This window comes from Haloarcula onubensis, from assembly GCF_031624605.1.
Lineage (GTDB): Archaea > Halobacteriota > Halobacteria > Halobacteriales > Haloarculaceae > Haloarcula > Haloarcula onubensis.
The window spans coordinates 1-114828 of sequence record NZ_JAMQOS010000006.1 but is presented as its reverse complement, the minus strand read 5'-3'; the positions used below and the strand labels follow the sequence as shown (position 1 = coordinate 114828).

Genomic DNA, 114828 nt, shown 5'->3' with positions numbered 1-114828 from the left:
GGCACAGAGATTGTATTAGGCTACTCAATGGGATACTCAGATATCCTGGCCTCAGACTTCTCGGACTACTCGGACTGGCGTGGGCGGCGAGTACACCTGCTAGGAGCAAGCCCCACCAAACAGTGGGAGGTGATTCAGCAGTTGACATCGCCAACGTTGTTCGGCGATCCTCCGGCAGATATCGTCGGCCTGGATTGGAACGGTGCTCACAAAGTAGCCTATGTGGGTGAGTCTTGGAGTCGAGCCGGCTGGCAACGAAGCGACCATCTCTCGATCAGGGAAACGGTGAAGAAGAGCCTTCGTGAGATGCGCTTGTTCTGGAAAGAACGCGGTGTCTGGCCTCGTGAGGGGACGACCCCGGTTGACCGTTTAGGTCAGGCTGTCCAGGTGCCAGACGATGAGGTATTCGCCAACGGAATGCACATCTGTAAACTACCCCACCCTACTTCGCTCACCGCATACGCGGTTCGCTCGTTGAGGGTGGGGCTTTGATGTGGACTCCCGGCGATCAACTGTCAGCGGTTGGCCGATAGCCGTCGCCGTTCAACATCCCACCATTCATACGCACGTCTACTGGTGCGTCTGCGCTCCCCGACGTGGGCGAGGAACGCAGTCTGTGCTGTCGTTTCCGCATATACCGCAACCCGACGTTTTTCGCGCCGTTGTAGTCTGCGTTGATTTCATACCCACACTTCAGACACCGGAACTGCTCGCCATCGCGGTTATCTTCGTGGGTAAAGCCACAGTCGGTGTGCGAACACCGCTGGCTCGTATGGTTTGGCTCGACCTGTTCAACCGCGACACCAGATTCTGGCGTTTTGTATTTGACGTACTCGAGGAGACGACGGAATGCCCAAATATGGTGCCAATCCGCTTGTGGGAGTCGTTCTCGGATGTCGGTTAAGTCCTCGAACACGATTACGTCACAGTCGTGGGCAACCGCTTCGTCAACGATCTCGTTGGCGACTATGTGGATGTACTGTTTCCGCCATGCTCGTTCTCGTTTCCCGAGTCGAAGTAGGGCGTTGTGCGCGGCTTGGGTGCCGCGCTGTTGCATCTCTGTCCGGCGCTTCTCGAACTCTTGTATCCAATGGTCGTACTTGTCACCTCTCCAGAACGTTCCCGTGCTGGCGACGGCAAGACTGTTCACACCGAGGTCGATACCGAGGACTGTTTGGTGCTCGGTATCGTCTGAAACTTCGATTTCAACAGCTTTGCCGTCTGTGTCTACCTTTCGCGTTTTGATGTGGAAGAAGAACTCGTCGGTGGCTTGGTCGTACTGGAGCGTACTCGTCCGAAACTCGTAGTCTTCCGAGAGGACATATTCCTCGTATGGTGTTGGACTGTCTGCTGGCAACTCAAAGTCAACCACAATTCGCCCGTTCACTGTTGAAAGCGAAATTCTGTTGCGGTAGAAGGTGGCACTACGCTTGTCATACACCATACTCCAAGAGGTAAACTCTGGCTTGTTCGTCCGTTTACCTTTCATCCAGCGGTCAACACCACTACCGACGGCGTGGACGGCACGCCGGATGGCTTCTTGGACGAGATTCGCTGTCAGGTCAGTTTCCTCGCGGAGACGGTCGTACAGCGCATCTCTAGCCATCACGTTCGAGGTAACACAGTCTTCGTAGTCGGTGTTGTTCCAGCAGTAGTCACTGGCCTCGTTCGCACAGTACAGAAATTGTTTGGCGGTTTCGTGGAGGTCGTCGTGATACCCTACGGGAACAACGAGTTTGACTGGCGCGGTTCGTCTGACCTCCATATTTCAGATGTCGGTCCGATGGTGTTTAAGTATATGGGGGTCAGTCGGATATTGTCTCATGAATTGTGTCGTGGAGTGTCGTCTTCCTCCTCGGCCTCGAAATGACCCCGATGACAATGAGACGAGCCCACTCGAACATGCAATCGTCGACCAGTATACCGATGGCAGTATCCGGGCATATCGCACAGAAACCGAGCGGGAATATATCGAATACCACGAGGGGCTGATTGAGCGGTAGCGGCGCCGACCAGAGCCAGACTGCCACTATTTCTATCCAGTTTGTCTCCCCCACGAGAGGTGAGGGTTTGATCCCGATGGATTCAATATTAGCGTCAAAGGCCGACTCTCGAAAACCATCTCTCACAGAGGAGAGTATCGCGCACAATCGCCGTGTGAAACATCTTAGCGCTATCGTCAGAGAAGATATCGGACCTGATGTTGAGCGAGCGGCTCTCGAACGGGAGGTAGTCAACTCTCTGTATAATCACCATCCGTCGATCCGGCTTGAAGATGCGCTAGAATTAACGAGCCGCCTGCACGCACCGTCGTCCGAGCGATCGACCGATTCTGCTATCACTGATATCGTCGACGAAGCTTGTACATTTCTGGAGAACTGGAGACGTCTGGGTCTACACACTCACGAGGACCCGAACGCAGCTTTTGATTACTGATGCCTGACCAGACGATACTGGAAACGCTACCTCCAGAGAAACTTCTCGTCGCTAAAAGACTACGTGTGATAGGGGCAGCTTTACGCATGCTCAGCGAGGCGGAGAGTGTTGACCACTATATTTCCCACGAGAAGAAGAATAGGGAGCGACAGGGTGTTCTCAGACTGCTTCAGGACCAGAGAAACAAACTCAGAGAGACCTACGATGTCTCTACAAAATGCAAATCGAAACAGATCCCAACAAGAGTAGCCTGCAGAGAACAGCTAGAGATACTCCATGAGAACTACGAGCCTTGTCTGGTAGAACGAGAGTACGTACCTGATTGGGAAGATCTCTAAGCCCGAATGGTCTGTTCACCGTTCAGTTCAGCTAAAACCCTGAAATCTATAGATACACACCTTTGAAAACTCATTATTAGAATAGCGACTCTCCAAACCTGTACGGAAGGCGACTCCACACCACATTGAATCCGCCCACATAGACAGCTCAACACCACTCCAAAGGTGTAGCCGTCATTCAAGCACCCTCCTAAAGGCTCGAAAATGATATGCTCATTTCCTGCAGGACGGATTTGATGCGTATGGTTTGTCGCAATAATACTTGAACTCTAAAGGTATATAGCACTATCTGTCATGATATCAGCGCAGATGCCCCAGGATTGGGCCAAGCCAATGTGAGATGAGGACTATGTGTCTCGCTGATTTAATACGATTTCCTCAAGATCGTCGTGGTCAAGACCCGCCTTGATCAACCCTTCAAAGAAGTGTTTGTGCTTCTCGATTTCTTCCTTGCCGTCGATCATCAGCTGGCCATTGATCTTCCGGTATCGCTCGTCGACTTTCTCCACGAGATCCTCTGAAATGTAAATCGCAGTATGTGGTCTCGACCGTCTGGTATCAGTATCCGATGAGTCAGAATCGTCGGAGGTCTCACTGTCCGGTTCGCTTTTGTTCGACGAGGTCTCGGCTGTCTCCTCTGCTTGTACCGCTTCTATATTATCCAGGTTATCCGTAGTATCCGAAGACGCTGTCTCGTCGCCCGTTGAGGAGTCCTCATCCTCGTCACTGCTCTGAGGTTTATGCTCCTCAAACCGGTCCATCAGTGGGTTATCGTCGCTCATTGGTATTGCTCCAGGTGATCCGCGATACGGTCGTACGCTGCGATCACATCCTGCTGGGGACCGTCATCCCATGGATATCCGGCATCTTCAGGGTCGTACTCGAATATCGATGTCCGATATTCTATCGCGTGTTCTACGACATCGCGTTCGGGCACATCGAAGACATGGTCTTCACCGAAAGTCTCGAAGAACCACTCCTCGACCTCACGAGCGACATTACCTTGAGACGGAACTTCATTGAGTACGGCTCCAAGCGTCGTGATACTGTACTGGTCGAATTTCGCCTCGATTGTATCGATTTCCTCGAACAGTATCTCCAGACTGTCTCGCGCAATCGTGTTGGGATGACTCGGGAACAGGACGTTTTCAGCTGCTATTAGTGCCCCGTCAGAAAGTGGGCCGAGATTTGGCGGACTGTCAATGACGATGAAGTCGTAATCTGTGTCCAGCCTATCTACGGCCTTTCGCAAAGATTCGTGGCCGCCAGCTTCGGAGTACAGGTATTTTTCGAGGTTGAAGTTCTTCAGGTGGCTTGGGACGATATCGAACTCTGCAGAGTCGATAATTAACCGGTCTAAATCATCATACGTGAGGTCGCCCATATCGCTGAGAACGTCAAACAACGCAAACTCACCAGACCGGTACTCCTCTCGAAGCCCCATTTTGAGTGTTGCACCCCCTTGTGGGTCGGCGTCGACGACGAGAACATCGTGGCCTCTGGCATTTAGCGCCCCTGCGGTATTGATACTGGTCGTCGACTTTCCAACGCCGCCCTTCTGCATTGATATTGTAACTCTAAACGTCATGGATTGTTTGTATTAGTCGTATTATCCGGATTATCCGTCTTATCCGACTCATCCGTGTTATCTACATTATCTCTCTGTGACAGCCAATCTTATAAAATTACGTCAGACACAGTATTTACGGAGTGTTTAGCGTTCTAAGGGAACTTTGACCATACTGGATTATGCGGATAATACGTATGTGAGGGGACTCTGGAACAGAGTGAAATACGGATAATCTATATAATCCAGATAATCAAGATAATCCGTCAGTCCATATGTCGAGGATAATTTGGATTACCTGGATAATCCGTTTAATCCAGCTAACATCAGTAATCCCGATTGCTGCGGATTATCCGTATAATCCATTGAGGCACAAAAAGACGGAATCTACTCAGTCGAATTTTGATTATCCGATTGTGGGGCTTCGTCGAAGGCTTCAGCAGCGAGATCAGCGAGCTCTCCGGCCTCGATATGTGAGTAGTGCTCTCGAACAACCTGCTCAGAGTTATCCAGCAGTCGGGCAGCTTCACCATGTCCGTATTTTCGGACCATTACTTCACCAGCCGCTCGACGAGCCCCATGAGGAGCGAGATATCCGTGGGTGTCATCGTCTAATTCAATTCCCGCCCGATCAGTGAGACGCTTCATGACGTCGCGACCGCCATGCGTCGTCATCGCGGAGGGTGCTACCCCGTACTCAGCACAGAGTTCTATCATCGAGAGTTCCCCTTCAGAGACTTTTTCAAGGCGTATTTTTTCTATTTCTTCGTTATCGTACCCTCTCTCCAGTAGACTGTTAGAGAAGTCCTGAACGAGCGTTGAATACGAGAGCGAAGGGAAGACAGGCCAATCATCAGATGGTGGGTCCAGAACCTGCTTCAACCGTTCCAGGGACGGTACAGCGGGTGCTGGCAGTGCTCGGTCATCCCAGCGCTGCTTCTTCGCGAGCACCTGGAGACTGTTATCCCCAAGCGAAAGGTCGGACCATCGTAGGCCATCTCGACCACGGCGGTCATCGTCGATGTCAGCAAGAATCTCAGCACCGCGAACACCGGAAAAGCAGAGCAAATTGACCAATGCTCGGTTTCGGCAGTCTTTGATCGCGGCTTTCGGGTCATCACTGATAGCGTCAATCGCGTTGTAGGCCTGCTCGTCGACATATGAAAGCAACTGCTCCCGGTGCTCACGGGACCACGCCTGTTGCTCGCCCGATTTTCGTCCCGTGTCTTCTGGCAGCGGTTCCTTGGCCCGAGTGCGCTGGGCTGGGTTCTCTGAGAGATGCCCTTCCCGAGATGCCCATCCGAGGAAGCCCGATACGTGCGCGTAGTAGTTCTTGATAGTGCCTTCAGCCCAGCCCTGGCGGGAGAGATATCGAGCGTACTCTCGAAGGTCAGCGACAGACAGCGCTTCGAAGGTCGCAGGAGAACCAGGTCGGTCAGAGAGGAATTCGAGGAATCGGTCGATCTCACGCTCCGCGTGTCGTCGATAGTTCCCACTCTCGCCGTCCCGCCCTTTTCCCTTGTCGAGCAGATAGTCCTCGACCACCGAGGAGATTGCGACGGCATCCGTCTCAGTGCCGTCGGAGCCTGTCTTTGGCTCGGATGGCATCAGTACGTCACTCCAGGAAGAGCGGTGTCCCAAGGTACTGGACCCGACAGAGGTGTTCGGGCGATTTGATGGAATTTAGCCGGGGTTCTGGGCCGAGACATGGTGTGCGCGTTGGGGGAGGGCGGCCATATTGAAAAAAGTGCTTACGTTTATTGGAGTAAACGTAAGCACTTGAGCTCAAGTCTGTGTTGTCCATATTCGGGGGTTTAAAGGCTCATACACACGGTTTTAGGACTAGCCGACACACCATATACTGTATGCCGCTATACTATTTTTAGCTCGTTGGAAGTTCACAGTTTCGGAGGATAGCCCAGTTTCAGATCGAATTAACATCACTTCGTGGTTCTTCTCACCGACCAGTCCTGATTTGGATCCTTACCGATCGCATCTACTGGGCGGACGTGCGAAATTGCGTAGATTCTGCCGCTCCTGATTAGGGTTGTCACTCCCAAACGGCGGACTCAGGGGGATCAGCCGGTTAGTCGTGTGGAATCAACGACGAGGCAACGAGCTCAACACACTCACCCGCAGTAATCACAGGTGCGTAGTCCATCTCACCTCCCACACTCGCTTTCAGCAGGAAGTCGGTGAGCCGCCAGATATTGTACAAGAGGACCGCGAAAACGAAGTAGAACAAACGAATGCGGTAGTCTTTCGAGGAGGTCTTCGCGAGAAAATCACCTTTGATCGATTTGTACTCACTCTCGATCTGCCACCGGCGGCTGTAGCGCTGACAGAATGTCTCGGCTTCCTCAGGACCGACTCGTAGATTCGTCGCGAAGACGGCCGTTCCCTCCCCACTCGTCGACGGCACGTACAGGAGCCGCATTGGATGCGATCCAGATTCTACATGGATAGAAGCCGACTCAACAGCCACCTCTTGGTCGTCTCCCTCCATTTGTTCGAGCACATCCCGTTCGGAGCTTGAGACTCGCTTCGGAATGAGGTAGTTCACATCGAGGTTTGAGAGTGTCTGGAACACTTGTATCGAGTCAAACTCTCGATCACACAGCACCGTCTCGATCGGAACTTGTTCTTTCGCTCGTCGAACGAGCCGTCGCACAGTACGATGGATCTGATTCGACGGGTTCTCATCCCACTCGGAACTCTCACGGACCGGCTCAACCGCCAGAACGAGCGGGATGTTCTGCCCGATGATCGAGAGGGTTGCGAATTTGAATGCTCGACCGTCTCTGTCCTTGGTCCCGCTGACCATCGGCATTCCTTCGACCTCTCCGTAATAGGGAATAGTCGTGATATCGATTGCAGCGGTGACCGGCCTTCGAAAGGATGCTTCCGAGGCGATCACGGAGAGCAAGCGATCCGTTGTCTCGTTGAATCCGTTCACGAGTTCTTCGGGATCGAACTGCTTGACGGCGCGGAGGTGGGTATCACCATGGGGGCTGTACTCTTCGCCATGGCGATATTGGAAGCGAGTCGCTCCCTGCGCAGTTCCACAGTGGACCATCCCCATGAACGTCTGTAGCTCAAAGAATTGTGTGTCCTCGTACGAGGCGTTCGACGCCCGACCAGAGTCGAAGTGACCGAAGGCGTGATCACGCGCGAGGCGCGTTGTCTGGATGATCTCCTCCTGTGAGAAGGATTTGTCTTCTACTGGATCTGCGGCTTCTTGCTCATCGTCGACGATCTCTGCCTTAGGCCGCACCTCCGGCGCTGAGATGTCGCGATCGTGGACTTCCTTGATGACGTAGTGGGCGGCTGTGGTGACGAACTCCCGGGTCGCCTCGTCGAACCGGTTACGCCAGGTCCGCGAGAGCACCGATTCGTCGGGGATTTTCTCCAAGTCGAAGACAACTGCGAGTTCGGGATACTGGGCGAGCGAACGGTAGCTTTCGCCAGTGAGTTCGCGGTAGAGTAACAAGCGTACCATCCCCTCGAACGAGTGCGGTGCTGGATGCCACTCTGGGTAGCCGTCATTGAGCGAATCGAACAGCCCCTCCAGAGTTCGAAGAGCCGTGCAGAGGGACTGATCGGCTTTGAGTGCCTCTGTGAGTGTCAACCCGACAAGGTAGGCGTCGGTCAATCGGTGCTCCTGAGAAGTCATGTGAGCTATCCCATCAGCCAGTCACACAAGCGGCGCGATCCCATCCTCTTTGCGCAGGAACCGCTGCTGTTGAATCGGTCAGCACAAACAAGTACTCTGTAAGTCTCGCAGCTACGCTTCGTTCACTCATAGCTAACACCTTCATTGATGATGACTCAATCATCCTGCTCGACGTTGAGGGTGAGAAACTGGTCGGGAGATTCTGGAATCAACTATGCTGAGATAACTCGTGTGAGGACAACCAGCTTCTCAAGAAGAGGCGCGGCGTGAGTGGGAAAACTGGCATCTATAGCCCGTTAAATCGGTTTACAGAGTGCCATCTATCCAAACTGCACCGATTTTCTGATTCCGAATACCAACCGTATGCAATCGAAAAACCCCTCCTAAAGCGATCAGGCAGAGTTTCAGTCTGCAGTTTGGGTGCTAGTGGATGGTGTCACTCCTGGAAGCTCGGGGATGGATAGATCCACCCGGCGGAGCAGTTGCGCGTTGATGGCGACGATTACTGTACTCAACGACATCAGAAGCGCACCCACAGCGGGAGACAGCAGAATCCCGATCGGTGCCAACACGCCTGCTGCGAGCGGAATCGCGAACACGTTGTAGCCGGCGGCCCAGACGATGTTCTCCTGCATCTTCCGGTAGCTCGCCTTACTGAGTTTCACGAGTCGCACTACATCCATCGGGTTGTTCTGCACGAGAATGACATCCGCCGACTGGACGGCGACGTCGGTGCCGCTCCCGATGGCGATCCCGACGTCGGCTCGCGTCAGCGCCGGCGCATCGTTTACACCGTCACCAACCATCCCCACGAGCTTCCCCTGGTCTTGGAGTTCCTGGACTTTCTCGTCTTTGTCTTCGGGGAGGACCTCGGCGAACACCGTGTCGATGCCCAGTTCGTCAGCGACAGCGTTGGCGACGTCCTGGGAGTCGCCAGTCAGCATCGCCACTTCGATTCCCAGATCGTGGAGGGCGTCGACGACGCGGAAACTCTCTTCACGGATTACGTCGGCCATCGCGAACGCGGCGATCAACTCACTGTCACGAACGAGATACACCACCGTTTGAGCGTTCTGTCCCGCCTCGTCAGCGAAGCGCTGGAGATGGGCGGGGATCTCGCTATCGAGCTGGGTCAACAGGTTCGGCCCACCGACGTACACCTCGTTTCCATCGACGTTTGCGCGAACCCCTCGCCCTTTGATCGCCTCGAAGGCGGTCGCGTCGGGAGTAGTTAGGTCTCGCTCGTCGGCGGCCTCGCGAATCGCTCGCGCGATCATGTGTTCGGAGTCACTCTCGACGGCTGCCGCCAGCCCGAGCGCGTCGTCCTCGTCGACGCCGTTGACGGTCGCCATATCCACGACGCCGTGTTCGCCCTCGGTAAGCGTCCCTGTCTTGTCGAAGATGATCGCGTCCAGATTCCGTGCGTCTTCCATCGCGATGCGGTCGCGAACGAGCATCCCGTTGCGAGCGGCGAGCGACGTGTTGATCGCGACGACCAGCGGAATGGCGAGCCCGAGGGCGTGCGGGCAGGCGATGACGAGCACCGTCACGACTCGCTCGATGACGGTCGCGTCGAACGAGACCGCGACGGTCCACGCAATCGCCGTCACGACTGCCGCCCCGAGCGCGACGTAGAACAGCCAGCCTGCCGCCCGGTCGGCCAGTACCTGCGTCTTGGACTTGCTCTGCTGGGCTTCCTCGACGAGACGCATGATGCCCGCCAGCGTCGTCTCCTCGCCCGTCGCGCCAACACGGACGCGGAGACTACCATCGCCGTTGATGGTGCCGCCGATGACCTCGTCGCCAGGCTCCTTCGAGACGGGCTTGGACTCGCCAGTGATCATCGACTCGTTGACGTCCGAATCACCTTCCTCGACGGTGCCGTCAGCAGGGACACTTGCGCCCGGCCGGACGAGCACGAGATCGCCTTCCGAGAGCTCCCTGACGGGAACCTCCTCGGTTTCTCCGTCGTCGGTAATACGCTCGGCGGTGTCTGGCATCAGTTTCGCCAGTTCGTCGACCGCGCTGGAGGCCCGCCGGACCGACCGCATCTCGATCCAGTGGCCCAGCAGCATGATGTCGATCAGCGTGACGAGTTCCCAGAAAAACGCAGACTGCGTCGGGAAGACCACGCTCGCGAGACTGTAGACGAACGCGACGGTGATCGCCATCGAGATCAACGTCATCATCCCCGGCGACCGGTCTTTCAGCTCCGGCACCGCCATCTGGAGGAACGGCATCCCACCGTACGCGAAGACGATGACCGCGAAGACGGGGGTGATCCACTCGCTGCCCGGGAACGCGGGGACGGAGAACCCGAGCCACTCCTGCAGCATTTCGCTGTATAGCAGGACTGGGATCGACAGGAGCGTCGAGACGAAGAAGCGCCGGCGGAACATCTGCTCGTGGCCCTCGTGCATCCCGCCATGCCCCTCACCGTGGCCCTCATGGGAACCGTGGTCGTGTCCTTCGCCCTCGTGTCCAGCGTGCTCGTGCTGCTCGTCGAGCACCGTCTCACTCTCCGCAGCAGGGTGTGCCTCTTCTTCCAGTAGCTCCTGTTCTACCCGCTGCTCGTCCGACTCGGCGTCCGATTCATCCTGCTCGCCGTGTTCGTGCTGGTGACTGCTGTCGTCCTGCTGGTGTTCCCCTCCAGGGGGATTCTCATTTGTATCTTTGTGGTCGTCCATAGCCCATATTCTCTGTAGAGGTGGATCCGCTGGCCCCCTGAATCTTCCCCACTGAAACTGTACAGCAGGACCAGCGTAGCGAAGCTTCAAAGACAACGGTTGGCCGTTGTCTCGGAGTGGTCCGCGCGATTCTCAGGCGTAAGCGGTGTACCCGGCGTCTTCGACGGCCTCCACGAGAGCTGTGACATTTGCCTCACCATCGACGCTCGCCTGTTCGCTCTCCCTGTCGACGGTCACGTCAGTCACGCCGGATACCTCTTCGAGGGCCTCTTCGACCGTCTGCTCACAGTGACCGCACGTCATGCCTTCCACGATGATCGTCGTCGTCATACAGGGATACACACGGCCTCCTCTCTTTAGCGGATTTCCCCTTCGATCATACTGATATCGTGGGGCTCAAACTTTAGATTCAAAGTGATACCTGCGGCCGTAACGAACTAGACATCGGATGCGCCAGGTGTCAATAGCGAGGTGGCTCAAGTATCGTTGTGACGCTCTCTGTACGTCTTCGCCGCTAAAAAGACATAGAGTGCGCCGATAGCCCGAATGCCCAAGCGGAATCGCTCGTTCCATTCTATCGACTCTGGACGCTCGTACAGGAACGCGGTGGCAAATCTCTGATACAGGTCGGGAAATAAGAGGACTATCGCACCGAACACGCCGGTAAGATTCATCAGCAATGCGTATGCTCGCCCGTTAAAGAGTGAAAGCGCAGCTATCAGAACACCCTCCGACCGGACTGCTGGACGTATCCACCCTCTCACTGTTCCCTCGTCTGGATTCGAAATGGCGAGTTTCTCGAAGAGCTCGACGATTTCGTCCGGGAACAGCGCTGAGATAGCGCCGAGGACACCGACGAGTGTTCGAATCATACGATATGGTACGACCGATATGGATATAACTCCCACTGCGACGCTACACTATCGAGAACGAGGGGAGTCCGAACAGTAGCGGCTTCGAACCGGGCACGACGCGCAGAGGCCGCTTGTCGAATGGGCGTCCTGAATCCTTATGGATTCGGGGCATACAGGGCGTAGAGGATAGACAGCATCCCGGCTGCGGTGACGAGTGCTGCGACGAATCCTGCTTCGAAGATCGACACCTGGAGGAGTTCGAAGAGGACGCCTTCAAGGAGGCCGCCAAGCCCGACCAATGCGAAGCCGGCGGCGACGTACAGGAGTAACTGCGTGTGATGTCGTTGGTACCCGCGATAGGCCTGATATGCGATGACCAGTGCTAACGCGGTCGTGAACAGTTTGCCGATGACGAATAGCGTGTGGTCCATGATTCAGTCTCCCCGCATTTCCTCGAAGATGGTCGTAATCCGGTCGGCGGGGTCAGGCTGGATGTCGATGTTGACGTCGAAGCCCTCCGCCTGCAGGAGGATTTCGATGCGTTCGAGGCGCGCCTCATACTCGCTGTAGTGCCGTCCCCCGGGGTCGACGTGCGTATACTCCTCGAGGAGGCCCTGCTCGACGAGGCGGGTGACACGGCGCGAGACGGTCGGGCGTGACATGTCACATTCCTCGCTGAGCTCCTTCGCAGACAGGCGGTCGGTCTTCGTCGCCACGAGGATGTCGCGGGCGTACTCGTCGTCGAGTGTCGCGAAGATTTCCGACGGGTCGGCCTCCTCAGTCACACGTCTCTACTCGCGACAGGAGCGTAATATAGCCCGCCGATTTTCTGACCCAGAACGCCGGCTCGCCGTTATATCGTCTCTGCCTCCGTACTGATAGTTGAAGGTGCAATAACTATGTCCACACTCGACTCCGGCATGAATCAGCTCGAGAGCAGAGTCGGCGGTCTGACCGTCGGCGGGAAAGTTCACAGTCTCAGTGCGTGGTTCGTGCTCGCGCTCCGTCTCATGATGGGCTACGCGTTCGCGTACTCCGGGTTCACGAAGATCACCGGCGAGTTCGCCGCGGGCGGTTACCTCACGAACGTCGCGGCGACGAACGGCAACCCGCTCGCGGGGATGTTCGCGTGGATGGGGAGTACGCCGTGGTTCGTCGAGTTCGCGAACGTGGCCGTCCCGTGGGGCGAGCTGTTCATCGGCCTCGGCCTGCTCGTCGGCGCGTTCGTCCGCCTCGCGGCGTTCTTCGGCGCGCTCATGATGCTCATGTTCTACTTCGGGAACTGGGACATGAGCCACGGGTTCATCAACGGGGACTTCGCGTACATGCTCGTGTTCCTCGCGGTCGCCGCGTTCGCCGCGGGCCGCATCCTGGGCCTCGACCAGTACATCGAGAACTACGACGTCGGTGGCGAGACGCTCGTTGAGCGCTACCCCGCCCTCGAATACATCCTCGGCTAACCACGCCGAACTCTCTTCAGGAGTACAATAATGCAAAATCCAATTCAAGCACGCGGGATTCGTTCTCTGGGACTCATCGTCATCGGAGCACTGACGCTAGCCGTCATCATTGGAATGACTCTGACGCACGCTGCTGTTCCAGATACAGTGATGTGGGACTGGCATGACGGGATGTGGAATGATGGTCACATGGCCGGGTGGGGAATATGGAGCTGGGGGATGATGTTGATCGGTTTGCTGTGGATGGCACTTCTGATCGCCCTTCCCGTCTACATCGTCTACTGGCTGACAACGCGGTCGCCATCGGACGGCCCCACCGAGGATAGCGCACTCGCTGTCCTCCAGGAACGGTACGCTCGCGGCGAAATCGACGACGAGGAGTTCGAACGCCGGCGCGCCCGACTCACGCCTGACGGCGGCCGTTACTGACTGTTCTTCCCCTATTCGTCGACTTCCGTCTTCACGACGGTCGCTGGGCGGGTCGTCAATCGAAGGACGCGGTCGGTCACGCTTCCGAGCAAGGCCCGGTATTCTTCCGGCCGGTGTTTCGTTCCAAGTACAAGTAGATCCATATCTTCGGCATCAGCATACCGTACAATCGTCTCAGCCGGTCGGCCGTGCTCAATTGCTTTGACAACATTGACACCGACCTCCTTCGCTTTATATTGGATGTCTGCGATTGTTTCCGTTCCAAGTTCTTCGAGGCCATGTTCTGGGCCTTCGGCTTCATCAACGTACTCGTCACCGCTGTATGCTGTTACGACGTCCTCATCGACTACATACAGAACATGAAGATCGGCATTATGGGCCTCTGCTAGCGCGATAGCATGGGATTCAGCTTCCTCAGAAGCAACTGTCCCGTCAGTCGAGAGCAAAACCGTATCGTACATTTCTCTTTACTTATTGAGACTAGATTATAAAAGCCAGCGCTCTTGGATAGTGGCGTAGCTGGTAACACTTTTTGTAACTTCACAAAGTTTGGAGATTGTCGTCTCTCACGGTTGAAGAGTGGAGGATTTCTATGACGACCAGCTGATGCTAAGCTATTTCCTGTTATGAGTCGTACTGATTAGCATGGGTACCAGACCAACTGACCTCCGGATGGATATTGGTCGTATTGCTGATGAGTCGGTCGCCCGTGTCACGCCTGACGCCACGGTTGCCGAGATCGCTCACACGATGATCTCCCAATCGCGGTGTGCCAGGTACGTGGTCGTCGAAGAATCCGATCAGATCTCTGGTATCATCACCGATCGAGACCTGATTGCTAACCTGCTCACCGAGGAAAGCGAGTTAAGTGTGCTCACAGCCGAGACGAGTGGAGACGACGTACGAGCTGCTGACGTGATGACGCGTGACCCACTTACTGTGCCAGCAGATGCTGAGATTCCAAAAGTCCTGAGACAAATGAACGAAGCGGGTGCTCGACACGTCCCGGTTGTTGAAGACGGGAGCGTTATCGGGATGATCACTCTGGACGATTTAATTACGCATGTTGCTGGTGAGAGCGCACACGTTTCAGCTCAGATGGATAACGTAGCGGGCATCATCCGAACAGAGTCTACGCACGATTGAAACGCTAATTTGGACTCAAAGTTTTTCGTGTTGCTTGTGCTTCCAGAAATAGAGTCAGTTGAGAGAGATTATCGCATGAGGAGCCGTCTAAGGACGTAGTGGAGGATGCCGCCGTGTTCGATATAGGTCACGGCGGCCGGCGTGCCGACCTGTGCTGTGACCGGGAACTCGACAGTCGACCCGTCCGCGCGCTCGGCGATAACGGTCAGTTCGTCCATCACATCGAGCCCGTCATCGAGGCCGTGGATCGTGAAGATCTCAGACCCATCCAGACCGAGAGATTCCCACGAGTCGCCATCATCGAACTGCAGGGGGAGCACACCCATGCCGACGAGGTTGTCGCGGTAGATGCGCTCGTAACTCTCGGCGATGGTTGCGCGAACACCGAGTAGGTCCGTTCCTTTCGCCGCCCAGTCCCGGCTGGAGCCGGTACCGAACTCTTCGCCTGCCATCACGAAGAGCGGGACTCCCTCCTCGCGGTAGCGCTGGCTGGCTTCGAACACGGTCGTCTGCTCGTCGGTTGGGTGGTGGATCGTATAGCCACCCTCGACATCGTCGAGCATCTCGTTCTCGATGCGGACATTGGCGAACGTTCCCCGCATCATCACCTCGTGGTTGCCCCGGCGCGCGCCGTAGGTGTTGAACTCGTGCGGCTCAACGCCGTTATCGAGCAGCCACTGGCCGGCAGGGAGGTCAGATCCGAAGGGGCCAGCAGGGCTGATGTGGTCGGTCGTAACGGTATCGCCGAGTGTCAGCAGGCAGCGTGCATCCTCAATATCGGCGACGCCGGGTTTTTCGAGGGGGAAGTCCTGGAAGAACGGCGGCTCTCGGATGTATGTCGAGTTGTCGTCCCACTCGTAGACGTCACCTGTGGGCGCGTCGAGAGCAGCCCACCGCTCGTCACCCTCGAACACAGAGGCATACTTCTCCTCGAACATCTCAGGAGAGACGTTCTCGTGGATTGCTGCCTGCACGTCCGCTGCGTCGGGCCAGATGTCCGCCAGATACACCGATCCCCCCTCCTCGTCGGTGCCTAGCGGCTCGTTCTCGAGGTCGACGTCCATCCGCCCTGCGAGGCCGTAGGCGACGACGAGCGGCGGGCTCGCGAGGTAGTTCGCGCGGATCTTCGGGTGAATACGCGCCTCGAAGTTCCGATTTCCGGAGAGGACGCTCGTCGTCCAGAGGTCGTGGTCGTCGATCGCTTGCTCGATGGGATCGGGAAGTGGTCCGGCGTTCCCGATACAAGTGGTACAGCCGTAGCCGACGACCGCGTACCCGAGCTCTTCGAGATACGGAAGCAGGCCCGATTCCTCGAGGTACTGCGTGACGACGCGACTGCCGGGTGCGAGACTCGTCTTGACGTACGGCGGGACATCTAAACCTTTCTCGACGGCGTTCTGGGCAAGCAGACCAGCAGCGATCATCACCGACGGGTTCGAAGTGTTCGTACAGCTCGTGATGGCGCTGACGAGGACGTCTCCGTGTCCAATTTCCACTGTCTCACCGTCGAGGTCGACCTCAACGCGTTTGGTTAACGGGTGCAGTTCCGATTCGGGTTCGACCTGAACACCGCCGTCGGTCTCCGCACCAGCTGCATCACCTTCGCCGAGCCACCGCTGTAGGGCGTCTTCGTCGACATCATCGAGGTCGTCTTCGAACTCCCCGTGGAGAAGTCCCCGGAAGCTCTGTTTCACGTCCCCCATCGGAATCCGGTCCTGTGGCCGCTTATGTCCGGCGAGACTCGGCTCAACAGTCGAAAGATCGAACTCGACCACCTCGGTGTATTCCGGTTCCTGTTCTCCGAATAGCCCTTGCGCTTCGAGGTACTCGCGAACAAGGTCGATGTGGGCGGGGTCACGCCCGGTGAGTTCGAGATACTCGAGCGTCTGCTCGTCGACCGGGAACATACTGATCGTCGAGCCCTGTTCGGGCGCCATATTGGCGATCGTGGCCCGGTCGGGGACTGTGAGATTCTCCACACCAGGACCGAAGAATTCGACGAACCGGTCGACGACGCCGACCTCGCGGAGCCGTTCGGTGATGTGGAGCACGAGATCCGTCGCCGTCGCGCCCTCGGGTAATTCGCCTTCGAGGCGGACGCCGACGACCTCGGGAAGTTTCATCGTGACCGGCTGACCGAGCATTGCCGCTTCCGCTTCAATGCCGCCGACGCCCCAGCCGACCACACCGATGCCACCGATCATTGGGGTGTGGCTGTCCGTGCCGACGAGTGTGTCCGGCAGGAGCCATTTCTCACCGTCTCGCTCGCGGGCGTGGACGACCCGGCCCAGATGCTCGAGATTCACCTGGTGGACGATGCCGGTCCCCGGCGGGACGACGTTGAAGTTCTCGAAGGCGTTCTGCGCCCACTTGATCGCGCGATACCGTTCGGCGTTGCGCTCGTACTCCAGTTCGACGTTCTTCTCGTAGGCGTCCTCGGAGTCGAAGTAGTCGACTTGGACGCTGTGGTCGATTACGAGATCAATAGGGATCTCTGGTTCGACCAGGGTCGGGTCCCGATCTTTGCGGTCGACTTCGGATCGAAGGGCCGCCAGGTCGACAACTGCGGGCACGCCAGTGAGATCCTGTAGGACGACTCGTGATGGAGAGAACGGAACCTCTGCGTCCGGTACGTCTGGCTTCCAGCCAGCAGCATTCTTGACATCCGCTGCAGTAACAGTTTCGCCGTCGGCGTTCCGGAGCACCGACTCAAGCAGAATACGGATGCTCACAGGGAGCGTGTCGAGGTCACAGAGCCCCTGCTCTTCGAGTGCTCGAAGATCGGCCATCTTGTACGTCGTCCCGTCGACGTCGAGCTCGCGGACGGCATCGAACGGAAGTGTATCAGTCATAGTATCTACACCTGGGATTGGCAGTCGTATCAATCCCTCTCCGAATCCGATTCGACGAGAATCGGGATTTGTTACGCAGAGGCATCGTATCCAGCGTCTTCGACCACAGTCACAAGCTCATCCCGTTCAGCGGACCCCTCGACCGTCGCGGATTCTGAGTCACGATCCGCAGTAGCAGACGTAACCCCCTCAACTTCTTCGAGTGCCTCTTCGACGGTCTGCTCGCAATGTTCACAGGTCATTCCTTCGACGGTGATTGTCTGAGTCATATCCATTCGTAGATAGGGGCGAGTATTCTATGTGGTTTTCTGCTTAGAATCCAATGTTGTCGCAGCCCTGGATCACCGATTTCGAAGGTGTGTTGTGGGCAACAATAATGTATCCTGCGAGACGAAGCGGTCGTATGCGCAATTTGGATGAAACCGACTTAGAAATCCTCTCGTTACTCGCTGATGACGCCCGCCGCCCGTTCAGCGATATTGGCGAGGAGGTCGACTTGTCGGGGCCAGCCGTGTCTGACCGGGTAAAGCGATTACAGGAAGCTGGCATCATTAACAACTTCACGATTGACGTCAACCGGGCTCATCTCCGAGCTGGTGTACCGGTATTTATTCAGGCCGAAATCGGCTCAGCGTCGTTGGAGGCCGCCCGCGAGCGGGCTCGAGAGTCAGATGGCGTTGAACACGTCTTCACGACCTCCGAAGGAGATCTTTGGTTCTATGCCCGTGTTGAAGCCCAGAACGTACGTCAGTGGGTAGATGGACTCTTTAACGAGATCGATGTAGCAGATTACACCGTCACGCTAATTGACGAGCTTGAATGGACGCCGTCCGTTGATGGCGTCGAATTTGCACTCACCTGTGCTGAATGTAACAATACCGTTGATAATCAAGGTGAAACGACGAGAATCGACGGAGAGATCTATCACTTCTGTTGTCCGTCCTGTCTCACACGGTTCGACGATCGGTATCAGCGACTCGAAGAGGGAGCGTAACGCTGTCTTTGGAATCCAAATTTTCCTGCAGTCGAAACCCCGCCTCTCGAAACAGTAAATCGCCTAAACCTAGACCCCGTATAGTAGAACAAGCATGACAAGCCAAACAATCCATCTTGATATCACGGGAATGTCCTGCGCCAACTGTTCGGCGACGATCCAGGACACTCTCGAATCGCTCGACGGGGTATCGGAGGCGGATGCGAACTTCGCCACCGACGAGGGTTCCGTCACCTACGACCCTGAAGAGGTATCGCTTCACGAAATCTACGACGCAATCGACGAGGCGGGCTACGGTGCAGTCTCGGAGACGGTGACCATCGCCATCTCCGATATGACGTGTGCCAACTGCGCCGAAACTAACGAAACTGCTCTCGAAAGTACACTCGGAGTCATTACCGCGGAGGTAAACTACGCGACTGACGAGGCGCAGGTGACCTACAATCCGGCAGAGGTGTCTCTCGATGCGCTGTACGATGCCATCGAAGACGCCGGCTATTCGCCAGTTCGCGAAGACAGTGGCGATGAGGGCTCGGGGCAGGATGCGCGTGATGCCGCCCGCCAGGCTGAGATACGGAAACAGCTCAGGCTAACCCTCTTTGGGGCAGTATTATCAGTTCCACTGCTCTTCTTCCTCATCGACAGCTATCTTCTCGGTGGCGTGTTCGTCCCTGAAACCGTTTTCGGCGTGGAACTCGGCTGGGTCGAGTTCCTGCTCGCCACGCCGGTACAGGCGATCCTCGGCTGGCCGTTCTATAAGAACTCGTACAAGGCGATCGTGAAGAATGGCCGCGCCAACATGGACGTGCTGATCGCGATCGGGTCGACAACGGCCTATCTATACTCTGTGGCAGTCCTTGCTGAACTCATCGCGGGTGGGCTCTACTTCGACACGGCAGCCCTCATCCTCGTGTTCATTACGCTCGGTAACTATCTCGAAGCTCGTTCAAAGGGTCAAGCGGGCGAGGCCCTCCGGAAGCTCCTCGAAATGGAAGCCGAAACGGCGACCATTGTCCGTGAGGATGGTAGTGAGGAAGAGATTCCACTTGAAGAGGTCACAACGGGTGACCAGATGAAAGTCCGCCCCGGTGAGAAGATCCCAACCGACGGGGTCGTCGTTGACGGGCAGTCCGCCGTCGACGAGTCGATGGTTACCGGTGAGTCTGTCCCTGTAGAAAAAGAGGAGGGAGATGAGGTCGTCGGCTCGACGATTAACGAGAACGGCGTTCTTCTCGTGGAGGCCACTAACGTCGGCGAAGATACTGCCCTCCAGCAAATCGTTCAGACCGTCAAGGAAGCACAATCGCGCCAGCCAGATATCCAGAATCTAGCAGACCGCATCTCGGCGTATTTCGTGCCGGCAGTTATCGCGAACGCTATCCTCTGGAGCGTTATTTGGTTCCTGTTCCCGGAGGTGCTGGCTGGCTTCGTTGACTGGCTCCCGCTATGGGGGCAGGTGGCGGGCGGCCCGGCAGCGGCGGGCGGCACGGTCACCGTCTTCGAGTTCGCAATCATCGTCTTCGCGTCCTCGATCCTCATTGCCTGCCCCTGTGCGCTGGGGCTGGCGACGCCCGCGGCGACGATGGTCGGGACGACCATTGGGGCCCAGAACGGCGTCCTGTTCAAGGGCGGTGACATCCTCGAACGCGCGAAAGACGTCGACACGGTCGTCTTCGACAAGACGGGCACCCTCACGAAGGGTGAAATGGAACTGACCGACGTGGTCGTCTTCGATGGCGATGGAAATGCGGTGACTGACGGGGGCGAGCCGACACCAGATGGTGGACAGCTCAGCACTCGTGACCGCCTCTCAGAGGACGACGTGCTGCGGCTGGCGGCGATCGCAGAAAGCGGAAGCGAACACCCCCTCGCGCGGGCAATCGTCGAAGGGGCCGAAGAACGCGGTCTGGACGTGACTGAGCCTGACGACTTCGAGAACGTTCCGGGCCACGGGATCAAAGCAGTCATTGGTGACAGCGAGGTGCTGGTCGGCAACCGCAAGTTGCTGCGAGACAACGACATCGACCCGTCTCCCGCCGAAGAGACGATGGAACGCCTCGAAAACGAGGGGAAGACGGCGATGCTCGTCGCTTTCGAGGGCGAACTGGTTGGTGTAGTGGCTGACGCCGACACAATCAAAGAGAGCTCCAAGCAGGCCGTTACGGCCCTACAACAACGGGGCGTTGACGTGATGATGATTACGGGCGACAACGAACGAACTGCTCGTGCGGTCGCCAAACAGGTCGGTATCGATCCGGAGAATGTCCGAGCAGAGGTCCTTCCCGAGGACAAGTCCAACGCCGTCGACAGTATTCAGGACGAGGGTCGGCAGGCGATGATGGTCGGTGACGGCGTCAACGACGCGCCGGCGCTCGCGGTCGCACACGTCGGGACAGCCATCGGCTCCGGCACGGACGTCGCCATTGAGGCTGCGGACCTTACGCTGATGCGCGATGATCCGCTCGACGTGGTGAAGGCGATCCGGATCTCGGACGCGACACTCAAGAAGATCAAGCAGAACCTCGTGTGGGCGCTCGGCTACAACACGGCGATGATCCCGTTAGCATCGCTCGGCCTGCTCCAGCCCGTACTCGCTGCAGCAGCAATGGCGTTCTCCAGCGTGTCGGTGCTGACGAACAGCCTGTTGTTCCGGCGGTACACCCCCGATCACGACTACAAGCTCTTCGGTCGCCTCCGCTGAACGTCACCTCTATATCAATGTCAAATATTTCCCGCCAAACGGTTCGGAGGTACCTCGTCGAGACAGCCAGTAGCGAACCGACATACCTCCGGGCTCGCGAGATCGCCGGCGACCTTGACGGATCGCCGAAGGCCGTTGCACAGTACCTCAGCCAACTTCAGGACGACCTCTCAAACGTCTCACTCGAACAGTGGGGGCGCTCGAAGAGTACGACGTGGCGATTGGAGGTGAACGAGTCGTGAGTACTGTCACCCGACGCGTCGAAACCGTCCTTCCGGAGACCGGCTCACGCGAGTGGTGGGCGCTGTACCTGCTCGCCCCGCTCGTCCTCGTCGGTGCGGGCCTCCTTGTGTTCCCGACGCTGGTCTACGACCGGTTCATCTGGCAGTACCTCTGGGGGCCAGTCGTCGCCGACGCCGTTAGTCAGCCAGTCACGCACGAGGGGATTCGTGCTGTCCAGGGCTACAACGCGGTGAACACGGTAATCTACCTCGCGGCAGTCGTATACAGCCTCCCCGGACTACGTGCGTATCTCGACCAACTCGACGTCACGTTCGACGCACGACTGGCCTACGGGTTCGCTCCGATCATCATCGCAGGTGGGGCGATGCGCGCCCTCGAGGATCTCGGGCTGCTCGGGGACTACGCGGTGTGGTTCATCACGCCATCGATTTACATCGTCGTCACCGCTGTCACCATCCTCGCGCTCGGTGTCGGTGCACTCTTGCGTGACCAAAATATCGGATCTATCCCGCTAACAGTCGGGCTCGTCGGGTCGGTGTGGGCTGTCGGGGCCGTCTGGTGGGCTGTTTGGCACGGCCTCTCGACATCGACCCCACTCCGCCTATGGGTTCCTGTCGCGACGACGGGGATAGCGCTCGGCGTAACCGCACTCTACTACTGGGGCACGAGTTTCGCCAATATCACCCACCTTCGACACCCGCTAATTCTGCTGGCCGTTTTCGGCCAGTTGTGGGACGCTGCGCAGAATCTCATCGGTGTGACGTTCCTCGGCTACTCCCCAAAGCTGGTCGTGACGAATCTCGTGTACCAGGCGACTGGATTCTCCGGATCGACGTTCGTGCTGAAACTCGTCGTGACTGTCGGCATCGTGTGGTATCTCGCCGATGCGAAAGAGGAGATGAATCACACGTGGTGGTGGCTTATGACGTTCTTCATCGGAGCGATCGGACTCCCGATGGGCGTTCGTGGGTCACTTCGGATGCTGTTGGGAGCTTAACGATGGCCTCAAAGATTGGCAAAAACCGATGACTCGAACGTCCAAAATTGCGGTAATAGGTGGAGGGATGGCCGGGCTTGCAGCAGCTGCTGGATTCGACGACGCTGGATTCGTCGTCGAACTATATGAGCGGCAGTCCTACGATAGCAAAGGCGTTAATTGCGGAGAAGCGATGACAGCGGTATCGAAGATCCCACTCGAACCGACTGTAGAGAACGGCTTTCTCAACCCGCTGCCAGCGATGGAAGTGGAGGTGTATGACGGAATCGACGCCGATCGCCACCGCACTGGAGCCGGCACCTTTCCTGCTGCGGATACATATATAACGGACCGAAATGTCGTTGAGCAGTCCTGGGCAGAACAACTCTCAGAGAAGGGTGTTGACATCCACGAAAACCAGTCTATCACACGGACAGATTTCCACGAGTTCACCGATGAGTATGATCTCGTCGTTGATGCAACCGGTCAGCCATCACTCTCTAGTAAAGCGCTCGGAACAACCAACGAGTATTCAGGATATATGGTAGCGCTTAACAGTGATGTCGAAGGGGACTTCACCGAGTTGTACCCGAACAGCCGGATAATTCTGGAGAACTATACAGGGTACTCGTGGGCATTCCCGAAGACATCGCAACGAGCCAACGTTGGTATCGGCTGGACGGTCAGTGACCGGCCTAATGATTATATGAAGGCATTGAGGGAAGCCTGTGAGCGGAATGGGTGGCCAGTCCCGTCGCAGGAACGGACGAACGTCGCAATCATTCCCGAGGGACCAAGCCTTGATCCCGACAGAACCCATCTACCGGAGCATTCCGTCGTACGAGTGGGTGATGCTGCAGGTATAGCAAACCGACTCACCGGAAAGGGGATCTCACAGGCCGTTGAATCGGGATTCTTGGCCGCAGAGCTGGCTAACAGAGGCCAATTACACAGTTATCCTGACAGATTATATCAGAGGATGAAAACGGAGTACATTTTCGCCACAGTTGTGAGATACTTTCTTGAAACTCGTAATCCCAAGGTTCTGGGAGCAGCAATTCGTGCCGCTGCCGGGATCGATATTGAAGACGTTGACCGGTCTCCGAGTACAGTTCTACTGCGTCTCCTCCGCCACCCTGTTTTATTTGCCCGTATTTTCTCGAGACGACGAGTTTTAAACCGTGTCTATGGAGGAATGACCAACCAGTGGGAATTAATTGATTGACTTCCTGTTCTGTTTGGACTTCCGACAAAAAGTATACGGGTGCTTTTTCAATTCAGCTGTCCTGCGGTTAATCGTCAGAACGGGGTAATCTGCTTCCTCGATCACTTGAGCTGCGACGCTTCCCTGTAATAGCCGACGAATGCCAGTCAATCCTCGTGTCCCCATTGTAACAAGGTCGATGTCAGTCACCTCAGTGTATTTGAGAATCTCCTGCTGAGGTTGACCAAAGCTCAACGTAGTTCGGACAGGAACGTCCAAGGTCGCTGCCTTCTCCGTAATGTCCTCCAAGAGCCGAGTTCCCCGCTGTTCCCAAGAGTCAGTGACCTCTTCCCACGTGAATCCAGGCCGACTCGAATAGGACTGTTCGGAAATGACAAAAAGTCCATGTAGGGTTGCATCATACCGTTTAGCAATTTGTAGCCCATGTTTGAAGGCCACAGATGCCTCGTCGTATCCATCCGTAGGCACGAGAATATCTGTGAACTGACTAGTAGATAACTCTCCTACCGGATCAGAGGGATCCATATCAGGTATCGTCAAGACAGGAAGAGAGATATTTTGAATGATGTGGCTGGAGACGTCTCTCCGGAGAATTCGTGCTAATCTAGTCTGTGTAGGTTTCTGGTGGACAAGCAAATCGATATCATTCTCCTCAGCGTATTCCCGAATAACACCTGAAGAGTGCCCACTATCCACTGCTGGTATCACATTGAGTCCGAGCGAGTGGGCCTGATCCACCACGGGTTCAATTACCGCTGCTGCGTCCCATTCCTCTTGTTTAGTGACTTGGTCGGATTCCACCTCCGTGCGTTCCTCATCTTGAATAGATAATACGTGGAGAGCCGCATCATACGTTTCTGCAAGTGATAGACCATATTGGACCACTGAGTCCCTTATATCAGCTCCGTAGAGTGGAATGAGAATCTGGTTGTACAGGTTGATGTCCGCACCTTCTCGAACTTCTAGATGGCTGGGGGAGTTCATACATATCTATACGTAACGACGATTTACCGTGCTTTCTGTTAAGAATCGAAACCGGGAGAACAGTCTCTGGGGTGGTGACTTGAGGCTTTTATCGCAAGTAACTCGCTATAGCACGCCTATTTCGAAAAGAGTGGAGACGTCGTTTGGAGTCGCATCAGTTCGACGAGAGCGTATTTCCCACAGTTTCGAGGAGTGAAGTGTCGAAGTCGGTGCGACGAGTCATGCTCTGGGTCATGTTGGGCGCAATTTAAGGCCGATATGCTCGTTGACGGAAAACCGTCACGGCAGCACCCTCGACCGATGAGGGTCGCCACATGGAGACGAATACGGGACTCTGACCTTTGGGGTTTCCTACTCAGAACTGAAAGTCGCCTTCCCCGTCGTGCTTGAATCCGTTCTCAATACACAGGAAAGGTCGACGTACAATTGAATACCCCCGAACCAAGTGACGAACATATGGAACGGACCGTAACTCGTCGCGGACTACTACGGGTCGGTGCGACGACAGTCACACTCGGAATTGCCGGCTGTTTAGGATCATCGAGTGAGGACGAGTGGGACATCGAGGGGACGCTGGCAGTGACGAACGCTCAGCAATACAGTTCACCAGGCTGTAGCTGTTGTGGAAAATATGCGTCGTACCTGCGGGAACAGCTCGACACGACGCTCGGGGAAACCGAAACCGAGGACGTGACGGATCTCAAGCGCCAACACGGTATTCCATCGGATCTACAGAGCTGTCACACACTCGTCCTCGACGAGTACGTCGTCGAAGGACATGTTCCTGCCGAGGTTATCGCGACGATGCTCGAGGAAGAGCCGGCGATTGACGGCATCGCGTTGCCCGGGATGCCGGCTGGATCGCCGGGGATGGGCGGGACGAAGTCCGACACATTCACCGTCTACAAACTCGGCGGCGGAAAGACAGGTGACGTGTACACCGAAATCTGAACAGAAAACACCTGGTCAAGATACTTTGGGACGGCAGTCCACACCCAGAACGATGATTCGACGACTCCTCCACGATCTCGGGTATGTGCTCGCGTACGTACTTTTCCTCGGTGCGAATACGCCAGAATCGGTCGTCACCCGTCTTCGCATCGCCTATCGCCTTGTCGGTGTTCGGATTGTCGAGACGCCACAGGTCGATTCGGTCGAACGGACGATCTTCCTGTGTCCGTACCGAAATCTGGGCACTACGTGGGTTAGGGAGAAGTGGATCTGTCACGACATCCTGGACCGCGTCGACGACGGATACGTGACGTATCTCCGACGGCACAAAGGAATCGACTATCAGCGTCCTCGCGGGTGTGCCGACCTCGCATACTGCGACGAATCCGAGTACTGCTATTCAGAGGTTTCCGAACTCGAGTAGGTGGCCGATGGATCAGAGTACTCTCCGCAACCGGATCACTGACCAGTTCTCCTACCGCGGCGAGCGAGCCGATATCTGGCGGGCGTTCGACCTCCTGCTCGATACTGACGAGTTCCTCAATCTCGGCTACTCGGAGTGGTACCAGCCACATATAGCCGGTTCGAGTCAACGTCGCCTCGTCACGGAAGTCGGCTCGAAGGTCGCGTCGCACCTACCCGCAACGGACGGAGTGCGCCTCCTCGATGTCGGCTGCGGTCGGGGGGGTCCAGCCCTCCACCTCGCCGATCAGTTCGGCTTCAACGTCACTGGTGTCGACCTCGTTCCGTACAACATCCAGATGGCAACCGAGAACGCACGGGGTAAGCACCTCGATTCCGAGTTCATCATCGGTGACGCGACACAGCTCCCGTTTACCAGGGACTCGTTTACCGCGTGTACAGCCATCGACGCGCTCGTATACCTCCCCGAGCGGAATCGCGTTTTCGCTACAGTCGCAGATACCCTCGAACCCGAGGGGGTTCTCGTAGTCTCCGATCTCGTGATGCAGTCAGACGTGACTGAAACGGAACGGAGATTGGTCGATTCATTTGCGGATGCGTGGGATATGCCGTCCTTGGGTACTGTTGAAGGATACAAAGCCGCTCTCGACGAGACGAGCTTTGAGCTCAAAGCGGTCGAAGATATCACGAAACACAGCGTCGGACGCTTCCAAAAGTGGACGACGCTGTACCTCCAGCTACTCACGAGCCCCCTCCGGGCTCTCATTGAACGACTGTTAGGAGCGTATGATCTCGATCCCGCAGCGATTACTGAGCAGGTGAGGAAGGCTCACCACGCGCTGCCGTTCTTGCAACACGTTATCTTCGTTGCGGAAATAGAGGCCACTTGACTGCTACTCGCACGGCGCAAGAAAGAATCAAATCGTCATGTCGACGCTTGAGCAGCCACGAATTTGGATGGACCTGTGGGATCTTCACCGCCCGTGATTGTCGTGTGGTGGATCGTGACCCATAGATTTAGAATTAGTTCAGACTCCAGTATTTATATAGGACACAGATAGGAATCCGTTGGTATACTCGAAGGATAGTTCGGGATTGTGAGGTACTAATCGTTGATTGCGGAGTCGGACAAGCAAAACCGTTCAGCACGGCGCAAATCGCTATGTATCCCGACTTTGGATTACTAAGAACAAATTGCTTGGTTCAGGCCCTCGTACCATTGATGTGGGGTGAAACCGAATGGCAACTGACCCAGTCTGTGGAATGGACGTCGATGAAAAGGATGCGGCGGCCACAGCTGAGTACGACGGTCAGACGTACTACTTCTGTGCCGAGGGCTGCAAGGAGACGTTCACCTCGACACCGGAGGAGTACGTCTAACCGTCACACCCCACACCTGCGTCGTAGCTCCCCACACCCACCCCCATCCACCCGATCCCTTACCCCCATTCCGCCTGTCGATGACCCAACCAGAAATTGACGACACGGATCGCGAAATCCTCCGTCTTTTAGCGGAGAACGCGAGACGACCATACAGCACTATTGCTGAGGCAGTAAATCTTTCAGCCCCGTCCGTTTCAGCACGCGTCCGTCAGCTGGAGCAAGATGATGTCATTCGTCGATTCACCGTTGATCTCGACCTCACACAGTACGAAAACCGGATACACGTCATGGTGCGGCTCCGGTCTGAACTTGGGAAGACAGATTCACTTCGAGAATCGATCCTCAAGGCCCCATACGTAGAACACGTATTCACAACTGCTGAGGGCGAGGTCGTGGTTGTTGCGACACCGCCGCGGACTACGGTCGGAAACTGGGTGCAGCACAGTCTACCACTGAGTGACGTGCGACGATACGACGTGCAACTGCTGTCAAGTGCCACTCGTTCAGCCTATGCCAACGGTACTGAATCCGTACTTACGTGCGCACACTGTGGAACCACTATCAGCGAAGACGGACTAGCTACCCGCGTTGGTGGATCACTCCAGCAGTTCTGTTGCAAAGACTGCGAGACCGCGTTCAAAGGAGAGCACGAGAATCCCCAAGAAAAGTAGAACTACAGATCAATGCCTGTTGACCCCGTCTGTGGGATGGAAGTCTCACAAGAAACTGCCGACCCGACTATCGAACACGACGACAAAGTGTATCACTTCTGCTCGGAAGACTGTCGAGCAGTGTTCGAGGAAGTACCTGAGAAGTATACCGAAACGCCACATCCGCATCTCGTTGAATCGGGAGGAATGACGCTCCCCCGAGTGCCATACGGTCGAGCCACTGGAGAGTTCGATCTCTCGATAACCGACCCATCTTCACTTAGCACGGGAGATAGTGTTCGCTTCTCGAAGACGATCACAGACGAGGATGTTAGGAAATTTGCAGAGGCGACCGGAGATACAAACGCGGTCCATCTCAACGAGGCATTCGCTGAAAAGACCCGGTTTGGCCACCGCATCGCTCATGGAACGCTCGTCTCGGGAATGATAAGTGCTGCACTCGCGTGCTTTCCCGGAGTCACGATCTATATTTCCCAGAATTTGGAATTCCGCCGACCAGTCAGCATTGATGACACCCTGACGGCCCGATGTGAGATCACCGACGTTCTCGATAACGACCGATACAAACTCACAACACAGATCGAAGATGATAGTGGAAGCCTCGTTCTCGATGGGGCAGCCACCGTTCTGATCGATCCCCTACCGGACTGAATCCGGTAGGGCTGTCGTGTTGACCACGGCGAGATTCCCGAGACCGTCGTATGACATCTGTTGTAGACCAACTCGGAGGCCCATCTAATCAGAAGGGGTATTCGATTCGATAAGTCCGAAAACTCGGCCATCACAGGATAGTGCGGAGGAAATACTACTATTCAGGGTCGCGTTGACAGTGTTGTTTTGGATTTGAAAGAGTAATCGCAGTGAATTAGGAGCGTGTACATGTAGCTGACTATGGGATCATCCACAGCTACTACGCCAGAAGGGAACAGTAGTGAGATACTCGTTCGTGCTGAGGGAATCGAAAAAACGTACGGGTCAAGACTCCCATTCACACGATCTGTGACCGTCTTGACCGGTGCAGATCTCGAAATTCGGACGGGGGAAATCGTCGGCATCGTCGGCGCAAACGGGTCGGGAAAATCCACGCTCATGAACATCCTCGTCGGTGTCCTCGAACAGGATGGCGGAACAGTCGAACGGACGGGAACCGTTGGCTGGTGTCCGCAGGAACCACTGCTTTACGACCGCTTGACGGTCGGGGAGACGTTCCGACTGTTCGGTTCCGGATACGGAATGACCGCCGAAGAAATCGACGAGGCCAAACACCGTTTGGCGTCGAAACTCGATTTCGAGCAGTACCTTGACTACCGAATCGACCAACTCAGCGGTGTAACCGGCAGAAAATCAATCTCAGTATCGCCCTGATGCACGACCCGGACGTCCTCATGCTGGACGAGCCCTACACTGGATTCGACTGGGAGACGTATCTCACGTTCTGGGATCTCGCAGAGGAACTCGCTGCTGACGGAACAGCTGTCACGATGATTTCACACCTGATCGAGGAACAAAGTCGTCTCGACCGCATCTACGAGGTTCGTGACGGACAAGTCTACGACGTGACTGACCAGGAAGGCGAGACTGATGCAACGGCCAGTGAACGGGGGGAAGCGACCGATGAATAGGGTTCGAACAGGGATTCGATCGAACGTCTCCACCTTCCTCAGAACCCCCCTGAATGTTGTCCTAGCACTCCTCCTTCCGATTGTCGTTATCGAAGGCTGGGGACAAGCAATGGCTGGACTACCAAGTATGCCGACGGTCGAGGCGATTCCGATCGATCTGGGTCGCCTCCTCGGAGCGATATTCGGGGTCGCCATCATCGCCGGTCTGATGGGGCTCGCCCAGATGATTAGTGCGCGGGCAGCCGATCGGCGACTCGTTCAGACAGGCTATCCACCCCGAACACTGCTTGCGACTCGATTAGCGACGCTCGGAGGAGTCACCGTCGTCGTGGCTGCCGTGAACTACGGTGTTCTCTGGCTAACGATTTCACCGGAAGCCCCTGTCCTGACGTTCGTGTTCCTCGTCCTTGCTGGCCTCGTCTATGCGTTTCTCGGCGCGCTCGTCGGGGCACTCCTTCCACGACTGTTCGAAGGCTCGCTCGTCGTGGTGTTCCTCGCGATGATGGATGCGTTCCTCAGTGGCGACAGCCCGCTGGCTTCCGACGTTCCCGAGTTCGTTGAATATTTCCCGCTCTATCATCCGAAAGAGCTCCTTCAGGAGGCGATGTTCCAGGGCACATATACGACGGGAGATCTCGGCTTCGTCGCTGGATACCTGATGGTCTTGCTCGTGCTCGTCACCGTAGTGTTCGGAATGACGATGCGCACCAGTGGTGGGTGGTCCGCATGAACCGCACGATAACGGCGTTCTCAATCGGTATCAAAGAACAGGTGCGAAACTACGTCCTCGTCGCTCTGCTGGTCGTCTTACCGGTCTCGTTCATCACGTTGGCGTTCGCAGTCACCCAAGATGTCGAGATGCCGGTTCGAACGCTCGTCGACGGTGAGACGGTGACGGTGATGCGGGGAATGCCGGAGGTCCACGGCGTGATTATGACGCCAATCACGAGTGCCCTCATCGCGGGACTCGCCGGATTGTTCCTGATGCGAGAAGCCAAAGATACAGACGGTCGTCTGGCAGTCGCGGGCTATCGTGCACGACAGGTAATCGCTGCGCGGTTTGGGGTCCTCGCAGCAATCACTCTCATCGTTACCGGCGTCTCAGTCGGCGTGATGCTCGTCGATTTCCAGCCTGAGCATCTCTGGTGGTTCGTCGCAGCGATGCTCGTCGTCTCGGTCACGTATGGTCTCATCGGGATGCTCGTCGGGGCCGTCTTCGACCGCCTAGCCGGGATGTGGCTAATGCTGATTCTCCCGATGCTTGATATCGGACTCTTCCAGGATCCGCTGTTCATCCAATCCGAACCCGAATGGTGGATGAAACTACTCCCCGGCTATTGGCCCGTCCGTGTGATGGTCGATACCGGACTCACAACGGACGTAGATACGGCTCTCTCGTTGGTGTGGGCTACTGGATACCTCCTCCTCGTAGCTGTCCTCACAATCGGCGTCTACTACCGAGCCACACAGGGGAAGTGAGGACAGACCGGGAGATCCCCTATTCCGGCAACGGTAGGGGAGAAGTCCCAGACAGCATTAGACCTAGCTTCGCTCAATTGGACTGTTCGAGCTGCTTTCGTCGCTGCTCGTACTCCTCATCGGTGAGTTCACCGCGAGCATACCGCTCACGGAGAACCGCAAGTGGTCGGGTATCGTTGCTCGCAGCATCGCTTTTGAGAAGTGAGTAGACGAGATAGAGCGGGACGGCAATCAGGAGCCCCATCCAAAGGAGCCCCCAGAGGCCCATCCCACCGCCGAAGAGCCCCCAGCCGCCGCCACCCATCATACCGCCACCGTGAGCGGTTGCAGTGCCCGTTGCCGCAATTAACAGCGGAACCGCGAACAGCGCGATCCGACGAGTCGCCCGTCCGAGGGTGCTGGTGTCGTGTGTCATTGTGATCGTTGGTTTAGTAAGTCGAATATCTATGTACTAGACGAGTGGCTGGACAGGGATCGTTAGCAACCGTGTCCCTGTCCGTTCATCCCTGCAGCGGTGTGATTGTCATCCGCCATGTCTTGGGCCATCTCATCGACAGTCATGCCCATGTGCGCTTCCATCTCGTCAACGGCATCTGGCCCCATGTGGTCGGTCATGTGACCGTCCATCCAGGCCGCCCAGTCCGCTGCATCACCATCAGCCGGCATCCCATCAGCTGCCGTCTCGTTCCCCTGAGTCTGTTCGTCACCGTGTGCGGTAACTACCGGGGCGGCGAACGCGAGTCCGAGGATCGCGAGCGCCACGAGCAGCCATCGTCCGAGGTTTCGGTTGGTCATTGTCTTTCGCCTCACGTAGTAATACGGTGGGTTCTGGGTTATCTTCGTGGGTGTGAATCCAAACAGCAGATCGTTCTAGAGCGTCTATAACGATATCTAAACGTTTTCTACCGATAGGATCGTTCATACCTGCCGAATTCGAGGGGATCGGAGAAGATGAGGGTGAAGGGAGCCGTCAAGACAGATCACCTTATTGCGACGGTCCAGACAATAACAACGGTTCGGACGGCGAGTGAGGCTCGGCTATTGCTGCCTACAAACGAAATAGCTCAGTCCGTTCGGAACCGGTGATACTGCCTCGTGAGTGCTCGACGATGGTAGAGAATTCCAATCGTCACGAGAAACAGAACGGTCGCAATCTCGTATCCATACGCACCAAGCAATAGCATCGTTGAAGAACCACTTAGTCCGCCTGCAAGTAGAACAGCAAACAACGGACTAACGCAGGCAGGGCACGCTACGATCCCGACGATTCCTCCGATTGCCGACTGCGAGAAATCAAGCAACGCATCATAGACGAGATACGCCAGCGCGAACAGGCCTACCGCCTGATAAGGAATGAGCGAGACCGTGATCAGGTCACCTGTATAGACGAAGACCGGACTCCACCCCAAAGATCGACCCCACGTTATTCCGAAGCCGTTTGGTCCAGTGAGCTGTCCGAAATGAGAGGTGCTCGGTCCAAGTAATCCTGAAAAATAAAACATCACGATGAGGTATAGAGCAACGACAAGTGCGGCACCAAGACGATACACGCGACGTGTCGTCTCAGGTCGGGCGCGCCAGATCACCCAGAGTGAGGCGGTGAACCAAATGAACGGAAGGACGAAATGAGTCCACCGACTCCCCATATCTCCTGTGAAATATGCATACACCAGCCCGGCAATCAACTGTGCGGCGAGGAGGAGATTCAGCCACGTGCTTGACCTGAGAAGTCGGCTCACATGATCGCTTTCGAGTGTTGCTTGTGGCATGATGGGGTAGTGTGTGTATGAAGTTCTAGGTTTGTTGGTTCTGTAGATCATCACTCGGATACACGCGATAGGTCCGACCCTGTCGTTCCCGATACAGCAGCCCGCGCTCCTCGAGTGAACTCACAGTCTGGCTCACTTTACTCTTCGAGAACTCAGATCGATCCCGAAGTTCGATCTGCGTGATTCCGGGGGAGTTCAAGACGGGTTCGAGGATGCGTCGTTCATCATCCGGTAAGAGATCGAGAACACGTGCTTTTGGGTCCGATTCAGGATTGATAGACATCGCTGGCGAGGCTTCATCGTCCATCGACGTAGCCGTTGCTGCCGATGTCTGTACGGGATCGACAGGCGCCGTTGTGTCGGCCATTTCTGGATCGGTGAGTTCTCCCCGAACCGCGTAATAGACGCCACCGATAACGCCAGCGACCAGCAGGGTTCCAACCACGTACCAGAGGGGGTCTGTGCCGTGCATCGTCCCCATAGATGAACCCATCATCGACCCCATCGATTGCTCGATAGCCCGACGCTGTTGATAGGCTCGCCAACTGAGTACCCCGCCGGCCAGGAGAACGAACCCGAGAAGCACACCGACGACGGTATCTGCTCGACGGCGATTCATATGACGGCTCCGAGTTGTGAGATTTGACTATTCATACCGTCTATTTAGGCGCATTAGGTGTGACAATTGCGGATTGAAACTGTGATGATGAACCCCTTCACAGCGGATGGACCACAGTGCGATCATCAGTGGTCATGGTCGTGATCGTGGCTCGATATCTGCGGGCTTTGATCAGCAAATTCCGTGGGTTCTTCTTCGAACGTACGCTTGCATCTCTTTGAGCAAAAATAGTACGTCGTCCCATCATAGGACGCACTCGGGCCCTCATCGTCGGTTCGCATCCCGCACACTGGATCACGATACTGACCCGGTGCGCCGAGTCCGCGCCGGTAAACGTAGAGAAGGAATCCAGAGAGTGCGAAAGCGATAATATTGAGATAGAACGTGTAGTTGAGCTTGAAGTACGTCTGCTCGGTCGCCGTCTCGCCGCCTGCCAAGTCTGGAACGATACCCAGCGCGTCGAACAGCACCTCCATGAGGAAGCCGGTGAACGCCATCGTCACGAAGAAGACGCCGAGGATGTACAGCATGATCTTCCAGCCGTAGTACTTCCGGTAGACGTTCAGCACGGGAATCGTGATGAGGTCGGCGTAGACGAACGCGATGACGCCCGCAAAGCTGACGCCACCACCCCAGAGCGCGACGGCAAAGGGAACGTTTCCGATACTCCCGACGAAACTGAGAACAGCAACGGTCACACCCATAACCGCGTTTTCCGCACTCGCGAGCAGGCCATCACCCTTCAGGAAGAGCGTGTTCCACACCCACTGTGGAACGAAGACGATGACGAACCCTGAGATGAGAAAACCTGCGATAACGTCCTTCCAGATCGTCGACCATTCTTTGCGGTACTGGTTGCCGACCTTGTACCAGCCGCCCCACGAGAGGAGCTCGTCACGCCACCCGCCGCTACTCGCAATCTCCTGCTCATACGTCTCCATGCAGCCCGCAGAACAGAATTTAAGCGTTTCACCACCATCGGTCACGATCGAAAATTCGTCTTTCCCTTCCATCCCGCAGGTTGGGTCTTCGGTGATGCCCTGGTCGTGATCGTGCTGATTCAGTTCCTCCCGGACGTCTTCGAAGAGGTTCTCGGGAAGCGTCAGGTGGACGAGAAGCGCCATCACGGCGATGAGGATGATGCCACCGAGGAGTTCGGCGACGAGGAACTCCCAGCCGAGGAGAATCAGGATCATCAGGCCGAGTTCGATGATGAGGTTCGTCGACGCGAACATGAACGCGAGGAAGTTCACGACGGCCGCCCCCTTCTTGAACAGACCCTTCCCGATGGCGACGGCGCCGAAACTGCAGCCACTGCTTGCTGCTCCGAACACAGTCGCCTTGGTAAGTCCAGTTAGATCGCCGTCACCCAGCACCTGTGCCATCCGCTCCTTCGAGACGTAGACCTGGACCAGACTCGTAATCGTGAGGCCCATGATGATCGCCCACGCCGCCGTCCAGAGAAATCCGACACCGATACGAAGGGATTCAAGAACTCCGTCGATTATCGTCGCCTGCATAGGTGTATCATTGTAGGGATCATTTATTGCGGTTTTGATTAGAATATACTGCCTATGAGGGTATCAGTACTATGGCATCGTAACCGTCGGCCATAGATGATCTATCGTGAAGAGGGGAAAACATTGCAAACCTCCACAAGCTCCACGGAATCCGACTTCAGATTCAAAAGGGGAATCTGATTAAATCACGCCGACGTATTAGAGGCTAATGGGACCAGTAGAGACCGATGATATCCCAAATGAGGGGAACACCACCTGGAAGAACAGCCTTCGCCGGCCTGCTCGGTTGTCCAGTACGGTAACTGTCACATCCACTTCCTAATTTACGATGGCTGTCGATCTGGCAATCCATGATGCACTCGTTCTCACAGCCGACGAGCGGAACCGCCTGTACGAGCGCGGCACAGTATGCATCACCGATGGCTGTATCGAAGAAGTCCGACCATCACGTGCAGGAGACGGAGAATTAGAAGCGTCCACCGTTATCGACGGGAACGGGAAACTGGTGATGCCGGGGTTGGTGAACGCCCACACGCACTTGGAGATGACACCGCTCATCGGTGCGTTAGGGAATGGCAGATTGCGGTCGCGTTCGCTTTTCTCGCCAACACATCAACGCTCGCTGCAAAACGCTAGTAGCCTACGGGCTTCTTGTCCACCTCGGTAACGGTGTCTACGACATAACCCGAGAAGGGGAACAGTACCTCAATGGCGATCTAGACGCTCGAGAATTAGTACGTGGAGGATAAATTCCCTCTTCTGGAGCTTGGAGTCAACAGGGCAGCGTAATTCCGAGTGGTAACTAGGTTGAGGAACGATTCCAATGCGAGTCTCATATAGAACCTCCTACGGAACAAAGTGGAATATGAGCCTACAGAGAATCGGTGACGACAGGTGAAGCTGGCCTTGCGATGCGAACGTTAGATAGCGGAATCATCATAGATGAGAGGCAGTCGATTCCGTTCACACCAGAGTCCAACAGTATTTTGAGCGGCTTGCACCCGTAGACCGCTTCGTTCTAGATAATGCGTCTGGATTCTCCCCTGTCACACAGGAATATGCCCAGAATCGCCGGATACAGATCATCAAGGTTCGCACATAGTACGCTAATATCCGCACTCTTCACACTCCCACCGGTACCCCTCACTACGTCTTTTATCACTAACCGGCACTTGTAGAGATCCGCATCGGTAGCACTCATCAAAATTATCGTCGGGGAACGCCTCCTCGAATTCGTCTATACAAGCCTCTAACTGCCGTCGTCGTGTGGATTTTCTAAACCATTCGTTCGAGTCCAAGATTCTCTTATCCAGTTCGTTTGCCTCCTTCCGCCAATCCGCTAACGATTCTAAGAACTCATCTATCGAGCTACTCTCTTCGAGATCCTCAATACAGTCCTCTATGGCTTTCCGTTTTATATCTGGTTCTGCGCGTTCACGGGCAGCATCCCAACTCCCTTTGTAGAAGCTGTCTTGCTGTTCTTTAATTTCCTCAGGTCTATCCTCCAGTTCACCAGCTTCCTTACGCCACTCCTGACAAAGAGAGTCTACGACATCCGATACACTCATATCAAGAACTGTGTTTTCAAATGAAATAAGAATCCGGGTGAAAATACTGCTCTACCCTGCCTAAGCGAAGACTGCTAACTCCGGTGACTCCAGCTCCCATTCGCAGGCTTCACCAGCAAATAAATCGTTCTCGTCGATGAGAAATACCAAATCGATCCGCTGGAAGTGTGATGAATTGGTTTGAGGGATACTGCTTGATGAGGGGAGAACACTCAATTATTCATGGTATCTATTACCATACGGAATGGCGGCATTCTGCCGAGGCGGCGAGGAACGGGTCAACGTCTTTGAGGTCGATGAGAGGTATCTGTTCAAGGATTATTTTGACAACGAGGAGGTGTTCGATCGCCTCAAGCACTACTACAACAACCAGCATTATCGCTTCGAAGTCCCTCCGGACGAATTTACCCAGCTCCGATCGTTCCTCAGTGATCAAGGATACGGGCTAGTCATCATCGATACGATCGAAGAATTCATCGTCGTGGTGCAAAAATACACGACCCATCCCGACAACATCTTTAAACAGTCCGTGATCCAGCGCAGCGTCAGTAACTACAATTGTTTCTTGCTCACAGACCAAGCAGCCGTCGAACAGGCAACCCGTGACCACGCGACTCGGCTCATTGACACCGACCTAGCCAATCCATTCTAAACGAGAAACAACAGAATCACAGCGTTCGAGGGTCCGGCTCAACGATACTGGCAAACGCAACGTTCTGTTGCACCTGTTCGATCTCGACAGTCGGTACCTCACCGGGCTGAGCCTCCGGAACAATCACGACGTACCCGCGGTCCACCTTCGCGATGCCATCCCCCTGGTCGCCAACCGCCTCAACCGACACGTCTCGAATTTTACCCTCCTCAACGGGTGGCTCAGGAGAACCGTGTTCACCGACAGCTGAGGAAGATCCTGACGCCGAATCTGAAAGCTGGGATTCGGATCGGGCTGTTGTAGCCTCGGCTTCGAGAACGGCGATTCGATACGTCTCACCGGGCTGAATGGCATCGTGACGCACCTCACTCGCAGGAATCTCGAATGTATAGCTCTCATCGTCGGACTCAATAGTCGCAGTAAATACCGAGCGAAGTGTGTCAGGGATCTCGACCATCACGAAAAGATTCAGCATCCGACGCAAATAGTCGTTCCTCACGCCGTCAGTCGGGCGCGTAGGCATCCTCAATATAGTCACGAAGGTCCTCGGGCGTCGTCCACGTGTACGCACGGTCCACCCGCTCCATCGAGAGGAGATAGTGTGCGAACATCCCGTCGTAGGCCGCGTACTGTTCCTCCTCAGTCTCGTAGGTTCGATAAAACGCTCGCGTTCGCTCCCGATAGGTCGGCTGGTCGATGTAGCCCGCTTCCCACGCGTGCCCGCCCTGGGAGTGTTCGTACACCCCCACGATATGATCCGCGTAGCTGACCAGCAGCTTGAATTTCGACGTGAAGAACTCCGAGACGTCCAGAATATCGTCCATCAGGAACGCGTCGACCCCGTCATCGGAGTTCGAGGCTGCGGCATCACTCGCGAGTTGGTCGCGAACAGCCTCCAATCGTGGCCGCTCCTCCTCACCGTAGGAACCGAGAACGAAGTAGGACGTGTTGTTGATGAACCGTCCGAGATCCTCGTGCATCGCGGTCTGAATCGCCTCGACCCGTTCGGGTGTGAGCGTCTCGCCCGGCTGGTCACCCAATTTGTCGATGACGGCACGGGTAGCGTCGTCGTTGGTCATACTGGGCACCAGTCACCACCGCCACCTAACGGTACGGAAATCCGACTGGACGTGGAATACGCAAGCACTCTGGCTACCACTTCGGAATTCACCGAAATGGTTATCCGACCGGGAGACAAACACCCATACACAATGTCCCGGCCTGACGCCACCCCGCTCACGCCAGCCGAAAACGCGGCCGGCCTCGATCCGATCGCAGCGTTGAGTGTCCTCGACGACACGACCCGCGCGAATATCATCGGGACGATTGTCGGTCACCCGAAAGGTGCGCCCTCGAAGAAGGAACTCGAATACTACAATCCGAGTATCGCAGCGTCGACGCTCACCGACCACCTCATCCGACTGGAGGAAGTGGGACTAATCGAGGCCATCGAACGAGATCGTGAAGGGCTCGAACGGGGCCAGCCGTACCGGTTCTTTCAGCTCACCGACGCCGCACGCGAGCTGTTCGACCGGAACAACCTCTTCGATCCCGACGCATATCGAGAGCTATTCGCCGAAGTCGAGAAAACAGACGAAATCAAGGCCGCCGAAGACGTCGACCGTCCGAACAGACGGAACTGATACTCACCTCGGGGCGTACGTTTTGCCAGACGGAGAACTCGACATCCAAGAGATTCCGGAAGCGTAACCAGCGCAAAGCCGCCAAGAGAGATCAGTCTCGATTTCGATTCAGAACAGATGAATCGTAACAGAAGGCACGCATCAATCCCATCCTCCGAGGCTGTGGAAGTTGATTACTTCGGAGTTCGGGAGTACAGAGCCAACCCTGTGGATCATCCCTGGATCTGCTTTCCGTGCAGAGAAAGTACCGCCTCAGCCGGTCGCAGACCCTTTAGTAACAATCGTGAGCTGCTCGCTAGTGATATCTGCAAGACTGAGACGGTTCATAAAATCGCTGCAGTTGAGCGATTAGAGGAGACATCGGAGACAATCGATAATACCGCTGGCGAACTCTCGGAAGAAGCGACAGTGCTAGAGTTCGAAATTACACAAGAAACTGGACTGGTGTATCTTGAGTACCAGCCGTCGCCGTCAATGACGAGCATGTTCGATGTCCTCGCCGCATACTCACTCATCGTCGTGCCACCGATAGAGTACACAGACAACTATGGCAAGCGTGGCATTCGACTCACAGTGGCTGGCACCGAGTCCGCGATTACTGCTATCTCTGCAGAGGTGCCCCACGGAATCGAATTGCATCCCGAACAAGTCGGGGAATACGTCCCCGAACGGCCTGGGCTATCGGGCCTGTTGACTGATCGGCAACAGACCGTGTTCGAGGTTGCCGTCGAGGTCGGGTATTACGAAGTCCCACGGGAAACGACGCACGAACAGATCGCTACCGAAGTCTATCGGTCCCCGGCGACGATCTCTGAACAGCTCCAGCGCATCGAATCAAAATTCCTGCTCCAGTATCTCGGTGACTAAGTAGATTTTATATATACTCCAAGAATACTCGGGATTAAAGCTACTAGCAACCGTCCTAAATTGGGAGTATGACTGCTACCGGTGACGCGATTCTCGTTGTCGGCGGATACGGGACCATCGGCCGCACGGTCTGTAATGAATTGGCCAATAGCGTGTCAGAAGAGGTTATTGCGGCTGGCCGTTCCCCCGAAAAGGCACATCGCTTCGCCGACACTATTGCAGGAGTGAATGCTCGTACGCTCGACGTGAACGAGGAGTCATTCGATGAGTCCCTCGCTGGCGTCGGAACGGTCGTCATGTGTCTCGATGCAGCGGACGCCACGTTCGCCAGATCTTGTTTCGAGCGCGGTATCGACTACGTCGACATCTCACCGGACGATTCACTTCTCCGAGACATCGAAACAGCCGATGGCATCGCCCGTAAGAACGGATCTACAGCTGTCCTCAGCGTGGGTCTGTCCCCAGGAATGACAAACCTGTTTGTTTCCGATGCGGCTGCCGAACTCGATACCGTCGACAGGGCCGACATCACGTTGCTCCTCGGTCTCGGCGAAGCATTCGGCCCGGATACGATCAAATGGACCGTCGAAGACGCGTTCGGGCGCTTTTCAGTGCAGAATTCCGAGCAATCAATTTCTGTGACTGGTCTCACGGAGCCGCGAATGGTCAGGATTCCGGAGTGGGGGCGACGGCGGGCGTATCGAGCGAATCTCGCGGATCAACAGGTGCTCGCCCGGACTACGGACATCCCCACGGTGGAAAGCCGACTCTGTTACGACTCTCGTGTTGTCACCCGCTACCTGGCAGCGTTACGTCGGACTGGGCTGTTCCAGCCGGTCGTGTCGATGCTCGGCGTCAACATTATCGTGAAACTGGCCGACACCCTTCCGGTTGGTTCCGACGAATCGGTCATCAAGACGGCGGTTCGCGGCTCGAAGAACGGTCGCCTCAGCCGCATCGAACAATGGGTTCGTGGGCCAGACCAGGCCCGCGCGACGGCACTCGTTGCAGTTCAAGTTACATCGGAACTGGTGGGATCGTCACAACCAGCGGGCGTCTTGCACATTCAGGAACTGTTCGACAGTTCGCCGTTCGTCGAGACGCTACTGGAGGGAAATTACGAAGTTGGCCGTACACAGCAGCAGGGTCGAGTATCCTGAGGTCACGGTTGAGGTAGCCCCACCAGAACAGGTCCTCGACCTGATAATCGAATTCGGTGGCGAGCTTCAGGGCTAGTTCAAAACTCGGGTCTACCGGTCACACTCTCACTGGGGCTTCAAACCAAACATATTGAGGCCCATCAGACCGAGTTTTAGTTTAGACTCATTCTAACTTTAGATGGGTCTAATTTATATGTTGGGCGAGGAATAAGCGTACATGGCTATGCTAAGGCTTGACCAGCGGAGGAGATCATGCCATCGATAGATTACAACAGCGCAGCGAAGGTCACAGAACGCCTCGAAGAGCGACTGGTCGAATCACTCACCGGTGAAACGAACGTCAGTCGCCGCACCGTCCTCGGCGGTCTCGGTGTTGCCGGGAGTGCAGCAGTTGGACTGGGGAGTTCCCGAGCAAGTGCCTCGTCCGGTCACGACGATGAAGACGAACACGGTAACTTCGGTGCGGTGGGCGAATATCGAGATTTGAATTTCGATCCGCATGAGTTTCTCACCGCGTTCAATACAGGAGAGAGTGGGCAGGATAACATTCCTCAACAGGTTTACGAAGAGGACGGCCGAACCGTACGGGAATTCGAGTTCACTGCCGTCGACACGACGATAACTATCGCGCCGGGCGTCGAGTTTCAAGCGTGGGCGTACAACGGCCAAGTGCCGGGTCCGACGATCCGCGCCGTCGAGGGCGACCTGATTCGCGTGGAGTTTACGAATCTCGGACGACACGCGCACACGATTCATCCACACCTGAAGAACCTCAACCCGCGAATGGACGGGATTCCCCAGAACGGCCCCGGCGTCCTTGATACGGGTGAATCCTTCACCTATGAGTGGATCGCCCAGCCCGCCGGTACGCACTTCTATCACTGCCACTCGCTCCCCCTGAAAGAGCACATCCATCGCGGACTCTACGGCACGATCATCGTTGATCCGGACCCCGACCGCGTCAGGGAAAACCCACGCGATTACGTCAATTACCCCGGTCCGATTACCGACGACTTCCGGGCGCAGCTCGTCGAAGAGGCAAAGAGCCGGAATCACGAGTACGCCGAAAACGACGCCGTGAACGAGATGGTGATGGTGATGAACTCGTTCGATACCAACTTCGACGGCGGAAACGAGGTCTACGCGGCGAACACACGGGCGTTCGGATATGGAGTCGGTGACACCGACGGACAGGGCAACTGGACGGCGGGTGAGACGAAACGCCCCATCCAAATCGACAAGAATGAACGCCAGCGCGTGTACCTCTCCAATGCGACGGAGTTCGATCTCATCAATTCGTTCCACACGCACTCGCAGTTCTTCGACTACTACGACCACGGGACAACGCTGACGCCGACGAGCAAAACCGTGGACACGATTATGCAGTGCCAAGCACAGCGCGGCATCATCGAGATGGACTACTCCAACCACGAGCCAGGACTGTACATGTTCCACGCCCACCAGTCCGAGTTCGCCGAACTCGGCTGGATGAGTTTCTTCGAGGTGGTCTAATATGACGGACAAGACACGAGATTCGACGACGGACGGTGGTGTACCAGCCGAGAACGAGAGCATACAACCGCTCGGGCTTCCGCGATGGGTCAGCGCGTTACTCCCGATCGTGTTGCTCGTGCTCGTCCTGGGCTTATTCGCGTTCACATCACCGCTCGCCGGTGTTCAGAGCGGCACCCCGCTCCCAGACGTGACGGTCACGCATACGACGCTTCCGAGCGACGAAACGGTCGTACTGCACGTGACGAACAACGGGCCCGAATCCGTGACGATATCACAGGTCCTCGTCGACGAAGCCTACTGGGATTTCCGGGTTGAAGGAGCTGGTGGTGACCAAACGCTCGCCCCGATGGAAAGCGCACAGATTGTGATCCCGTATCACTGGAATCCGGGATGGGATCTCGAAGTCGCTCTCGTACTGTCTGACGGGGCGACGTTCCATAACACGATCGTCGCTCCGAGTCAGTCACCCGGGTTTAGTCTCAGTCTGCTCGGAACGCTGGCAGTCATCGGGCTGTTCGTCGGCGTAATCCCGGTCGCCTTGGGGATGCTCTGGTTCCCCTACATCAAGACGATGAGCGATCGGTGGCTACACGCCGTGCTCATATTTGCGGCCGGCGTACTGGGCTTCTTGGCGTTTGACGCCGGGTTCGAGGCGTTCGAACTCGCCGAGCGGGTTCCAGGCGCGTACGAGGGTAACCTCTTGGTCGTCTTCGGAATCTTCGGCGCTCTTCTCCTCGTCCAGGCGATCAGCGCGTGGCGTGAGGGCCGCGTCGCCGCTGGTGATAGCCGGGCGAGCAGCGGCCTCTGGATCGCCTATCTGGTCGCGGTAGGAATCGGCCTGCACAACCTCGCGGAGGGGCTTGCTATCGGGAGTTCGTTTGCACTCGGACGTGTGTCACTCGGTGCATTCCTCGTAATCGGGTTCATGCTTCACAACGTGACGGAAGGTCCGGCTGTCGTTGCGCCGGTCGCCCGCGGGGAACGTCCGGCGCTCAAGCACTTCGCCGCGCTCGGCGTCATCGCCGGGGCACCCGTCATCCTCGGTGGCTGGATCGGCAGCCTCGCCTACTCACCGACGATCGGCGCCTTCTTCCTCGCGATCGGTGTTGGCGCTATCCTGCAGGTCAACTGGGAGATTGCGAGCATGGTTCGTGATGCAGGGGGTCGCGTGGCCAGTGCCACGAATCTGCTTGCATTTCTGCTCGGACTCGGCATTATGTACGTGACCGACCTTTTCGTGGCGCTCTAATAAGCACTACCCATTTCTGTTACAATGTCACTCGAAATCTACGATCGGCGAACGGTGTTACGACTCAGCACTGCCACCATGGCGACGCTCAGCACGGCTGGGTGTTTGGGTGGACAATCCTCGTCGGTACAGACCGTCACGATGCCCGGCGACCTCAAATTTGACCCGAAGACCGCGATGATCAAACCTGGTGGGTCGGTTACGTGGACGAACGAGAGTGAGATCGAGCACACGGTTACGGCGTATGAAGACGAGATTCCAGACGCGGCGGCGTACTTCGCAAGTGGTGGCTTCGAGTCAGAGCGTGCCGCGAGGAACCGGGTCTCCGAGGGGCTCATCGCTCCGGGAGAGAGCTACGAGCAAACGTTCGATCAGCCGGGAACGTACGGGTACTTCTGTATCCCACATGAGGGGTCTGGAATGGTCGGGACAGTGCGAGTGAGGTAAGCGGACAACCGACATTCAATTCTCCAAGCCGTCGTCGTCCCTATTACACATATGGTTGAGGCACTCACTCATACTATACTTATCTTCCGTGACGACGTACAAATGGTATGTTCATCGGACATTTTCTGGCTGCGTTCGCCATAGCGGCGAGTGTCGCCGTATGGCGGGGATGGCCAGAAGAGCGCGCGCTTGCGGTCGGGGCGGTGGCTGGCTCGTTCGCGACGCTCCCAGATATTGATATGCTGTACGCCGTAGTTGGGCTTGTCGGAAGCCTGGAAGGCGCCTTCGTAACCTCCGACGCGTTCTGGGCTATCGCAAACGAGATCCATCGCGGGGCCACCCACTCGCTGATCGTCGGTGTCTTCGCAGCAATCGGGTTTGCCGCTTGGCGCGCTCGCGATGGCTACAATTCTGGGGCCGGCACACTCGGTGGCCTCATCCTCGGCGGCCTGGTCCTCATCGTGACGGTCGTCGGCGGGATAGCTCCGGGCGCTGTGGTCGCCGTGTTCGTTCTTGCTGGAGTCGGGTTGGTTACATTTGCCGAGCGCGTCGGTCTCGGCCCGAGAGCCGTTCTCGGTGCTGGAGCCCTCGGGCTCTTATCGCACCCGTTCGGAGATGTGTTAGCCGGCCCGTCGCCGGCGTTATTCTATCCACTTCCTACCGAATCCGGTGTATTGAACGGCCAGATTATCCTCAACCCCGATCCGACACTACATCTTCTCACCGCCTTCTTCATTGAGCTCACGATTATTTGGATGGGACTCTTTGTCGTTGCACAACTGCGAGGATGGCGCCTCAAACAGCACATCAACCGGCGTGCAGCGCTCGGGGTTGCTTACGCAAGTGCGATTTTCGCGATTCCCGTACCGACTGTTGAGACAGCATCACCTTTCGTATTCACCGTCCTCACAGTCGGTTTTATCGGCACTCCGAGTCGTTCGGGTTGGCGAGAAGATAGATCGATTCAGCTGATCGATGCTGTTGCGACTGCGCTTGCTGCCATTACGCTCGCGGCCGCCGCGTACACCGTGACATATCTAGTGCTCCTCGGGTAGTCATACAGTCCCTTGAGAGATGGTCGATCCTGGTCGTGTGAAAATCAAGCTTGTTGTGAACCGGGATATATTAGACATGGAAAATCAACGTTTTCCATTCATTTTCTAGTTCTGACAGTCAAAACCGTGCTATCCAGAGATCAATCAGAGCTGGAAGTTGGAATTGTTAAGATTGTCGTCGCCAGACTATCTCTATCCCAGCCCACAGCAGGCAACTAGTGAGGAGGACCACGAGTTCGAGGACCTCCAGAAATCCCATCCAGACCGGTGTGATGTACATAAGACCATTCAAGTATTTCCCGGGAATGAGCTGTTTAGCAATGATAAGTAAACTATCACGCAAACTGCCTGTTCGTGAGTCAAGATTCGCTTGCGTCGCACTCGGCCCACCGGCACTCTCGTCTCCAGTCCCGAGACGTTCCGCCTCGTATGGGAAAGCGATATTGACGCTCCAAACCACCTCACCTTGTTTGTCAACTTCGAATACACGATTCCCGTTCGAATCTGTAATCAAAGTGTGACCGTTCGGGAGCCGGTCGGCGTCCCGTGGCCACTGCATCCGCGTGTCTCGCCACACCCACGACTGTTCCCAGCTGTCTCCCGTTCGTTGGTACTCAACGACACGGTTGTTCTCCGAATCTCCGACGAGGACTGCGGGACCGCCACGCTCAGTGGGGATGTAATCCGGATTGTGCTGTTCGTAGAGGATACTGTAGTTGTCCTCCTCGCCGAGCGTCCATCCTTCGATGAGACCACTCCGGTTGAGGAACACGACCCGATCATGGTTCCGGGCACTCACCATGAGCCGGCCATCCTCGAGCACTTCGATGTCATTGATATGTGTCCAATCCTCAGGGTATGGACCACCCGTTTCTCTGGGGAATGCGCTACTGGCGTTCCACGTCCACTCGGTCTGGTCGGAGGTGGAATTTACAACGAATACCCGGTCGAGGTAGATATCTGCGACGGCCAAGTGTGTCTCGTTGAGCCGGTCGGCATCGTGGTAGCGTGTTGCTTCCTTCCCGGGGGTGGTTTCGCTCCAGACGCGCGTTACCTCGCCGGTCGTCAAGTTGACGCGTTCGTATCCGTTGCGCGTGCAGGCGTCGGTCGAGCGAGCAGCCTCATATTCGTTCCAGACTTCCTCGTCAACCCGGCGCTGGGCAAAATTAGTGGTATTTGGACAGGCCGACGGCTCGAGGTGGTCTGCGAACATATACTCTACAGTGGTTCTCGTTTCAGGTACCGGATCAACGTCCCAGTACCGCGTATGTGAGTCATTGTAGTAGAGGATACTTCCGTCCGGGTTGAATGCGACAAGTTCTGCTCGGGCACGAGGCCCGCTACTCGCCTCACCTCGCCACGAATTTGAATCAGTCGCGACGACAGTAATATTGTCGCGAGGTTCGACGGCCTGTTGCTGTGGGTTCGCAACCCCCTGGTTCGTGAGATGGCTCTCGAAGGTATCGTTGGTTGCGCCAAGCGTATATCCGTAGGCTAAACCAATACTGGATAAACCGATTATGATGATGAAGAATATACGGAGAAAAGACTTGGATGCCACAATAGATTCTCTGACCAGAGACTAGTTGGTTATACGTGGGTTAAGATGGGTCTTAACTTTAGAGAATCGCACCGTAGAGCACTGCAAAGGCTGTGATTCTCTTTCTGGTCGATTCTCGGATACTGGAGTGGGGAAACCGGTGGATGAATAGCACGGGTCAAAATTTTAGCACACCGAGCCATGCTCGATGAGTTAGCGTTCTCCCCACGTTTCACGCTCCAGTTCGCACACAAGTATATCGAGTGGCCAGTCTCAAATACAGGCCAGACCTCGTTTTGCGCCCCAGTGAATCGCCTCGGGGCATTCGCTTAATCGCTTGTAAACGTGCCTAGCGTGTCGATCCACGTCATTGTGAATCGGTTCGCTGCACGCCGCGACCTATTTGCTAGGTGAAGGTGGACGTCAGGTGTCGTAGGACCGGTCGGGCTCGATCCGTGACAACCGCATCGCGTTCCCGGTGACGCCGAGGCTCATTCCCATGTCGCCGACGACGACAGCGACGGCGACGCTGACGAGCCCGATCGGCACACCGACGGCAAGCAACGCCTTCACGCCGAGGCTCGCCCAGATGTTCTGCCGGATCACACCGTTGGCGGTGTGTGACAGCTCGTAGAGGTACGGCAGTTTCCCGACGTCGTCGCCCATCAGCGCGATGTCGGCGGTCTCGAGCGCGGTGTCGGTGCCAGCTGCACCCATCGCGATGCCGACTTCCGCGGTGGCGAGCGCGGGAGCGTCGTTGATACCGTCGCCGACCATCGCCACCTCCCCGTACTCTGCCTGTAACTCCTCGACTGCGTCGACCTTCTCGTCGGGCAGGAGTTCGGCGCGATACTCGTCGACACCGACCTGCTCGGCGATAGCGCGGGCGGTGCCCTCGTTGTCGCCGGTCAGCATCACCACGCGCTCGACGCCCAGCTCGTGCAGGCGTTCGACAGCCCGCTTCGAGGCCGGGCGCACCTCGTCGGCGATGGCGATCGCACCCAGCAGTTCCGACTCCGTCCCGACGATAACGACCGTCTTGCCCTCCTGCTCCAGCGCGGTGAGTGCATTCTCGGCGAACGCCCCGTCGTCGGACTCGGCTGCCTCTTCCGCCATGACGCCGCCGTCCGTCTCGCGGCGTGCCCGAGCGAGGTCGAAGCCCAGTTCCTCGAAGAGCGCGGGCTTGCCCGCATAGTACGTCTCGCCGTCGATCTCGCCGCGGATGCCCTTCCCGGTGAGGCTCTCGAAACCCGTCGGGTCGGGCAGGTTGCCCACGCCCGCCTCCTCAGCGCGGGCGAGAATAGCTGCTGCGATGGGGTGTTCGCTCCGACGCTCCAGTCCGGCGGCGCGACGGAGCAGATCGTCCTCCGTGGTGTCACCGACCGGAACGACGTCGGTGACGGCGAGTTCGCCCTTGGTGAGCGTCCCGGTCTTGTCGACGGCGACGGCGTCGACCTCGCCCATCGCTTCCAGGTAGTTGCCGCCCTTGATCAGGACGCCGTTCTTCGCGGCGCTAGTGATGCCCGACACCACCGAGACGGGTGTGGAGATGACGAACGCACACGGGCAGGCGATCACTAGCAGGGTGAGCCCGCGGATGAACCACGTCTGCCAGTCGCCCGCGAAGGTGAACCCGTATCCGGCTAGGTCCACCGACACCGGATCAGCGATAACCAGCGGCGGGATGGCGGCGGTCAGGATCGCCAGCACGACGACGAGGGGTGTGTAGTAGCCGGAGAAGCGGTCGACGAACTGCTCGGACTCGGTTTTCTTCGCCTGTGCGCCCTGTACCATCTCGATGATGCGCGAGAGCGTCGAATCGCCAGCGGTCGAGGTGACCTCTACCTCGAGGTACCCCTCTTCGTTGATCGCGCCGGCGTAGACCTCGTCGCCTGCGGTCTTGTCGACGGGGACGCTCTCGCCCGTGATCGGCGACTGGTCGACTGCACTCTCGCCGTCGATGACCGTCCCGTCGAGCGGAATCTTGTCGCCGGGGCGGACGACGACGGTCTCGCCAACGTCGACCTCCTCGGCGGGAACGGTCACTTCCTCACCATCCCGAAGGACGGTCGCCTCGTCGGGCGAGAGTTCCATCAGCTCGCGCAGGGAGTCCCGTGCCCTGTCCATCGCGTAGTCCTCGAGGATTTCGGCAGTGCTGAACAAAACAGCCAGCGTGGCGGCCTCGACGAAGTAGCCGATACCGGTCGCGGCGATGATCGCCGTCCCCATCAGCAGGTCGATATCGAGACTCAGGTTCTTCGCCGAGTAGTACCCGCCGCGAACAACCGGGACGCCGCTGGCGACGGTTGCCACGAGGAAGAGTACGTCCGCAATGTGAAGCGGGTAGTCGAGGACACTTGCGATGGCGATGTTCTGTCCTGCGAGGAGGAATTCGAAGAAGAGCCCGACGGTGAGGAACGCCGCACCGAGCCACGTCTTCTTCGCGCGAGGACTCGTCCAGACCTCCGATGGTGGCGCGATGTCGACGCCATCGGTCGCCTGGTTGTCCTCATCATCGCCCTCGGCGTCCGAGCCCCCGACGACCTCGTAGCCGGCGCCTTCAATCGCCTTGACTACGTCGGCTTCGCTGGTGCGATCAGGGTCGTACGTGACGTTGGCCGTGCCGGTGGTCGGCTGGAGCGTGGCGTCAGTAATGCCGTCGACACGCTGGAGGCTCTTGTCCACCTTTTGGGCGCAAGAGGGACAGTCCATTTCGGGGACGGCGAGGCGGGCGGTCAGTTCACGTCGCTGTCCGCCGCCGCTTGTTCCCCCGGCTGCGTCCGGATTCTCTGTCATCACGTCACGGTAGGAGCGGGAGTTCGATATGTCTTTGTTGGAATATTCCAACCGAGGGCGTCAGTGCGATGCCAGCCGTTCATCCGCTACCTGTTCGCCGGCAACATGTTGCTTCGCCAAATGTTCTTCCGCCCGACGGAGTCGGTAGGTGAGTGTTGACCGTGGCACGTCGAGATGCTCGGCGAGCTCGCCGACGTCGACCTCGCGGGGTGACTCGTAGTAGCCGTGTTCGACGGCTGCTTGGAGTGCAGCCTCCTGCTCCGGCGACAGGACGCCATGCTCCTCGTCAGCTCCCCCCATCGACGCCGTCGTCTCCGCGGTTCGGAGCATCTCCATCTGGGCGCAGTCTCCGACGGCGACTTCGAGGGCGTCGAAGAACGCGGCCATGTCGCCCTCTCCGGAGTGGATGAGCCGCCACGTGTAGTGGCGGCCCTCGTGACGAGTCTCGAACAGCACGCCGTCGCCGAGGTGGTCGCGGGCGATGTGGGGGACGGACGCGCAGGTGGGGGTTCGCTCCCAGTCGGAGTAGAGAACGAGCGTGTCGTCCGTGCTATCGAGGACGCGGGTGGTCTGAGTTGCACTGCAATCCTCGGTAGCCAAACAATCGGCGTAGTAGTCGCTGGTGAGAAAGGCATCCTCGATGGCGTCGAGTGCGTCCGGGCTGCCGCTGGCGTGGTCGACTCGCCAGAGCTGCTCGGCAGTGGCGTGCAGCGAGAGCGAGCGGACGCGGGCGTCGGGGTGGTCGGCGAGGGCGTCCGCTACCCTGTTACACCCCGGCTCGTATTCGAGGGCGAAGACGAGTTCGCGCATACTCACACGTAAAGGGTGGCTGGATATAACACGTCGGCTCGGAGCTTCCATCGTACTGGTTAGAGTCAGATCACGTCGTCGGGGTCGTGTGCCTCCTGCATTCGTTGGGCCTCGGCGGCGTACTGCTCCTGCAGATCGGCATCGTTGACCGAACCGAGATTGTCCGGCTCGGTATCGACGGCAGCCGTCGTGTCGCGGACGTCGGTGAAGGAAGTGAGCGCCCGCTCCTTGCGGTAGTACTGTTCGCCGTCTGGGGTCGCATAGGTGAGGATGATAAGGTTCTGCTCGTCATCGGAATACGTCCGCTCGACGAGCCAGACGCGGACACCGTTCGAATGGGAATCGCCAGGCATAGCTGCTTGTTCACTCTCGGGTCGGAAATAGGTAGTGTTGGAAGTGTAGCTAGAGTTGACTCGTTTACGGTGAATTCTATGATATCTGTCGCATCTGTGACTCATTCCTCCTGTCCCGAATACGAACCATTGGTCTATACTGACAGTTGTGAGATGGCTATCAATGGAAACTTACGCCTGTCTGCTTAATATTTCAGCACATGAGTGAGCTCTAAGACGTCTTCACCGGTGCTAGTCCGGTCTTTGCACTTCGTCGGGTATCAGTGTTCGATATCCGGACTGGTCTGTCGGAGGCAAACGATTCGTTCGATCCGTCTCCGTACCGGTCTTGGTTGTCCTCGGGGTAGTGACCGCTCTGGGAATCATGATTCACTAATGATTCAAATCAATCTATGACACGACTCTCGAAACAGTGGGTTCAGCACAATCAAGTCGGTATCTACTTCGTTGCCGTCTTACTAGCGATCGGAGTCGGCCTCGGACTTCCAAGCGCGAGTTCTCTCTTGGAACCGTTCATCAATCCCGTGTTGGCTGTCCTGTTGTACGTCACGTTCCTCGAGATACCGTTTGTCCAAATCCGGCGGGCCTTCCGGAACGCCCGGTTCATGGCGGCTGCGCTCGGGATGAACTTCGTGGTCGTGCCGGTCGTCGTATTTGGCCTCACGCGGTTCCTGCCACAGGAGCCGGTGATTCTCGTTGGCGCGTTTATGGTGTTGTTGACGCCGTGTATCGACTACGTCATTACGTTCACCGAACTTGCCGGCGGTGACGCCGAACAGATTACTGCCGCGACTCCGGCGCTGATGCTCATCCAGCTGTTGTTGCTCCCGCTGTATCTCTGGCTGTTCATGGGCCAGCAGGTGGCCGAATTCATCGAGGCAGGGCCGTTCATCGAGGCGTTCGTCGTCATTATCGCGCTGCCACTGACGCTCGCATGGGCGACCGAATACTGGGCGGAGCGCTCCAGCCGCGGCGCACAGTGGCAGGACACGATGGGGTGGTTGCCGGTCCCGATGATGGGGGTGACGCTGTTCGTCGTGATCGCCTCTCAGCTGCCTCGCGTGCAGGATTCGATCGGACAGATCGCGTCGGTCGTCCCCGTCTACGTGGCGTTCTTGGTCATTATGCCGCTGCTCGGTCGATTCGTGGCGGGCGTGCTCGGGATGGAGACTGGCGAGAGCCGGGCGCTCGTGTTCACCTCTGTCACCCGGAACTCGCTGGTCATTCTGCCGCTGGCGCTCGCGCTACCGTCCGGGTATGCGCTCGCACCAGCGGTTGTCGTTACCCAGACACTCGTTGAACTGACGGGTATGGTCGTCCTCACGCGAGTCGTCCCGGCGTGGTTGGTGCCGGCGACCCCTCTTTTGACGGGGTAACCAATCCGACTTTCCGGCATTCGATGATTGAACCAGAAACTCCCTTTATTTTGAGTGAGTTGTTATACTTGTGAACCACGGCTCTCTCTATCAGGAGAGATTCACAGCCAATCGGGAGAGAGTAGTTCCATCCAGTTGCTCAAACATACGCACAAAGTGGACTACGCATCTAAAAAATCAGATACAGTCGTCGAATTTAGCGGCCTTCACGAAATATATCGGTAACTGTCGGTTAGAAATAGTTCTTCCAAGAAAGAAGAAAATGCCAAATTCACAGAACACAAATACAGCTGTAGTTTACACGGAACAATGACCAAACGTGGTATCTCCAGACGGGAATTTGCAAAGAGCGCCGTGGCAATAGGTGGAACAGCCGCACTCTCAGCCTGCCTGGACCGGTTCGGTGCCCCGGACATCCCATCGGGAACGGACCCGTCAACCCTACCGGCCAGACAACACGCTTGGGACCAGTTCTCGGCAACTGATGACGCCGGCAACACGCGGCTCGCCAGTCACCATGTGCTCCTACTCCTGGACTACAATGACGACGGGACACCCACTGAGAGCGACCGGACGCAGGTCAGTGACGCCCTACAGTCCTTGGAGCGGGCTGTGGGTTGGGAGACCGAGGGGCTCATGTTCACACTGGGCTACAGCCCGGCCTACTTCGACCGGTTTGACACAGACCTCTCGGGAGTGGACCTCCCGGAGCCGGAGGCACTCGCGGAGTTCGAGGACCCCGAACTGGACACGCCTGACGCCCTTTTGCATCTTGCAAGCGATCACGAGAGCGTTGTTTTGGAGGCCGAAGAGGCTCTGAAGGGGAACCGGGACATGATTAATGACCATGAGATGGCAACCTCTTTCGACGGAATCCTCAGCCAGTCCGACCGTCGGACGGGCTTCGTCGGGGCCGGACTTCCCGCGGAGAATCAGGAGGTCGAGGGTATCCCCGACTCCCAACCGGTCCCAGACGACGCCCCGCTGTTCATGGGATTTAAATCCGGCTTCGACGGGAATCAAGCAAGCGAGGACCGGGTGACTATCGACGAGGGGGGATTTACAGGAGGGGCGACCCAGCATCTTTCCCGCATTCGTCTACACCTACAGCAGTGGTATGAGCAGGACAGCCGCGACCAGCGCGTCTCGAAGATGTTCTGTCCAGCTCACGCCGAAGAGGGCCGTGTCGAGGGTGTCGGGGAGAATCTGGGCACCGACAGCGGTATCGAGGACTGTGCCGAGAATGTGGTCGAGTCCAGTCGAAGCGAGGGAGTGGTGGGACACTCACAAAAGCTCTCGAGGGCTCGGGAAGATGAAAGTCCCCGTCTGCTACGGCGTGATTTTGACTCAACAGATGGTGGAGAAGCCGGTGTCCATTTTCTCTCACTGCAAGAATCCATTGCGGATTTCGTCGAGACAAAAGCGATGATGAACGGGACAGAAGTGGCTAAAGAGTCTGCAGTTGGTCAGGAAGTTAACAACGGGATTCTGCAGTACATGACGGTTGAGCGGCGAGGAAATTACCTTCTCCCACCCCGAGACCTACGGGCGCTCCCACCGGCCAATCCCAGCTGAGAGGGTTCCTGCGCCCGATCGAGAATGACCTCTGTGTTGTTGGAGAATAGTCGCGACCTACTCGAGTCAGAATGAAAGGGTTGGTGTTGTCATAAATGCGGTTTCGTATCCCTCGTGGCGGGATACCTGCGGTGGCGCGACAGTGTCGACAGTAATTGATAGGGAGTCTGTTGTCGCGGGAACGGTTGCACCGTAGTGATACCCGAGATCAGGATGAATGGCCGCTGAAAGAGTATCGTCGTACACTGTCTCACCGTTGGCCTCAACGACGCCGTCAAGCGACATCATTGGTAATGGAATCCGGTTATATGGTGTCCGAACCGATATCGCCAGATAGGACTCGTCTTCACCGAGGAACCCAGCGTCACTGAGCCACGACGCCACGTAAACTTCGTCGCTACCACTTGCAGTCCCTATTAATTGTCCGGGGAGCGAGTCAGCTGTCTGGAGCTGGGAAGTGGGAATCTTTTCCATGTTCATCAGGTCCAGCGCTGCACGGTTCCCCTGCCGCTCGGGAAATTGTTCGAACGTAAGATCTTCAAGTACCGATTGTTCAAAGTCAAACTGCACACTCATTTCACCCGATTGTCCAAAACGTTCGGAAAATGAACCCAGGCGGCGCTCGTTCATCCCACTTACCGTGACAGTAATTTCATATGTTCCATCTCCGCTGAGTTGGTAATTGTCTCCATAATGAAAACCCATGTTTTGGGCAATCATAGGCCACGGGGGCTTTTCTGCCACTGTCTCTCCATCTTGTGCGATGTTAATCGAGAGCCCAGCCGAGACAGGGAGAACAAGGTTTGTTTCGGGGTCCCAGACGGTGGCCATCAGATGCATACTGTCAGCGTCCTGTATCGTGACCTGTTCAGCGTTGGTACCAGTTACGGTCCAAAAGCGATGAGGGAACGAGTATGTCAGGCCAACCATATAGTCACCTGCCTCTGCCATGCCGGCCATTTCCATACCTTCTCGGTGTGTTGGAAGGTAGGTACCGTCGGGTCGGTTCTCGACAAGCGGCGGAGAGCGTGTAGATTGATTCTGCAACGATCCACAGCCGGCGAGTATCGATACACCGGTCAGCCCAGCACCGGCAAGGAATCGGCGACGGTTCATACCAGTTAATAAATGGGCTCCAGTAAACAGATTCTGGTATGTCAGTCGAAACGGTTATTTTCATTTTCTTTAGTAATTATTGGTAAGTTAGTCATTTATTTAGCCTTTGTCCTGAAATAAACCATAAGATAGCTTTTTACAGATATAAAAATAGATAAACAAAACGCACTACCATCTACTGTTAGCGGCCCGCGTATCTGGATGTGTCGGACTGACTTTGCTCCTCTGAGTGTTGTATCCACGCCTTCTCACCTCACAACTGGCTGGGAGATTATCCACAGCGAAAGCACAGTGTACCCAATCATCAACACGAGCAGCGGCAGATGTCCTTTGCGAGCCGCCGACAGCGAGCGGTAGCGCTCGACAGCGACGGTATGAGCGGCGACGACAGCGATTACGTGCCCTACGACGATGAGGAACACTTGTGAGCCCCAGAATACGGGTATCGAGAGCCAACCCAGTGGTTCGAGCGACTAGACACTGTCACCCATGGAGTTCGCGCTCAGTTCGACGATACGGGCGGTACTCCGAATCACGTAGGGATAGTTGTGGGCGATGTCGTACGCGGCTGCAATCGGAAGTACCGTGGGAGCGAACGCCCGCGCGGCGCCGACCCATGCCAATTGGCCCCCATCAGTTGTAACGGCACTGTCAGTCTGGTCAGCGACGCCGATGGAATCGCCGACGAGCACGGTCAGGACAAACGCACCGGTGAACACCAGCAACCCGACGACGTAGAGCAATACCTCCATCGTCGACCCAATCCCGAACAGGTCACGGGCACTGAACAGCAACGACTGATACTGACGCGTGTTGGTGAAACCGTCGAAGCTCACGGTGTAGACGGCAGCGACGATGAACACTACCACAGCAGGACCGGCGACGGGCGAGGTACAACCGCGCCAGGGGGGCCGAAACGAGATCTCAATCGCCTCCCCGGAACGTGCAGCCGACACACCGGCGACGCGACCGAACAATCGGTAGAGGACGCCCAACGGGTCGGCACGGTCGAACCACACCGGGCCGAACAGCACGGCACCGCCGACCATGGCGAGGGCGTATACGGCGAGCAGGACGGTTGTCAGTGCCGGCGACTGCGGGACGACCGTCAGGTTCTCCAGGATGCCGATGAGGACGACGAATCCGGCCACCCCAGGCCACGAACCGAGCCACGAGGGGTAGCTGCCGAGAAGGGCGAGTTCGTCATCTTCGAGCCAGCAGAGACCTCGGTAGAGTGCGCGCCACGGGGAGAGCACCCGCCAGGGGGAGCCGATGAGAATCGCGACCAGTCCAAGCCCGCGAAACCAGACCGACCAGGTGAACACCGTCGCGAAGTTCTCCGCGGCGACTTGCCGGCCGAGAAACCCGATGACAACTGCGTTGAGGACCCCGGCGAAGAACACACTCGTGGCAACCCGGCTCACCCACCGGACTGTTCGAGCGTCTAGCGTCGCCACGGTGTACGTTCCAACGTTGGCCGCAGAGCGGTCGGTCACGGCGAGCCAGATGCCAGTGAGTGCAACCGTCCCACCCGCACCTGCAAACAGCAGCGACAACGGCAGCGGCGCGTCGAACCGCGTACCGCCGACGTTGTGGGCACTGGCGACGCCCGGGACGAGGACGAAGAGCAGCACGGTGAGGAGACTGGTTAGAGCGCCTCGACCAGGACGGTGTCGTGCCATTATCCGACGGTAGGCGATGTCCACCAAAAAACCTCCATGGTACGGTTCTCGAATCGGTCAGAGCGAAAGGCAGGCATTTCACGCAGCAGGGCTATGAACGGATATGCGACGTCGGACGGCTCTGGGTCTGGTCGTGGTGTTCGTGGCGCTCGCTGCGCTCGTTGGCGTCGGGTTAGGGCTCGCAGGCGGCGGTGAGCTCACGGAGCAGTGGGTGAGTGACACGCCCCGGGACAACAGGGTCAATCACCACGCCGTTGGTGTCGGACCCGACGGAGAGGTTATCATCGCTCCGGTGGCGGAAGTCCCGAACAGCGACACGCCCATCACGAATACATCCTGTGCGCTCGTCCGACTTGACCCGGGGGACGGCTCAACGATGTGGCGAACAGGTGTCCCGGCCGATGCCTGTTTCACGCACGCCCTGACCGAACCGGCCATCGAGGACGTCGATAGCGACGGTACGCTCGAAGTCATCGTCTCTTCGACAGAGGACGCTGTCGTCGCCTACAGCGCGACCAACGGCTCTGAGGAGTGGCGAGTGTCACTACCGACGTACGGCTATGGCCGTCCAACAGTGGCGAACGTCACCCCGGCTGCCGGGAGGGAAATCGTAACGAGCGACATCGAGGGGAACGTCGCAGTCGTCCGTGGAAACGGAACTGTCGTGTGGCGCGTCGCGCTGAATGACACGCGCTGGTCCCGGGCAAGCGTCTGGGAAGAACCTGTCGTGGAGGATGTCGACGGAGATGGGACGCTGGAGGTGTTCCTCGGGACGAGCAGAGGCCCTGTCCTCCTCAGTGCTGATGGGGGAGTCGAGTGGCAGCGGAACGGCTCCGCGACAACCATTGCCAGCGCGCAGGTCGACGACGACCCGGCAGTCGAACTGTTCACCACTGGCACGTCGGAGCTGAGAGCATACGATGGTGAAACCGGAGATACCGAGTGGAGTCGAGATCTCACGAACACACGAATCAAGACGGCGACCGACGGGGACGGCGACGGAACCCCTGAACTCTACGTCGGCCAATCCGGCCGATTCCTCGCACTCGATGCAGCGACGGGCGAAACCGAATGGTCGACGACGGTCTCGGACAGCGACGATGCGACTGCGACAGCCCCAGTGACAGGTGACGTCGATGGCGACGACCAGCAGGAAGTCGTCGGCGTATTGAACACAGGACGGGTTGCCGTCCTTGATGCCGACTCTGGGTCAGAACTCGCGGTCTACGAGCGCGACGTCCCCGTCTGGACGTTCCCGACGGTCCGCGATATCGACGGCGACGGCGCTGCTGAGATACTAGTTCGGTATGGAGATGGCCGAGTGGTCAGCCTCGACTATTCGTCGTCGGGCCTGATTCGTTGATTGGACCAGAACCACCATACAGCGAAGCTCTGTCTGATTATTTGTAGGATGCCAAAGCGACAAACAACCCCTGACCCGAAACAACTGACAGAGAGTACTCCGACCCGACGGTGGCTCCTCAAAGGCGCGGCCGGAGTGGCGGCGGGGACAGCATTCGGCCCAGCTACCAGCGGCCCACTTCCCGACCGAACTCGATATTGATATCTAATCTAACAATTCAAATAAAAAATCGTCTCTTGTGTTAAGATTGGGTATTTGATTCGGGCTTATATTTGAAAAGAGATGTTAGTCATTACTCGGCTGTCGTCATCAGGACCGTATTCTCATGAGGAGATCGTTGCTTCCTTTGTTTTATTGCTATCAGTTAGCGTTGGCTATTCTTCGTCTTCACCACCATCAGTAACAGCTGTCTCCAGTTTACGGTCGAACCAAGTCCATTCCTTGTTGAGCATGCCGTCACGTTCGAGGTTCCACGGGTCGCCGTTCTCAATTTTCTGCCCTTCTAGCCAGGACTGCACGAGGTTCCAGACAAAGATGAGTTGCCCGACAAGCAGAATGAATGCACCGACCGTGGCAAGTTGTTGGAACGTAGTAACCTGTGCTAGCGGTGCAATGGCACCATCGAACGCGTAGGTGGCGTACCGGCGTGGCATTCCTAAGTAGCCAAGTGCCAGCATTGCGAAGAACGTAATATTGGTTCCGATCATCGAGAGCCAGAAGTGGGCTTTCCCAAGCTTCCGCTGGTACATCCGCCCTGTAAAGATTGGAAACCAGTAGTAGATTCCTGCAAACACCGCAAAGCCAATAGCACCCATGACAATGTAGTGGAAGTGCCCAACAACATAGTAAGTGTCGTGCAGCACCAAATCAACCGGGATGGCGGCGAGGAAGACACCGGTAACGCCACCGATAATGAAGTTTGAGACGAAACCAACACAAAATAACATTGGGGTGGTTAGGCGCAGGCGGCCGTTCCACATTGTTGTGATCCAGTTGAATGTCTTCACTGCGCTCGGTATCGCGATTGCGAGTGAGACTGCCATGAAAGAGGCCCGTAGTCGCGGATCCATCCCTGTTGAGAACATGTGGTGGGCCCAGACACCAAATGAAAGGACGCCGATGGCGAGCGTGGAGTAGACAACGAATTTGAATCCGAATAGTTTACGACCCGAGAACTTCGGCAGGATAAGACTCACGAGCCCCATCGGCGGTAACACGAGGATGTACACCTCGGGGTGACCGAAAAACCAGAACAAGTGTTGCCACAGCAGTGGGCCGCCGCCCTCCACGGTGAAGAACGTCGTTGAGAGATTACGATCGAGCAATAGCATGATAATGGCGCTGCCCAGCAGGGGGAAGGCAAAGAGGATGAGTGCCGACTGGGTGAGGATGGTCCACGAGAAGATGTCGAGGTTCGCCCAGTTGATATCGTCACCCCGCTCAGTAAAGATGGTCGCGATAAAATTAATCGCACCCATTGTCGCCGCGACTCCAGATAGGTGGAGTCCCAGTAGCATGAAGTCCACCCCAGGATTCTGTTGTTCAACCGACAGCGGTGCGTACATCGTCCAGGCGGTCTGTGCCGGCTCTATCATGTTCTCAGTGACCGGTGCCAGGAAGAATCCCGCCCAGATAAGTAGCGCGGCAGGCGGGAGCAACCAGAACGCGATGGCGTTGATACGCGGGAACGCCATGTCGTCGGCCCCAATGAGCAGGGGAACGAAGTAGTTCGCGAAGGCTGCGATGATGGGTGTTCCGAACAGGAATAACATCGTGATGCCGTGACTCGTCAAGATAGAGTTGTAAGCGCTTGTCCCCAGAATCGCCCCACCTGGGGTGATTAGTTGGACGCGGATGAGCATCGCCATGATACCCCCGACGGCAAAGGCGATGACTCCGTATAGCCCGTACAGCAGTCCGATATCCTTATGATCCACAGTTGTCAGCCACCGGATGATACCAGCGGGTTTCTCGCGGTTAACGATAGGAGCGTTTTCATCGGTTGCGGCCCCACCCCCAGCTAGCGGTGTGTACGACCGCCAATTTTCAACACGCATCAGAAGGGCCATAATGCTGACAAGAAGCACAGCCATCACTCCTGTGAGTACCAAGTCTCCTACTGCCATAATGAGTTCTCAGGACTGGAACATAATGAAAGAGGCGGTGGGCTCGTTACTCATGGGAAAGTGGGCATATTCAGTACCCCGCAAATCGTCTTCGGCTAACTGCTTCTGACGGGTCTGTTCACTCCGCAACGGTAGCTGGACTTGGAGTTAACGCGTATTCCTAGCCGACGTTACCCCAAAGCTGTCGTGTCGGCGGCTGTCCGCCGCCGACTCCGACAGAGTTGCCACTGCTTGAAGCCCGTCCTGGCCGTGATTACCGCTCGAACCGGCCGTCGGGAGGACGGTTCGCTGGAACCGACCGCCGAACGGAGAGAGCGTTCCACGCTGCGCGGGTGACCATACGAATGAATTCCTCGAATGGCCACCACCAGAGGCGACGCCTGCCTCGGCGGGGCGTCGCCTGTGTTGTTTGGTCACACTTCCGCAAGCAGACCTCTCAACTAACGGGCTTTGCGAGGTACTAGTATTTGTTTTGCATCTCTATAATCGCAGAGAAGAGCACATCGCGGACATTCGTGGGGAGTTACAATGCTTGGAAGCTGAGAAGAACCTGCTGTGTTAGCTCGTCGCTCAGTGTTAGACTGACATATAGGAGGGTGAAAAGCGTCGCGTTGTAGAGGCCGTGTATCAGTGATGGGACAACGATGTTGTCGGTGTACTCATAGGCGACTCCGAACACCGTTGTGGTCCCAAAAAGAATGCTCACAACAACCAAGTTACCCAGTAGCGAGCCACCCACAAGGGCAACAAAGTGTAACGCTGCAAAAAAAAGCGAGGGAATGATAATGCCGGGTACACGGCTGAACCGCTCACGGATACGTCCTTGGACGACACCACGGAAAAGAAGCTCCTCACCCGGGCCTATGAATAAAATCGACGCGGGAATTAACAGTAGAAGCACTTCGGGATTGGAGCGGCCAAGCTCTGCGGCAGCATTGCTCCCCGTCTGAATCTCTTGGCCGCGGATGTTCTGAATTGCAGTCATAATGATGCCCGAAAACATAACCCAGCCGATGGCCGCAACGTAGCCTGCGAACACCATACCAACTTGGCGTAGCGACGGAACAGCGACTGGGATATAAAACGGCTGTCCATCCCCTGCGATGTTGAAGAGTGACCGGACGCGGGGTGTGATGACTGGTCGCAGCTTGTAGTAACTCAGAGCCACCCCAGCACAGCCGATGCCTTGAATAAAAATGAGGCTGAGAACGAGAAATCCAAATCCAGACAATGAGATGTCCGTAGCCAAACGGATACCCGTGGTCGCCAGCACAAGTAATACAAAGCCGAGTAAGAGACCCCCGGCCCCGAGCCCGAATGCGGCGACCACTGCGATAGCTGACTGCAGTCGAGGCCGCTCGCGTGGCGTGGTTGCCATACGTTAGATAGCGATGACGCCCTGATAACAGTTATCTCCTAAGCTCATCTATTCCCCAACCGTGACAGTCAAATGATATCCACGCACGGATTAGAAAATAATCTTAGTCATTTGGGGGAAATCTGCTATCCTGAAGCGAAGCAAAATATAGATCGAAGGATTTCAATAGTTCTCCGTTGCGATTAAGTCTGTCTTGTTGACTGGGCCATGTCCGAGAGAAACTGATTCAGGGGTTTGGAAGCTATCCACCGAGACTATGTGTGTTTAACGAAGCCCTTAGAAATAAACCTAATACGCTCTTGCGTAGGAGATTGTTGATACTGTTGAGCCGTAGCTGTGGAGTCGAAGAGGACAAGGGCACCGCCAGCGGTGCCCGACACGAATGATTCCGCTAGATGTGTTCGGGTCGGAATCGGTCGCAGCGGGCCTGCTGGAACAGGTTCGCTGGCGTGACGGTGTTACCTGTCCCCGCTGCCGTTCTGACCGGACGGTCAGAAATGGCAGCTACAGAGAGTTTCAACGGTATCTCTGTAAGAATTGCGACCGCACGTTCAACGACAAGACTGGCACAATCTTCGCTCATTCGAAGGTTGCGCTTCGGCGGTGGCTGTTCTCAATTTATGCGTTTCTCCGGTTTAACACCAGTCTTCGCCAACTACAGTGCGAAATCGAGGTAATACACAAAACGATGTACCGGCGCATCAAGCGCTTCGCCAGAGCTCTCGATGCGCCTTCCCTCGATCTCGTCGGCCCGGTCGAAATCGACGAAGTGTACGTCTCTGCCGGGAAGAAAGGCCGCGAGCGCGACCGGGAGTCGCGCTCTCATGGCCTGTCCACGCGTGGGCGTGGTTCGTATAGCAGCGATAAGCCACCGATCTTCATCATCGCCGACCGTGGTACCGGACAACGGTACGTGATTCCCTCGAAAACCGCAGACGAATCGACGATTCGACTCCTGCTGGCTCGGCCAGCAGGAGTCACTCACCGTCTGTACCGACGGCTTTCGAGCGTACGAACCGCTCGAAGACGACGACGCATTCGACCGCGAACACGTCGTCCACCGCGACGGAGAATACGCTGACGACGAAGTTCACGTCAACACCTGCGAGAGCCACGCGTCGCAGGCGACGGTGGCTCTCGCCCCACCGAGGAATCTCCAAAGACAAGTTAACACAGTATCTCAGAGCGTTCCAACTACGCCGAGAGCTGTTTCGGAAACCCGGCCAAGACGCTCTCAAAAACGCTGTCCGAGCGACGCTGTGAAATCAGCAATGTGCTACGCATGAGCGAACCTAATAAAGCAGGAACCCGCAAATATCAGCTGTTCCCACCGCTCGTGTGTCGCGACTCACCGTACTTCAACTGGAAAAATGCGAAGATGAGCGGGATGATGACTGCAAGCCCAGCCCCGAAGCCGACGAAATGTGGCTGAATCGGGACGCCTGCATTGTGTGGCTCAATCTCAACGGCGCCACCACCTCCCAGTGACTGGGTCGGGTAGTCTGTACCAACGACAATGGATCCTTTCATCCCAAGCCCCTCGTGGGGGACACAGATGTAATTGTAAATTCCGTCAGACTCGAAAGTGTGTTCGTAATTGACACCGGAACTTGATACAGGGCTGCCCGAATCAAGTGGACCATCCCCATCTGACTTGACATTATGCCCACCACCATTTCCTGTCCACTCCCATTGGACCGTCGCACCGTTATCGACAATGACTGCAGGCGGGCCGAACCCGTAGGCACCGCCGTTTGCCTGAACACCGACATCGACCGTCACCGTGTCCTGTCCTGTCGCATCAACGGTACTCCCAGGACCATTAAAATTCCCGACTGGGTCGAGAAAACCCCCGAAATCCGGTGCCGTGTTGCCACCACCGGTAGCAGTCCCCTCTTCTTGAGCAGTAACCGAACCGGTTGCGACACTAAGCGTGGCCACGCCTGCTGTAGTGCCCCCAGCTGTCCGAACAAACTCTCGCCTGTTCATAATAGTGAATTTCATAACTGTACAAATATAAGCACACTGGATTACACTGACTATCACCAACCAGATTAACCGTCATTGCCGAGATTCCTTTCGCACAAGTCTTCTTCGGGTGCGATTTTAAGAAAGTATGTCTCTGGGGCGGTGTCAACGTTAGAGTACAGTAATTTCACGGTAATATCTATTCGACGTGTATCTATGCCTCCAGAAGGATACACAAGCGTCACGATTTCGGACGAGACAGCTGCCAAATTAGCCGAAATTGTGGTTGAACAGGAACTAGAAAGCATTGCTGAAGGGGTCGACTATGCAGCCGATGCAGCCCGAGACCCAGGGACCCTCTCAGAATCCGGACTAGACCGTCTTTTGCATCGAAAACTCACAGACCAAACATGGTTACAGTAACTTTACCGTAGACTCACGAGGTAGGCGGGTAGTGCTCGCCCGCCGCGTCGCAGCGTGGCGAGTACGCTCCATCGAACAATCCCTCAGAGTTCCGCAGCAGGAAGCTCACGAGGATGAACAACAACCAGACTGCCGGATCGGTCGTACTGGTCCACGCACGCGCTTCGCGCATCGATCGGAAGGCTGTCTCGATGGCTGACCGTTTCTGGTAGAGGGCTTCGACCTCTTTCGGCGTGCGATCGGTCGGCGGACGACCTGTGGTCCGGTCTTGGTGTCGTGTTGCCAGCATGTTGAGGTTTGTACATCAAGCACAGCAAGCGATTCCATATTGATCAATGTCGCCACTTTCAACGTCTGAACGCTGTTTCCGGAGCGTTGGCGGTAGTACGATGAAGGGATGCGGCAGTCGAAGAATGTGCAAGACAACGTGGACTCAGCTGGCGAACCCTCCGCTGGCGGGCTCGCCCGCCTGCTCCTCTAACGCTTGTTTGGCTAGACGCCGGCCCTGCTCAACGAAGTCGAGGATGTTGCCTTCAGTGGACAGAATCAATTTCTCGGCTTCGGCCTTTTACTCCGCGATATGAGCCGATAAGACTGCTATTGAACAGGGCAGAGTAAACACAGCGCGTATCGAGCAATCCGGACTGAGGCCCGGGGAGAGAGACGGATTAACGGCCAAGTTAATAAATTAGACCATTTTATTTATTAATAACAACTACATTAGCCGGCTTATATAGCAGCTGATTTAATAAGTCTGTAATAGCTAATCGCAGGTAATGACGTCACCTGACGAGGGATCCCACGATCGAAGTGGTGAACCATCAGATCACACTCACGAACACGGAGAAGACTCTCATGAGCATGGGGATACACATAACCACGATCATGACCATGCTCACGATAATTCCGAGCAGGTACACCATACAGGGGAAGATGGAGATAATGTTGCCTCATCGATAAATAAAGGAGACGTTGCACAGTTCAGCGTCCCGGAAATGGACTGCCCATCCTGTGCGGGGAAAGTGGAAAATAGCGTCCGGAAACTCGACGGCATCACGGGCGTTGATCCACAAGTGACGACAGGGACTCTCTCTGTCTCTTATGAAGGAGAGCGAACGTCGCCAGACGCGATTGCCGAACGCGTCGAAAAAGCTGGCTACACGGTCGAGAACCAGGGTGAAACGGCAGCGACGTTCACAGTTCCTGAAATGGACTGCCCATCCTGTGCAGGCAAAATCGAGAATGCTCTTGATGACCTCTCGGGACTCTCGAGTTACGAGACACAGCCAACGACTGGCAAGGTAGTTGTGACCTATGATGGCGACTCCGTCTCGCTACCACAGATTGTAGCGGCAATCGAGAGCGCTGGCTACGAGGTGACTGACTCGACGACGGACAACACAGACACCGAGAACGGGCCAGTCGATGAACGCGAGAGTGTCTGGAGAAGTTCGAGGGGGATCAAAACATGGATCAGCGGCGGGTTCGTCACTCTCGGACTCCTCATCGAATTCTTCCTCACCGGCCAGAACTTTCTCGTAGCCGAGATCGTCGGCCGGGAATTGCTTGTCGCCGACATCCTCTTCCTCGTTGCCGTTGGGGTCGCTGGCCAGGTCATCTTCCGCAACGGCTACTACTCCGCACTGAACCGCAACCTCGATATCGACCTGTTGATGAGTATCGCCATCAGTGGAGCCATCATTGCGAGTCTCGTCTTCGGCGAATCGCTGTACTTCGAGGCCGCCACGCTTGCCTTCCTGTTCAGCATCGCCGAACTCCTCGAACGCTATTCGATGGATCGTGCTCGGAATTCACTACAGGAATTGATGGATCTGTCGCCGGATGAGGCGACGATAAAACGAGACGGCGAAGAGGTGACGGTTCCCGTCGACGAAGTGGCTATCGGCGACGTCGTCGTCGTGCGTCCAGGCGAAAAAATCCCGATGGACGGAGACGTGCTTGATGGTGAAAGTGCCGTCAACCAGGCCCCCATTACCGGCGAGAGCGTGCCGGTCGACAAGACACCGGGGGACGAGGTGTACGCCGGCACGATCAACGAACAGGGGTATCTCGAGGTTGAGGTCACCTCTGAAGCGGGCGACAACACGCTGTCCCGTATCGTTCAAATGGTCGAAGACGCCCAGGCGAACAAAACCGAACGCGAGCAGTTCGTCGAGCGGTTCTCCTCATACTACACGCCGGCCGTCGTCGGTTTCGCGATCTTGGTGGCGGTGATCCCGCCTCTCCTATTCGGGGCGTCGTGGCCGACTTTCATTGTCTACGGGCTCACGCTGCTCGTGCTTGCGTGTCCGTGCGCGTTCGTCATCTCGACGCCCGTCTCGGTCGTCTCGGGGATCACGAGCGCCGCAAAGAACGGCGTCCTCATCAAGGGTGGGAACCACCTCGAAGCGATGGGGGCGGTCGAAGCGATCGCGATGGACAAGACCGGGACGATCACGAAAGGCGAACTCACAGTCACGGATGTCGTCTCGCTCAATGGAAACAGCGAGGAGGACGTCCTCCGATGTGCCCGAGGGCTGGAATCGCGGTCGGAACATCCCATCGGCGAGGCGATTGTTGAATTTGCTGACGAAAGCGACATCGGAACTCCAACAGTCGACAATTTCGATAGTATCACCGGGAAGGGTGTCGAGGCCGATCTTGACGGCGAGAAGCACTACGCGGGCAAGCCTGGGTTCTTCGACGAACTCGGCTTCGATCTCGCGCACGTCCACGCCACGACCGATGGCGGTGTCGTCACCACAAAGAGCCGTCAGATGTGCGAGCGTAATGACTGTCTCGACCTCCTTGAGGAGACGGTCCCCGAACTCCAGTCTGAGGGGAAGACCGTCGTCCTTGTCGGAACCGAGGACGAAATTGAGGGCATTATCGCTGTTGCCGATGAGATCCGACCCGCAGCGAAGCAGACGATCCAGCGACTTCACGACCTCGGTGTCGAGCAAATCATCATGCTCACCGGAGACAACGAACGGACTGCACGGGCAATCGCTACCGAGGTCGGCATCGACGAGTTCCGGGCCGAACTCCTGCCTGATGAGAAGGTCGAGGCAATCAAAGAACTCGACGAACAGTACGATGGTGTTGCGATGGTCGGCGACGGCGTCAACGATGCGCCAGCCCTCGCCACGGCGACTGTGGGCGTCGCGATGGGCGCAGCTGGAACGGATACCGCGCTTGAAACAGCGGATATCGCACTCATGAGCGACGATCTCTCGAAGCTACCGTACCTCTACGACCTCTCGCATGACGCAAACAGTGTGATCCGCCAGAATATCTGGACGAGTCTCGGTGCCAAGGGTCTGCTTGCACTGGGGGTTCCCTTTGGCTTCGTTCCAATTTGGGCAGCGGTCCTCATTGGTGACGCCGGTATGACAACAGCCGTCACCGGGAACGCGATGCGGCTCTCTCGAATTACGCCAGACATAAATACCGAAACCAACGGTTCGGAGAAGTAAGATGGATCCAGAGAACGAAGGAAGCGCAACATCCCATATGGAGGCAGACCAGCAAAAAAACCCGTTCGGACTTTCGTCCCCGAAGTTTGTCGTCCTCGTTGTGCTCGTTGGGATCATCGGGCCCGGTCTATTGGTATATACCCTCGAACAGACGAACCTGCCTGCCGTAGCTGATCTCGTTTGGATCCTCGGTTATGGCACGACCACTGTTGTCGTTTGGTTCATTTGGCTTCGCCCGCTGGACCTCGTTGGACCCTCCGCCCATGATATATCGCTTACCGAGGAATCGGAACAGTCCGAAACTAGAACAGACAATCACAAAGATGGGTCTGAAACCGCAAATGCAGTTGAGGCGCCAGTACAGGATCCATCAATGACAGAAGGCAATACGTCCCAGGAATCCAACTGCGAAAATCCTGAAACCTCAAAGTCGAGATAGTTCAAATCACAACCTGGTTCTAGAACTCTGTCTCTTACCCATAATCTCGCGCTCAAGAAAAAATCAGTCCAAACGAGAGTGACCAGCGACCTACTCAAGCAGTTCAGGTCACTGTAGTTCCTGCCAGACCCGCTCCGATCTTGCGTCTATAGTCATCGTGAGTTTTGTTATCATTCATTTGTGCCTGATAGCGAGTTCTGAAGAATTAGTGTTCGCTTGGGAGCCTGTCCAAGCCGACAGCGCGCTGTTCAAGACAGGAGCAGCACCTCACAAAGCATCGCCAGTTGACCTGAGTTGAGTCACCTGTTTTGTTGGGATGAGTCATCGATAGTGGTCATAGAACACTAATCGAAGGCCGAGCTGCCGCTGTCGGCGGCGATCAGCCGCCGACGCGGCAGCGTTGCCACTCACAAGGCAGTGTCCTCGGTCGGTGATTACCGATGGAACCGGTCGTCCGGTAGCCGGTTTACGAGGACGGCCCGACGCACCGCGAAAGCCGTCCACGCTGCCCGACACAGCATATTGATGAACTCCTCGAACGACCATTTCCAGAGGCGACGCCCGCCTCGGCGGGGCGTCGCCAGTTTTGGACACACTTCAGCAAGCAGACCTCTCAACTAACCGGCTTTGTGAAGTACTGAGGATCGGGGCTGCAAGGACGACTAGTTCTATTTGGTCGCATGTACTTCAAATACCGCCGCTTTGCGTTGATCGAGAAGAACGACGGCTACTTTGTGAGTCGGCTGAAGCAGAACACACCGGTGATAGCGGCGGAATTACGGGAATGGCGCGGCGTCATTCCCTTGGAAGGCAAACAGATACACGACATGATCAATGATCTCTCGCGGAAGTACATAGATGTAGAGGTGGAAGCGGAGTTAAAGCGTGGACAGTATGAAGGAACGCGATCGCTGGACACGAAGTGATTCCACGTCGTCGGCGTCCTCGTTGCGGACGCCGACGACTACCACCTCTACTTAACGAATCTGCCGAGAGAGGAGTTCCTGCCGCCAGATCTAGCGACATTGTACCGGTGACGATGGGAAGTAGAAACACTGTTCTGTGAGCTGAAGACACAGTATAAACCGGACGAATTCGACACAAGCAACTGTGGTGTCGTGGAAATCTTGCTGTATGCGGCGTTGCTATCACTGCTGGTGAGTCATGAGTTGTTGGACCTAGTCACCGAACAGGCCGACGATGAGATCGTGTTTCAGCCGGAAGGCTGGGCGGCGACCTTCCAGCTGCACGCCTAACTCCTTCTCCACGATTTCGGAGAGTACCTTGGCTACTCGCCACCGCAATTGCTGGCGCGGCTGATCAAGGAGGCTCAGAAGATTCATCAGCAACGACCGATACTCTAAGAGACACTCGCTTCCGCTACAAAACCGAGGTGTAAGTCTTAACTAAAGACGAATGCCTAGGATTAGTAACTCGGAGTCGTGGCCGGGTGCAGAAAGGTTCGTTCGTGCAGTTCGAAGCGCTGTCTCTTACCCACAAATCGAGTCGCTTCCGAGACCGGTGAACACGACTGAAAATCCTGGTATCTGCAGATTCAACATCGTTATAGAGCGGTTTTGCCAATCTCATTTACCGCCTTCAGTAACTCTCCACCATCGGTATCACCGACCGAATCGCTTCTCATCTCGATCTTCCGATCACAGTTCCCGCTTGAAAGCGACTGAAACGTCCGTTTGGGACTCGGCGAACTTATGGATAAGAGACAGCCCTGAAGGGCGGGGCTTTCTCCTTGATTCTCCGTAACACCGCTTGACTTCTTGATGAGCACCAATCTATGCCGTGCTGTTACAACAGGGCTGCTGTAACGCTATCCCTGGTTGGAACGCTATCGAGTCATCCAGGCGCTCCAGTACTGAATAGTGTCGAGTACAGGAGCCACACGTTCAAAACGACGATGAGTCCAATAATAACCGCGAGCCCATAGGTCGTCCTCGTCTTATTCGTGAAACTCCCCATAATGTCCTCTTGATAGGTGAACCAGAGCAAGGGGATGAGGACGAACGGGAGTTCAAAGCTCAGTGCAACTTGGGAGGCCACAAGGACACTCGTCGGATCGAAGCCCGCCAGCACGATGGCGAGGCTCGGGACGAGCGTCACGGAGCGACGGACCCAGACATTCACGTTGAGGTCCAGAAATCCATCCATGACGGTCTGCCCGGCCATAGTTGCGACCAGTGATGATGACAGTCCGGCCGCGATGAGCGCGATGCCGAAGGCGAAACTCGCATTCGTGCCAAAGACTCCTTGGAGTGTGACATACGCCTCGGTGAGTGTTTCAATACCTGTCCCTTGAAGCGATGCAGCCGCGACAATAAGCATAGCAGCATTCACGAACATCGCGCCGAACAGTGCAAGCGTCGTGTCGATGCTTTCCAGTCGGAAGTGACGCCGATGAACAGCTTCCGTATCCCCGTTAGCTTCGATTTGGTGTTGTCGACGATCCTGGACAAGTGTCGGATGCAGATACACGCTGTGAGGCATAACCGTCGCACCGAGAATCCCGATCGCAATAAACAGCGCACTCGAGCTCGGGATCGACGGTGCTAGCCCGGCAGCGATTTCCCCGGCAGCCGGTTGCGCAAGTGCCATCTGAAAGACGAATGCAAGCGAGATCACCCCGACGAGTGCCATGATCGTGAACTCGATCCACCGAAAGCCACGTCGATAGGCCGTGCGAATGCCGAGCAGGGCGAACGAACTTATTCCGGCGAGGACCGCCCCTGCTGCTAGAGGGAGTTGGAAAACTAAGCTAAACCCGATCGCAGCACCGATGATCTCGGCCATATCGGTGGCGATCATCGCAAGTTCGGCGGCGGCCCAGAGCGGCCAGACCAGAGGTTTGGGCAACCGTTCCCGACAGAGTTGCGCGACGCCTTTCCCCGTTGCGATTCCGAGTTTGGCAGCGGTAATCTGAATCCCAATAGCCATCAGACTCGCAAGGACGATCACCCAGAGCAGGGCTGTCCCAAACTTCGCGCCGCCGGAGATATTTGTCGCCCAGTTCCCGGGATCCATATACGCGACACTTATGAGGAATCCCGGCCCGACATAGTACAGGAGTTCTCGCAGTGACGGGCGACCTGTTGGGCCCGTCTCACCACCTGAGTTTGGAGTCACAATCTCTCTGAAAGGAAGCTAGGTGTGGTTAATAAAATATCCACCGAATCAAATTTTAGATTTAGCCTAGTCTAATCCACTTGGGACATCGGTCACGGAACCGACGTTGACGCTTCGTCGGTTTGCTGGGCCCAAATAGAACGAGCAACGCTAGTCGGCAGGGAGACGGTCGTCTCGCAGGAGTGAGGTTGAACACTGATCATTCCGATGGGAGTGATCTCTTTGATGGTAACGCGCGTTCCGGGTTTGATTCCATTTGCCTCGAGATATCGGAGAATCTCGGGATCCTGATTCCGAACTCGCTGGATAATGACTGTTTCGTCGACGCTAAAGTCGATAAGTGCTGTCCCGGAGGGGTCTTCAACAGGATCCAAGTCGGTACTCGGAATCGGATCGCCATGGGGATCGACTTGCGGCTCGTCAAGCCGGGTGGCGAGTCGGTCGATAAACGTCTCGCTGACGTGATGTTCCAGCCGGTCGGCCTCATCGTGAACTTCGCTCCAGTCGTAGCCAAGCTCTTCAGTGAGATAGGCTTCAAGTAAGCGGTGATGACGAATCACTTCCAGTGCGACGGATTCGCCTGTTGGGGTGACTTCGACGCCCTGATAAGCTTCATGATTGACCAAGTTTTTCTCGGCCAGTTTCTTCAGCATGCTCGTCACGGTCGGCGGCTTGACGTCCAGCTGCGTAGCGATGTCCGATGTTTTGACGTTCCCATCGGCTGCCGCCTGGAGGACATAGATCGCTTTGAGATAGTCTTCCATGACGGCACTCAACATCATGGATAAGTAAATTAGAACCGCCTAATTCTTATATTTGTCTGCAGAGGATCCATTCCTACTACGATACTCACGTGGACCACCCTGGGCCACCCCCCTGAGACCCGACCAATGTTCAGGACATCTGATCTGTCTCCGAAGCCGTCCCAATCGCAGGGGCGGGCAGTACACTGGTCACATGAGTGAGGGCAAACAGAATCACGCCGAAAAGGATCAGATAGCTACCCCGACGGAGATCAGGAACGCGAACATTCGGAAGGGGGGTTCATTTCTGGATATACAGCGAGTACATGATGACCGCGAGGCCAAGGGCGACAAATAGGCTGTTGGTGAGCACGCCGAGGGCCAATCCGACAGAAAAGAACTGATTAGCCACGCCAGTCAGGATTGCCCCGAGTGTAATAATACCGAATCCGACACCAAGGACGCGTAGCGAATGTTCTCCAGTCCGTTGGTAGGCTTTAAACGCGATGTAGGTAATCCCGCTACCGAGAAGCAGGATTACGAACTTGACGACTGCAAAGGCCATGTTGACGCCATTCATACTTCGTCCCCCATCATCGACCAGATATCTGCAAGCCGTTCGTCGGTAGATTGGGGCGGCCGATCGACATTCACTGAAAACGTACCTGTGTCGTCCATAGAGATCGTGACGTCCTCAAACGAGCGTTCGTAGTAGGTAACCCGTCCACCTCCAGGATTGATCGTCTCTTGTTCTCGAACGAGGGAAGCGGAACTGAGGAGTTCTAATTTTCGATACAGCGTCGACTTGGGGATGTCACATGCGTCGAGGAGCTCGTTCGCAGTCATTGGTTCGATAGTTTCCCGGAGAATAGTCCGACATGCGGGATCATCCAGCGCATCGAGGACATCCTGCAGACCTGGAGGGTCCTCGGAAGACACTGAATTATCTCCCATTATTCGAGAATACGTGTTCGTCGGGAAATGGAGTCCGATTATGGACGAGAGGGTCCATCGGCACCCCGTATTCATTACTGATCCGGGCTGGGGAGTGATGATGGCTGGTCCATCCAATGAGGGTAAACATAGTGACACAGTTATGAAACGTTATGATTCCTGCTGAGTTTCGAGTCGTTGTTCGCCGGCGTCGGTCATCTCGTAGAGACCCCTCCCGCGCGGAACAATACAGCCCTCATTGTGGAGATGAGCACACCCTTGGTCGATAGTAATCGGGTGCCCATCGACGATATTAGTGATCTCCACCACATGGCAAGGTGACTCGTCAACGAGCACACCCAATACTTCGATCTCGGTCTGTATTGAGAACTCGGTCATAGTAGATAACGTGTCATTGGTATATCCGTAGCTGTATTTCGCCCGCAAAGACCGGCCGGTCAGTCATGCTGCGCGTACACCTCGAGAAGCTCTTGGTATCGATTCCGGATCGTGACTTGACTGACGTGGGCGACCTCACTCACCGTCTCCTGTGTGAGCTGCTCGTTCGTGAGGTGGGTCGCAGCATACAGCGCGGCAGCCGCCAACCCGGCTGGACTTTTCCCACTGTGGACGGCATTATCTGTAGCTACCTCAAGCAGTTCTCGAGAGCGCCGTTCTGCTTCGTCGCTCACGTCAAGCGATGACGCAAATTGTGGGATATATTGCATAGGATCCTCCGGCTCGATCTCTAGCCCAAGTTCTCGGGACAGATATCGGTACGCTCGCTGGATCCGGATTTTCTCGACACGGCTGACATCGGCGAACTCCGTCAGCGGCCGTGGCATTCCATGCTGTCGAGCAGCCGCGTACAACGACGCCGTCGACATCCCCTCGATCGAGCGACCAGGGAGCAGGTTCTGCTCTACAGCACGCCGGTACAGCACGCCTGCAGTTTCCCGAACAGATTCCGGAAGTCCCAGAGCGGAAGCCATGCGGCTGATCTCCCCGAGCGCTTGCTTGAGATTCCGCTCGTGGGCATCCTTCGTCCGGAACCGCTCGTCCCACGTCCGGAGGCGTTGTAATTGAGCACGTTTGCGACCGGAGACAGCCTGTCCGTAGGCATCCTTGTCCTGCCAGCCAATCGTCGTACTCAGGCCCTTATCGTGCATCAGCTGCGTCGTCGGGGCACCGACCCGACTCTTTTCATCGCGTTCGTCCGACGTGAATGCACGCCATTCCGGGCCGTGGTCGATTGGATCATCTTCAAAAACCAACCCACAGCTTTCGCAGGTCGCTTCACCGCTGTCGCTGTTCCGGGTAATATGGCCCTGACACTCGGGACAGGTGTTGTCGTTAGCAGACTTCACGTCACGGTCGCGTTCATCTATTGACCGTGCCTGAGTATGTTCTTGAGACATCATACTATCGGCTTATAGGGGTTTCCCTACAAACCGTGGGTCTTCTTACCAGTGCCGTGGGACGGCTCCACAATGAATAGCTGGCGGTGTCCCACTAGCTGGGAATCTGGCCAAACACTTTGTCTCCAAGACATCAACTCATCATACCGCGAGTCAGCGTCCATTCCCAATATTATGTCTCAAGCCCGACTCCGCTGGGACGACATGCGAACTACGATTTCACAGATTCCGGTCGAGTACAGGCATATCGCCGGCTTCACGCTACTAGTGACGTACATCGTAATGCTTCTCGGCGCCTACACCAGTGCAATCGGTGCTGGACTTTCCTGTCCTGATTGGCCGACCTGCTACGGGACGTGGGTCCCCTTCCTCCAACCCGAAATCATTACTAACTCGCCATACTCTGCACTCCAAATCTTCGCAGAGTGGGCTCACCGTGGACTGGCGATGACGGCCGGGGTTCTGATCATCGCTACGACTTTGGGAGCGTGGGTGACACACCGGAATACTCCGATTGTCAAATGGTCGGCCACGGCTGCTCTTGTCCTGCTTCCGTTACAGGTTATCCTGGGAGGACTGACCGTCACCGAAAATCTCCAACCGATCATCGTGACGACTCATCTCGGCATGGCAATTCTTATTCTCCTCTGTCTCCTGACGACCTTCCTCGTCGCATATCTCCGCCGCTAATGACAACCTGAGAATGAAAAATACCTCAGAGAGCGACAATTCAGCTCACTATGAGAGCAGAACACGAAGCCTATGCATTTGCCACCTGGAGTAGTGATCACGAATGAGTGCCCATACCTGCCCCATCTGTACAGATCAATTCGAAACATCTGGAGCAGCGCGTGACCACACATGGAACGTTCACAGCGCCTGCCATTATTGTGGTGAACAACTCGGTGACGAGACTGACGAGCAGCTCTACAGACATTGGCTCGCCGCTCATCCCGACGACCTCTCACGTGTGGACTACAAACGGGCGGACGCAGCCGTCGATTCACGCACGTTCTCAGAGCGGCTCTCCGAGGGAGGTGTCGGAGCTGCTGTCGGAGGACTGACCCGCCGACAGCTTCTCCTCGCCGGCGGTGGTGCCGCCACTGCCGGTCTCGTGATCGGCGCCACCGCTCTCTCTAACAATACGAGTACTGAACCGGAGGGCGGTGCGAATGCTGGAGGTGATACGGGCGCCGTCGCCACTGCCCCGATTCCCGACTCGCCTAGCGAATCCCGGTATGCGACGATGGGGTCTGCTGATGCCGATGTCACGGTCACATACTTCGGGAGCTGGAAGTGTCCGTACTGCGCCCAGTTCAGTACGGAGATGCTTTCACAACTCGTGACGGACTACGTGGAACCAGGAACGATCGCGCTCAAGTTCCGCAATCTCGCATATATCGGTGGCGACCCATTTCTGGGCCCCGATGCACCCGCAGCCGGCCAAGCCGGGTTAGCTGTCTGGAACACCGAGCCAGCCTCGTACTGGGCGTTCCACGAATACGTGTTCCGGAATCAGCCACCCGAGAGCGACCAGTGGGCGACCGCCGAGAGACTGGTCGAGTTTGCTCAGGCCGCAGGCGTCTCCGAGACGGCGTCGATCCGCACGGCGATCCAAGAAAACCAGTACGACGACGTGCTGCGGGCGACTGACAGGGCTGCGAGCGATACCGGTGTCGACGCCACACCCACGCTCCTCATCGATGGCACGACGGTCAATCCACTCGGAAACGAAGAGCGAACAAGACAGTTGATCGAAGATGCAGCTGGATCAAACTGAGTCATGGATGTCCGACGGACGATTCTGGCTTGCAGGCGGAGCAGGTGTCGCGGCAGTTGCGACTCTCGGAAGTCTCTGGTTCAGTCTCGGCCTCGGTCTCGTTCCGTGTACCCTCTGCTGGTATCAACGTATCCTCATGTATCCGCTTGTCGTCGTTCTTGGCGTTGCCGCTCTCGAGAGCCACAACACAATCTGGCGAACAGTCGTGCCACTATCCGTGGTGGGAGCTTCAATCGCGGGATATCACTCCGTACTCCAAGCAACGACGGCCTCATGCACCTTTGCTGGCCCCTGTGCAGTCGTCCAGTGGCAGGCTCCGGTACTCGGACTTACGATTCCGAATCTCTCACTGATCGCGTTCGTGCTCGTTACAATTACAGTCCTCGCTGGATCGAACCTCGTTGAACCTGAACGTCAGCTATGAATAAAATCACTACCGCGGGATGTCTTGGAATGAACAGCGCCGGAATCGACCTATCGAAGCCAGCTTGTAGGGTGGAGCCCTACGCTCACATCTGATTAATGTCGTCGATATCTCGCTTCCGTTCTGTCGCCTCGGCGATTGGTCTCACATATGGGTCATACGTCGCGGGGGCTATCGTAATCCTTGCCGTCGCGACGGTCGTCGGGTTGTTCGGAGTCGACCTCGCGTCACGTCCAGCCCTCAGGCTAGTTGTGAGTACGTTCTTCCTCCAAGGAGTGACGTTTGGGGGCATCGCTGTCCTCTATCTCAAAGGCCGTGATCTCGGATTTGGATTCGTTCCAGTTCGTCTCCCTGACAAGCGTGATGGGGCGGTGATTGTCGGGGGGAGTATAGCGATCCTTGGGTTGCTCTTTGTGGCGTCCTCAGTAATCACGGCCCTCGGTCTGAACTCGGCTCAGAATCAGATCGTCGAGGTCGGGCGACAAAATCCGAGTGTGTTCCTTCTTCTGATTCCGCTTCAATTCCTGTTGGTCGGTCCAGGAGAAGAACTGTTGTTCCGGGGGCTCGTCCAAGGTACCCTCCGTGAAAGTCTCCATCCGGCCCGTGCAATCGTCCTGGCAAGCGCTCTGTTTGCATCGATCCATCTCTTCTCGTTGTCAGGGGAAGGCAAACTGGTGTACATCGGTATCGCATTCGTCCTGGCTCTAGTACTGGGAGTAGCGTACGAGTACACGGACAATCTCGCAGTACCAGCTGTGATTCACGGGACGTATAACGCGGTGCAGTTCGCAGGAGTATATCTGTCGTCCACGGGCGGACTCTGAAAATCTGACCACTTTGTCGCCCCAATTTTGAACTCCTAACAACGAACAAGTGTAGGTAAAAAGCCGCCATCTCCATTCACCTTTTGCCGAACATATCCACGCGTTGTCCCGTGAATTGGGACACCGCAGTCGCCCTATATTTAGGCCAACCAAACTGCCGAGTGTATCATGACTACACGTTTCGGCGCACCCGGAACCGGACTGTCCCGGCGTGAGTTTCTCGCGGCAACTGGCGCGACTGGTCTCGCTTCGTTAGCAGGCTGTTCTGCGGGCGGAACCAACGAGCCAGCAGCAACGAGCGGTACCCCCACGCAGGCACAAACTGACTCGCCTGATCTCCCCTACACCAGCCCTCCAACAGTCGTCAACGTCGACGAGCAGGGCGGCGAAGTGACGATGCAGACTCAGCAGGCCCGACACGCCGTCCACCCGCTCGATACAATGGGTGGGCCCGTCGAATTCCCACGCGTCTGGGCGTTCCAGGCCGACGACAACGACCCCAGCGTCCCCGGCCCAATTCTCAGAACGACCGAGGGTAACGCGATGGAGGTGACACTCGACAACACCGATGGTCGACGTCCCCACACGATTCACTTCCACGGGGTTCGCAAGACGTGGGAGAACGATGGCGTCCCAACGACGACCGGCATTCAGGTCCCGCCAGGGGAGACACATACCTACGAAATTCCCGCTAACGTCCCTGGGACGCATTTCTACCATTGTCACTTCCAGACCCACCGGCATATCGACATGGGCATGTACGGGGTCTACCGAGTCGATCCCGAAGGCTACGAACCGGCGGACCGCGAATACTTCATGACGATCAAGGACTGGGATTCACGGGTTCCACGGAAGTGGGCCGGTGAGGCGGACTTCACCTACAATTCGGCAAGTCGAAACCCGGACGTGTTTACCGTCAATGGGAAGAGCGCTCCCCGGACGCTGCACCCCGAAGAAGGGTCGCCGATCATCGTCGACGAGGGCGACTCAGTTCGTATCCACCTCGTCAACGGTGGGTACATGTCGCACCCGATGCACATCCATAACCACCGCTTCCAGCGCGTCGAAAAGGACGGCGGGACGATTCCGGAGGCTGCCCGACACGACATGGACGTCACGAACGTTGCCCCTGCTGAACGACACACAATCGAATTTACTGCCGATGCAGACCCCGGCATCTACCTGATGCACTGCCATAAGGTCAACCACGTCATGAACGGCACGTTCTATCCTGGTGGGATGCTCACCGGCGTGGTCTATCGGTCCGTCATGGATACGGACATCTTCAACCAGCTTATGGAGTACGCCGGCTACACCGCGTAGAGACGTTCTATACGACAACCAGGACTGGATCTAACTGAACGATAGTGGTTAACCGCCCCTGGTGGACTCCTGTTGGTTCGACACCGTCCCGCTGAAACAGCCGTCGGTAGGACTGCGAACCGGTCATCGAAATAAATCTGAATCAGCACCAGCTGGGGGCTAGCATGGACCGAAACCCAGCGAATTTCGCCGACTGGGTCGGCCTGTTACGGACTGGCGCGGAACTCGCCGTGTTTCATTCCGAAGAAGAACGCGATGACTGAGAAGACGATCATTGAGGGCAGAACCATCATGAAGACTGTCGAGGAGGTCATCACGGTCGTGAGCGCAATCGCCGCGACGGCGACAATTACGACAAGGGGAGCCACCGAGCGCACAAAGTCGAATTCCATATGTACTGTTGTGACCGGATAGACAAAACCGTTAATAAAGTAGATTTGCTGAAAACCGGCAGTAATCGGCTGCCATATGGATGCTCTATATCAGCGGCATGTATTTGCCAATCCTGCTAGAGTCTACCGACTTCAACAGATTCCGTAAGCCGCAAGCCCTCGGGAAAATCCTTGCTGGGGATTAGTTTCTAACCCCATCGTTGGGCGCGGTGGCTGGTATCCTCGCTAGAACACGTACCCCATTCCGGAGCGAGGCGTCAGTCCAAACGGATCCAAGGGCATGACAAACCCCGAAACAAGCCAACAAGCAAGTGCTTCTTTCGGATGAATTCGCTGTACATCACGGGGATCCTTAGCATATCGCCTCGCCGTAGATAACGACTGAGTAGGAGGTGAAACGGGGGACTACTCATATTGGGAGATAATCTCCAAGATATCGACAAACGTCGCCAATACCGGATAATCAACCTCCAGACCCTCATAGAGATACGAGCAGAGGTCAGTGTGGGCATCCACGTCTGCCGACCGATCGATTCGATGAGCGTGGATTTCCTCCTGCCGTTGCTGGATCCAACTCTTACATTCATCATTCAACGTGTTGAGCGTGTCGTATCGGTCGGTCAGCTCAGTATCTGAGATCCCTTGTAATTCCGTAGAATCAAGTTCTACTATCGCCTCTCGAATCTCTTGAACTGTAGATTGCACGTCTTTGAGCGTAGTGAATTCATCCTGGAGAGTCTCCAGAAAGACCCGGCGGTTGTCAAAACACTGCTGTGCGGCCTCGAGGAGTCGTTGTTTGATGACTGGTGAGAACGTAGTCGCTTCCGAGATTAGAACCAACACATCGACCCCGAATTCGGCACTGAGGCTCGCCTCGAACGAATCACCGTACACGTCGCCGTAGTGGTCGACCGCCATCACAGTATCATGATACCACGGCTCGATCGTATCACGGATCGACTTCTCTTCGGATATAAAGTTCTGCTTCACTCCAACAACGGACCGTTCGAACCGAGGAGTCTGTGTTTCGACGGTCTGAATACGCTGGCGAAACCGTTTGAAAGCTTGACACTCGCGTTCGACCTCGCGTCGTTCTCGCCGAACGCTATCGAGGGCAGCATCCGTGTATGTCGGCCACGAGCCTTGTGCGAGCGTCATCGACAGCGTATGTCTCCATACTGTCGGTCCGAAGCACAGTTAATGTCGGCCATATGGTGTACAAGCGATTCCGGAGCGCACAGCTCGCAGTATACGCGGCCGCCTATCCGGAGAATGAGCTGTACGAGACGCTGCCTTGATCGACGATGGTCTGGCTTTCGGGAACGTCTCCGTCCGGCGGCATACTCCCCTCCGCGGGACCGCCTGGTTCGCCGACGACGATCCGACCAACCATCCCCAGGGACTTGTGCGGGATACAAAAATAATCGTACGTGCCCGTGGTCTCGAACGTATGCTCGAACGTTGCCCCCTGTTCACTCAGGATTTCGCTATTGAACGTTTCTGCTCCCTCGGGAATCCGCGTCACCTCTGCTGAACTCGTTCCTTGTTTGTAGGCAGTTGCCGAGTGACTCCCACTCTGAATTTCGAACGTGACTGTCTCCCCGGAGTCGATGAACAGACCGAGGGGGTCGAAATAATACTCGCTCCCTTCAGTAACCATCATGACGGTATTTGAGCCACCGGACCCACCAGCTGTCTCCTGCGTTTCAGTCGTGGTTGGCTCACCGCCACCATCTCCGTTCCCTGAACTACTACATCCTGCGAGACTGGTTACGCCACCTGTAGCGAGAAACCCGGCTGTCTTGAGTATCCGTCGACGCTCCATGTCTCGCTTATCAAAGGCCCCAGCAAAAGGGGTTAACGCGGATTCCCAATACATAGGACACCGCCCTCATTTGACGTACCGAAATCGCAAAGTCGGAGTGATGGCATTCTGTCCGACAGCGGTCCATTTTTCACCCAATCTGCGAATCATCGTTCAGACCAAAAGAGACATCTGTCGAGGTGAGACTGGTGGTTGATCCCGTTTTTGCGAGCCGTCTCCAGTTTCACTCACTACGATCGTCCATATCATCTTCCCGGTGATGAGTATGGGTCTCGCCCGGTTTCTCATCTATTTCACGTGGAAAGATATCCGCATCAAGAAGCCAGTCTACGAGCAACTCCGACGGTTCTGGACGCGCATCTTCGCAGTGAGTTTCGTCGTTGCACCGTAACGGGACTCGTCCTCGAGTTCGAATTCGGGACGAACTTTGCAGCGTTCTCGACAACAGCCGGAGAGCTGTTCGGTGGTCCACTCGCTCTCGAAGGGATGATGGCGTTCATGCTCAAAGCGACGTTCCTCGGGATCTTCATCTTCGGCCGCGAACGTGTTTCGGACCGTCTATACTTTCTGTCGAGTATTGCCGCCGGACTCGGAACCTGGCTCTCGGCCGTCTGGATCCTCATCGCGAACTCGTGTATGCAGACGCCGCGTGGGTTCGAAATCGTCGTGGAGAACGGTCAGCGAATTGTGAAGCTTACCGACCCGCTCGCAGCCTATCTCAATCCGCGGTTCCCCTATATGTTCATCCATATGCAGAACGCGGCCGTCGAATCGGTCGCGCTCTTCATGGCCGGCGTCGCCGCCTACTACGTGTTCCGGCACCACGTCTGGGGCTACCCAATTGAACACATCAATGTCTGGGAGAAGACGCTCAAAATCGCGCTCGTTGTTCTCCTCATCACGGCTCCACTACAGGTGATTCAGGGCGATGAGTATGCCCGCCACGTCTCTGAAACCCAACCCCAGAAATTCGCCGCGATGGAAGCCCTCTGGGAAACAGACTCCTACGTCCCCGAGTATATTGTCGCGTTCCCCACGGACGTCAACGACCTGCTGAACCACGGACGAAAGAGGTATTTGGCATCGGCATCCCGGGGGGAGCATCCTGGCTCGCGAGTGGCGGAAACCCACAGGCGACAATACGTGGCCTCGAATCCTTCTCGACGAAAGCCCCACCAGTGGCGATCGTCTTCTGGGCGTTCCGAATCATGGTTGCGCTCGGCTTCTGGTTCATCCTGTTGGCCGTCTGGGGTGCCTATCGATGGTGGCGTGGGGAACTCTTCGTGGGGAACTCTTCGAGGACGACCGATTACACAAGGCTTTGATGGCCTCATCTCTCTTAGGGTTCCTCGCCGTGGAAGTCGGCTGGATCGTCACCGGGTACGTCCTGTTGCTGGGCCTCTACAGATACGTTGTCGGTCGTATCATCCGAGCGGGGCCGCCATCAAAAGACGAACTCACGCAGAGTGATGCTGCCCACGTTCAAGAGTCAGAGGTGATGTCCAGTGACTAACGTCGGAACGCTGGCTACGAAGCCGCTATTCGGATTACCGCTCGCCGAGCTCTGGTTCGCGCTGCTGTTTTTCATCTTCGGGATGTTCCTCTTTCTCGACGGCTTCGATTTCGGCGTAGGCGTCCTGTTTGCGACCCGTACCGATGAGCACGAGAAAGAACGGCTGTTGGCGGCTGCCGGGCCGTTCTGGGACGGGAACGAGGTCTGGCTCGTCGTCTTTGGTGGAGCACTATTCGCGGCGTTTCCGTCCGTCTACGCGAATCTCTTCAGCCGATACTATCTGTTGATGTTCGCGATTCTCGCCGCACTCGGTCTCCGAGGGCTCGCCCCCGAGATGTACGAGGAGCGTGAAGACGACCGCTGGCGGACACTCTGGGGCTACTCGTTCGTCATCGGGAGTACCGTGACGCCGTTTCTGCTGGGGCTGTTCGTGATGAACTGGCTGGTCGGAGCGACTGGGCTCATCACCCCAGTAGGGGTCCTCGGTGGTGTCACAGTCCTTGTCCTCACGATCGTCGGCCTCATAGGTGGACTCCTTAGGACAGCAGTTGGTGGGCCGCTCAGTCTGATCGCCTACCTCGTCACGACGCTTGTCTCGGTCGGCGTTCTTTCTTATAACGTGAATGAACCAATTGATCGCCACGTTATTTACAACTGAAGAATAAGACAATGTTGAGGTTAGCCAACTCCCGTTCCGCGAGGATACACACGATCGCCTTCAGGGGAGTAAACGAGTCGCGACCAGCTAATCGAGACTGTTCTAACTAATGATATTACCACTGGTCCCACCGTTCGTGCCTGTCTTGCTCGTTGCGATTCTTTCGCCATTGTTCTCCCGCCGGATAAGTCATGCTCTCGGCCTGGTCGCGACTGCTGTCGTTGTACCGTACGTATGGCTCCTCCCAGAGGGTGCACTTATATCTGGAAGTTTATTCGGCTTTTCGACCATTTTCCTGTACGTAGACTCATTCACTCGATTGATGGGCGGTATCTTCGCATTCATTGGCTCAATCGGCATTATCTATTCATATGCGAGTGATGCCGATACCGTTCAGACAGCATTTGCCCTCAGTTACGTTGGAACTAGCATTGGGGCCGTGTTCGCAGGTGATTGGTTGACGCTTATTTTCTTTGTGGAGTTAATGTCGGTTGGAAGTACGCTACTTGTATGGCATTACGGCGGCCGGGCGGTTCGAGCGGGCTTCCGGTATGCACTCTGGCATGGAATCGGTGGGAGCCTGTTACTGGCAGCGATCGCTTGGCAATACGCAACTGTTAATTCGTTTTTGTTTACTGCGGCTGATGGCATCGTCGGCACTGTCCCTCAAGTGCTGGCTGTCGTGGGTGTCGGTACTATGGTCGGATTCATTGGCCTCCACACGTGGCTCCCTGACACATATCCTAAGCCCCACATCGCTGCGAGCGTTTTTCTCTGTGTTTATACGACGAAAACGGGAGTCTATGTGATGTACCGAATTTTTCCGGACGGCCAGTTCGCAGTTGCCTATATGGGTGGCGGAATGGCCGTCTTCGGGGCTTTCATGGCTCTGATGCAGAGTGATATGCGACGGCTTCTCTCCTATCATATTCAATCACAGGTCGGGTATATGATAGCAGGGGTTGGAATTGGAACAACACTCGCCACCGCTGGTGCATTCGGTCACGTCTTCAATCACATCCTCTACAAGAGTCTCTTGTTTATGACCGTCGGCGTCGTAATTTATCGAACTGGCGAAGAAAGTCTGAAACGCGTCGGCGGGCTCGCGAGAAAGTTACCAGTAACGACGGTAGCCTTTTCTATCGCGGCACTTTCAATCGCAGGATTCCCGGGCTTTAACGGGTTCGTCAGCAAAGGGATGGTTCTATCAGCCGCCGAGTACGAGGAGATGGAGACTCTCTGGTGGTTATTGATACTGGGCGGCGTAGGAACATTCCTATCGTTTATCAAACTGGGCTATTATGTGTTTTTCCACGGCGACTACGAAGGGGAGATCTACGACGCAACCCGAGGACAGAAAGTTGCGATGGCGATAGTAGCAGGCCTGTGTGTGATCTTCGGAGTGTACCCCAGTGGATTGTTCAGTATCATCCCCTTTGGGTCAGAGATTCATTATGAAACATTCACCTTGGGTCATATCGGTGAGGGTCTTGAGCTTGCGATAGCAGGTATTCTTGGATTTGCTATCTTACGTCGGCCACTCAAGCGAATTGGCCGCATTCCAGATTTCGACGATATTTACAATCCCACCGTTTTCTTTGGGACCAAAGCAATAGTACATGGAGTCACCAACTCATTTGCTCGCATCGATCAATTTGTGGTGCATCTCACCACAGGGACTCGCTGGCTCCTTAATAATCCCGAGTTAGGAGTCAGACGGTTCACAGCTATTGTGAAACAATCAAAAGTCGCTGAGCCTCAGGACAAAGATATAACACCAGGTACTTTTCGAGCAGGTATTGGCCAATCAATTGCCATTATTCTATTAGTCCTTGCAGTTATGTTGTTTGTATTGCTATTCAGTTAACGTTGAATAGGGTGATACGATTGTCTGTGAGTGCATAGATGAATTTGCCTCCCATAGCGGCGAATACCTTCCGGAGTTACAGTCGACAGTGTTAATCTGTTCCACGGATGAGCTTCCGAGTGCCCCGTTGGTGTAGCTCGGCCAATCATCTCGGCATCTCACGCCGAGGACCGAGGTTCAAATCCTCGACGGAGCATCCCTGATCCGTTCCACTGCTCTACTCATAACCCTCACAGATGGCTACCGCACAACAAGGAACCGAGGGACACATTTTGACCCGTTTTACCGCCGCAGAGATCGGTACAATCACCAGCCCGTGTCTGATTGTTCTTGCCACCGCCACGGTCGTATACAGCTGGCCACCGGCTGTACTCGGATGGTTTGTATCCGGCTTACTCGGACTTCTTGTCGCAGTAGCTTCCGGCCGGACGTCAGCAATCAAGCCCAGTCTCATCAAATGGCCCCGGCCTGAGTCGAGAGGCGATTTAGCGGTGAATGCGATCGCATATAACGGCGTCCTGATTATTGGCACTGTCCTCGGGCAAATCGTGTGGACAGCAGCGAATAGTCTCCTACTCGCTGCAGGAGTTGGGGCCGTTCTTCCGGTCTGGTTCCTCAAGCACATACAGTTCCTCGTGTTTCTGGACGGCGAGTGAATTCACCGCGCCGGTCATACTTTCGGAAGAAGATATTTCCACACCCAGCATGAGCCAACGACAGTCAAATCCAGAATATGAGAGGTGAATCAGTCAGGTAGAAGTGGCTTCCTGTCCAAAACAAAATAATGTCACCAGAAGAGCGGCAACCACGTGGGGACCCCTCCCGTGGACAGACCTCTCGAATCGGGTCTGTTCGGCCACTCTCTATACTTCTCGCCGCGATTGGTACGCTCACTCAGGTTCCCGTCGCATCTGCCCACGGTACAACCGGAAGCGGTGGACTCTCGCAAGGACACGGTGTAATTATTGCTTTCGTTGGTGCCGTTATTCTCGGTGGATTCATCCTTCTCAAACGAACAGATCGTATCACGGCGACAACCGCTCTGTACGGCGTGTTCGCCGGTATCGCTATCACTGCGCTTGGAGCCGTGCTCTTCGAAGGGCTCTCTCCGGATCCGACGTATACCGCGAGCTCGATGCCGTTCCCCCGAACGTGGTATCAGCCACTGGCCCTGCTGAGTGGCTTGGGAATCATGGTCGCGAGCTTCGTCGTTGGGTGGCTCCGCTGGCCATCCCGGCCACGGTACACGTTCCTCGGCATCCTCATGGGATTGTGGATCTCGTACCCCTACCTCCTTCCAGGACTGGCAAGCGATACGCATCCACTTGGGTACGCCATCGTCCTCGGCACGCCAATCCTGGTCGGTTATGTCGTCTGGAAGGACGCAGGGAGTGTCATTCGCGCAGTCATGCGTGATCCGGTTGCGCGTCGCTTCGGCATCGGTGTTGGTGTCGTGTTAGCGCTCTTTTTCGTCTCGATAACGGGGTACCTCTCGTTTTTCCCCGAAGAAGGCTTCCCCGAGGAAGTGACGGTCGTCGTTCTGCCCGCAATCTATCAGTTGGTGTCGTGGCCGACACTCGAAATCGCGATCCCCCATCTTCCGTTCATACATATCCCGTTCTTCCTGGCCGTGTCACCTGGCCAGGTCATCGTCGTCGGGATGCTGAGCGCTCTCATCGGGTTGAACGCTGCCCTCATCGCCCGTCACTGGCGCGTCGAAGAACGAGCTGGTATGACCGAAGGAACCGCCGGGAGTGCTGCAATCGTCGGGACGTGTACTTGTGGCTGCTGTGGACCACTCGTCGCAAAGATCGCGGTGCTTGCTGCCGGGCCATCGATTGCCGCCCCCCTCTACTGGGTATTCGTCGATTCGGCCTCGCCGCTCAGTGCAGTATTCATCGTTGGGAGCTTCGTCCTCTTCACTGGGAGTCTGATCTACTCGGTTCAAACAGCCCGACAACCCGATCAATCGGCCGCCATCATCCCCGCCGACTGAGGTAAGGTATCTACCGTAACACGGTACTCGGGATGGACGAATGAGTCAAGAGATGAAGAGGAAACGCCGACAGTACGTGTTTTTGTGACTAGCAGCGGTACTGATCGTTGTCGGCACACTCGGAACCGGCTTCCTCCAGTCGACGCCGTTCGACCAAGTCCTCTCTGGAGGCATCATCGTCCCGGGCTTTGCGATCGGGTACGTGGGTCTCGGTGCCTTCGAATTTCCCGAATGAAACGATAGGTGCCGTCTTCACCGGTTGCAGCGGGTATCTGCCGCTTCGCAAGGATGAAACCGCTACTCGTGAAGCAGGTCTCGAAACGAATTCGCCGCCAGGAGACCGCCGGTCGCCACGACCGCACCCATCGCGAACACCGGATTCAGCAACCCCGTCGCTGCGAGGGACATCGTAACTCCATTGTAGAGCAGCGCTAGCCCATTATTCTGTTTGACACGCCGACGAGCTGCAGCTGCGAGGTGGAACGTCGTCTCCACCGCCGCGAGGTCGTCACCGACGATAGAAATATCCGCGGCATCGGACGCGAGTGCCGTTCCACCACCGAGCGAGATCCCCAAATCTGCGGTCGCAAGGGCCGGAGCATCGTTCGTCCCATCACCGACCATTGTAACCTGTCCCCGGGACTGTAACCGCCGGATCGTCGCGGTCTTGCCTGCGGGTGGGACCCCCGCGAACACGTGATCGACGGCAGGATGGCTGTCGAGAAAATCAGTGGCAGCCTCATCATCACCGGTCAGAACGACGATCTCGATAGCACGGTCACTCAGTTGCGTGAGTGTCTCATCCCAGCTTGGGCGTGGTTCATCGCCCACGACGATGACACCCTCTGCATGACCGTCCCGACCGACGACGACCGGAAGGTGACCGGCCGTTCGTGCCTCTGCGGCACGCGTCTCGATCTGCTCGCTAACCGACCACCCCAGTTCCGCGAAGAGATGGAGATTCCCGACGAGAACGTGTGTATCCGCGACGACGCCTTCGACGCCGGTCGCGTGGCTCGTGAATTCAGTGATGTCCTCTGCGTGCTCGTGATCACTTCCATCGGCAACACCACCATCGGCTCTCGACCGGTCGCCGTCCTGATTCCCTTGTGCGAACGCATTCACGATCGCGTCGGCCGCCGGGTGGGATGCTCGCTGTTCGAGGGCCGCGACGATTTCAAGGAGATCCGACGGTGCATCCACCTCGAGGACATCCATCTGGCCGGTCGTGAGAGTCCCCGTTTTGTCGAAGACGACGACGTCGACGTTCCGAAGGCGCTCGAAGACGGTCTCGTCGAAGATGACGATGCCGCGCTCTACCGCTTGTTCGATACTGGTTGCCACCGAGAGCGGGGTTGCCAGGCCAAGTGCCCACGGACATCCAACCAAGAGAACCACCAGCGCGGTCAGGACGGCGACGGGGATGCCAGTCCCCACCAGAAGCGACCCCAATCCAGCGAGTACCGCCCCACCGACGACGACCGGGATAATGACTGACGCGAGCCGATCTGCCTGCCGCTGGACGCCGTGATCCCCGCTCTGAAGATCCCAAACCGAAGTGATGAGGCGATCGATACTACTGGTTGTCTCATCGCTCACTGTGAGGACGGCAGCACCATTTGTGACGACCGCCCCGCCGACGACCTCGTCTCCCGCTTGCTTCGATACCGGAAGCGACTCGCCCGTCACGATCGCTTCATCGACCGTACACTCACCCTCAGCGAGAACTCCATCGACCGGGATTCGTTCACCCTCGCGGACGAGGACACGCTCCCCGGGTACCAGATCGTGTACGTCGACCGTCGTCGTCCCATCGGCGCCATACCGCCTGGCCTCGGTGACGTGAGAGATAGTGAGATTCGTCAGGCGATCCATCGCCCGCTGCTTGCTCAGTGATTCGTAGAAGATAGCGGCCACCACACTCGCGGCAACCACAATCGTGAGGTCGTAGAACACATCGAGCCGCCCGAGGAGGAAGGCAATCGTGCTATACACGTAGGCACCCACGATGGTTAGTGCGACGAGCAGGTCGGTGTTCGGCTGTCGCATCTTCAGACTGACATACGCACCCTGTAACAACGGCAGGCCGGTGAAAAACAGAACTACCCCTGTCAAAACGAGAAAGAGCGGCAGGATCAACAGGCTATCTCCACCACCGAGTCCGGACGCACTCGCGTACATATCGAGCGTCCCGTCACCAAAGAACGACGAGAGCTGCGCCGGATAGAGGAGGACCGCATATGGGAGGAGCATGAACGTCCCGAAAATGACGCCAGCAGCGTAACGGAACCCTAGCACCTCATCAATGCCTCGTTCAGTAGGTTCGTCAGATCGCCGTGACTGTCCGATTACAGTCGGTGCGTCATCATTCCCTCCAGCACGAAGGGTTGCCGAATAGCCGAGCGTACTCAGAGCATCACAGAGAGTCTCCTTCGAGACGCGATCAGGGTCGTATGTGATACGGATCGTCTCGGTAACGTAACTCGCCGCGGCGTCAGTGACACCCTCACAGCTCTTGGCGACTGATTCGAGAAATGCTTCACACGTCGCACAGTGCATCCCATCGACTTGGAAGAAAACACGTGACTCGGTCGTCGATTCAGTGGAGCCTCCAGCGCGCTGAATTTTTTCAACGCTGGGAGTGTGCCTAACTCCGGGTGTTGTGTCCATCCGTCGAGATTCCGGTTCCTCATTACAAAGGACACGATAGACGCTCTGACACCCTGTACAACAAAAGAGAAGATCGTCAGCACCGACGACTCGGTGGTCGGGTACGGTTCCATCACAGAGCGCGCACGTGGGAGGTGATAAATGAGATGGAGACATAACTGCTCACCACCGGCGTAGAGAGGTACAGCCTCGGCCGGGGAACGCAGGTGCCAATCTAAGTCGAACGGCCATTACTGGTGGTACAGATGCGTCGGTATTAATGCTGTCCGGAGAACGCGACTTAGTCCTTTGACATCGCGGAGAGCTCCGGTTGGAGGAACATGACATTCACGCGTCCGACGGCATCGAAATCTCGGAGTCGGTACACCAACTCCCGGATTCGTGCTGCAGAGCCCTGACAGAAGAGCGTCTCAAGACACCACTCCCCGTGGTGCATATGTTGTGTGGTACTGATAACCTCCTCAAACTCGTGCTGAACCGTATGGAGTTCACCGATGACGAGTGTGTGCTCGTAATCGAACGCCAGCGCTGCGACGACAGGGCCGTCCAACTCTTCCAGTTCCGTGTGACGCTCGATGTATTCCTGAATCGCCTCACGGACGGCACGGGAGCGTGATTCCAATCCTTCGTCTTGCCACGTCGTATCGAACGACTCGAGAACCTCTTGGGGAATGTTCAAACTCGTTCTCATACCTCAGCTATGGATGGCACTCCTCAAGAGCGTCATTATTACGAACTCCCGAATCGGGCCATAACAACCCGTATAAGCAATTCTCACTCTACTATCGAGTAGATGGCCAACGGAGTGTTCGCACTCGCACTCGGGGCAACTGCCCTCGGTCTCACGCACGGTCTCTCCCCGGGCCACGGATGGGCAATTGCGGCGAGCTACGCGCTCGACAAACCAAACAAATGGGTCTCCGGAGCTGCATCAAGCCTCATTCTTGGGATTGGACATCTCATCAGTAGTATCGCGATGGTGGTCGTCTACTTCTGGGCGCTCTCGTATTTCGGCCTCACCCAGATTCCCTGGATGAACTACGTCGCCGGGACGCTACTCATCGTCCTCGGAATCTGGCAATACGTCAGTGGGCACGAACACACCGCGTCAAATCAGGAAGACGATCATAGTGACCACCACGATCACGCCCACGACGACGGTCATGCCCACGTCGACGACGATACCCAAGGATGGATCGCTCGGGCTCGGCGGATAGTTCCGTTCGTGAGCCAGTCCGGCCATTCCCACTCTCACGACAATCTCGAGGAGACGTCGGATCGTGGGCTGTACGGGATGGCAGCCCTCGCGTTCGCCCTCGGATTCACCCACAACGAGGAGTTCGATATTATTGCGATCTGCACCGGCTCGACCTATTGTCTCGAACTGATGCTCATCTACTCGCTGGCCGTCATTACGTCGCTCGTCGGTGTGACGCTGGTACTCGTAGCTGGCTACCAGCGCTACGAGGACCGGCTTGAAGACTACGCCGAGTACCTGCCAGCGTTCACGGCGACAATCCTCATCGTAATGGGTATTGGATTCATTCTGGGCATCTTCTAAGGTTTAAAATGGGCATTCCGATTCCAGAAACGTTGTCCACCCGAAAGATTCCATCCGATGTGAGCAGTGATAGAGCAATCCTCAGTCGGCAGGTTGAGCGTCAGTAGGCGGAGTCGCACTTGGGAGCTCGGGGATGGAAAAGTCGATGCGCCGAAGCAGCTGTGCGTTGATTGCGACGATCACCGTACTCAGCGACATCAGGAGCGCTCCCACGGCGGGAGACAGCAGAATCCCGATTGGTGCCAACACGCCTGCTGCAAGCGGAATCGCGAAGACGTTGTAGCCGGCCGCCCAGACGATGTTCTCCTGCATCTTCCGGTAGCTCGCCTTGCTGAGTTTCACGAGCCGAACGACATCCATGGGGTTGTTCTGGACGAGGATGACGTCCGTCCCGTCTTCGAGGTCAGCGTCCATCTTCTGATAGCGGTTCGCCCAGAGCATACAGGGAAGCTCGGCGTCGCCGTCGGTCAGGGTGAAATAGAGGGCGGTACTGTTCTGATGGAGATCCGTGACCTCGCCGATACACCGGACGCCGTTGAGGGCAGGCGTGTCCTGGACGACCGATGCAATTCGGTCGTTCAGCTCTTGGACTGAAAGAACATTCCCGGACAGGACATCATCTACCTCCCGTTCGGCATCAGCCATCGCACTAACTTAAGACGGGGAGAGCAGATTCAAAAATGTACCCCCCAGTGCCAGTGAACCCCGCCAACTGTTCTGTGTCCTTGAATTACTCCAGTAACCCGAGATCAGTGAGCCGATTTTCGATCACTGTAAGCGCTTGTTCAGCATCGTCAAGCTGTTTCCCGCCCGTGATGACGAGCTTGCCACTCCCGAAGAGGAGTGCGACGACGTCCGGGTCGTCAAGCCGGTAGACGAGCCCCGGGAACTGCTCTGGTTCGTATTCGATGTGTTCGAGACCTAGGCCGATCGCAATCGCATTCAAATTGAGTGTGTGGTCGAGGTCCCCACTTGAGACAATATTCTGGATTTCAATATCTGGGGAGGTAGCGACATCGACACCCAATTCACGGAGCTCGTCGAAGACATATTCCAACGCGGTCGTCACATCGTCGACGCTTTTTGGACCCGTACAGACGACTTTCCCCGAGCGGAAAATGAGCGCTGCGGCTTTGGGATCATGCATCCGATACACGAGTCCAGGGAAGTTATCGGGATCGTAGTCGGTGGCTCCTAAATCCTCAGAAAGCGTTTCCAGATCGAGTTCTTGACCGATATCGGACGATGCGACCACATTCTCGACTTGAATTGATTCGGCTGTGACACTCATAGGAGTACCTTCCAGTCACAACCCCCTTAAAACGGGGAGTGACTTTGAGCGTTGGTGTGGTACCTTCCGAATTAGAGGTCGCGGGGCTGGACCGTCTTCCGGTCGTTGGCCTCAGCACGTTTTGCGGCGTCGTCGAGCAGTTCGGCGACCTCTTCGTCGAGGGCGTCGTAGAAATCTGCCGAGACGTTCTGGTCCGAGAGTGCGTCCTTCACGGCCGCTTTGACGATTAGGTCAGACATTCCATCGCGAACTTCTCTTGTCCACCATATAAATGTTCGAAGTTCCCACGCGGGATTCTTGCCCAGTCATGCTGTATCCGCCTCTGAGTACCAGAGAGAACATATGCCACCCCTCAAAAAGTGGGAACAGACGGATGCACGATCTAACTGGGTTCCAGCGGGACATCTTGTACGTGATCGCCGGGCTCGAGGAACCACATGGGCTCGCAGTCAAGGACGAACTCGACGACTATTACGAACAAGAAATCAATCATGGGCGGCTCTATCCAAACCTCGACGATCTCGTTGACAAAGGCCTCCTGAAGAAAGGTGAACTCGACAAACGGACGAACGTCTACACGGTCACGCAACGCGGAGTGCGGGAGATCGAGGCACGACGTGAGTGGGAAAGCCAGTATGTAGAAGACGTGAACGCACCCACCCAGTCGTAGAATCAACATACAAGCGGGACTGCTTTATCCACTTCCCACGAATACACATTGAGATGGCTCGGCTCGTCTTCTATCACCACCCACAGGCCGAGAACTTCTCACTCAAACATAGCTCGGCATCGATAGCAGAGATCCGGTCTCAGCGAGAGCAATCCGACGAGTCGACAAAACTCATCGGGTACCCCTTCGAAACACCGGTCTATGTACTCTACGAAGGCGATTCAGAGATCGAATCAGCCCATGACATCGACTTCGATCAGGAATGGTTGAGCGACCGTATTCGTGACCTTCCTCGTGCTGGGCAAGTTGTCGCATTCCGATTAGTGGAATTGCTCGAAGCAGCTGTCGATGTTCGAGATGAGGATGAGTTCCGGCTCTACAAGGAGTTCGAACCGCAAAAGATCCAGCAGGCACTCGATCACGTCTCTTGGAGAGCACCACTTCCGACCGTCGCTGGAGAGGTGATGTCGAATTTGATTCTCCGGCACTCCCTTCCGAATGCGAATCACCGAACCGGAATCGCGATGCTGCAGTTCTGTATTGAGAGTGTAGACCCAGGTTTCGAGATGCCCCGAACGCACGTCGACGACGATACCTGGCGTGAGTGGGTCGATCCCTACATCATCGATTCCAAGCGGCTCATTACTGTCCGTCGGAACAATCTCCGTTTCAAGAAGCTCGAAGAACTGGACGTCGACCTCGTCGAACGGAAAGACGGGATCCAAATTCGATTAGCCGAGTTCGAGCTGGATATGCACTGGCAAGAAGCCCTGTCAGAGTACGCTGAGCAGCATGAATCCCACTGTACGGACTTCACGAAGGCAGTCCTCAAACGTGCAGAACGGGACGATCTGCTCGACCGTCAAGGACCCACGAAACAAGAGTTCATCACGTATCTGGAGGACGGGCTCGTCGAACGGGATTTCAGAGAACTGTTCTGATCAGTCGCGAAGCTCGGCGACCGACTGACCGACCTCACGGACGTGTTCACTTCGCTCAAGGTCGAGTTCCTCAGCGAGGTAGTCAACCGTCTCTTCCAAGCTCATATACAAAGAAAGTCCGCGAACCGGTATAAACCTAGTGCTGAACGCTTCAGCACAGGCTGGTTGTGATCAATCGAAATTCTATCTCGGATATGCGTTTTCTCGCTCTACTTGTCTTCGATACTCTCTATACATGAAAGGTACCCATTCAGAGTATGTTGAGTACACTGAAGGCCATTACACCAACATACACAACGTAGAGACCGTCGAACAGCAGGACTTGCAATCGCGTGAACCCGTGTGCAGCCGCTCCCCAGTGGGTCAGTCCCGCGTACACGGCCGGCATCAGCGCAACGAATAGCAGATTCACCCAATAGAGTTGAAAGTCCTCGATTGGAACCGTGACGAGTGCGAGCGGCACGAACGCTACGGTCATCGTGACAGCGTTGTCACCGATAACGCTCGTCGTCCCGGCGGTGACCTGACCGCTTCTGACGACGCTCCACGTCGCGAACATCTCGGGGATCGCCGTCACAATCGCCGTTACGAATAACCCGCCCACGAGCCTCGAGATCCCGAGTGCAGCCACGATGTTCTCCGTCGAGAGAACGATACCGTACGCTCCCGACGCGAGGACGACCAGCCCGGCACCGGCAAGGCCGAGTTCTTTCTTGGTCCACTGCACGTCCTCCGACTCGGAGCGACCCCTGAAGAACGCCTGGCCCAGATATGCGAGGTAGGCTGCCCCCATAATCCACCCATCGATGGGCTGGAGTCCCCGCCCGGATTCCGGCAGCGTGAGGACGGCGACCAGACCGAGGATTCCGAGATACGGCAGTATCAGGACGGTAACGGCCTCCTTCTGAATCCGAAGGAGATTCTCCTGGCGGTGGCGACCGTGCGTCGCTGTTTGGCCGCCAGACGACGTGCTTCCCTGTTCACCGTCGCGACGCGTATCTTGCCCCTCCGTTTCGTCGCCGAGGTCTCGCTTCCGCGAGGCGACGTAGGCGATAGTAACGATGAGTGGAATGGAGACGATGTTGCTTTGTTTAATCACAAGACAGCGGCGGGGTAGAGTTACTCAGACACATTTTCACAGCGTCAACGCCACAATTTCGGGACCAGACGATGCAGTAGCTGTCGCTACTGGCGCTTGGTGAATAATCAGAACTATGCCATTTTGTTCCCACGGTCAAGTGACGACGGCGATGCCTCTCCTGGATACGTCCAGAAAAGGGGAGCAGGCGGCGAGCCCTAACTCGCCGCCTGCGTCAGGTTATGGACGATGCACTTGCGTGTGAGCTCCCGGAACTGGCCGTGCTAGCTCCGGGAGCGGAGCTTCTCGCCGTCGTCTTTCTTCAACTGCGAGAACCCGGTTTCACTCATCCAGCGCTGGTTGTAGTCCTCGTTCATTCGTGCATTGTGCGCTTTCTGTAGCGGTGTCTGCTCTCGGTGCTTGATCAACGACCGCGTCGAGTTGGAGCGACACTCCTCACGGAGGTCGCTCCAAGAGTAGTTGGCGTCAGCAGACAACACACGCAGGTCTTCCGCGTTCCGGCGGAAGACCTGCATCCCAATATGGCCGTCCCACGCCTTCTGCGTCGTGTAATGGGTATTTTTGATTGCTAGCGTGTTCACGTCAATCAGAATCGTCGTCTTCATCGTCTGGAATGAGAAGTCTGCGCGGTCGCGGTAGTGGTAGCTCGTCTGATCGCGCTGGAAGCCACTTGCATCAATCGCTGCTTCGCCGCTCCAGCCCGCCTGCTCCGCCGAAGCGCGGAGCAGGCGGCGGAGCTCACGCATCCGATACTCATCCTCCCACCGACAAATCGAGCTGTAGTGTGGAGCCTCCTCAAGACCGAATACAGCTAAAATACCGGACATCTCATTGAGATAGTCTTCAGTTTCTCGGAGACTCTTTTCCAGTTCGACACAGAACAGAATCAACGCTATCTGTGTCCATTCGGCGTACCCGTCCGCGCCTTTCGGCGCGGCGGGTACGTCAGGATCGTCTACGTGTTCTTTGGCAAGTTCTCGACACATCCACGCTAGCCGTCTGAGCGATGCCATATCGCCAGACGGCGTCCATTTCCGGGATAGCTTAACGGAATATCTCCGTCTGAGCGTCTGAAACTGCCGCCACTAGCAGGCAAAACAAGGCAACAGCAGTTCAACCACGAACGCCTCGAAGAACTCCGCGTCGATGCGCTGGCAGAGCGCATCGACACGGTTGAGCGCAACATTGTGGACGACACCTATCACATCTGGACGAAGAAGCTTCCCGTCTCCCAACTGGGAGACGTGAAGCTGGTCATCGCCGAGAAAGAAACAGATGAAGACCCGGTCAAGTACCTCGCTATCAACAAAATTGACGCACCAATCCAGCACGTAATCCGCTCCTACGGGATGCGGTGGCGCATCGAGACGTTCTTCGAGGACTCGAAGCAGGATCTCGGCCTAGAAGACTGCGAGATGCAGACTGACGAAGGTGCCAGTCGGCACTGGCACCTTCTCATGGCTGCCTACAGCCTCGTTCGTCTTGATCCTGAGTCGAGCGCCTTGGGGACGGTTCGCTCGAAGCGATGACGCCTTCGAGCGAACCTCGAACATTCTCTGAAGGAAGCCGTCTATAACCTTCTCTCATGGGTTCGGGACAACGATGAGCGTGGCGTAGAAGACCTCATGCAAGAAATCGACCACCTCTTCGTTCACGCAACTGCCGCCGCCAACGTATAACTCTTATTCATATTGATAAAGTTCTAAGTCGGATTCCCATTGATTGGGATGCCACCATTGCTTCATTACGTAACCACGCAACAAATTATTTATAGTACCCAGAACCGGCTGACAGAATACTTTAATATATTCACGTTATGAAGGATAAATTACAATCCCATAGACAGTCCTCAGACAGTCAGGAGCACAACCCAGAGTCTCTCCAGGATAACACGTGTCCTGAGTGCCAAGACACCATTACTCAAAATGGCGACCGAGGTGAAGCGACATGTGATGGCTGTGGATTAGTTTTCGAGAAAAATAAAGTTGACCTTGGTTCCGAATGGCGTGCATTCATGTCGGGTGAGAAGGATAAAAAGAGTCGTGTTGGTTCTCCCATGACACATTTGATGCACGACAAGGGGCTGAGTACAACCATTGATTGGAAAAATAAAGATGCCTATGGGCAGGATGTCTCTGGTCGAAAACGCGCCCAGTTACAGCGACTCCGGAAATGGGACGAGCGGTTCCGAACGAAGGATGCGCATGAGGAGAATCTCAAGCAGGCTCTCGGTGAAATCAACCGGATGGCATCCGCTCTCGGGCTTCCAGATTCAGTCCGGGAAACTGCAGGCGTCCTGTACCGTCGGGCTGTAGAAAAGAATCTGCTTCCCGGTCGCTCTATCGAAGGTATGTCTACAGCATCATTATATGCGGCCACCCGACACCACAAACTACCACGATCTCTGACTGAGTTCGCCGAGGTCAGCCGTGTCGAAAAAGTTCGAGTCCAGCGGGCATACCGATATCTGTCCTCTGAACTCGGATTAGAAATTGAGCCAGAAAACCCAACTCGATATATCCCACAATTCGCATCCTTGCTTGAGGTAAGCGATGAAGCAGAACGGCGCTCTCGTGAAATTCTTGATGTAGCAACAAACAATGCTGTCCATAGTGGGAAGAGTCCAGCAGGATTGGCAGCCGCCGCTTTATATGCTGGAACACATCTTACGAACGAACAACTCACACAGGAGACGGTGAGTGAAGTAGCCAATATCACACCATTAACCATCAGAATTCGATATCAGGAGCTTCTCGAGGTGTACGAAGAGCATGGCTAATCGACCATAGAGAAGCCACTAATTTATTTGGAAACTCGGTAGTGAGTTGTCAATTAGTAATATGATTGTATTTTATGGATATGTAATAGTTGGCTGGTTACTATTATTAATCGGAACGTATGGAATCTTTGAGCCAGTGAAGACTGCCAAATTCGTGAACCTAATTGAGTATCGGAATCGAGAGAAATGTGCTGAAAGAAACACGCCGCGATATTACGATATACGGTTGACTCAGCTAGCATCTGTAATATGTGTATTTTTTGGAGCAGTTATTATTATTCATACTCTCTTACCTCCGCAGTACTTGAATGGGCATATTCAGTTGTAACTTTAATTGGTGTTTGTAACACTTATGTGTCATTTCTGAGTTTAACACACTGTTTAGTTCTGGATCTTTTCAGTTGTTTTTGCGTCGAGTCCTTAGAGCGGTGTCAACCTTAGCGTGAAGGAAGCGGTCGAGTTAGGGTAAGTTAGTGACTCAACAATACTCGACCGTACGGTTGAGTAGGCACGCGAAAAAGAAATATTTTCGCGCGAGGACACGCCGACGGAGCGGCGTGTCCTCGCGGCATTTCTGCATCATGCTGGCTTGTGGTATAGAAAGATAGAGCCGTTCGTGGACCGGTCCTACGAAGCTATCAGACAGTGATTTCATCGGTTGAAGGGACTGTTCGAGCCCGACTGCCGAGACCGACAAGAGGTCGCCGTCGATGAAACGAAAATCGAAATCGACGGTGAGGAAATCTATGCCTGGGTGGCAGTCGATTGTGACATGCTAGAAGTGCTAGCAATGAATGTTTCGCCCAGTCGGTCGAGTCTGGATGCGCTGTTGTTTCCCAAATACGTGCTCGAACGGTGCTGCGGTCGCCCGCAGGTGCGGGCCAACTGCGGCCCGTGGTACGACTGGCCGCTCGAACTCCTAAATTGTGAGGACGAACGCGAAACGTAGGGAAATCGGTCACTCATCAAAGCCTGGTTCGGCCTGTTCAAATGCCGAACCAGACGCTTCTGGTACCGATTTCCGTATTGTAGCTCCACCAAATCCACTAGGTCATGGCTCAGAGCCTTCGCCACGCTCCACAATACAACGCTCGAACCTTGACACCGTTACCAACCGATCTTTTTTGACGACTCGTACTTCGGCAAGCGGACTGAGTGCGTGCCTGAGGAAATAGTCTTTGAGGCGCGACTCGACAGAGGCCACAACCGGTTTCCCTAGATGCCGAAGGTGGCCCGAAGCATATCGCGCGTGCCGGGGCCGAGGCCCACGGCGGTAACGGCCACCAGCAACAGCAGTCCGTAGCGCGGTGACTCCTCGAGGAACTGGTCGTTGAACAGCCAGACGACAGCGGATGCCACGCCCAACTTGACAAAGAGGAAGGGCCACGAGGTGCCGATAACGGCCGTTAGGCTAGCGGCCTGGAGCGATTCAGTGGTATCGATTATGAAGGCGTTGGCCGGGTGTTTCGGGTAGTAGGTCAGTGGCACCGACAACGCATCAAGCCAATCCGCGAGGATTACGTTCGCAACGCCGTCGATAGCGTGGCCCCAGATGACCAGCAGTCCGATGTAACTGGTGCCGGCGTTGACTTCGGGAGCATATTTTTCAAACAGGATGTAGAGACCCACGGACAGCCCCGATGCAATTCCCACCGTCGAGAGCAACACGGACGGGTACAGCGTGGAGTACTCATACGAGAGTGTGCCCAGCATTAGATAGGCAAGCGTCCCCACCACGAGTGTGACGCCAACTCCGGAAGTGCCACGGTAGTAGTTCTCGATGTAGCCACATCGTTGAAGCGCGAGACAGCCCACAAGCGAGACCAACGTCACGAGGAAGACGGTCCCGTAGATGATAGGACTGATGATGAGCGAATTCAGCGGGTACTCCACGAGCGGTGTCACACCCGCGTCGATGGCCCGGTCGGTGCCGTCCTCGACCACCCGCAGGGCCCCGCCGAGTAACATGAACGGGACGAAGGCAAAGTAGAGGTTCGGGTCGTCAGCGATATCCAGTCGTTCCAGCAGCAGGTAGACGCCGACAAGCATGTACACCAGTATGAGCATGTAGCCGATTTCCGAGACGACAGTATAGCCAGGTTCGGCGACGATTGCGCCGCGCTCGATAGCGGCTTCGCATCCCTGATACAGCGGTTCTGGGCCGCTGTTGGTCATCACTGCACAGCTTGCGGCTTTGGCGTCGGCGTACACCGGCCCCCAGAAGTAGTGCCAAAGAAAGCGGTCCCAGATGCGGGTCGGCATTGCCATCGCCGCACCCGCGACGAAGACGACGATGCTAAGGAGGGATCCCACCCACAGGCGGGCCGCACCGGACTCCTCCTGAAGGGACTCAAAGGCGCTCATAATCCGGCCGTTGCGTTTTAAGTATTTAAAACCGGTGTAAGCCGATGGTGACGGCCTGTCATGTCTGTCGTTTCTACCTCAGCAGGGGACAGGAATGGAAGCAATATCAATCCTGACGACCTCGTCCCGCATCAGTGGATCGCTCTTCGTCATCGGTAGAGAGTCCATGACAGAGGGAGCCCTTGCCGAACTGAGCGAAACAACTACCGAAGATTATGGCATCCCGGTGTTGCCGGAGTTAGTATCGGGCTTTCTCGTGGATTGACAAACTTATAGCTCGCTGACACACTCAAAGAACTCAAGGCTGTCTCTCGTGCGGACATCACGCTCCTCCTAAGACTCGGCGCAGTGTTCAGGTCGATGGCAAAAAGAACCACGTTCGTGTATGCACTGAACCCCGCCAGGTGGAAATTCCCCAGTAGGGGCAGTGTCAAGCGTAACGTCTAAATATTACCAGTTAACAGAGCTTAGCTCGAACGACCGAGATATCGCCGGTAGCGACTCGCTTGTGCAACAACTCTGGGCTTATCACCAACTACCTCTCGGTGTTGAGCTATACCGGATTATATGAGCGGCTCAATTGGTCATCGGCGTACAGCAAATCTTCCGGCTGGTGGATACGCGCTCCCGATCAGGCGCGAGCAACTGGAACAGTCACCACGAGTGTTGTTCAGTCACTGCTGACTACATCCAAGCCCCCTGGCGTTCACCATATTCACCAATTGTTCAGTTTGGAAAAAGTCAGCCACCAGTTAGCTGTAGGCCGTATACACTCGGGAAATACAAAACAACCCACGCGATGGTATGACGTCGTTGAATCAGGCAGTTTCGCCGGTTCGGAGAACTTACATACACCGTTCGAAGATGTGTTCCCGACTGCTCACAAGTCAAATGAATTTAATCAGATTACAAAGAACAAAATATCAAAAATTCATTATTCTTCAGTTGTGTAGGTCCGCTCGTAGCCAAAGGGATTGTATGGTCTGCCGCCACCCTCATAGAACTTCCCGAAGAACTCGACGTACTCAAGACGTACCGCCTGCAGGCCTGCACTGGTAACGCCAAGAATAAGTACCAATGCATGGCCCAGTACAAGTATCAGCAGACCACCAACGACGGCAGCAATGCCGGAATGCATCAGGCCGGGGAACATTATATTGACCACCTCGTGACCGTGATACATTACGGATTCCGCACCTTCGGGTATCGTTGGCATTCCAGATACGCCGAAGTGCCATCCTCCCTCGCTATCGACGTATACGCCGAAAAAGAGGAGATTAACTACGAATGCCATCCCCGCTTTGGCGAGCAACACCGCAGCCAGTCGGGTATACGACAATACATTCACAAAGACGTTGAGGAACTCCACAAGTTCAATTGGATCGGCAAGTGCGAGTAAACCAAATCCGACAAAGAAAACGACTAACCACGCCGAGAACGGCGCATTAACAATCGGTAGCGTGAACAGGTTCATTGCCGGAAGGCCGGCAAATCCGAACGGGAATGGATTGCCAGCGAAGATCCCTTCCTGAGTTGTGTAAAGGAAGTTTGGTGCAGCTCCGTTAGCCCCAGAGAATACCCAAGCCCATAGCCCAAACATCATCAGCAGCCATGACCCACTCTCAGTGAGCGCATCCCAGAGGCTGTGGGAAAGATTCTGAACAAAATCAAGCGCCCACCCAATGGAGAGGTGGATGACACCAGCGAGGACACTAATGGTCAACCACGCGATAGCGTACTCTCCGTACTGAGGTTTTAACCCCTTGTGTATTGGCGCGCTCTTGAAGCCAAGAATCGGCCAGATAACGTCCGATACGATGAGTAAACCAAATATCTCACCATACAGGAAACCAAAGAGGATCGTAAACCCACCTGCCCACATTGCAACGCCACCAAGACTTTTCAGTACGTCGCTATCGACTTTGTTGTAGATAGCGTAGCCAGCGAAAAAGTAGAGAAGTCCGTAGCCGATATCCCCTATCATGAATCCGTAAAACGCTGGGAAGGAAAGAAGGAAAAACACTGTCGGGTCGAACTCGCCGTACTTCGGGCGGCTAACAACCTCAACGAGTGATTCGAAGGGGCGAGCTCCACCAGGATTGTCCTGAATTACTGGGGGAGCTTTATCACTCATCGTGACTGTCCCACCGTCTGCTGCAGCTTCTTCCGACCCCTTCTCGTCCTCGATAGTCGGGCTGGTTTCCTCAGTCTCATTGGACTCGCCATTCTCTGACTCGATTTTCTCTTTCGAATGGACATGTCCTTGGTCGTCGTATTCAGCGACTTCTAGTTTCTCGATGTCAATGGCTGTCTCGACAGCATTCCCTACTTCGCGTTCGAAGTATTCGTAATCCTTGTTGGGAATCCATCCCTCCGCAATGAAAGCATTCTCAGTCGTCGCGAATGCGAGTGGGGCCTCGGCTTTCTGAACTTTTATTGATAGTTTCTCTTCGACAGCTAGCAGGAAGCTACTGTAGTCAAGTCGGAGGTTCTCGAGGTCGCTCTCGGCGGTTTCGAGTTTTGATTCGAGCTTCTGTTTACGGTGGTTCAATTCTTCCGAGTACTCGCTGGGATCGCCGTCACCCTCGGGTACCTCCAACGCCGAGAAGGTCGTGCCGACTAAAACATCTTGCAGGTCATCTGCTCCGCTGCGAGCGAACACCGCCAGCACGCCGTCCTCGGCGAACACCTCGAAAGTGTCCAGTGCGCTGTCGGCGAGTGCCGACCGGACTTCAGCGGCGTCACCCTCGCCAACCGTCACCGAGAGAGTATCGTAGTCCCGAAGCAAATCGAGGTCGATACCTAGCGTGACAAAAGGTTCCATCGCGTTGATCTCGTCTTCAACCGCGCGCAGCTCGTCGCGGAGTTCGTTTCGATGGTCATCAAGTTCGGTGACCTCTGAGCGGACCTCTTCAAGATCCTCTTCAAGGGTCTCGTCAGCGACGAGTTGCATCGAGCCAGCGTCTTCCTCGCCAACGTTGAGGATAGATTCCAGCGAACGGACGGTGACCAGCTGGTCCGATGCTTCGTCGGCCCCCTCGACCGGGTCACCAGGTTCGAACCCATCCCACGAGCCATCATACTCGGTAACATGAAGGATGTCGAGAGCGTGGACGGCTTCAATGACCGGCTCCATGGTCCGTTTCGACCCCGTCACCGAGACGCGGCACATTTTCTTAGGTCTAAGCATCAAACATACCCTCGGAATCTGTATTGCTATCTCTGTCTACTTCCGTCGTCGTTTCGACAGCCTTCGTTGTTAAGTCCAGAGCCATTGGCCGTGGCATTCTCTAATCGGCTAATTCTAATCCAAACGTCTATATTGTAGTTACGAAGTTCGTGTTAATCCCGGTCAACAGGACTTGCTTCGCTTTTATGCGTATAGATCCTCTTCTTGAAATTCACCGTTGTGTCAATCATAACCTAATATCGTCAAGATTTTCTAATAGTTTCGCACCCAGATTCGGAAGTAATATTAAATAAATCACTTCCGAGAGGAATTAAAGAGCATGCTGTTTCTGGAAGACGGTTGCATATGTAATTCCGATACCGAGCCCCACGAGATGGGCCCAGTTTGCTACACCCCCAGGACCCATCGAAGAGAAGCCAGCAACGGTCGAGAAAGCAGCAAATCCGACAATTAGTATCCAGAAGGGCACTGGGATTAAGAAAAATAAATATACTTTAATATTGGGCCTGTGGAGGGTTAGTACCCCCAATATACCCATAATGGCACCCGATGAGCCAACGATACCTGGCTGAATCCCCGTGTTTAGGACCAGTGTCGTACCAACCTGTGCAAGCCCGGCTATTATACCCGAAACGAGAAACAACACTACAAAATGCACCCTTCCGAGGCGCCGCTCAACGACTGGGCCAACAAAAAATAGCACGATACTATTAATTCCGATATGAACAAAGCTGCCATGAGAGAATATAGACGTGACCCATGTCAAGACGTTTAGCGGCTGCTGTGGCGAGAGAACAAATATTGACCGCCATAATAAAGATCCGGGAGGGATCCGAAAAAAAACAGGGAATATTACGAACTGCATCAAAAACGTTGCCCACATTAGTATGAGAATAAGATAGGTCATGTTGATTCGGAAAGAACTAATCATACCAACAGTAGGTATTGGCCGGTTAATAATGGATTTTACTAGCCCGAGGAAATTTGCCAAAGAGCGAGTACGGTTCTGAACGGAACTGTCAAACTCAAAGCTCAAAAGACCGTTCAACTGGCCGTGGTGAATCGCCAGACTTAGCTTGATTTAACCGTTTTAGCGATTGCTTGATGGAAGTCCGTAATCGGCATCATCCGTTCTTGCTACCGTCTACGTCACGCTCCTACTTCAACGTGCAAAGCTGAGTTAAACTATGGCTGTGGCCTCCAACAGTCACGCCTTGGCCGTCTATGGTCAATTCTCACGGTCTACCGGTACAGTTTGGTTGTATTTGTAGATACTAACACCACTGTTACGGTATACCCGAGTGAATTGGGGGTTCGCAACCATTGACCGATGAAGCGCCGGTGGAATTGACGTTGCAGTGCGGCCGGACATGAATCTGCCGTAGGGTACGTAGACGTAATCAACCTCCGGAGCGAACTCGTACTTGACGAGTGTTGCATTCACACACGAGGCGTTCCAGCAGTTCCCGAGCTGTGATTGAGCCGATTCGTGTCTCCGGAACGTCTCTTGACCCAACCACTCAGTCCCGTATTTTACGATGACCGATGTCCGATTTGTGAAATACGGTAACCACTCGCTAGCTCCTCCGAAAACGGCTATCTGTGCGTCTACGGCGGTCTCATCTTCAATCCACTCCATTGCCGATCGGTCCTCAGCGTCGACATACACTGGGAGCGGACTGTCCGAGCTGGTTCTGGACGCAGCGACCATGTTCTGGCTTATGAACGGGCCAACGAGAAGGACAATGAACATAATCGCGACCACTCGCTTTGAGGACAGATCCGGCAAGACAAATGTCATACCAGACAGAGTTGGACGGGAGAACCATTGTACGGACATATCCGGTAGGTCAGTATCCAGTCCCGTGAGAGCGGAGAGGATGAATATGAATCCCACCGCCCCCAGCGGCGCAACAATCAGTATCCCGAGACGGCCATGGGGTGGCACCAAAAGGAAAACTGGTGTGGCAAGCCAAGCGGGCAGGCGCCACTCACCCCGGGAAACCATTGCCACGGTGCCGATAAGTGCAAAGACTGCCGGCCAGTTCAGCACGTAGCTACTACCCCAGAACCATCGGACAAGGTCCGCCAGATCTGACAGACTATTATTAATTGAACCCTGTGAGCCCGCCCCGGCAAAAAAAATGTCTACTCCATGAATAGAAACAACGGTAAGCCACCACGGGCTAGCGATAATAAGCCCAACGACAGCAATACCCGCCCCAGTCGCGAGCCCCCGTAGCGAGCGATCCCAGACGAGCCACGCGGCAGCGATAGCCGCCCCCGCCGCTGCGGCCTGGACGGGATGGGTCAGAACCACAAGCCCCCAGCCGACGACAACGATGGCAAGAGCCCGTTGTCCTTCACCGTTCGCATAGTATTGGTAGGCCCCGAGCATCGCGACCAGCATAAACAAAAAACCAAGTCCACGGACAAATCCACTTGCACCAATTAGATACACGTTCAGCGAGAGGTTAGTGCCGGTGATAATGCCGGCAATACACCCGGTCTCCGGGCTATCAGTGATCACAGTTATAAAATGGTATAGCATCACGACGTTGCACAGCAGAATAACTGGCGCCCCGAACCGCAAGAGACTGACACCATCAACGCCCAATTTCTGGAAGAGCGCGATAACGTAGAAGCCCAGCGGCGGATAACCGAACGGAATCCCGTCGCTCGTAAAGCCCGAAATCGTCGCCGGTACCAGTGCATCAGAACTGGCGACAGTCGCCGCCATCTCCAGGAAGAGCCCACCTAGCAGCGCCGGGAACTCGTGTGTACGGAGGTAGGCAATCTGGACGACTGCAGAGGGACCGAGAGCAAGCAATAAGAACACTCTGTACCGATTCAATCGCATATACACCTGCAACAGGAGTACATTCATAAGATTATTGCTCAATGATGAGTAGAGAGTGCTTCCGATGTCAAAGGGTAAAGAGAGTGACTCCATGAGAATCCCGCTGAAATCCCTAGAGCGTGAAGTACGTCATGGAGTCCCGAAGGTAAATCTATGACATACATCCCCGAGTACGGGAGGATGACGGACCTCGGATGCGAAGGAACAGGAGAATTGGGATCGCAGCCCGGCCGATATCGGTCGGCCGTGGCTGCAAGCCCGCAGCGATGTCGTTCCGCATCACGCATTCAGGACTCCAGAGGACATCACGACCGCAACCACTGATCACTATTTGCGCATTGACCTCCACAAACGGCGAGCACAAGTTGCTGTTCTCGACGATGAAGGCGAGGTCGTTAAAGAGGTCCGCGTCGCCAACGCGGACCTCGACGAGATTGCACAGAAGTACTCTGGTAGTAACGCTGCGCTCGAGGCGGGAAGCAACTACTTCACCATTTACGACAGACTCGACGAAGAGTTGGACGTAACTCTCGCCAATCCGGCCAAGGCGGATTGGCTCGAAAATCAGAAACAGAAAAACGACCGCAAGGACGCCAAGAACCTTGCACGGTTCCTCCGGTTGGGCGAAGTGCCAGAAAGCTACGTCCCGCCGGAGGAATTCCGGCGCCACCGCGCGCGCTTGGGCGCAGTCACAAAAACTGATAAGGCGCCAATCTTCATCATCGGCGACCGTGGCACCGGACAGCACGGAATCCTGTCGAAAGCCACCAACTAAGGTACACGTCAACACCTGCGAGAACCACGCGCCATTAACGCGGCAGTGGCTCTCGCCCCACCAAGGTATCTTCAAGCTCAGCTTTGCACGTTGTCACATTGACATTTGGAATGCAAAGATGATTACAAGAAACGCTCTACTGGCGGATTTGGAGTCTGATTTCACCGCTACCGAGGCGTCGGTGGGAGTGCTGGAGACGGCGTTCACACCGTTCGCATCTCCAACTGAGAATATGTACCCACAACTGGAATCCGCATACCCGCTTTAATACGGTCTCACACGCCGTTTTCGTCCGATAAAATATCAGATTGTAATATGAAAGCCGAGTTCAAGGACAAGCTGACACCGTATCTCATAGCGTTCCAGCTACGTCAGTAGCTGTTCCGGGATCTATGCTGAAACTGACTCAAACACACTATTCGAGCAACGCTGTGATATAAGTAATGTGCTACGGATGAGCGACTTATTTTATTAGTGGTATCGGTTAGCGTGGAATATCTGGCCTTGCCATCGCGGTGGATAAAAGTTGTCGGATTCATCCCGCCTTCAGGCGCGGGTATTCTATTTTTCAGTATATATGCGCTTCACAAGAGGAAGCACTGTAAATCGAATTCCCAAAGAGTGGGACACCAAGATATATTCTTACAATAAGCACTTCATCGGCTCTTGTGATGGAATACGGTCTCATCATCATCTGGCTCGCTTTCTATCTCCTGCTGGCCTACGTTGGTGCAACTATCGCCTCGGCACTGTTCCCCAATCTTGCCGAGCGTGGGGTCGCCTTTGGCTTGCCGGTAGCACTGGTGATTCTCTGGCTGTGTACGTATTTCGTCGGTCGCATCTCAATAACGGCCGGTATTTGGCTGGGGGTGATAGTGCTCGTGGGGGCCGCCTCAGTCTCCTATCGCCGAGAGCCTATCGAGTTCCGGTCGTTCGGTGAGGTTGCCTCTGTGTTCACTATCGCGTTTCTCTTCGTGGTGTGGATTCGGGCCCTCGACCCAGCTATCTCTCCGATGGCTGGCGAAAAGTTCCTTGATTTCGGGCTTGTCCAGTCTCTGCTGCGGTCCGATACCCTCCCGCCGGAAGACATGTGGTTTGCTGGTAAGCCGGTCGCGTACTATTATGGCGGCCACTTGCTAACAGCGATTCTAACCCGATTGACGGGGACGGCCGGCCAATATGCCTATAATCTCGCACTCGCAGGGTTCTACGCGACGTTAGTGACGGGTGTCTACGGACTGGCCGGCGCCGTCGCAGCCGCTCGAAATCTTCCTCGCCGACTCGCCGCAGGACTCTCAGCATTTTTTGTCGGTATCGCTAGCAACCTCACGACGCCAGCTCGTGGACTACTGTGGCTCCTGCCAGATAGCGTCGCCGGTGCGGTAGCCGGGGCTGCTGGTTATGAATTAAGTGGTCTAGCCAACGGTCCCAGCGAGTTCTACTTTTGGGACGCCAGCCGCGTGATCAAAGACGATCCCACAGACTTCGCCACGTATACACCCGCGAAGGGATACAGTGTAAACGAATTCCCCCTGTTCGCCTGGCTCAACGGCGACCTCCACGCTCACATGATGAGTACGGGATTTCTCGTCCTTGCAGCAGCACTGTGTTTCAGCTACTACCAGACTCCAGGTGAAAAGCGTGAACAGCGGCTATTGCTTCTGTTTGGGGCCCTTCCGTTGGTCGCTGGATTCATGGCAGTAACAAACACGTGGTCGTTCCCCTCTATCGCCGGACTCGCAATGGTGACCGTCGCTATGTCGCCGACTAGTCCGCAGACGTTGCTACCGGCCGTGTTTCGTGATCCACTCCCCCAAGAGGGACTAGCAGCCGAGGGATCTCGAATCGGACTCTCAATCGCCGTCGCTGCTGTCATCGCTATTCTTGGGTTACTCTGGTCGCTCCCATTTTGGCTGGGGGTCGGAAGCGGCCGCGAAGTCACGTATCTGCCTGACCGGAGCAGTCTACCCGAGCTGCTGGCCATCCACGGGCCATTCCTCATTCCTTTTGCCGTGTACCTATACGCGCACATTGGCAGAAATACAGCCACCAGAAAGGCTCGGTTTGTCGGCCTAGGATTTCTCATCACGGTCGTAGTTGGCGCACTAGTTGACCTAGCCGCTATCGGCCTCGTCTTCCCGCTGCTCGTGGGGGCTTGGCTATTTGCTCGCGCGCCTGACGGCAGGCCGACATGGGGGGTGCTGCCGGCGCTGACCGACGGCGGCGAGCGCTCGGTCGGCTTCGAGACTGTGCTGGTGGTGGCGGGAGCTGGACTGGTCATCTTTGTGGAGTTTATTTTCATTAAGGAGAACCTCGGGCGGATGAACACCGTTTTCAAGACATATATGCAGGTTTGGGTGCTGTGGGGCGCTGCTGTCGGACCGATACTCGCATGGTTGCTGACGCGCTGGTGTCCGGATAGCGAGACAAAGGGGCAACTCATAAAGGCTGGAACGACAATTTTTGTTATCTTTCTGGTTTGTTCGACATCGGTGTACGCCGCCATTGCGCTGCCGAACCATGTCAACCGCGCCGGGGAACCAACGCTTAATGGGATGGCATACCTCAACGATTCTCATCCTGGAGAATCTGAAGCTATCCGTTGGCTGAACCGTGAGATAGACGGTCGCCCGAACATGGTCACTGCAGCGCCAGCTGGCTACTATTGGGTACCCAGTGAGGGCAAAGGGGCCAGTGCCCCGTCAAGCCTGACAGGAATCCCGACGGTGGCAGGGTGGGTTCACCAGATTCAGTATCGGAACCGCAGTGTCTACTACCAGCGTGTAAACGACGTCGAAGCCATCTACAGTGGCCAGCACGCTCAACAGCGCGAACTTCTCCAGAAATATAATGTGAAATATATTTATAACGGTCCAGCGGAACAGGCCCGCTACTCAACCATCACGGTCCAACACTTGGACAGTGTAGTCGAAATACACCGCTCGGGGGAAGTCATAATTTACCGCGTCAACCAGAGTTCACTTTGAGACCTGGAAAATGGGGATACTGATGACTGTGTGACACTAAACCGCTTCTCTGCTCGTGGGTTCCTCTTTGCAGTCGCACTCACTGAGGAAAGGGGTTAGCCTAACTGAGGTGCTAAGCCCCCTTCCTCAGCGAGCGCCGAAGGCGCGAGCAGGAAGGGGATACAGCGCCGCACAGTTCTCATACACGATTCGGTGGCAGGTCCACAGGCCCATGCAGTAGTAATGTTTTTTGCGCATAGAGTATATACTATGCATACAGTGAAACGGACCACAATTACTCTCCGAGAGGACCAACACGAGTGGATTCAGGAACACCACCTGAATCTCTCGTCGTTCATCCGAGAGCGACTTGACGAGTACATCGAGGAACACGAGTAGAGAGCCATGTACTACGCCTAACCGTCTCAAACCGTCCAACGCCCACCGCGGGGAGTTGGACCGTCACCGAGACATTTGTAGGCAACTCTACAACCACACGCTCTACCGCCTCAACGAGTACCAAGACGAACACGGCGAACTGCCGTCCATGACCACCCTGCGGTCGGAGTTTCCCGACCTCAAGCAGTGGTGGGACGACCTCTCGGACGTGTACTCGAAGGTTCTCCAAACCGTCGTGGAACGTCTGTTCGACAACCTCAAAGGCCTCTCCGCGCTGAAAGAGAACGGCTACGGCGTCGGGCAACTCAAGTGGAAGCCGCCACGGGAGTTCCGCAGTTTCACGTACAGTCAGTCTGGCTTCAAGCTCGACAAGAAGGGCGGTCAGACTGTGCTGTCACTCTCGAAACTCGCGAACATACCAATCCGGCTCCACCGAGCTATCCCCGACAACGCCACACTCAAGCAGGTCACGCTCAAGAAGGAACCCACAGGTGAATGGTTCGCCACGTTCGGCGTCGCAATGGACTGCGAACCGCCCGAACCGCCTGAGAATCCCGAGAAATGCGTCGGCATCGACGTAGGGACACTCAAGTCCGCCCACGATACCGACGGCACGGCGGTCGGGTGCCAGCCTCTCCGACGAGCGTGACCGCTTGAAGCGCGAGCAACGGAAGCTCTCGCAGAAACAACATGGGTCGAACAACTACGAGAAGCAAAGACGGCGCGTAGCGGAGTGTCACGCCTACCTTCGGCGCAAGCGCCGCGATTCTTGCACAAACTCTCGGTGTACTACGCTCGGGAATACGACCTCGTAACGGTTGAAGACCTGAACGTGAAGGGGATGATGGAGTCATCGTCGAACAGCCGCAATACGGCGTCTGTCGCGTGGCGGACGTTCCTCTCGTTGCTCGAATACAAGTGTGAGCGCGAGGGGACGCACTTCGTCGCGGTCAACCCGAGAGGGACAACCAAGGAGTGCGCGTCCGGTGGTGTTTCGACGGAGAAAACACTGTGGGTCCGTGACCACTCCTGTCCTGCCTGCGCTTTCGAGGCGGACAGGGATGCGAACGCGGCGTGGAACATTCTTTCTCTCGGCCTTGAAGACATAGGAGTGGGATACTCCGAATCAACGCCTGTGAAGACTGCGCTCCCTACGGACATCAATTCGGTGTCTGCAAAGCGCGTCGTGGAAGCAGGAAGCCCTACCCTCAACGAGCGAACGGCCTCAGCCGTGAGCGAGTAGGGTAGTTCACATTTTTTCGGATGGCTAAATTAAGTTAGTTGAGTGGCACTACACCAGATATCTCTCACGCTGGCCGAACAAGAGACGCGGCGGTCGCATTCGTCGTGAGCGTGTTATCCGCGGTAGTCTCGTTCAAGCGGCCCTGTTGCTCGGTAAGCCACGCGTCGTAGTCGGACTGGTTCATCACGACGACGGTGGCCTGCATTTTGCTGTGACCCGGACCACAGAGTTCGGCACAGTAGAGGCGGTACGACCCGGTTTCGGTCGGTCTGGTCCGGGCAACTGTTTCCTGACTGGGGAAGATGTCCTGTTTCACCCCAAACTGGGGTATATAAATGGCGTGTATCACCTCCGAGGAGGTCATGGTAAATCTGACGTCAATCCCCTTTGGGAGGACGAGTCGCTCACTGGTGGTGACACCAGTGTCCTCGTAGCTAAATTCCCAGCCGTATTGATAGGCCAGTACATCTATTTCGACCTCCTCGCCGGCGTCGGCCGTCGTATCGGCCGCGGCCGGCGTAATATAGGGGTTGGTCATGACAAAAAATCCTGATATCCCGACGAACACCAGAATCGCACCGGTGGCGGCGGTCCACGTCACTTCGAGCGCGGGGTCGTCTATGGTTGGTCTGGGGTTGTCGTTGTTGTGGAACCGGTAGATGGCATAGACAAGCATCAGTTCGACGAACAGCGTCAGCGGTAGAGCGACGTACAGTAGCTGTTCGTTCAGCTCGTCGATGGCCGCCCGATTGACCGACTGGGCAGCCGCCGGTGAACTAAAAACTACCGCACCTATTGCAATAACGAAGAGCCAGGATAGTCCACGAGTGAAACGCATCGATATCGCTTGTGTCGGGAGTATAAAATAGCTTTGCCAGTCAACCCAAATCACTATACCGCTAGATACTGCCCGTCGTCGCGTAGTTTTATATCAATGGATCCGTGAGAATCCAATAATGCCCTCACCGACCAATGCGTACCGATGTAGTGTCTTATCGGTATCGTCGCTCATCAGAGCGCGGTTACCAGTAAACAGCTACAACGGTCCGTATGAAAAGCTGGCTACTGCGGCTCTACCAATGGCTTCCCGACGATGATGAACAGAGCTGTCATCGAAGGCTCAGCGCTGGGTATCCTTGCGATCGCTATTCTCACGCTCTGGCTGCGAGCCCGGTACAAGGCTCGTCCGACCAGCGACGGTGGCTACTTCACCCGTGAGGAACTTCAGTTCGAACTCAGCCGTCTCCAAGACGAGACGCTGCGCTGGCTGACGACGACAAACCACCGCGAAATCGGCATCCTCTACATCGCTTTCGGAACTGTCGCCGCTCTCTGGGGCGGGATGGACGCGATGATGCTGCGGACGGAACTTCTGACCCCACCAGCGGACATCTGGACGCCCGAGACGTACAATGCCCTCTTTACCACCCACGGACTGACGATGCTCATCTTCTTTGTCCTACCCGTTTTTTTCGGTATCGGGAACTACTTCCTCCCGCTTCTTATCGGAGCCGACGACATGGCGTTCCCGCGAGTCAACGCCATCGGCTTCTGGCTCCTCCCGCCCGCCCTGCTGATGGTCCGTTTCGGTCTCATCGTCCAGGTCGGTGGGCAAGTGTTGAGCCTCTTTCTGCCGGAGAAATCGATTCGCTTCTTCCTGACACTCCGGGAGGTGAGTGTCGGCTGGACACTGTACCCGCCACTGTCGGTGGTGCAACCGAACCCCCAGATAGACCTCCTGTTGCTCGGCCTGCATCTGAGCGGTATCGCGACGACGGTGGGTGCCATTAATTTCATTGCAACCATCATCTACGAACGTGCCGACGGTGTGACCTGGAGTAACCTTGATATTTTTTCGTGGAATATGATGGTAACCAGCAGTCTTGCCCTCTTCGCGTTCCCGCTGCTGGGGAGTGCCCTGCTAATGCTTCTGATGGACCGAAACCTCGGAACAACCTTCTTTGCGACAGAAGGCGGTGGTCCAATACTCTGGCAAAACCTGTTCTGGTTCTGGGGCCACCCCGAAGTATACATTCTCTTCCTGCCCGCGACAGGGCTGATGAGCCTCATCCTCCCGAAGTTCGTCGGCCGGAAACTGTTTGGCTACCAGTTCATCGTCTACTCCACGCTGGGGCTAGCCGTGATGTCCTTCGGCGTCTGGGCCCACCACATGTTCACCTCCGGCATTGACCCACGACTCAAAGCGTCATTCATGGCCATCTCTATCGCTATCGCCGTCCCGAGTGCTATCAAAGTGTTCAACTGGATAACGACGATGTGGGACGGCGACATACGCCTCTCTGCGCCCTTCATCCTGTGTGCCGGGGGTATCGGAACGTTCATAATCGGCGGTGTCACCGGGATTTTTCTCGCCGTTATTCCCATCGACATCCTGTATCACGGCACCTACTACGTCGTCGGCCACTTCCATCTCATCGTCGTCGGGATCATCCCAATGCTGATGATCGCCGCGAGCTACTACTGGTATCCCATCATGACCGGTCGCTGGTACGACAGGCGGCTGGCGAAGTTCCAGTCGGGGCTTCTCATCGTCGGCGCCTTCGTTACGTTCATGGTTCTACTCGTCATTGGCGGCATGGGACTGCCGCGCAGGCAGGCCATCTACCCACCCGAGTACCAGTTCGCCCAGCAAATAGCCACTGTCGGCGCCTACGTCATCGGCCTGAGCGCGCTGATGTGGCTCTACAACATGCTGATATCTTACTGGCGCGGCGACGTGGTCCAGACGACCGACCCCTGGGAACTGAAGGCGACGAACCAGTTCACCCGTGAGTGGCAGTGGTTCGAGGACCGTATGGTCGAGAAGTACGACATGGAGCCGGCCCAGCCCGAAACCACCCGGCGGTCCTACGCGCCGGAACTTGAGCCGATAGGGCTGCTTGGCGGCGTCGGCAGCGTCGCACAGAACGTCTACCGGAACGCGTCACTGGCCGCTATCGCCGGCTTCGTCGGCACCTTCCTGATGACCGGCGGGATCGGAACTGCAATCGTTATCGGCGTGCTCGACCCCTCGTCGTTCGGTGAGATCGCCGACCTAGTCGGTCTGGGGGAGAGTCCGCTCATCGGCGCGGGGCTGTTTCTGGTCGCTGGGACCGTCACCTGGCCGCTGGTTTTTCTGGCGTTCCAAGAGTATCTCCCCGGCCGCCGGATGTTCGAGACAGGGCTGGTGTTCGCGACGCTAGTCGCAACCGGCTTCTCGGTTGCCTTCTACACCGACCAGCAGGGGCTCGCATTCGTCGGCTATCTCACCTTCGTCTTCGTCGCTCACTGGGCATACGGAATAGGGCTGGCTGTGACCTTCCAGTTCCTCCGGTCCAGACAAACTGACATGGGGGCCTGATACTCAAAGAGATACGCTCTTCAGTAGACTGGCGGAACCAGGAGCATTAGTGCCTCTGGCCCGGCAAAAACGGGTATGCATGAAGACCGTCCTGCCTTCGGCCAGAGGCTATCGGAACTTGCGGAACTTGGGGTAATAGAATTTCGGGCCGAGCCGCTCGACGCCATCGTCGAGCGGCGTCTCAAAACGATCTGGGAAGAACGCTCCTGTCCACACTGCGGCGCAGACAGCCTCCACGCTCTCAAC

103 protein-coding genes, 1 tRNA gene and 14 pseudogenes (1 of these 118 only partly in view) are annotated in these 114828 nt (G+C 56.0%); 60 read left to right on the top strand and 58 right to left on the bottom strand.

Translation table 11 applies throughout. The annotated features are described in order from the left end of the window. Nucleotides 1-492, top strand: the 3' portion of a protein-coding gene (locus NDI86_RS17150) for a DUF6610 family protein (RefSeq protein ID WP_310901747.1). 339 nt of this gene lie to the left of the window's left edge; the window shows 492 of its 831 coding nt (coding positions 340-831); its start codon lies off the left edge, out of view; its stop codon occupies nt 490-492. A 16-nt stretch (nt 493-508) separates the two neighbouring features. Here NDI86_RS17150 and NDI86_RS17145 read toward each other — a convergent pair whose 3' ends face one another. Together NDI86_RS17145 and NDI86_RS17140 are read right to left on the bottom strand one after the other, a co-directional pair. After that, entirely contained in the window at nt 509-1765 is a 1257-nt protein-coding gene (locus tag NDI86_RS17145) for an RNA-guided endonuclease InsQ/TnpB family protein (RefSeq protein WP_310901598.1), read from the bottom strand. Between the two features lie 40 nt (nt 1766-1805). Further along, a complete protein-coding gene (locus tag NDI86_RS17140) occupies nt 1806-2057 on the bottom strand; it encodes a hypothetical protein (protein ID WP_310901597.1) in 252 nt (83 codons plus the stop codon). A gap of 378 nt (nt 2058-2435) precedes the next feature. Here NDI86_RS17140 and NDI86_RS17135 point away from each other — a divergent pair, with 378 nt between their 5' ends. Next, nucleotides 2436-2774, top strand: coding sequence for a DUF8129 domain-containing protein (locus NDI86_RS17135; RefSeq protein WP_310901596.1), 339 nt, complete (start codon nt 2436-2438; stop codon nt 2772-2774). Nucleotides 2775-3121: 347 nt separating this feature from the next. Here NDI86_RS17135 and NDI86_RS17130 read toward each other — a convergent pair whose 3' ends face one another. The 9 genes from NDI86_RS17130 to NDI86_RS17090 form a co-directional block, all read right to left on the bottom strand. After that, nucleotides 3122-3556: a DUF8160 family protein gene (locus NDI86_RS17130; RefSeq protein ID WP_310901595.1), complete on the bottom strand. Its 435-nt coding sequence runs from the start codon at nt 3554-3556 to the stop codon at nt 3122-3124. Further along, nucleotides 3553-4362, bottom strand: coding sequence for a ParA family protein (locus NDI86_RS17125; RefSeq protein ID WP_284011816.1), 810 nt, complete (start codon nt 4360-4362; stop codon nt 3553-3555). Before NDI86_RS17125 ends, NDI86_RS17130 begins: the two co-directional genes overlap by 4 nt. A gap of 366 nt (nt 4363-4728) precedes the next feature. Beyond that, a complete protein-coding gene (locus NDI86_RS17120; RefSeq protein ID WP_310901594.1) occupies nt 4729-5949 on the bottom strand; it encodes a tyrosine-type recombinase/integrase in 1221 nt (406 codons plus the stop codon). Between the two features lie 478 nt (nt 5950-6427). Further along, nucleotides 6428-8014: a transposase gene (locus tag NDI86_RS17115; protein ID WP_156586841.1), complete on the bottom strand. Its 1587-nt coding sequence runs from the start codon at nt 8012-8014 to the stop codon at nt 6428-6430. Between the two features lie 404 nt (nt 8015-8418). Next, the gene (locus NDI86_RS17110; protein ID WP_310901593.1) at nt 8419-10701 is read right to left on the bottom strand and encodes a copper-translocating P-type ATPase; all 2283 of its coding nucleotides are present in this window, start codon (nt 10699-10701) and stop codon (nt 8419-8421) included. Nucleotides 10702-10833: 132 nt separating this feature from the next. Continuing rightward, nucleotides 10834-11031, bottom strand: coding sequence for a heavy-metal-associated domain-containing protein (locus NDI86_RS17105; protein WP_004594582.1), 198 nt, complete (start codon nt 11029-11031; stop codon nt 10834-10836). 146 nt (nt 11032-11177) lie between these two features. Then, a complete protein-coding gene (locus tag NDI86_RS17100; RefSeq protein WP_004594583.1) occupies nt 11178-11573 on the bottom strand; it encodes a hypothetical protein in 396 nt (131 codons plus the stop codon). A 137-nt stretch (nt 11574-11710) separates the two neighbouring features. Further along, nucleotides 11711-11986 (bottom strand): DUF7521 family protein, encoded by a 276-nt coding sequence (locus tag NDI86_RS17095; protein ID WP_004594584.1) that lies wholly within the window; start codon nt 11984-11986, stop codon nt 11711-11713. Nucleotides 11987-11989: 3 nt separating this feature from the next. Next, on the bottom strand, nt 11990-12340 hold the full coding sequence (locus tag NDI86_RS17090) for an ArsR/SmtB family transcription factor (protein WP_092817278.1): 351 nt from the start codon (nt 12338-12340) through the stop codon (nt 11990-11992). 114 nt (nt 12341-12454) lie between these two features. Here NDI86_RS17090 and NDI86_RS17085 point away from each other — a divergent pair, with 114 nt between their 5' ends. Together NDI86_RS17085 and NDI86_RS17080 are read left to right on the top strand one after the other, a co-directional pair. Next, a complete protein-coding gene (locus NDI86_RS17085) occupies nt 12455-13015 on the top strand; it encodes a DoxX family protein (RefSeq protein ID WP_092817279.1) in 561 nt (186 codons plus the stop codon). Between the two features lie 219 nt (nt 13016-13234). Then, on the top strand, nt 13235-13444 hold the full coding sequence (locus NDI86_RS17080; RefSeq protein WP_236039625.1) for an SHOCT domain-containing protein: 210 nt from the start codon (nt 13235-13237) through the stop codon (nt 13442-13444). Between the two features lie 11 nt (nt 13445-13455). Here the strand turns inward: NDI86_RS17080 and NDI86_RS17075 are convergent, their stop codons facing one another. Further along, nucleotides 13456-13905: a universal stress protein gene (locus NDI86_RS17075; RefSeq protein ID WP_092817280.1), complete on the bottom strand. Its 450-nt coding sequence runs from the start codon at nt 13903-13905 to the stop codon at nt 13456-13458. Nucleotides 13906-14089: 184 nt separating this feature from the next. Here NDI86_RS17075 and NDI86_RS17070 point away from each other — a divergent pair, with 184 nt between their 5' ends. Continuing rightward, nucleotides 14090-14590: a CBS domain-containing protein gene (locus NDI86_RS17070; protein ID WP_004594590.1), complete on the top strand. Its 501-nt coding sequence runs from the start codon at nt 14090-14092 to the stop codon at nt 14588-14590. A gap of 68 nt (nt 14591-14658) precedes the next feature. Here NDI86_RS17070 and acnA read toward each other — a convergent pair whose 3' ends face one another. Together acnA and NDI86_RS17060 are read right to left on the bottom strand one after the other, a co-directional pair. Then, complete coding sequence (acnA, locus tag NDI86_RS17065; RefSeq protein WP_310901592.1) at nt 14659-17442, bottom strand: aconitate hydratase AcnA; 2784 nt, start codon at nt 17440-17442, stop codon at nt 14659-14661. 71 nt (nt 17443-17513) lie between these two features. Further along, nucleotides 17514-17711 carry a heavy-metal-associated domain-containing protein gene (locus NDI86_RS17060; protein ID WP_049938510.1) on the bottom strand — a complete coding sequence of 66 codons (198 nt, stop codon included), beginning with the start codon at nt 17709-17711 and terminating at the stop codon, nt 17514-17516. 134 nt (nt 17712-17845) lie between these two features. On the opposite strand from NDI86_RS17060, the gene NDI86_RS17055 reads away from it, so the two are divergent. The 5 genes from NDI86_RS17055 (at nt 17846) to NDI86_RS17040 (ending at nt 23581) form a co-directional block, all read left to right on the top strand. Beyond that, entirely contained in the window at nt 17846-18436 is a 591-nt protein-coding gene (locus NDI86_RS17055; RefSeq protein WP_049986206.1) for an AsnC family transcriptional regulator, read from the top strand. A gap of 94 nt (nt 18437-18530) precedes the next feature. Next, nucleotides 18531-21137 carry a heavy metal translocating P-type ATPase gene (locus NDI86_RS17050; protein WP_310901591.1) on the top strand — a complete coding sequence of 869 codons (2607 nt, stop codon included), beginning with the start codon at nt 18531-18533 and terminating at the stop codon, nt 21135-21137. A 17-nt stretch (nt 21138-21154) separates the two neighbouring features. Then, nucleotides 21155-21379 (top strand): DUF7123 family protein, encoded by a 225-nt coding sequence (locus NDI86_RS22235; RefSeq protein ID WP_080508364.1) that lies wholly within the window; start codon nt 21155-21157, stop codon nt 21377-21379. Next, on the top strand, nt 21376-22377 hold the full coding sequence (locus tag NDI86_RS17045; protein ID WP_123538921.1) for a DUF63 family protein: 1002 nt from the start codon (nt 21376-21378) through the stop codon (nt 22375-22377). Before NDI86_RS22235 ends, NDI86_RS17045 begins: the two co-directional genes overlap by 4 nt. Nucleotides 22378-22444: 67 nt before the next feature. Further along, on the top strand, nt 22445-23581 hold the full coding sequence (locus NDI86_RS17040) for an NAD(P)/FAD-dependent oxidoreductase (protein WP_310901590.1): 1137 nt from the start codon (nt 22445-22447) through the stop codon (nt 23579-23581). On the opposite strand, the gene NDI86_RS17035 is transcribed toward NDI86_RS17040, so the two are convergent. After that, on the bottom strand, nt 23570-24565 hold the full coding sequence (locus NDI86_RS17035) for a universal stress protein (RefSeq protein ID WP_310901589.1): 996 nt from the start codon (nt 24563-24565) through the stop codon (nt 23570-23572). The two genes, NDI86_RS17040 and NDI86_RS17035, sit on opposite strands and share 12 nt — an antisense overlap. Nucleotides 24566-25021: 456 nt before the next feature. Between NDI86_RS17035 and NDI86_RS17030 the strand changes: the two genes are divergently transcribed. From NDI86_RS17030 to NDI86_RS16985, 10 genes are all read left to right on the top strand, one after another. After that, nucleotides 25022-25516, top strand: a complete 495-nt coding sequence (locus NDI86_RS17030; RefSeq protein ID WP_310901588.1) for a DUF411 domain-containing protein — start codon at nt 25022-25024, stop codon at nt 25514-25516. 52 nt (nt 25517-25568) lie between these two features. Next, entirely contained in the window at nt 25569-25940 is a 372-nt protein-coding gene (locus NDI86_RS17025; protein WP_004594606.1) for a hypothetical protein, read from the top strand. 7 nt (nt 25941-25947) lie between these two features. Then, complete coding sequence (locus NDI86_RS17020) at nt 25948-26829, top strand: class I SAM-dependent methyltransferase (RefSeq protein ID WP_310901587.1); 882 nt, start codon at nt 25948-25950, stop codon at nt 26827-26829. 349 nt (nt 26830-27178) lie between these two features. Further along, entirely contained in the window at nt 27179-27319 is a 141-nt protein-coding gene (locus NDI86_RS17015) for a YHS domain-containing protein (RefSeq protein WP_310901586.1), read from the top strand. Between the two features lie 80 nt (nt 27320-27399). Then, nucleotides 27400-27993: an AsnC family transcriptional regulator gene (locus tag NDI86_RS17010; protein ID WP_310901585.1), complete on the top strand. Its 594-nt coding sequence runs from the start codon at nt 27400-27402 to the stop codon at nt 27991-27993. A 12-nt stretch (nt 27994-28005) separates the two neighbouring features. Continuing rightward, the gene (locus NDI86_RS17005; protein ID WP_310901584.1) at nt 28006-28644 is read left to right on the top strand and encodes a MaoC/PaaZ C-terminal domain-containing protein; all 639 of its coding nucleotides are present in this window, start codon (nt 28006-28008) and stop codon (nt 28642-28644) included. Nucleotides 28645-28884: 240 nt separating this feature from the next. Continuing rightward, nucleotides 28885-29358 (top strand): ATP-binding cassette domain-containing protein, encoded by a 474-nt coding sequence (locus tag NDI86_RS17000; RefSeq protein ID WP_310901583.1) that lies wholly within the window; start codon nt 28885-28887, stop codon nt 29356-29358. Then, nucleotides 29358-29615: a P-loop NTPase family protein gene (locus tag NDI86_RS16995; RefSeq protein WP_310901582.1), complete on the top strand. Its 258-nt coding sequence runs from the start codon at nt 29358-29360 to the stop codon at nt 29613-29615. The genes NDI86_RS17000 and NDI86_RS16995 overlap by 1 nt, the downstream gene beginning before the upstream one ends. A 127-nt stretch (nt 29616-29742) precedes the next feature. Next, the gene (locus tag NDI86_RS16990) at nt 29743-30345 is read left to right on the top strand and encodes an ABC transporter permease (RefSeq protein ID WP_310901581.1); all 603 of its coding nucleotides are present in this window, start codon (nt 29743-29745) and stop codon (nt 30343-30345) included. Beyond that, nucleotides 30342-31094, top strand: coding sequence for an ABC transporter permease (locus NDI86_RS16985; RefSeq protein ID WP_310901580.1), 753 nt, complete (start codon nt 30342-30344; stop codon nt 31092-31094). Before NDI86_RS16990 ends, NDI86_RS16985 begins: the two co-directional genes overlap by 4 nt. Nucleotides 31095-31167: 73 nt before the next feature. Here NDI86_RS16985 and NDI86_RS16980 read toward each other — a convergent pair whose 3' ends face one another. The 5 genes from NDI86_RS16980 to NDI86_RS16960 all read right to left on the bottom strand — a co-directional run bounded on the left by NDI86_RS16980 (nt 31168) and on the right by NDI86_RS16960 (nt 35002). Beyond that, on the bottom strand, nt 31168-31509 hold the full coding sequence (locus tag NDI86_RS16980) for an SHOCT domain-containing protein (protein WP_310901579.1): 342 nt from the start codon (nt 31507-31509) through the stop codon (nt 31168-31170). A 62-nt stretch (nt 31510-31571) separates the two neighbouring features. After that, nucleotides 31572-31889 (bottom strand): hypothetical protein, encoded by a 318-nt coding sequence (locus NDI86_RS16975; protein WP_310901578.1) that lies wholly within the window; start codon nt 31887-31889, stop codon nt 31572-31574. A gap of 269 nt (nt 31890-32158) precedes the next feature. Beyond that, nucleotides 32159-32863 carry a DUF7546 family protein gene (locus tag NDI86_RS16970; RefSeq protein ID WP_310901577.1) on the bottom strand — a complete coding sequence of 235 codons (705 nt, stop codon included), beginning with the start codon at nt 32861-32863 and terminating at the stop codon, nt 32159-32161. A 25-nt stretch (nt 32864-32888) separates the two neighbouring features. Next, on the bottom strand, nt 32889-33482 hold the full coding sequence (locus tag NDI86_RS16965; RefSeq protein WP_310901576.1) for a helix-turn-helix transcriptional regulator: 594 nt from the start codon (nt 33480-33482) through the stop codon (nt 32889-32891). A gap of 125 nt (nt 33483-33607) precedes the next feature. Further along, nucleotides 33608-35002 carry a permease gene (locus tag NDI86_RS16960; protein ID WP_310901575.1) on the bottom strand — a complete coding sequence of 465 codons (1395 nt, stop codon included), beginning with the start codon at nt 35000-35002 and terminating at the stop codon, nt 33608-33610. A 328-nt stretch (nt 35003-35330) separates the two neighbouring features. On the opposite strand from NDI86_RS16960, the pseudogene NDI86_RS22150 reads away from it, so the two are divergent. After that, nucleotides 35331-35567, top strand: a pseudogene (locus NDI86_RS22150) (amidohydrolase family protein); the annotation flags it as partial. A gap of 7 nt (nt 35568-35574) precedes the next feature. Next, nucleotides 35575-35751, top strand: a pseudogene (locus tag NDI86_RS22145) (MarR family transcriptional regulator); the annotation flags it as partial. Nucleotides 35752-36108: 357 nt separating this feature from the next. Here NDI86_RS22145 and NDI86_RS16955 read toward each other — a convergent pair. Continuing rightward, nucleotides 36109-36570: a hypothetical protein gene (locus NDI86_RS16955; protein WP_128906011.1), complete on the bottom strand. Its 462-nt coding sequence runs from the start codon at nt 36568-36570 to the stop codon at nt 36109-36111. Nucleotides 36571-36814: 244 nt separating this feature from the next. On the opposite strand from NDI86_RS16955, the gene NDI86_RS16950 reads away from it, so the two are divergent. Beyond that, complete coding sequence (locus NDI86_RS16950) at nt 36815-37222, top strand: hypothetical protein (RefSeq protein ID WP_128906012.1); 408 nt, start codon at nt 36815-36817, stop codon at nt 37220-37222. Nucleotides 37223-37238: 16 nt separating this feature from the next. Here the strand turns inward: NDI86_RS16950 and NDI86_RS16945 are convergent, their stop codons facing one another. Beyond that, on the bottom strand, nt 37239-37679 hold the full coding sequence (locus NDI86_RS16945; RefSeq protein WP_128906013.1) for a TRAM domain-containing protein: 441 nt from the start codon (nt 37677-37679) through the stop codon (nt 37239-37241). A gap of 46 nt (nt 37680-37725) precedes the next feature. After that, nucleotides 37726-38301: a DUF8170 family protein gene (locus tag NDI86_RS16940; protein ID WP_310901574.1), complete on the bottom strand. Its 576-nt coding sequence runs from the start codon at nt 38299-38301 to the stop codon at nt 37726-37728. A gap of 51 nt (nt 38302-38352) precedes the next feature. Here NDI86_RS16940 and NDI86_RS16935 point away from each other — a divergent pair, with 51 nt between their 5' ends. The 7 genes from NDI86_RS16935 (at nt 38353) to NDI86_RS16905 (ending at nt 45158) form a co-directional block, all read left to right on the top strand. Then, the gene (locus tag NDI86_RS16935; RefSeq protein WP_310901573.1) at nt 38353-38865 is read left to right on the top strand and encodes an ArsR family transcriptional regulator; all 513 of its coding nucleotides are present in this window, start codon (nt 38353-38355) and stop codon (nt 38863-38865) included. A gap of 117 nt (nt 38866-38982) precedes the next feature. After that, nucleotides 38983-39732: a helix-turn-helix domain-containing protein gene (locus NDI86_RS16930; protein ID WP_310901572.1), complete on the top strand. Its 750-nt coding sequence runs from the start codon at nt 38983-38985 to the stop codon at nt 39730-39732. Nucleotides 39733-39800: 68 nt separating this feature from the next. Beyond that, on the top strand, nt 39801-40892 hold the full coding sequence (locus tag NDI86_RS16925; RefSeq protein WP_220589742.1) for a saccharopine dehydrogenase family protein: 1092 nt from the start codon (nt 39801-39803) through the stop codon (nt 40890-40892). 252 nt (nt 40893-41144) lie between these two features. Beyond that, nucleotides 41145-42404, top strand: a complete 1260-nt coding sequence (locus tag NDI86_RS16920) for a multicopper oxidase domain-containing protein (protein WP_220589743.1) — start codon at nt 41145-41147, stop codon at nt 42402-42404. A gap of 1 nt (nt 42405) precedes the next feature. After that, nucleotides 42406-43656, top strand: a complete 1251-nt coding sequence (locus NDI86_RS16915; RefSeq protein ID WP_220589744.1) for a ZIP family metal transporter — start codon at nt 42406-42408, stop codon at nt 43654-43656. Between the two features lie 24 nt (nt 43657-43680). Next, nucleotides 43681-44103: a cupredoxin domain-containing protein gene (locus NDI86_RS16910; protein WP_220589745.1), complete on the top strand. Its 423-nt coding sequence runs from the start codon at nt 43681-43683 to the stop codon at nt 44101-44103. A gap of 107 nt (nt 44104-44210) precedes the next feature. Next, nucleotides 44211-45158: a metal-dependent hydrolase gene (locus NDI86_RS16905; protein WP_220589746.1), complete on the top strand. Its 948-nt coding sequence runs from the start codon at nt 44211-44213 to the stop codon at nt 45156-45158. A 166-nt stretch (nt 45159-45324) separates the two neighbouring features. On the opposite strand, the gene NDI86_RS16900 is transcribed toward NDI86_RS16905, so the two are convergent. The 4 genes from NDI86_RS16900 to NDI86_RS16885 form a co-directional block, all read right to left on the bottom strand. Beyond that, nucleotides 45325-46719 (bottom strand): arylsulfotransferase family protein, encoded by a 1395-nt coding sequence (locus NDI86_RS16900; protein WP_310901571.1) that lies wholly within the window; start codon nt 46717-46719, stop codon nt 45325-45327. Between the two features lie 402 nt (nt 46720-47121). Further along, on the bottom strand, nt 47122-49494 hold the full coding sequence (locus NDI86_RS16895) for a heavy metal translocating P-type ATPase (RefSeq protein ID WP_220599866.1): 2373 nt from the start codon (nt 49492-49494) through the stop codon (nt 47122-47124). A gap of 60 nt (nt 49495-49554) precedes the next feature. After that, a complete protein-coding gene (locus NDI86_RS16890; protein WP_220599865.1) occupies nt 49555-50304 on the bottom strand; it encodes a helix-turn-helix domain-containing protein in 750 nt (249 codons plus the stop codon). 65 nt (nt 50305-50369) lie between these two features. Next, the gene (locus NDI86_RS16885; protein WP_220599864.1) at nt 50370-50657 is read right to left on the bottom strand and encodes a DUF7967 family protein; all 288 of its coding nucleotides are present in this window, start codon (nt 50655-50657) and stop codon (nt 50370-50372) included. A 392-nt stretch (nt 50658-51049) separates the two neighbouring features. Here NDI86_RS16885 and NDI86_RS16880 point away from each other — a divergent pair, with 392 nt between their 5' ends. Together NDI86_RS16880 and NDI86_RS16875 are read left to right on the top strand one after the other, a co-directional pair. Beyond that, nucleotides 51050-52033 (top strand): arsenic resistance protein, encoded by a 984-nt coding sequence (locus NDI86_RS16880; RefSeq protein WP_310901570.1) that lies wholly within the window; start codon nt 51050-51052, stop codon nt 52031-52033. Nucleotides 52034-52342: 309 nt separating this feature from the next. Continuing rightward, nucleotides 52343-53608, top strand: a complete 1266-nt coding sequence (locus tag NDI86_RS16875; protein WP_220589752.1) for a DUF7405 family protein — start codon at nt 52343-52345, stop codon at nt 53606-53608. Between the two features lie 66 nt (nt 53609-53674). Here NDI86_RS16875 and NDI86_RS16870 read toward each other — a convergent pair whose 3' ends face one another. From NDI86_RS16870 to NDI86_RS16860, 3 genes are all read right to left on the bottom strand, one after another. Continuing rightward, nucleotides 53675-54724, bottom strand: a complete 1050-nt coding sequence (locus NDI86_RS16870; RefSeq protein ID WP_220589753.1) for an iron transporter — start codon at nt 54722-54724, stop codon at nt 53675-53677. A gap of 248 nt (nt 54725-54972) precedes the next feature. Further along, nucleotides 54973-55146 carry a hypothetical protein gene (locus tag NDI86_RS16865; RefSeq protein WP_236039605.1) on the bottom strand — a complete coding sequence of 58 codons (174 nt, stop codon included), beginning with the start codon at nt 55144-55146 and terminating at the stop codon, nt 54973-54975. A gap of 51 nt (nt 55147-55197) precedes the next feature. After that, nucleotides 55198-56406, bottom strand: coding sequence for a hypothetical protein (locus NDI86_RS16860; protein ID WP_236039606.1), 1209 nt, complete (start codon nt 56404-56406; stop codon nt 55198-55200). Nucleotides 56407-56509: 103 nt separating this feature from the next. On the opposite strand from NDI86_RS16860, the gene NDI86_RS16855 reads away from it, so the two are divergent. Beyond that, on the top strand, nt 56510-57769 hold the full coding sequence (locus NDI86_RS16855) for an outer membrane protein assembly factor BamB family protein (protein WP_220589754.1): 1260 nt from the start codon (nt 56510-56512) through the stop codon (nt 57767-57769). A gap of 48 nt (nt 57770-57817) precedes the next feature. Continuing rightward, nucleotides 57818-57970: a twin-arginine translocation signal domain-containing protein gene (locus NDI86_RS22140; RefSeq protein WP_220589755.1), complete on the top strand. Its 153-nt coding sequence runs from the start codon at nt 57818-57820 to the stop codon at nt 57968-57970. A 173-nt stretch (nt 57971-58143) separates the two neighbouring features. Here the strand turns inward: NDI86_RS22140 and NDI86_RS16850 are convergent, their stop codons facing one another. The 3 genes and pseudogenes from NDI86_RS16850 to NDI86_RS16840 form a co-directional block, all read right to left on the bottom strand. After that, the gene (locus NDI86_RS16850; protein ID WP_220589756.1) at nt 58144-59895 is read right to left on the bottom strand and encodes a cbb3-type cytochrome c oxidase subunit I; all 1752 of its coding nucleotides are present in this window, start codon (nt 59893-59895) and stop codon (nt 58144-58146) included. Between the two features lie 253 nt (nt 59896-60148). After that, a pseudogene (locus tag NDI86_RS16845) lies at nt 60149-60295 on the bottom strand (ISH3 family transposase); the annotation flags it as partial. Between the two features lie 123 nt (nt 60296-60418). Beyond that, nucleotides 60419-61273, bottom strand: coding sequence for a CPBP family intramembrane glutamic endopeptidase (locus tag NDI86_RS16840; RefSeq protein WP_220589757.1), 855 nt, complete (start codon nt 61271-61273; stop codon nt 60419-60421). A gap of 382 nt (nt 61274-61655) precedes the next feature. Here NDI86_RS16840 and NDI86_RS16835 point away from each other — a divergent pair. Continuing rightward, nucleotides 61656-62536: pseudogene (locus NDI86_RS16835) on the top strand (IS1595 family transposase). A 54-nt stretch (nt 62537-62590) separates the two neighbouring features. Here the strand turns inward: NDI86_RS16835 and NDI86_RS16830 are convergent. The 3 genes and pseudogenes from NDI86_RS16830 to NDI86_RS16820 form a co-directional block, all read right to left on the bottom strand. Beyond that, the gene (locus NDI86_RS16830; RefSeq protein WP_220589758.1) at nt 62591-63262 is read right to left on the bottom strand and encodes a halocyanin domain-containing protein; all 672 of its coding nucleotides are present in this window, start codon (nt 63260-63262) and stop codon (nt 62591-62593) included. Nucleotides 63263-63677: 415 nt separating this feature from the next. Beyond that, complete coding sequence (locus NDI86_RS16825; protein WP_236039607.1) at nt 63678-63953, bottom strand: transposase; 276 nt, start codon at nt 63951-63953, stop codon at nt 63678-63680. After that, nucleotides 63908-64208, bottom strand: a pseudogene (locus NDI86_RS16820) (hypothetical protein); the annotation flags it as partial. The gene NDI86_RS16825 and the pseudogene NDI86_RS16820, both read right to left, overlap by 46 nt. A 232-nt stretch (nt 64209-64440) precedes the next feature. Here NDI86_RS16820 and NDI86_RS16815 point away from each other — a divergent pair. Both NDI86_RS16815 and NDI86_RS16810 read left to right on the top strand, forming a co-directional pair. Next, a complete protein-coding gene (locus NDI86_RS16815) occupies nt 64441-67140 on the top strand; it encodes a heavy metal translocating P-type ATPase (RefSeq protein ID WP_220589759.1) in 2700 nt (899 codons plus the stop codon). A 1-nt stretch (nt 67141) separates the two neighbouring features. Beyond that, a complete protein-coding gene (locus NDI86_RS16810; protein ID WP_220589760.1) occupies nt 67142-67579 on the top strand; it encodes a DUF7996 family protein in 438 nt (145 codons plus the stop codon). 434 nt (nt 67580-68013) lie between these two features. Here NDI86_RS16810 and NDI86_RS16805 read toward each other — a convergent pair. Further along, nucleotides 68014-68163 (bottom strand): annotated as a pseudogene (locus NDI86_RS16805) (ISH3 family transposase); the annotation flags it as partial. 57 nt (nt 68164-68220) lie between these two features. Here NDI86_RS16805 and NDI86_RS16800 point away from each other — a divergent pair. Then, a pseudogene (locus NDI86_RS16800) lies at nt 68221-68943 on the top strand (IS4 family transposase); the annotation flags it as partial. A 490-nt stretch (nt 68944-69433) separates the two neighbouring features. Here the strand turns inward: NDI86_RS16800 and NDI86_RS16795 are convergent. The 6 genes from NDI86_RS16795 to NDI86_RS16770 form a co-directional block, all read right to left on the bottom strand. Then, nucleotides 69434-70669 (bottom strand): Nramp family divalent metal transporter, encoded by a 1236-nt coding sequence (locus NDI86_RS16795; RefSeq protein ID WP_220589814.1) that lies wholly within the window; start codon nt 70667-70669, stop codon nt 69434-69436. Between the two features lie 140 nt (nt 70670-70809). Continuing rightward, on the bottom strand, nt 70810-71499 hold the full coding sequence (locus NDI86_RS16790) for a metal-dependent transcriptional regulator (RefSeq protein ID WP_413229601.1): 690 nt from the start codon (nt 71497-71499) through the stop codon (nt 70810-70812). 262 nt (nt 71500-71761) lie between these two features. After that, the gene (locus NDI86_RS16785; RefSeq protein ID WP_220589761.1) at nt 71762-72040 is read right to left on the bottom strand and encodes a DUF7521 family protein; all 279 of its coding nucleotides are present in this window, start codon (nt 72038-72040) and stop codon (nt 71762-71764) included. Further along, nucleotides 72037-72414: a winged helix-turn-helix domain-containing protein gene (locus NDI86_RS16780; RefSeq protein ID WP_220589762.1), complete on the bottom strand. Its 378-nt coding sequence runs from the start codon at nt 72412-72414 to the stop codon at nt 72037-72039. The genes NDI86_RS16785 and NDI86_RS16780 overlap by 4 nt, the downstream gene beginning before the upstream one ends. Before the next feature lie 150 nt (nt 72415-72564). Beyond that, complete coding sequence (locus tag NDI86_RS16775; RefSeq protein ID WP_310901568.1) at nt 72565-72792, bottom strand: transcriptional regulator; 228 nt, start codon at nt 72790-72792, stop codon at nt 72565-72567. 59 nt (nt 72793-72851) lie between these two features. Continuing rightward, entirely contained in the window at nt 72852-73814 is a 963-nt protein-coding gene (locus tag NDI86_RS16770; protein ID WP_220589763.1) for a transcription initiation factor IIB, read from the bottom strand. 201 nt (nt 73815-74015) lie between these two features. Between NDI86_RS16770 and NDI86_RS16765 the strand changes: the two genes are divergently transcribed. The 5 genes from NDI86_RS16765 (at nt 74016) to NDI86_RS16745 (ending at nt 78162) form a co-directional block, all read left to right on the top strand. Then, on the top strand, nt 74016-74501 hold the full coding sequence (locus NDI86_RS16765; RefSeq protein WP_236039609.1) for a COX15/CtaA family protein: 486 nt from the start codon (nt 74016-74018) through the stop codon (nt 74499-74501). Between the two features lie 103 nt (nt 74502-74604). After that, nucleotides 74605-75591, top strand: a complete 987-nt coding sequence (locus NDI86_RS16760) for a thioredoxin domain-containing protein (protein ID WP_220589765.1) — start codon at nt 74605-74607, stop codon at nt 75589-75591. Beyond that, nucleotides 75572-76015: a disulfide bond formation protein B gene (locus NDI86_RS16755; RefSeq protein ID WP_137685090.1), complete on the top strand. Its 444-nt coding sequence runs from the start codon at nt 75572-75574 to the stop codon at nt 76013-76015. The genes NDI86_RS16760 and NDI86_RS16755 overlap by 20 nt, the downstream gene beginning before the upstream one ends. 98 nt (nt 76016-76113) lie before the next feature. Beyond that, a complete protein-coding gene (locus tag NDI86_RS16750; protein ID WP_220589766.1) occupies nt 76114-76839 on the top strand; it encodes a CPBP family intramembrane glutamic endopeptidase in 726 nt (241 codons plus the stop codon). A gap of 168 nt (nt 76840-77007) precedes the next feature. Further along, nucleotides 77008-78162, top strand: coding sequence for a multicopper oxidase domain-containing protein (locus NDI86_RS16745; protein WP_220589767.1), 1155 nt, complete (start codon nt 77008-77010; stop codon nt 78160-78162). 206 nt (nt 78163-78368) lie between these two features. Here NDI86_RS16745 and NDI86_RS16740 read toward each other — a convergent pair whose 3' ends face one another. The 3 genes from NDI86_RS16740 to NDI86_RS16730 form a co-directional block, all read right to left on the bottom strand. Continuing rightward, nucleotides 78369-78554, bottom strand: coding sequence for a DUF7333 family protein (locus NDI86_RS16740; RefSeq protein WP_092635601.1), 186 nt, complete (start codon nt 78552-78554; stop codon nt 78369-78371). A gap of 405 nt (nt 78555-78959) precedes the next feature. After that, a complete protein-coding gene (locus NDI86_RS16735) occupies nt 78960-79712 on the bottom strand; it encodes a DUF7260 family protein (protein ID WP_220589768.1) in 753 nt (250 codons plus the stop codon). A 103-nt stretch (nt 79713-79815) separates the two neighbouring features. After that, complete coding sequence (locus NDI86_RS16730; protein WP_236044577.1) at nt 79816-80217, bottom strand: plastocyanin/azurin family copper-binding protein; 402 nt, start codon at nt 80215-80217, stop codon at nt 79816-79818. Between the two features lie 350 nt (nt 80218-80567). Here NDI86_RS16730 and NDI86_RS16725 point away from each other — a divergent pair. From NDI86_RS16725 to NDI86_RS16705, 6 genes and pseudogenes are all read left to right on the top strand, one after another. Beyond that, nucleotides 80568-81892, top strand: a pseudogene (locus NDI86_RS16725) (cytochrome ubiquinol oxidase subunit I). After that, nucleotides 81885-82502 (top strand): annotated as a pseudogene (locus NDI86_RS16720) (cytochrome d ubiquinol oxidase subunit II); the annotation flags it as partial. The pseudogenes NDI86_RS16725 and NDI86_RS16720, both read left to right, overlap by 8 nt. Nucleotides 82503-82659: 157 nt before the next feature. Beyond that, a complete protein-coding gene (locus NDI86_RS16715) occupies nt 82660-84417 on the top strand; it encodes a Na(+)/H(+) antiporter subunit D (protein ID WP_220589771.1) in 1758 nt (585 codons plus the stop codon). Between the two features lie 121 nt (nt 84418-84538). After that, nucleotides 84539-84613, top strand: a tRNA-Glu gene (locus NDI86_RS16710). Nucleotides 84614-84653: 40 nt separating this feature from the next. Continuing rightward, nucleotides 84654-85073: a DUF8215 family protein gene (locus tag NDI86_RS22230; RefSeq protein WP_470303451.1), complete on the top strand. Its 420-nt coding sequence runs from the start codon at nt 84654-84656 to the stop codon at nt 85071-85073. A 128-nt stretch (nt 85074-85201) separates the two neighbouring features. After that, nucleotides 85202-86413, top strand: a complete 1212-nt coding sequence (locus NDI86_RS16705; protein ID WP_220589772.1) for a hypothetical protein — start codon at nt 85202-85204, stop codon at nt 86411-86413. Between the two features lie 297 nt (nt 86414-86710). On the opposite strand, the gene NDI86_RS16700 is transcribed toward NDI86_RS16705, so the two are convergent. Beyond that, on the bottom strand, nt 86711-89239 hold the full coding sequence (locus NDI86_RS16700; RefSeq protein ID WP_413229602.1) for a heavy metal translocating P-type ATPase: 2529 nt from the start codon (nt 89237-89239) through the stop codon (nt 86711-86713). 124 nt (nt 89240-89363) lie between these two features. After that, nucleotides 89364-89774 carry a CopG family ribbon-helix-helix protein gene (locus tag NDI86_RS16695; protein ID WP_220589773.1) on the bottom strand — a complete coding sequence of 137 codons (411 nt, stop codon included), beginning with the start codon at nt 89772-89774 and terminating at the stop codon, nt 89364-89366. Between the two features lie 102 nt (nt 89775-89876). Here NDI86_RS16695 and NDI86_RS16690 point away from each other — a divergent pair, with 102 nt between their 5' ends. Further along, nucleotides 89877-90644, top strand: coding sequence for a hypothetical protein (locus NDI86_RS16690; protein ID WP_220589774.1), 768 nt, complete (start codon nt 89877-89879; stop codon nt 90642-90644). 81 nt (nt 90645-90725) lie between these two features. On the opposite strand, the gene NDI86_RS16685 is transcribed toward NDI86_RS16690, so the two are convergent. The 3 genes from NDI86_RS16685 to NDI86_RS16675 form a co-directional block, all read right to left on the bottom strand. Beyond that, a complete protein-coding gene (locus NDI86_RS16685) occupies nt 90726-91289 on the bottom strand; it encodes an exodeoxyribonuclease VII large subunit (RefSeq protein WP_268899233.1) in 564 nt (187 codons plus the stop codon). A gap of 85 nt (nt 91290-91374) precedes the next feature. After that, nucleotides 91375-91935 carry a TATA-box-binding protein gene (locus NDI86_RS16680; RefSeq protein WP_220589775.1) on the bottom strand — a complete coding sequence of 187 codons (561 nt, stop codon included), beginning with the start codon at nt 91933-91935 and terminating at the stop codon, nt 91375-91377. A 71-nt stretch (nt 91936-92006) separates the two neighbouring features. Further along, entirely contained in the window at nt 92007-92174 is a 168-nt protein-coding gene (locus NDI86_RS16675) for a DUF1931 domain-containing protein (RefSeq protein ID WP_135536541.1), read from the bottom strand. 134 nt (nt 92175-92308) lie between these two features. Between NDI86_RS16675 and NDI86_RS16670 the strand changes: the two genes are divergently transcribed. After that, the gene (locus NDI86_RS16670) at nt 92309-92605 is read left to right on the top strand and encodes a PadR family transcriptional regulator (protein WP_220589776.1); all 297 of its coding nucleotides are present in this window, start codon (nt 92309-92311) and stop codon (nt 92603-92605) included. A gap of 53 nt (nt 92606-92658) precedes the next feature. Further along, nucleotides 92659-93546: a DUF8172 family protein gene (locus NDI86_RS16665; RefSeq protein ID WP_220589777.1), complete on the top strand. Its 888-nt coding sequence runs from the start codon at nt 92659-92661 to the stop codon at nt 93544-93546. 250 nt (nt 93547-93796) lie between these two features. Here NDI86_RS16665 and NDI86_RS16660 read toward each other — a convergent pair whose 3' ends face one another. Both NDI86_RS16660 and NDI86_RS16655 read right to left on the bottom strand, forming a co-directional pair. Further along, the gene (locus NDI86_RS16660) at nt 93797-94645 is read right to left on the bottom strand and encodes a sodium:calcium antiporter (protein WP_220589778.1); all 849 of its coding nucleotides are present in this window, start codon (nt 94643-94645) and stop codon (nt 93797-93799) included. Nucleotides 94646-94842: 197 nt separating this feature from the next. Beyond that, nucleotides 94843-95658: pseudogene (locus tag NDI86_RS16655) on the bottom strand (IS5 family transposase). A 117-nt stretch (nt 95659-95775) separates the two neighbouring features. Between NDI86_RS16655 and NDI86_RS16650 the strand changes: the two are divergent. Further along, a pseudogene (locus NDI86_RS16650) lies at nt 95776-96324 on the top strand (transposase); the annotation flags it as partial. A 137-nt stretch (nt 96325-96461) separates the two neighbouring features. Continuing rightward, nucleotides 96462-97424, top strand: a complete 963-nt coding sequence (locus tag NDI86_RS16645) for a transcription initiation factor IIB (protein WP_220589779.1) — start codon at nt 96462-96464, stop codon at nt 97422-97424. Between the two features lie 1215 nt (nt 97425-98639). Here NDI86_RS16645 and NDI86_RS16640 read toward each other — a convergent pair. Further along, entirely contained in the window at nt 98640-99788 is a 1149-nt protein-coding gene (locus NDI86_RS16640) for a DUF63 family protein (protein ID WP_220589780.1), read from the bottom strand. A 94-nt stretch (nt 99789-99882) separates the two neighbouring features. Here NDI86_RS16640 and NDI86_RS16635 point away from each other — a divergent pair, with 94 nt between their 5' ends. After that, nucleotides 99883-100053: a hypothetical protein gene (locus NDI86_RS16635; protein ID WP_310901566.1), complete on the top strand. Its 171-nt coding sequence runs from the start codon at nt 99883-99885 to the stop codon at nt 100051-100053. Between the two features lie 669 nt (nt 100054-100722). Here the strand turns inward: NDI86_RS16635 and NDI86_RS16630 are convergent. From NDI86_RS16630 to NDI86_RS16620, 3 genes are all read right to left on the bottom strand, one after another. Further along, on the bottom strand, nt 100723-102978 hold the full coding sequence (locus tag NDI86_RS16630) for a V-type ATP synthase subunit I (RefSeq protein ID WP_220589781.1): 2256 nt from the start codon (nt 102976-102978) through the stop codon (nt 100723-100725). A gap of 310 nt (nt 102979-103288) precedes the next feature. Beyond that, a complete protein-coding gene (locus NDI86_RS16625) occupies nt 103289-103843 on the bottom strand; it encodes a rhomboid family intramembrane serine protease (RefSeq protein ID WP_310901565.1) in 555 nt (184 codons plus the stop codon). Between the two features lie 363 nt (nt 103844-104206). Continuing rightward, on the bottom strand, nt 104207-105931 hold the full coding sequence (locus NDI86_RS16620) for a glycosyltransferase family 39 protein (protein ID WP_220589783.1): 1725 nt from the start codon (nt 105929-105931) through the stop codon (nt 104207-104209). 211 nt (nt 105932-106142) lie between these two features. Between NDI86_RS16620 and NDI86_RS16615 the strand changes: the two are divergent. The 3 genes and pseudogenes from NDI86_RS16615 to NDI86_RS16605 all read left to right on the top strand — a co-directional run. Next, nucleotides 106143-106514 (top strand): annotated as a pseudogene (locus tag NDI86_RS16615) (IS110 family transposase); the annotation flags it as partial. Between the two features lie 770 nt (nt 106515-107284). Beyond that, nucleotides 107285-109600, top strand: coding sequence for a DUF2298 domain-containing protein (locus NDI86_RS16610; protein ID WP_220589784.1), 2316 nt, complete (start codon nt 107285-107287; stop codon nt 109598-109600). Nucleotides 109601-109949: 349 nt separating this feature from the next. Then, a pseudogene (locus NDI86_RS16605) lies at nt 109950-111221 on the top strand (RNA-guided endonuclease InsQ/TnpB family protein). 64 nt (nt 111222-111285) lie between these two features. Here NDI86_RS16605 and coxB read toward each other — a convergent pair. After that, nucleotides 111286-112059 (bottom strand): cytochrome c oxidase subunit II, encoded by a 774-nt coding sequence (gene coxB / locus NDI86_RS16600; RefSeq protein ID WP_220589816.1) that lies wholly within the window; start codon nt 112057-112059, stop codon nt 111286-111288. A 255-nt stretch (nt 112060-112314) separates the two neighbouring features. Here coxB and NDI86_RS16595 point away from each other — a divergent pair, with 255 nt between their 5' ends. After that, the gene (locus tag NDI86_RS16595) at nt 112315-114582 is read left to right on the top strand and encodes a DUF6789 family protein (RefSeq protein WP_220589785.1); all 2268 of its coding nucleotides are present in this window, start codon (nt 112315-112317) and stop codon (nt 114580-114582) included. A 75-nt stretch (nt 114583-114657) separates the two neighbouring features. After that, nucleotides 114658-114828, top strand: a pseudogene (locus tag NDI86_RS16590) (IS1595 family transposase); the annotation flags it as partial.

Excerpts from the sequence above, each read along its gene's own strand:
- NDI86_RS16765 (WP_236039609.1), top strand. The coding sequence starts at position 74,016 with ATGCGAACTACGATTTCACAGATTCCGGTCGAGTACAGGCATATCGCC.
- NDI86_RS16940 (WP_310901574.1), bottom strand. The coding sequence starts at position 38,301 with ATGACCAACGACGACGCTACCCGTGCCGTCATCGACAAATTGGGTGAC.
- NDI86_RS16915 (WP_220589744.1), top strand. The coding sequence starts at position 42,406 with ATGACGGACAAGACACGAGATTCGACGACGGACGGTGGTGTACCAGCC.
- NDI86_RS17130 (WP_310901595.1), bottom strand. The coding sequence starts at position 3,556 with ATGAGCGACGATAACCCACTGATGGACCGGTTTGAGGAGCATAAACCT.
- NDI86_RS17110 (WP_310901593.1), bottom strand. The coding sequence starts at position 10,701 with ATGGACGACCACAAAGATACAAATGAGAATCCCCCTGGAGGGGAACAC.
- NDI86_RS17115 (WP_156586841.1), bottom strand. The coding sequence starts at position 8,014 with ATGACTTCTCAGGAGCACCGATTGACCGACGCCTACCTTGTCGGGTTG.
- NDI86_RS16930 (WP_310901572.1), top strand. The coding sequence starts at position 38,983 with ATGAATCGTAACAGAAGGCACGCATCAATCCCATCCTCCGAGGCTGTG.
- NDI86_RS16635 (WP_310901566.1), top strand. The coding sequence starts at position 99,883 with ATGGAAGCAATATCAATCCTGACGACCTCGTCCCGCATCAGTGGATCG.
- NDI86_RS17015 (WP_310901586.1), top strand. The coding sequence starts at position 27,179 with ATGGCAACTGACCCAGTCTGTGGAATGGACGTCGATGAAAAGGATGCG.
- NDI86_RS16745 (WP_220589767.1), top strand. The coding sequence starts at position 77,008 with ATGACTACACGTTTCGGCGCACCCGGAACCGGACTGTCCCGGCGTGAG.
- NDI86_RS22235 (WP_080508364.1), top strand. The coding sequence starts at position 21,155 with ATGTCAAATATTTCCCGCCAAACGGTTCGGAGGTACCTCGTCGAGACA.
- NDI86_RS16880 (WP_310901570.1), top strand. The coding sequence starts at position 51,050 with ATGACACGACTCTCGAAACAGTGGGTTCAGCACAATCAAGTCGGTATC.
- NDI86_RS16810 (WP_220589760.1), top strand. The coding sequence starts at position 67,142 with ATGGATCCAGAGAACGAAGGAAGCGCAACATCCCATATGGAGGCAGAC.
- NDI86_RS22140 (WP_220589755.1), top strand. The coding sequence starts at position 57,818 with ATGCCAAAGCGACAAACAACCCCTGACCCGAAACAACTGACAGAGAGT.
- NDI86_RS16905 (WP_220589746.1), top strand. The coding sequence starts at position 44,211 with ATGTTCATCGGACATTTTCTGGCTGCGTTCGCCATAGCGGCGAGTGTC.
- NDI86_RS17005 (WP_310901584.1), top strand. The coding sequence starts at position 28,006 with ATGCCTGTTGACCCCGTCTGTGGGATGGAAGTCTCACAAGAAACTGCC.
- NDI86_RS16695 (WP_220589773.1), bottom strand. The coding sequence starts at position 89,774 with ATGAGAACGAGTTTGAACATTCCCCAAGAGGTTCTCGAGTCGTTCGAT.
- NDI86_RS16685 (WP_268899233.1), bottom strand. The coding sequence starts at position 91,289 with ATGGCTGATGCCGAACGGGAGGTAGATGATGTCCTGTCCGGGAATGTT.
- NDI86_RS17095 (WP_004594584.1), bottom strand. The coding sequence starts at position 11,986 with ATGGACCACACGCTATTCGTCATCGGCAAACTGTTCACGACCGCGTTA.
- NDI86_RS16860 (WP_236039606.1), bottom strand. The coding sequence starts at position 56,406 with ATGGCACGACACCGTCCTGGTCGAGGCGCTCTAACCAGTCTCCTCACC.
- NDI86_RS17120 (WP_310901594.1), bottom strand. The coding sequence starts at position 5,949 with ATGCCATCCGAGCCAAAGACAGGCTCCGACGGCACTGAGACGGATGCC.
- NDI86_RS16850 (WP_220589756.1), bottom strand. The coding sequence starts at position 59,895 with ATGGCAGTAGGAGACTTGGTACTCACAGGAGTGATGGCTGTGCTTCTT.
- NDI86_RS16980 (WP_310901579.1), bottom strand. The coding sequence starts at position 31,509 with ATGACACACGACACCAGCACCCTCGGACGGGCGACTCGTCGGATCGCG.
- NDI86_RS17075 (WP_092817280.1), bottom strand. The coding sequence starts at position 13,905 with ATGTACGATACGGTTTTGCTCTCGACTGACGGGACAGTTGCTTCTGAG.
- acnA (WP_310901592.1), bottom strand. The coding sequence starts at position 17,442 with ATGACTGATACACTTCCGTTCGATGCCGTCCGCGAGCTCGACGTCGAC.
- NDI86_RS16775 (WP_310901568.1), bottom strand. The coding sequence starts at position 72,792 with ATGACCGAGTTCTCAATACAGACCGAGATCGAAGTATTGGGTGTGCTC.
- NDI86_RS16785 (WP_220589761.1), bottom strand. The coding sequence starts at position 72,040 with ATGAATGGCGTCAACATGGCCTTTGCAGTCGTCAAGTTCGTAATCCTG.
- NDI86_RS16640 (WP_220589780.1), bottom strand. The coding sequence starts at position 99,788 with ATGAGCGCCTTTGAGTCCCTTCAGGAGGAGTCCGGTGCGGCCCGCCTG.
- NDI86_RS16970 (WP_310901577.1), bottom strand. The coding sequence starts at position 32,863 with ATGCCACAAGCAACACTCGAAAGCGATCATGTGAGCCGACTTCTCAGG.
- NDI86_RS16700 (WP_413229602.1), bottom strand. The coding sequence starts at position 89,239 with ATGTCTCCATCTCATTTATCACCTCCCACGTGCGCGCTCTGTGATGGA.
- NDI86_RS16840 (WP_220589757.1), bottom strand. The coding sequence starts at position 61,273 with ATGGCAACCACGCCACGCGAGCGGCCTCGACTGCAGTCAGCTATCGCA.
- NDI86_RS16885 (WP_220599864.1), bottom strand. The coding sequence starts at position 50,657 with ATGCCTGGCGATTCCCATTCGAACGGTGTCCGCGTCTGGCTCGTCGAG.
- NDI86_RS16950 (WP_128906012.1), top strand. The coding sequence starts at position 36,815 with ATGGCGGCATTCTGCCGAGGCGGCGAGGAACGGGTCAACGTCTTTGAG.
- NDI86_RS16630 (WP_220589781.1), bottom strand. The coding sequence starts at position 102,978 with ATGCTTAGACCTAAGAAAATGTGCCGCGTCTCGGTGACGGGGTCGAAA.
- NDI86_RS16855 (WP_220589754.1), top strand. The coding sequence starts at position 56,510 with ATGCGACGTCGGACGGCTCTGGGTCTGGTCGTGGTGTTCGTGGCGCTC.
- NDI86_RS17100 (WP_004594583.1), bottom strand. The coding sequence starts at position 11,573 with ATGATTCGAACACTCGTCGGTGTCCTCGGCGCTATCTCAGCGCTGTTC.
- NDI86_RS16665 (WP_220589777.1), top strand. The coding sequence starts at position 92,659 with ATGGCTCGGCTCGTCTTCTATCACCACCCACAGGCCGAGAACTTCTCA.
- NDI86_RS16945 (WP_128906013.1), bottom strand. The coding sequence starts at position 37,679 with ATGGTCGAGATCCCTGACACACTTCGCTCGGTATTTACTGCGACTATT.
- NDI86_RS17000 (WP_310901583.1), top strand. The coding sequence starts at position 28,885 with ATGGGATCATCCACAGCTACTACGCCAGAAGGGAACAGTAGTGAGATA.
- NDI86_RS17040 (WP_310901590.1), top strand. The coding sequence starts at position 22,445 with ATGGCCGGGCTTGCAGCAGCTGCTGGATTCGACGACGCTGGATTCGTC.
- NDI86_RS17020 (WP_310901587.1), top strand. The coding sequence starts at position 25,948 with ATGGATCAGAGTACTCTCCGCAACCGGATCACTGACCAGTTCTCCTAC.
- NDI86_RS16595 (WP_220589785.1), top strand. The coding sequence starts at position 112,315 with ATGATGAACAGAGCTGTCATCGAAGGCTCAGCGCTGGGTATCCTTGCG.
- NDI86_RS16645 (WP_220589779.1), top strand. The coding sequence starts at position 96,462 with ATGAAGGATAAATTACAATCCCATAGACAGTCCTCAGACAGTCAGGAG.
- NDI86_RS16925 (WP_220589742.1), top strand. The coding sequence starts at position 39,801 with ATGACTGCTACCGGTGACGCGATTCTCGTTGTCGGCGGATACGGGACC.
- NDI86_RS17070 (WP_004594590.1), top strand. The coding sequence starts at position 14,090 with ATGGGTACCAGACCAACTGACCTCCGGATGGATATTGGTCGTATTGCT.
- NDI86_RS16690 (WP_220589774.1), top strand. The coding sequence starts at position 89,877 with ATGGCCAACGGAGTGTTCGCACTCGCACTCGGGGCAACTGCCCTCGGT.
- NDI86_RS17030 (WP_310901588.1), top strand. The coding sequence starts at position 25,022 with ATGGAACGGACCGTAACTCGTCGCGGACTACTACGGGTCGGTGCGACG.
- NDI86_RS16740 (WP_092635601.1), bottom strand. The coding sequence starts at position 78,554 with ATGGAATTCGACTTTGTGCGCTCGGTGGCTCCCCTTGTCGTAATTGTC.
- NDI86_RS16760 (WP_220589765.1), top strand. The coding sequence starts at position 74,605 with ATGAGTGCCCATACCTGCCCCATCTGTACAGATCAATTCGAAACATCT.
- NDI86_RS17080 (WP_236039625.1), top strand. The coding sequence starts at position 13,235 with ATGATGTTGATCGGTTTGCTGTGGATGGCACTTCTGATCGCCCTTCCC.
- NDI86_RS16895 (WP_220599866.1), bottom strand. The coding sequence starts at position 49,494 with ATGACAGAGAATCCGGACGCAGCCGGGGGAACAAGCGGCGGCGGACAG.
- NDI86_RS16920 (WP_220589743.1), top strand. The coding sequence starts at position 41,145 with ATGCCATCGATAGATTACAACAGCGCAGCGAAGGTCACAGAACGCCTC.
- NDI86_RS16985 (WP_310901580.1), top strand. The coding sequence starts at position 30,342 with ATGAACCGCACGATAACGGCGTTCTCAATCGGTATCAAAGAACAGGTG.
- NDI86_RS16730 (WP_236044577.1), bottom strand. The coding sequence starts at position 80,217 with ATGATGGTTACTGAAGGGAGCGAGTATTATTTCGACCCCCTCGGTCTG.
- NDI86_RS16870 (WP_220589753.1), bottom strand. The coding sequence starts at position 54,724 with ATGAACCGTCGCCGATTCCTTGCCGGTGCTGGGCTGACCGGTGTATCG.
- coxB (WP_220589816.1), bottom strand. The coding sequence starts at position 112,059 with ATGCGTTTCACTCGTGGACTATCCTGGCTCTTCGTTATTGCAATAGGT.
- NDI86_RS16675 (WP_135536541.1), bottom strand. The coding sequence starts at position 92,174 with ATGTCTGACCTAATCGTCAAAGCGGCCGTGAAGGACGCACTCTCGGAC.
- NDI86_RS16770 (WP_220589763.1), bottom strand. The coding sequence starts at position 73,814 with ATGATGTCTCAAGAACATACTCAGGCACGGTCAATAGATGAACGCGAC.
- NDI86_RS16960 (WP_310901575.1), bottom strand. The coding sequence starts at position 35,002 with ATGCAGGCGACGATAATCGACGGAGTTCTTGAATCCCTTCGTATCGGT.
- NDI86_RS16910 (WP_220589745.1), top strand. The coding sequence starts at position 43,681 with ATGTCACTCGAAATCTACGATCGGCGAACGGTGTTACGACTCAGCACT.
- NDI86_RS17010 (WP_310901585.1), top strand. The coding sequence starts at position 27,400 with ATGACCCAACCAGAAATTGACGACACGGATCGCGAAATCCTCCGTCTT.
- NDI86_RS16670 (WP_220589776.1), top strand. The coding sequence starts at position 92,309 with ATGCACGATCTAACTGGGTTCCAGCGGGACATCTTGTACGTGATCGCC.
- NDI86_RS16705 (WP_220589772.1), top strand. The coding sequence starts at position 85,202 with ATGTCACCAGAAGAGCGGCAACCACGTGGGGACCCCTCCCGTGGACAG.
- NDI86_RS16750 (WP_220589766.1), top strand. The coding sequence starts at position 76,114 with ATGTCGTCGATATCTCGCTTCCGTTCTGTCGCCTCGGCGATTGGTCTC.
- NDI86_RS17105 (WP_004594582.1), bottom strand. The coding sequence starts at position 11,031 with ATGACGACGACGATCATCGTGGAAGGCATGACGTGCGGTCACTGTGAG.
- NDI86_RS17145 (WP_310901598.1), bottom strand. The coding sequence starts at position 1,765 with ATGGAGGTCAGACGAACCGCGCCAGTCAAACTCGTTGTTCCCGTAGGG.
- NDI86_RS16975 (WP_310901578.1), bottom strand. The coding sequence starts at position 31,889 with ATGACCAACCGAAACCTCGGACGATGGCTGCTCGTGGCGCTCGCGATC.
- NDI86_RS17035 (WP_310901589.1), bottom strand. The coding sequence starts at position 24,565 with ATGAACTCCCCCAGCCATCTAGAAGTTCGAGAAGGTGCGGACATCAAC.
- NDI86_RS16680 (WP_220589775.1), bottom strand. The coding sequence starts at position 91,935 with ATGAGTGTCACAGCCGAATCAATTCAAGTCGAGAATGTGGTCGCATCG.
- NDI86_RS17135 (WP_310901596.1), top strand. The coding sequence starts at position 2,436 with ATGCCTGACCAGACGATACTGGAAACGCTACCTCCAGAGAAACTTCTC.
- NDI86_RS17060 (WP_049938510.1), bottom strand. The coding sequence starts at position 17,711 with ATGACTCAGACAATCACCGTCGAAGGAATGACCTGTGAACATTGCGAG.
- NDI86_RS17025 (WP_004594606.1), top strand. The coding sequence starts at position 25,569 with ATGATTCGACGACTCCTCCACGATCTCGGGTATGTGCTCGCGTACGTA.
- NDI86_RS16780 (WP_220589762.1), bottom strand. The coding sequence starts at position 72,414 with ATGGGAGATAATTCAGTGTCTTCCGAGGACCCTCCAGGTCTGCAGGAT.
- NDI86_RS16875 (WP_220589752.1), top strand. The coding sequence starts at position 52,343 with ATGACCAAACGTGGTATCTCCAGACGGGAATTTGCAAAGAGCGCCGTG.
- NDI86_RS16990 (WP_310901581.1), top strand. The coding sequence starts at position 29,743 with ATGCCGACGGTCGAGGCGATTCCGATCGATCTGGGTCGCCTCCTCGGA.
- NDI86_RS17050 (WP_310901591.1), top strand. The coding sequence starts at position 18,531 with ATGACAAGCCAAACAATCCATCTTGATATCACGGGAATGTCCTGCGCC.
- NDI86_RS16790 (WP_413229601.1), bottom strand. The coding sequence starts at position 71,499 with ATGATGTTGAGTGCCGTCATGGAAGACTATCTCAAAGCGATCTATGTC.
- NDI86_RS16610 (WP_220589784.1), top strand. The coding sequence starts at position 107,285 with ATGGAATACGGTCTCATCATCATCTGGCTCGCTTTCTATCTCCTGCTG.
- NDI86_RS16625 (WP_310901565.1), bottom strand. The coding sequence starts at position 103,843 with ATGCAGTTCGTAATATTCCCTGTTTTTTTTCGGATCCCTCCCGGATCT.
- NDI86_RS16715 (WP_220589771.1), top strand. The coding sequence starts at position 82,660 with ATGATATTACCACTGGTCCCACCGTTCGTGCCTGTCTTGCTCGTTGCG.
- NDI86_RS16965 (WP_310901576.1), bottom strand. The coding sequence starts at position 33,482 with ATGAATCGCCGTCGAGCAGATACCGTCGTCGGTGTGCTTCTCGGGTTC.
- NDI86_RS16620 (WP_220589783.1), bottom strand. The coding sequence starts at position 105,931 with ATGGAGTCACTCTCTTTACCCTTTGACATCGGAAGCACTCTCTACTCA.
- NDI86_RS16830 (WP_220589758.1), bottom strand. The coding sequence starts at position 63,262 with ATGAACAGGCGAGAGTTTGTTCGGACAGCTGGGGGCACTACAGCAGGC.
- NDI86_RS16995 (WP_310901582.1), top strand. The coding sequence starts at position 29,358 with ATGCACGACCCGGACGTCCTCATGCTGGACGAGCCCTACACTGGATTC.
- NDI86_RS17055 (WP_049986206.1), top strand. The coding sequence starts at position 17,846 with ATGCGCAATTTGGATGAAACCGACTTAGAAATCCTCTCGTTACTCGCT.
- NDI86_RS17085 (WP_092817279.1), top strand. The coding sequence starts at position 12,455 with ATGTCCACACTCGACTCCGGCATGAATCAGCTCGAGAGCAGAGTCGGC.
- NDI86_RS16815 (WP_220589759.1), top strand. The coding sequence starts at position 64,441 with ATGACGTCACCTGACGAGGGATCCCACGATCGAAGTGGTGAACCATCA.
- NDI86_RS16735 (WP_220589768.1), bottom strand. The coding sequence starts at position 79,712 with ATGACGCTCGCACAAGGCTCGTGGCCGACATACACGGATGCTGCCCTC.
- NDI86_RS16890 (WP_220599865.1), bottom strand. The coding sequence starts at position 50,304 with ATGCGCGAACTCGTCTTCGCCCTCGAATACGAGCCGGGGTGTAACAGG.
- NDI86_RS16755 (WP_137685090.1), top strand. The coding sequence starts at position 75,572 with ATGCAGCTGGATCAAACTGAGTCATGGATGTCCGACGGACGATTCTGG.
- NDI86_RS16955 (WP_128906011.1), bottom strand. The coding sequence starts at position 36,570 with ATGAGTGTATCGGATGTCGTAGACTCTCTTTGTCAGGAGTGGCGTAAG.
- NDI86_RS16825 (WP_236039607.1), bottom strand. The coding sequence starts at position 63,953 with ATGCTGGCAACACGACACCAAGACCGGACCACAGGTCGTCCGCCGACC.
- NDI86_RS22230 (WP_470303451.1), top strand. The coding sequence starts at position 84,654 with ATGGCTACCGCACAACAAGGAACCGAGGGACACATTTTGACCCGTTTT.
- NDI86_RS17125 (WP_284011816.1), bottom strand. The coding sequence starts at position 4,362 with ATGACGTTTAGAGTTACAATATCAATGCAGAAGGGCGGCGTTGGAAAG.